Consider the following 111,152-nt stretch of genomic DNA (forward strand, 5'->3'; position numbering starts at 1 on the left):
ACAGGCATCTCCCACCCAGCAAAATCAACCAACTTACCCCCCAACTCAACGTGCAAAGAATGCAATGGGGTGCGTTTTAATTCGGTCATATCTCTAGCCTTTCGATCAGCGAGACTGGTCACGAACGACCATGACGGTGCAATGCGCGTTGCGCACGACACGGGCCAGGTTTGGGCCAATCTCATAATTCGGGAAATCGCCTTTGGTTGACGCCATGACGATCAGATCAAAGCCGTCCTTGTAGGCCAGCTTCAGGATTTCGCGGTAGACGCTGCCTTCTTCGATATGCACTTGCACGTCAGAGGCGTTGCCGTGATCCAGTATGGCCTGAACCGCATTGCGCACGTGGTCTTTGGCACCAGCGCCGTAGTTGGCAGGCAGGTTCGGTAATTGGATGATCTCTGGGATGACGGCAACCGCATGCAGTTCGGCACCGTAGAACTTCGCCTGTTCCAGTGCGACCGGCAGGGCCAGTTTCCACGAGCGGTCGTCGGTATGGTCAATAGGCAGCAGGATTTTCGTGGCCATCACGTCTCTCCTCGAGATATGGAATTCTATTTCAAAGGCGGGGGGCCGGAATGGCCCCCCGTATTCTTCAGGGCCGGATTATTCGGCAGGCGTGCCGCCCGGCTCTTCGGATTTGCCGCCCGAGGCAAAGAACTCTTTCGTCAGTTTGAAGACGATCGGGCTCAGAAGGGCCAGTGCGATCAGGTTCGGAATGGCCATCATGGCGTTCAGCGTATCCGCCAGCAGCCAGACAAAGCCCAGATCCGCGGTTGCGCCGAAGTAGATCGCGACAATCCACAGAACGCGGTACGGCATCAGGGATTTAACACCCAGAAGGAACTCGACGCATTTTTCGCCGTAGAACGACCAGCCGAGGATGGTTGTGAAGGCGAAGATCGACAGAGCGATTGCGATCAGAGCACCGCCACCCGGCAGCGACGTGGCGAATGCCAGCGAGGTCAAGGCCGCACCGGATTCACCGGAGGTCCATGCACCTGTGGAGATGATCGCCAAACCGGTGATCGAGCACACGATGATTGTGTCGATGAACGTACCCAGCATCGCGATCAGGCCCTGGTTGACCGGACCTTTGGTCTCGGCTGCCGCGTGAGCAATCGGAGCCGAACCCAGACCGGCTTCGTTCGAGAACACACCACGTGCCACACCAAAACGGATGGCGGCCCAAACGGCTGCACCTGCAAAGCCACCTTCGGCGGCGGACGGCGTGAAGGCGTAGGTGAAGACCAGTGACAGCGCGTTGCCGATCTCGCCGATATTGATGATTAGAACCAAAAGGCCTGCAACAATGTATGCAATTGCCATGGCCGGAACCAGTTTACCAGCAACCGCACCGATGCGGGTGATGCCGCCCAGAATAACGGCTGCGGTCAGGACCATCAGAACAACGCCGGTGACCGAAGTGTTCACGCCGAAGTTCGATTCCAGAACCTGCGCCACGCCGTTGGCCTGCACGCCGTTTCCGATGCCAAAGGCTGCAACTGCGCCGAACAGGGCAAATGCAACGCCCAGCCAGGCCCATTTCGCGCCGAGGCCGTTTTTGATGTAGTACATCGGGCCGCCGACAAAATTGCCCAGCTCGTCTTTTTCACGGTATTTAACCGCCAGAACAGCTTCGGCATATTTGGTGGCCATGCCCACCAGGGCGGTCATCCACATCCAGAACAAAGCGCCCGGACCGCCCAGGAAGACAGCAGTGGCCACACCGGCGATGTTGCCGGTACCAATGGTTGCCGACAGCGACGTCATCAGCGCGTTGAACGGGCTGATCTGACCATCACCTTGGCCTTCGCGGCCAGCAAACAGCAGCTTGAAGCCGGTGCCGATTTTCAGGATCGGCATGAATTTCAGCCCGACCTGCAGGAAGAAGCCGACGCCAAGGATGAGGACCAGCATCAGCGGCCCCCATACGACGCCATTGATGGCTCCTACGATTGAATTTAACGCTTCCATGGTTTCCCTCCCATTTGCGTTTGGTTTATGCCCCGTTGACGATGGCCCGCTGGCGGGCCTGCTTGAGGGCGGCAAAATCTTCGTCGGCGTGGAACGAGGAACGTGTCAGCGGCGTCGCCGACACATGCAAAAAGCCCTTGGACCTTGCGATCTGTTCCAGTTGGGCGAACTCCTCCGGTGACCAGAACCGGTCAATTGGATGGTGTTTTGGGGTCGGCTGCAGGTATTGACCTACGGTTAGAAAATCGACTTGTGCCGCGCGCAGATCGTCCATGACCTGACGCACGTCATTCAGGCTCTCGCCCAGGCCAACCATCAAGCCGGATTTCGTAAAGACTTCTGGGTTTGCGCGCTTGGCATCATCCAGAAGTCGCAGTGAAGTATAGTAGCGTGCGCCGGGGCGAACGGTCGGGTACAGGTGCGGAACGGTTTCCAGATTGTGGTTGAACACGTCCGGGGCAGCATCGAACACCACATCCGCCGCATCGCCTTTGCCCAGAAAATCGGGGGTTAGCACCTCGACCGTGGTGCCGGGGTTCTGATGACGCACGGCACGGATGGTTTGCGCGATATGCTCGGCCCCGCCGTCTGCCAAATCATCGCGATCGACCGAGGTGATCACTACGTGGCGCAAGCCTAGTTTCATAACCGCTGCAGCAACACGGCCCGGCTCGAACAGGTCCAGTGCATTGGGGCGTCCTGTTGAGACGTTGCAGAAGGAACAGCCGCGGGTGCAGACTTCGCCCATGATCATCATGGTGGCGTGGCGCTTGGACCAGCATTCGCCGATGTTGGGGCATGCAGCCTCTTCACAAACCGTCGTCAGATTGTGGTCGCGCATCAGGCGGCGGGTCTCGTAATATTCGGGCCCGTCGACCTTTTTCTTGCGAATCCACTTGGGCTTTCGCGGGATGACGCTGTCAGCCTTTTTGGCTTTTTCCGGATGGCGGGTGCGAAGCTGGATGGTCATCTGGCTGTTCCCTCTCAGGCGTGAATTGCGCGGCCCATGGCGTCCAGGCAGGCTTCCTTGACGGCCTCGCCCATTGCCGGATGCGCATGACAGGTTGAGGCGACTTCGGCGACGGTTGCGCCCTTGGTCATGGCCAGAACCAGTTCGGCGATTAGGTCACCGCCATGTGCGCCGCAGATATGCGCGCCCAGGATTTTGCCATTTGGGTCGGCCAGTACTTTGACGGCTCCGTCTGTCTCGCCAGTCGAACGCGCGCGTGAGTTGGCCATGAAGGCAAACTTGCCGACAGCGTATTCGGACCCGGCTTCTTTCAGCGCTTCCTCGGTCAAACCGACCGAAGCGACCTCGGGGTCCGTATACACAACGCCAGGAACGGTATTGTAGTCCACATGCCCGGCTTCACCTGCCAGCATCTCGACACAGGCGACGCCGTCTTCTTCGGCTTTGTGGGCAAGCATCGGGCCGGGGACACAGTCGCCAATCGCATAGATGCCGGGAACCGAGGTGCGGAACGACGTGTCCACCTGAATGAAGCCGCGCGGGTCGAGGGCTATCCCCAGATCTTCCAACCCAAGCCCGCGCGATACGGGGCGGCGTCCGACAGCGATCAGAACCTTGTCGGCTTCGATCACCTCTTCCTTGTCTTTGCCGACCCGGTCCAATGTCAGCGTCAGCCCAACGTTGGTTTTGTCGATGGTTTTCAGTGCGCGCCCCAGCTGAAACTTCAGGCCACGCTTTGACAGGGCGCGCTGTGCGAGTTTTGCTATCTCGCCGTCGATTCCGGGCAGAATGCGGTCAAGATACTCAACAACCGTGACCTTCGCGCCCAATCGGGACCAGACCTGTCCAAGTTCCAGGCCGATCACGCCAGCACCGACGACCACCAGATGTTCGGGAACAGCATCCAGCGCGATCGCTCCGGTCGAGCTTAGGATATCCTGCTCGTCAATCTCGATCCCGTTTAGCGGGGTTGGCTCGGAACCGGTGGCGATCAGGATGTTTTTGGCTTCATAAACATCGTCGCCAACTTTGACCTGCCCGTCAGAGGGGATACTGGCCCAGCCCTCAACCAGATCGACGCCGTTTTTCTTGAACAGAAACGCAATGCCCTTGGTCAGATCGCCGACGATCTTGTCCTTGCGACCCATCATCGAGCTCAGGTCGATGCTGGCCCCCTCGACAGCAATGCCATGGGAGGAGAGATGTGCAAGCTCGGCATACTTAGCCGAGGAGGTCAGCAACGCTTTGGAGGGTATGCACCCCACATTCAGACAGGTTCCGCCAAGCGAACCGCGGCCTTCAACGCAGGCGACTTTCATGCCCAGTTGTGCTGCGCGGATTGCTGCAACATATCCGCCGGGTCCGCCCCCGATGACGATTAGGTCGTAGATACTCATTGAACGGTCTTTCAGTAGATCGGGTGGCTGGCGCAGAGTGCGCGGACTTTTTCGCGGGTTTCGGCTTCGATCTTCGCGTCGCCCTCGGGGGATTGGGCCAAGGCCTCGAGCACGTCGCCGATCAGGTGACCGATCTGTTTGAACTCTTCCGGTCCAAACCCGCGGCTGCAGCCTGCTGCGGTACCCAGCCGGATACCGCTGGTCACGGTAGGTTTTTGCGGATCGCCCGGCACGCTGTTCTTGTTGCAGGTGAAACCGGCACGCTCCAGCGCGGCTTCTGCGTCTTTGCCGGTCACGCCCAGCGGGCGCAGATCGACCAGCATCAGGTGGTTTTCCGTGCCGCCCGAAACGATGTCACATCCACGCGCCATCATGACGTTTGCCAGCGCCGATGCGCTATCCACAACGCGTTGCATGTAGTCCTTGAATTCGGGCTTTAGCGCCTCGCCAAACGCGACAGCCTTACCGGCAATCACATGCATCAGGGGGCCGCCCTGAAGGCCGGGGAATACGGCCGAATTCATCTTTTTCGCCAGCGCCTCGTCATTTGTCAGAATGATCCCGCCGCGCGGACCGCGCAGGGTTTTATGTGTGGTCGAGGTAACCACATGCGCGTGGCCGATAGGCGAGGGGTGCAGCCCGGTTGCGACCAGACCGGCGATATGTGCCATATCCGCCAGCAGCCAAGCGCCGACCTCATCCGCAATGGCGCGGAAGCGGGCGAAATCGATCTTTTGCGAATAGGCGGATGCGCCAGCGATGATCAGTTGCGGCTTTTCGGCTTTCGCCAGTTCTTCGACCTGATCATAGTCAATCAGACCGGCATCGGTCAGGCCGTACTGAACCGGGCGGAACCACTTGCCGGATTGTGCTGGTTTGGCACCGTGCGTCAGGTGGCCACCCGCATCCAGTGACATGCCCAGGATTGTGTCGCCGGGGCTGAGCAGGGCCAATTTAACAGCGCCGTTTGCCTGCGCGCCCGAATGGGGTTGAACGTTGGCGTATTCGCAGCCGAACAACTGTTTCAGACGGTCGATGGCCTCGGATTCAACTTCGTCTACAAATTCGCAGCCGCCATAGTAGCGACGGCCAGGGTACCCTTCGGCGTATTTGTTGGTCAGGACTGACCCTTGCGCGTCGATCACAGCTTGCGAGACAATATTCTCGGACGCGATCAATTCGATCTGTTCAGCCTGACGTTTGCCTTCTCGCGCAATTGACGCAGCGACAACCGGATCTGCTTCGGTAAGCGACGTTTTGAACATGGTTTCCTCCTCAGGCACCGAATCCTCAGTACGAAATTTTGTTTCCTATAGTGGAATTCGTGCAGCTAAAGCAACATATATCTCACATTTGTGAAGTTGTGTGGTTTGAGGGAATTCTGTAACCTCCGGTAAAACAGGGAGATATTTATGGGCGACGAGACTCGCAGTGATGTTTCCTCACCGGAAGATCAGGACGAAGGTGAGGTTCTGGGGCGTTCCATCCGCGATGCACGACGTGCAAAAGGCTGGACTTTGGAGGAAGCCGGACGCGCGGCGGGAATCGGTCGGTCCACCCTGTCGAAGATCGAGAACAACCAGACGCGGCCAAGTTTCGACATCGTGCGCAGGTTGACACAGGCGCTGGATATGAGCACGCCGCAGCTGTTTCTGCAGTCCGGGCAATCGGGGATTTCGGGAAGGCGCGACTTTACGCCGAAAGGTGAAGGCGAGATAAAAAGCACACCGACCTATTTGCACGAACTGCTGTGTCCCGAGCTGACCAGCAAGCGGATGCTGCCCTATATCGCGACAATCAAAGCCCGCGACCTGTCAGAGTTCGAAAACTGGATCCGGCATACGGGTGAAGAGTTCATGTATGTCATCAGTGGCGAACTGATCTTTGTATCAGAGCATTATCGCCCCCTGCCGATGAAGGCCGGTGACTCGCTCTATTATGACAGCGGAATGGGACACGGGTGTATTTCAACCAGTGAGGAAGACGCGAAAGTGCTGTGGGTGTCACTCGAATAAGCGCGACGCACAAGGCATGAATAAAAGCGGCCCCAGCGGCCGCTTTTTTGTAGGATAAGGCGGTCACTGGGTCAGGTGTGGCCCAGTACCTTGCGGGCAACGCGGAAACACTCCAGCGCTTGCGGGACGCCACAGTAGATGCCAATCACGTGGATGATGGCTCGGATTTCCTCGGGCGAGACGCCGTTGTTGATCGCGCCTTTGCAGTGAATTTCCCATTCATGCATTTTGCCCAACGCGCCGATCATGGACAAGTTCATCATTGACCGCGTCTTGGCATCGATCACGTCATCGCCCCAGCCAAACCCCCAGCACCAAGCTGTCATAGCCTCTTGAAACGGGCGGGTAAAGTCATCGGCCGCCGCCAGGTTCTTTTCCACATATTCCGCACCAAGCGTGTTCTTGCGCTGCTCCAGGCCTTTCAGGAACAGGTCTTCGTCGAAAATATCAGCCATCTATGGTCTCCGGTTCTTCATCGCTTTGCGCGGTGTTCGTAAATGCGATCATAATGTGGGTTCGTTTTGAACTGTACCCGTCCGATCCGATCCTGCAGGTCACTTTTGGGCGCGCGCAGATTATTCCACCGCCTCGCGCATCCATTGTTGCAACCGGGCAATTGAGTGTTCTGACATCACCCCACAACTGGGGTCCAGCACGAGCGGACCGGGGCGATACCCGCGGGATTTCAGGCCGCGATGGACGCTTTCAACCAGATGGATGTCTTCCTCGACTGTGGTCTCCCGGTCCTGCACGGCCAGTTGTCGGATCACCGCGCTTTCGGATCCACCTTCGGTGTACCAGCCGCGCCAGACGGTGCAGTGGTCGGCATCGACCGCGCGCCAATGATAGGTGTTCAGCACATTGCCAGGATAGCATTGGAACGAGAACATCGGCCACAAGAACCATGACTGATAGTCGCCCGCATGTGGCACCGACAGGTCGATCGGGTAGGTCATCTTGTCGAGGCTTTGGCATTCGGTCGTATGACGCAGCACGTAACCGCCGCCTACATCGGGCTGGATGTCGTAGGTCTCAGGTTTGACCACTCCTTCGGCAAAAGTCGGGTGGTTGGTCGGGCAGTGATAACACTCCGAGTAATTCTCGATACTGACCTTCCAGTTGCAGTTTTCCGGAATCTCGACCCATTCCAGCGGTTCCAGATCGTCGATATGCGGAACGAACGCGCGGATTTCCTCGCGCACGCCGGGGTACCATTCATCCATCGAGGCGGCGTTGTCGTCGAGATTGACGAAGATGAATCCGTTGAATACCTCGGTCCGAACCGAGGTCAGGCAGATGGCGCTGCGATCAAAACCCGGAACGGACTTGATGTTGGGTCCAGCGCGTAATTGGCCTGACAGCTCATAGGTCCACGCGTGATAGGGGCAGACCACGACGCGGGTGTTGCCTGCGCCTGTTACCATCTCATGTGCGCGATGCTGGCACACGTTATAGAACGTGCGAATTTCGCCGTCTCGGCCCCGAATGCAGAACAGGTTTTGCCCGGCGATTTCAAAAGCAAAGTAATCGCCCGATTCCCGAACCTGCGCCACATGCCCGGCGAATTGCCATGTGCGGGCCAGAAGCCCCTGCATCTCCTGTGCGAAAATCGCGGGGTCGGTATAATACCGCGCGTCCAGTGAATGTGTCAGAGGTGCGTTCATTCGGGTTCCTCCGCGTAGAGGCCAAGCTGGTGGCGGCGTTGGTGAAATCGTTCCACCCGCTCGACGATCTCATCGCTGGAAACGGCGATCACAAAGGACAGCAGCGTTTCCAGCAAGGCGATGGTCGAAACCGAGGACGGAAAGAACTGTGGTGTGTCAGCGGCAACGACAAAACCGTGCTGTGCATTTAGGATCACTGGGCTGGCCGGGCTGTCGGAAATGCCAATGACGGTCATTCCCTGTTGCCGCGCCAGTTTGATAGCGTCGATGACTTCAGTGCGGTAGGGATGGCAGGTGATCGCGATCAGTACGTCTTGCTCATCCGCCCATGCCAGATCATCCACCGGAGTGGAACCGGGACGCGGGATGGCGTGAAACTGCTTCATGCCGGTTGAGGCCAGATAGGTAAAATTGCGCGCGTTTGAGTTGTTGACGCCAACGCCCAGCGTGAAAATCTGGCGGCAGTTCCAGATGTCCTCAGCGGCGGCCTTCAGGTTTGCGGCGTCGATCCCGGCAAAGGTTTCTTCGATATTGCGGATCGCGGCGCCGATCATATCGGCATAGAGGCCGCCCAGTTCCCCCGACTTGCCGATGTCCTGCAGCCAGCGGGCTCGGTCGGGAAATGACACACGTCCCTGCCGGATCGCATCCCGGAACGGGGCGCGGAAATCTTCGTAGCCTTCGAACCCCACCTGCTGGGCCATCCGCACGAAGGTGTTCGGTTTTACTCTGGCGGCCTCGGCAATCTCGCGCACGGTTGAAACCCCAACATCCGTTGGGTTTTCCAGCACGTAGCGTGCGGCCTTCTGCGCCTCGGGCGTCAGGGCGTCCCATTCTTCGGACAAGCGTTCCAGAACGATCGATGATACATTTGTGTCATTCATGATTGACGATGGTACATTTGTGGAATTAGCCTGTCGAGCAGAAACGCGACTCGGGAGAGGAAAAATCATGTCCGAGAAGAATCTGCCGTCCCATTCCCGCGTGGTGATTGTCGGTGGCGGCGTCATGGGGGTCGGTCTGGCCTATCATCTGGCGCACGAAGGCTGGGGCGACGACACGGTCCTGCTTGAAAAGGCCGAGCTGACCAGTGGCAGCACTTGGCACGCCGCTGGGCAGATCACGCATTCGACGTCCAGTTTTGGGTTGGGTAAATGCGTCGACTACAACATCGGTTTGTATTCCGGCCTGCTGGAGGCTGAGACCGGCCAGCCGGTGACATGGCATGGCTGCGGCTCGTTTCGGTTGGCCTATACCCAGGATGAGATGGACTGGCTGCGGCATACGCTGTCGGTGGGCCGGTCGCTGGGTTTCAACATTGAATTGGTCGGACCTGAAAAGGTGGCGGAACTGCACCCGTTCTACAATCTCGACGGCGTATTGGGTGCGCTATACACGCCAGATGATGGGCATGTGGACCCGACCAACGTCACCATGGCGATGGCAACTGGGGCGCGTCAGAAGGGCGTGCGCATTTTCCGCAATTGCCGCGCCACCAACATCACGCAGGCCGACAACGGTGAGTGGGTGATTGAGACCGAACAGGGCACCATCACCTGTGAGCATGTGGTGAATGCGGGCGGCACCTATGCCCGGCAGATGGGTGAGTGGTCTGGGCTGCAACTGCCCATGACTTCGATGACCCACCATTACTTCGTGACCGAGCCGGTGCCGGAGTTCCAGAACCTGGATAAGGAACTGCCGGTGATCCGCGATGACCGCAAAGTCTCAGGCTATATCCGGATGGAGCAGCAGCGCGGCCTGATCGGGATTTACGAGAAAGAGAACCCGAACTCGGTCTGGCATGATCATTGCCCGTGGGAATACGAGAACTGGTTGTTCGACGCGGATTACGACCGGGTGATGCCGTGGCTTGAGGAAAGTCTGAACCGGATGCCGATCTTTGCCGAGTTGGGCATTCAGCGCGATGTGCATGGGGCGATTTCGCATCCGCCCGATGGCAACCCTTTGATCGGGCCGGCGCCGGGTGTGCGGAACTATTGGTGTTGTTGCGGGACGCAGATCGGCATCGGCTGGGGGCCGGGTCTGACCCGCGAGTTGGCACGCTGGATGGTGCATGGCGCGTCCGATATCTCGATGCGTGAGTTCGATCCACGCAGGTTCGGCAGCTATGCGACCAAGGATTGGCAGGTGATCAAGGCTGAGGAAGACTACTGCCTGCGCCACGAGATCCCGTTCCCGCATTTCAACCGTTTGGAAGGGCGTCCGATCAAGCCGTCGCCTCTCTATGATCTGTTGAATTCCAAGGGTGCTGTACATGAAGAGGTTTATGGCTTTGAGCGCCCCCGTTGGTTCGCGCGGGATGAGGTCGAGCAGCGCGATCACTACTCCTTCCGCCGGACCCCTGCGGATCACATGGTCGCGGCTGAGGTCAAAGCGGTGCGCGAACGCGTGGGCATCATGGACGTGACCGCCTTCACCAAGGTCGAAGTCTCGGGCCCTGAAGCCTACGCGCTGTTGGACCGGCTGATCGCTAACCGGATGCCGCAAAAGGTTGGCTCGATCACTCTGACGCATATGCTGAACCGCCGTGGCCGGATCGAGTTGGAGACCACGATTGTCCGAATGGCTGAGGATCGGTTCTATCTGGTCTGCGCTGCCTTCTTTGAGCAGCGTCTGCTGGATCATCTGACACAACAGCGCGCGGACGAGGATGTTCAGATAACCGCGCTGTCCACCAATTGGTCCGCCCTGTCGTTGAACGGTCCGAGGGCGCGTGACGTGCTGGGACAGTGTGCAGATGCCGATCTGACCAATGCTGGCTTTCGCTGGTTGTCGGCACAAGAAATCACCGTCGCGGGTCACAAAGTATGGGCCTTCCGCATGTCCTATGCCGGTGAGTTAGGGTGGGAGCTGCACATGCCCAATGCCGCCTGCCTCGATGTCTACAATGCGCTTTGGGCTGCGGGTGAGCCGCACGGCATCACCGACTATGGCAGCTTTGCCATGAACGTGATGCGGATGGAGAAGGGCTTCAAAGGCGCGAGCGAACTGACCAACGAAGTCACGCTGGCCGAGGCTGATGTGCTGCGCTTTGCGCGCTCGGACAAAGAGTATCTGGGCAAAGACAAAACCCTGAACACTGACTTGCCGTGGGTCTGCGCGTATCTGCAGATCGAGCCGGATGGTGAAATTGACGGCCACGGTGGAGAAGCGGTGATGCTGGATGGACGTGTCGTGGGTTCAACAGCCTCGGTCGTCTATGGGCACACGGTCGGCAAGATCCTGGCCTTTGCGTACATCAAGCCCGAGGCTTCCGACCCCGGCATCGAATTGGAGGTCGTCATCCACGGCCAGCCCCGCGCGGCCCGTGTTCTGGGCGAACCTGCTTATGATCCGCAAAGCCTGCTGCCCCGCACCGACGCTATTCTGGAGACTGCATAATGAGCTTGCCTGACAAAATGAAGGCCATGGTCACGATGGGCCATGGCGGCTTGGAACAAATGGTGCTTCACAAAAACTGGCCGCGCCCGGAACCCGCGGCCGGCGAGGTGTTGATCAAAGTCGCTGCCTGCGGGCTAAACAACACGGACGTCAATACGCGGTCCGGCTGGTACTCAAAAACCGTGACCGATGCGACGACGGGCAGCGCGTTCGAGGAAGTCAGTGACGAGGATCCGACATGGGGCGGCGCGCCCATCACCTTTCCCCGAATCCAAGGGGCTGATATCTGCGGGGAAATCGTCGCCGTGGGTGGCGGTGTCGATCCCGGGCTGATCGGTCAACGCGTTATCACCGATGGCTGGCTGCGCGACCCGTCTGATCCGGGTAATAAGGACAAAACCGGCTATTTCGGTTCGGAACGGGACGGTGGATTCGCCGAATACGCCACGACCTTGGCGGTTAACGCGGTGCCGATCCGGTCCGACCTGTCGGATGCCGAACTGGCCACGTTCTCGTGTTCCTATTCGACTGCCGAAGGCATGCTGACCCGCGCAAATGTTACTGACACTGACACGGTTCTGGTGCCCGGAGCCTCGGGCGGGGTTGGCGGTGCCTTGGTGCAACTTGCCAAACGCCGGGGTGCACGGGTGATCGCGATGGCGTCGGACGCAAAACACGCAGACGTTGCCGAACTGGGTGCCGACAAAATCTTGTCTCGTGCCCCGGAAAATCTGCGCGCGGCGCTTGGCGATGAAAAGGTCACCGTTGTGGCCGATGTGGTTGGTGGTCCCTACTGGCCAAACCTGATCGACGTTCTGGAGCGCGGCGGGCGGTACACCTGCTCGGGCGCGATAGCCGGGCCCATGGTCGAATTCGATCTGCGCACGTTCTACTTGCGTGACCTGACGTTCACCGGCTCTACCGTGATTGATCCGCAGGTGATGCGTAACATCGTTCAGTATATCGAGGCCGGTGAGATCAAGCCCGCCCTGGCCGCGACCTATCCCCTGGAAGAGTTGCGCGAGGCACAGGCCGCATTCATTGCCAAGCAGCACACCGGCAACATCGTGGTGATCCCATGACGATGGGCGACGTTCTCGAAGCTGCCCGACAGTTGCATCAATCACATCCTGAGCTTTCAGAATTCGGAGCCTGGCCTGATGACCTGACGCCAACGGATCAGGAGCCAAACCAAATCCCTGCCGTTGAACTGATTCAGCGGACCGGTTTCCGGACCGGGGATGCAACGCGATCCCTTTCAGACGCGATCAGGGCAACCGCACATCTGGCGCTGTGGAAACACACCTATACTGAGGAAGAGGTCGGAGCCGATTTCCTTAGTCGTTATGGCTATTACGAGCTATTCGGCCCGACCGGGCATTTCCATTCGACCCAAATGCGGGGCTATGTCGCCTACTGGGGGGCGGGCCTGAATTACGATTGGCACAGCCATCAGGCCGAAGAACTCTATCTGATCGTGGGCGGCGGGGCGATGTTCCGCGTCGAAGAAGACGAGACTTACGTCAGCCCTAACCAGACACGACATCACCGAAGCTGGCAAAGCCACGCCATGACAACAACCGACGAGCCAATTCTGGCTTTCGTTCTTTGGCGAGGACAAGGATTGAACGACTTGCCACAAATGGATGCGGCATGAAAACCAATCCGATACCTATCTGGCCATCCCAATGTGGGCATGCCTGTGTTGCGAAATGGCCCAGTGCGCCGATTGAGGAGTTCCGTCTATGAGACCGCAAGCCGAAGCCACTCAGATGATTGATGACGCCCGCGTGCGTGTGACGCGGTTTGACTTTGCACCGGGGGCCGAAACGGGATGGCATCGCCACGCAATGGACTACGTCATCACCGCCATAACCGATTGCCATATGCGGCTGGAACTGCCCGATGGTTCGGTCAAAGAAGTAACGGTTGCTGCGGGAGTAACTTATCGCCGCGACGAGGGTGTCGAACACAACGTGATCAATGCCGGGGACGCGCCGATGACCTTTGTTGAAGTGGAACTGAAATGAAAATCACTCGTCTTTCAGTCTACCATGTCGACCTACCGCTTGAGCATCCGTATTGGCTGTCTGGTGGGCGGTTGAAGTTTGAAACGCTCGACGCAACGATTGTAAAGATCGAAACCGATTCAGATCTGACCGGTTGGGGCGAGGGTACCCCGTGGGGCCACACATATGTTCCAGCCCACGGTCCGGGTATTCGCGCCGGAATTCAGACGATGGCACCGTTCATTCTGGGCCTTGATCCGCGTCGGGTGCTGGATGTCGAACGGGCGATGGATATCGCTCTGCCAGGCCACCTCTATGCCAAAAGCCCCATTGATATGGCTTGCTGGGATATTGCGGGTCAGGCCGCCGGTCTGCCAATTGCCGATCTGATGGGCGGCGGGTCTCGCACGCCGCGCCCGATTGCCTCGTCGGTAGGTGCGAAGACCGTCGAAGAAACGCGCGAAGTGATGGAGCGCTATCGCAGCCGCGGCTACGTTGCGCATTCGGTTAAAATCGGTGGGGATGTAGAACGCGACATTGCGCGCGTCCGCGATGTCGAAAGCATCCGACGCCCCGGCGAGATCGTCCTTTATGACGTCAACCGCGGCTGGACCCGGCAGCAGGCCCTGCGGGTGATGAGCGCCTGTGAGGACCTGAACGTGATGTTTGAACAGCCCTGCGAGTCGCTGGACGATATCGCCGCGATCTCGGGCCGCCATGCCTCACCCGTTTCGGTGGATGAAAGTCTTGTGACCCTGCAAGACGCCGCCCGCATTGCCCGCGAAGGGTTGGCTGAGGTGTTCGGAATAAAGCTGAACCGTGTCGGTGGCCTGACCAAGGCGGCACGGATGCGGGACATCGCGTTGGCGCATGGAATCGACATGTTCGTGATGGCCACCGGTGGTTCGGTTCTGGCCGATACTGAGGCGCTGCATCTGGCGGCCACCATTCCGGACGATAATTGTCACGCGGTCTGGGCGTGCCAGGATATGATCACCGTCGATGTCGCTGGTGGGCGAGGCCCCCGCAATATCGACGGCCACCTGCATTTGCCGAAAACGCCGGGACTTGGTGTGCACCCTGACGAAGTTGCGTTGGGCGATCCCGTCGGAGTTTATCATTGAGGATCATCAGAATAACGCTCTGGGCCGTCGATCTGACGAGTCATGAGATCTATCACATGGCTGAGGGTAAGACCTGCGCGACCGTGACCTCTCATATCCTGTGCCTTGAGACAGATACAGGCTTGAGGGGTTGGGGCGAGGTCTGCCCGATCCCGCATTACCTGCCAGCGTTTGCAGGCGGAGTGCCGGGCGCAGTGACAGAGATGGGCCGCGAGATTCTGGGCATGTCCCCTTTCGGGGTAGATGCGCCGATGAGAAAGCTGGACGGGTTCCTGCAGGGGCATCTCTATGCCAAGTCTCTCGTCGACATCGCGCTTTGGGATTTGTTCGGGCAAGCGACGGGTCAACCGGTCTATGCGCTGCTGGGTGGGCGGACGCGGAAGGACATGCCGCTTTATCACTCGATCACCTGCGTCGCGCCGGATGATATGGCGCGGATCGCCAAGACGGCTTACCAGACCGGCATTCGCCAGTTTCAGGTCAAGCTAGGGGTCGAAGGCGACTGGCAGGCCGACGCCGAGCGTTTGACCAAAGTGCGTGAGGCCGTGGGACCGGGGCCTCTGGTTTATGGCGACTGGAACTGCGGTGCTTCACGCTTGCAAGCTACGCGAACGGGCAGGGCGGTGGCCCACTTGGATGTGATGCTGGAACAGCCCTGCAAAACACTTGAGGACTGTGCGGCGGTTCGACAGGCCACTGGCTTACCTATGAAGATCGACGAGAATGCCCATGATCTGGCATCACTACGGCGCGCGCATGAGTTGGGCTGCATGGATGCTGTTGCGCTCAAGCTTTCGAAGTTCGGCGGGTTGTCGGCCATGCGCCGGGCGCGTGATCTGACCGTGCATTTCGGGGCTGAGATTTGTGCCGAATGTACCTGGGGCTCGGATTTAGTCACCGCAGCGTCGCTGCATTTTGCGGCCTCGACCCCGCACGGGTCACTGATGAATACATGTGACCTGTCATCTTATGTGGCGCCTCGCATTTGCCCCGACGCACCAAACCGTGAAAACGGCCGGATTGCCCCGCCCGACGGGCCGGGGTTAGGTGTTGTGCCAGACCCAGAGGTTCTTGGTCCGCCAATTTTGGAGATCGTTTGAGATGCTGAAAATCAACACCCAATCCGAATGGATCGCTCGCGCGAATGAGGTACTGCCCGCCGGTGGGTTTGGTAATTTCGATCCCGGTATCATCATCGCGCGCGGTGAGGGCAGCCATGTCTGGGATGAGGATGGCAACGAATATGTGGACTACCTGATCGGTTCGGGCCCGATGTTGCTAGGCCATGGTCACCCCGAAGTCATAGAAGCCGTGCTGGAACAGCTGCCCAAGGGTATGACTTTCTTTGCCAACAACGCCCGGGGCATCGAACTGGCCGAGGCCATCGTTGACGCGGTGCCGTGTTGCGAGCAGGTCCGCTTTGTCGCTGCGGGGGGGGAGGCTGATATGTACGCCATTCGTCTGGCCCGTGCCTATACTGGCCGTAGCAAGATCCTGAAATTCGAAGGCGGTTATCACGGGATGAGCGCCGAGGCACAGATGAGTCTGGCCCCCAGCCGCCACGTCAACTTCCCCCAAGCTGTCCCGGACAGCGCGGGCATTCCGGACAGCGTGGCCGAGCAGATGCTGATCGCGCCCTTCAATGATCTTGATGCGGTGGCCAATCTACTGGCCGAGCATGATGACGTTGCCGCGATCATGGTTGAGCCGTTGCAACGAATTGTCCCTCCGGCACCCGGATACCTTCAGGGGTTGCGCGATCTTTGCGACAAGCACAATGTTCTGCTGATTTTCGATGAAATCGTCACCGGATTCCGTTTGGCATATGGCGGTGCGCAAGAGAAATATGGCGTGACGCCCGACATCTGCACCTTGGGCAAAATCATCGGCGGCGGCTTCCCTTTGGCCGCGCTGGGCGCAAGCGCTGAGATCATGCAGCATTTCGACAAAGCGAAAGTTGGCGAGGAAGGCTGGCTGATGCAGTTGGGCACGCTGTCGGGTAACCCCGTCGCTTCGGCTGCCGGGTTGAAGACAATGGAGGTTTTGCGGCGCGACGGCATGTATGACCATCTGCGTGAAATCGGCGCCGAGCTTCAGCAGATGCAGATGGATGCTCTGACCGGGGCTGGCATTCCGCATCAGATCTGCGGGGACGAAACCCTATTCGACATCTATTTCACCGATACGGACTGTCGTGATTACCGCAGCGCCAAACATGACGACCCCCGACGAAACGCTGTCTACAACGATTCGCTGCGCGCACACGGGATTTTCAAAGCCCCCGGCAAACTCTATCCGTCTCTGGCTGTGACCCAAGCAGATCTGGATCAGACGCGGATGGCCGTTGAGAAAGCGGTTCAGGCGATCAGCGCAGCCTGAGGGTCAAAAAGGTCATAAAATTAAGCGGGCCGCTGTCATTTCTGACAGCGGCCCTAACTGGTTGGATTTCAGGGTCTGGTCTCGCCCCCTCGAATACCACTTAAAAGAGAACGGACTAAAAAAACTTTCGACTATTTCGAGACCGACCCGACTTCACAACCGGTATGAATACTTTATGCACCATCGACGGTGCTGTCTCAGTGAAGTAGTTCACTTTTCATAAACTTTTTTATTTTTTCCAATCAAAAAAGCCTGGGCCTGCCTGTTTCAGCAGGGATTCTGCCATGGCGCGACCTATTTCCGGGCCATCTGCGACCGACCCAGTGGTGTCCTCGTATATGGATTCGGACCCGTCGGGGCGCAAAACCTCACCGCGCAGGCGTAGTTGATCACCTTTTATTTCTGCCAAACCCGCGATCGGCGTTTCGCAAGAGCCGTCCAAAGCGGCCAGCAACGCGCGTTCTGCTGCCAATCGCTGCGCGGTCTCAGCATGGTGGACGGCCTCGAGCATTTCGGTCGCACGGGAATCATCGCCACGGCGTTCGATGCCGATCGTGCCTTGGGCGATGGCGGGCAGCATATCTTCGACGGCGATGGCGGTTGCGGGAACCTCCTCCATATTTAGACGCCGGATGCCGGCCATGGCCAGAAACGTGCAATCGGCCACACCATCTGCCAGCTTCTTGAGGCGCGTTTGAACATTGCCCCGAAACTCGACCACGTTCAGGTCCGGGCGACGGTTCAACAATTGTGCCCGCCGCCGCAGCGATGAGGTGCCCACAACTGCACCCTGCGCGAGGTCACGGATCGAGCTCAGGCTGGGTGAGATAAAGGCGTCGCGCACATCTTCGCGCGGCAGAAACGTGTCCAGGACCAGACCTTTTGGCTGTTCAACCGGCATGTCCTTGGTTGAATGCACCGCGATGTCGATATCTCCGCGCAGCATCGCCTCTTCGATTTCCTTGGTGAACAGGCCCTTGTTGCCAATCTCTTTCAGCGGGCGGTCCGCATCAATCATGGCGCGGTTGTCACCGGTGGTCTTGATCACCACAATCTCAAACGCGCCTTCGGGCAGATCAAAGGCTTTGCCCAGTCGCTCACGGGTTTCATAAGCTTGCGCCAGCGCCAGCGGTGAGCCACGAGTGCCGATTTTGAGCGGTGATGCGGGGGTTGGCAGGGTCAGTGTCATGTGCACAGCTTTAGTCGCGTCACATTGCCCTGACAATGGGGGCAGACCTTGACAAATTGACGCCGAAGGCAGACCCGTTTGCCGCAAACCAGACGAGTGGGGACAAAGATGGCCGAGACAAAGAAACTGCTGCGGGCGCTGGCTGGCGAAGTACAGGACGTGCCACCGATCTGGATGATGCGCCAAGCCGGGCGGTATCTGCCAGAGTATCGCGCGACACGCGCGCAGGCCGGAGATTTCCTGTCCTTGTGCTACAACCCCGAGCTGGCCGCCGAGGTCACCTTGCAGCCAATCCGCCGTTATGGCTTCGACGCGGCGATCCTGTTCGCCGACATCCTGCTGGTGCCACAAGCGCTGGGCGCGGACCTGTGGTTTGTCACAGGTGAGGGGCCGCGGTTGTCGACGATCACTCAGCAATCCGATTTTGATGCGCTGAAACCGGTATCGGATATCCATGAAACCCTGTCGCCGGTGTACGAAACTGTCCGAATCCTTTCGCGAGAATTGCCATCCGAAACCACCCTTATCGGGTTCGCAGGCGCGCCATGGACGGTTGCGACCTACATGATCGCCGGTCGCGGCACGCCGGATCAGGGACCGGCTCATGCGCTGCGCGAGGAAAACACCGCCCTGTTCGAAGCGCTACTAGAGCGGATCACGCTGGCCACCATCGAATATCTCTCGGCCCAAATCGAGGCCGGTGCCGAGGTGGTGAAGATTTTCGACAGCTGGGCCGGGTCGCTGAAGGGCGATGCCTTTCAGAAATATGCGGTCGAGCCTTGCCATGTGATCACGCAGGCCATCAAGCAGCGCCATCCGGGCATCCCGGTGATCGGTTTCCCGCGCGAGGCAGGTGATGGTTACATAGGTTTTGCCAAAACCACCGGTGTAGATTGCGTTGCGCTGGACAACTCCGTGTCGCCGGATTGGGCGGTCGAGCATGTGCAGGTGGATGGTTGCGTTCAGGGCAATCTGGCCTCGTCACACATGGTGACCGGCGGACAGGCTCTGGTGGATGAGACGCGTCAGATTGTCGAGGCGTTCTCGAAAGGACCGCATATCTTTAATCTGGGCCACGGGATCACACCCGATGCCGATCCCGATAATGTTCAGCTGATGATCGACACGGTGCGGTCGTGGCGGGACGCGTAGAGGGGCCAGCCCTTCTTGGCCTTTGGCCAATTCACCCCGGGATATATTTAGCCAGGTGAAGGGTCGGGAGGCGCATTGGTGGACAGCTGATCCAGAATGTCCTGCCTGTGTTCGCCTCGGCGGGGGCTGGGATTGGGGTGCCATGTCTTGGTCGAAAAGCGGGGCGCGGCCGCAGCCTGCAGCGCGCCGTCATGGTCGATCCAGGTTTGGCGCGCGGCGTTCATGGCATGGGCCTGCGCCTCGACCGGGTCGAGTACGGGCGCGACGCAGGCGTCGGAACCCTGGAACATACCGGCCCAGTGGGCGCGGGTTTTGCTGGCGAATAAGTCGGTGAGCCGTTGCGTGAGTTTGGGCCAAAGTGCCGGAACATATTGGTCTTTGAATTCGGGATCGTCGGTGAGTCCCAGTTTTTGCAAGAATTCGACGTAGAACTTGGGCTCAAGACACTGGACGGACATGAAGCCCCCGTCCAGGCACGCGTAAGTGCGGCTCCAATGCGGGCCATCCAGCAGGCTTTGACCGCGCGCTTCTGACAGGTTTCCGGTTTGGCGCATACTCATCAACAAGTTCATCATGTGGGCCGATCCGTCATAAATGGCGGCATCAACCACGGTACCCTGTCCGGTCCGCTGCGCGTTGAGAAGCCCGGCAAGAATACCGGCAACTAAATACATGGCACCGCCGCCAATATCCCCGACCAGGGTCGCCGGGGTCTGCGGGGGCTGGCCCGCTGCTGATGCATACCACAATGCCCCGGACAATGAGATGTAGTTCAGATCGTGTCCGGCCGTTTCGGACAACGGGCTGTTCTGACCCCATCCGGTCATGCGACCATAGACCAGTTTGGGGTTCGACGCGTTGAACGTGTCGGGACCCAGTCCCAGTTTTTCCATCACGCCGGGGCGGAACCCTTCGATTAGCGCATCGGCCGAGGCGATCAGACGCCTTGCGATGTCCAGATCGGCGGCATCCTTCAGATTCAAGTCAATCGAGCGTTTGCCGCGGTCCAGGACGGATTGCTCGGGCATACCCGGTACGACAGGCTGGCCTTTGCGGTGGATCGTGATGACGTCCGCCCCCAGATCGGCCAGCAGCATGGCGGCGAACGGACCTGGCCCCAAACCTTCAATTTCAATGATCCGTATTCCGCTGAGCATGAGCCCTCTCCTTTCTGCGCAGGTTTTCGGGGATACCCGGGGATTGCAAGCCCGGATTCTGTTGGCTTGCCAGATGGTCACGCGATCCTTAGCGTTCCAAACGGGATGGAGAGCGAGGCTCGGATGCGGTTGTGGTTCCTTTTTGGTGGCGCCGTTGCGCTGGCGGTGTTGGTAGGCGTGTTTTCGCGCCTGCATCCCCCTGGCAGTATGATGTTGGCGGCGGGTCCAGAAGGCGGCGCTTATGAAACGGTTGCGCGGGACTACGCCGAAATTCTGGCGCGCGATGATATTCAACTAGAAATACTGGATACCGCTGGTTCGGTCGAAAATGCTGAACTGCTTAGCGCGGGCGATGTCGACGCTGCATTTCTACAAGGCGGTATCCGGGTTGATCCAAAAAAGGCTGAGGCCGTCGGGGCAGCGTTTTTTGAACCCATCATCTTTTTGGTCAACGAAGGCGCAACTATCCCCAAAAACCCCGCCTTGTGGACCGGTTTGAGGATCAACAGCGGCGCACCAGGCTCAGGTACGGCTGCGGCTTTTCGGGATTTCGAAAAGGCGGTCGGCTTGAATGAGGGGGACAATACACATTTCTCAATCCCCTATGCAAAAGCCGCGGCCGCTTTGTTGGACGGAGATTTGGATATCGCCGTCTATGTTGCGCCCATCGAAGCTCCCTATCTGAAGGCCGCATATGCAGAGCCGGGGCTTCGCGTGCTGGCGCTGGATCATGTTCAGGCGATCTCGCGGCGGTTGGAATACGCGACGGTGGTGACAGTTCCGGCGGGAGGAATGTCGTTGGACCCAGTTCTTCCGCCGCGACCGGTAGAGTTGATAGCGATCGAAGCCCGTCTGGTCGTGCGACCGGATTTGCACCCTGCGCTGATCAACCGTCTGACGATGGCGGCGATTGAATTGCACAGTGCCCGCGGAATTATCGCCGATCCGGGGGCATTCCCCAACCTCGAAGGTGCAGGGATGACGATCAACAATACGGCTCGGCAGCTAATTGTTGATGGTCCTTCGACATGGCATAATTGGCTGCCCTATTGGATCGCGGCACAGATTAACCGGGTTCTTTTGCTGTTGCTGCCGTTCTTTTTCATTGTCGTGCCTCTGATCCGGCTTGTGCCTATGGCCTATGCCTACGCGATGCGGTGGCGGGTTTGGCAGCACTACCCCGAAATCCGGGAAATTGAGGAGGAACTGGCCAACAATCCCGGTGTCAACGAGCTGCGCGAGATGCAGGCGCATCTGAACGCCCTAGATGAACGCCTCGCAACGTTGCGGCTGCCCGCGGCCTATCGGCAAGGACTGTACGATGCGCGGTTGCATGTCGAACTTGTACAAAAACGGGTGGCCGAATTGCAGCAGCATAGTCAGACCTGACCAAGCCGCGCGCCCACAAAAAAGCGCAGAACAATGTGCGGAATTGACCTGTTCTGTGACGGGCCATCGGGGTAGTGTCCCCGCCAGAACAGGGAATGTGCATGACAACTATTCTGTCCATTAGGGATTTGCGTAAGTCCTATGCCGACGGATTCGAGGCGCTCAAAGGAGTGTCCTTGGATATCGAGCAGGGCGAAATTCTGGCGTTGCTGGGCCCAAACGGGGCTGGCAAGACAACGCTGATTTCCACCGTGTGTGGCATTACCACGCCGACTTCGGGCACCGTTACCGTAGGTGGGCATGACATCCAGACCGAATTTCGTGCCGCGCGTCGGATGATCGGGTTGGTGCCGCAAGAAATCGCACTTGAGCCGTTTGAGAAAGTTTGGAACACGGTCCGGTTTTCTCGCGGTCTGTTCGGATATGGCAGCGACAATGCCCGGATCGAAGAGATCCTGCGCAAGCTGTCTCTGTGGGACAAGCGTAAAAACGCGATCAAGGAACTGTCCGGTGGCATGAAGCGCCGCGTGCTGATTGCCAAGGCTCTGGCGCACGAGCCGCGCGTTCTGTTCCTGGATGAGCCGACCGCCGGCGTGGATGTCGAACTGCGCAAGGACATGTGGGAGATCGTGGCCGAGCTGAAACAGGCCGGGGTCACCATCATCCTGACCACGCATTACATCGAAGAGGCCGAGGCTATCGCCGACAGGGTAGGTGTCATTGACAAGGGTGAGCTGCGGCTGGTGCAGGACAAGAACACCCTGATGGCCCAGATGGGCAAGAAACAGATCGAGGTTATGCTGGCCGATCCTATCCAGGCCATTCCCGACAGTCTGGCTGTTCATAACCTGACGTTGAACGGCAATGGCGACGCGCTGGTCTATACCTATGACACCCACGCGGACCGCACTGGGATCACTACCTTGCTGAACGATGTGGCACAGGCAGGGCTTGTTCTGCGCGACGTGCAGACCCGGCAGTCGAGCCTGGAAGAGATTTTCGTGAACCTGGTATCCGGAGAACCTGCATGAACTGGTCTGCCATCGCTGCAATCTACCGGTTCGAAATGGCCCGGTTCTTCCGCACTCTGGCACAGAGCTTTCTGTCGCCGGTCCTGTCGACCTCATTGTATTTTGTGGTCTTCGGCACTGCGATCGGCAGCCGCATCCAAGAGGTCGAGGGTGTATCTTATGGCGCGTTCATCGTGCCGGGGCTTATCATGTTGTCCGTTGTGATGCTGGCAATCTCGAACGCTTCATTTGGGATCTACTTCCCGAAATTCCTTGGTACGATCTACGAACTGTTATCGGCGCCAGTGAATTTCATAGAGATCGTAATAGGTTACGTCGGGGCTGCCGCCACCAAGTCGCTATTTGTCGGGCTGGTAATCCTTGTGACAGCCACATTCTTCGTGGACATACGCATCGAACATCCCTTTGCGATGGCAGCGTTCCTGACCCTGTCCTGCCTCAGTTTTTCGCTGTTGGGCTTTATCGTTGGGATATGGGCCAGCAACTTTGAACAGATATCTTTGGTGCCCCAACTGGTTGTCACGCCACTGATCTTTCTAGGCGGCACGTTCTATTCAATCTCGATGCTGCCACCGGTGTGGCAGACGATCACCCTGTTCAACCCGGTTGTTTACCTGATTTCCGGGTTCCGCTGGTCGTTTTACGGGTTGGCCGATGTCCCGATCGGATTCAGCCTGTTGGCGATTCTGGTCTTCACGGGGACTTGTCTGGCTGTGATCGGCTGGATCTTCAAAACCGGTTGGCGCATTCGCAGCTAGGGCGTTGCATTTTTGCCCGCCATGTGTGTGAATTTGGTTCACGTCACGTCTAAGGCCCGAACGGTCCCTTGTTTAGGGCCCGGCTGCACTCTACATCGGCACCCATGAAGCTCAGCCTGCCATTTGTCAAAAAGCAGCCCCTCGTGGCCGTGGTTCGCCTGTCCGGCGCCATCGGAATGGCGGGGCGTGGATCGTTGAACGACACCGCGCTGGCCCCCGTTCTGGAAAAGGCGTTTCGCAAAGGTAAACCTGCGGCCGTGGCGCTTGAGATCAACTCGCCCGGTGGATCGCCGGTACAAAGCTCTCTGATCGGGTCGCGAATCCGGCGGCTGTCGGAAGAGCTTGAGATCCCCGTTATCGCCTTTGTCGAAGACGTTGCAGCGTCTGGCGGCTACTGGCTGGCCGCTGCCGCCGACGAAATCTGGGCGGACGACAGCTCGGTCCTGGGGTCGATCGGTGTGATTTCGGCTGGGTTTGGCGCGCATGTCCTTCTGGCGCGGCAAGGCATCGAGCGGCGCGTACATACGGCGGGTAAATCAAAATCAATGCTCGACCCATTTTCGCCGGAGAAAGAAGAAGATGTCGCGCGGCTGCAAGGCTTGCTGGGTGATATCCACGCGAACTTCATTGACCATGTCAAAGCCCGTCGCGGTGACAAGCTGGATCAAAGTGCGGATCTGTTCACGGGCGAGGTCTGGCTTGCCCGACGTGCGCAGGAACTGGGCCTGATTGACGGCGTCGCGCACCTGAGGCCGAAAATGCAGGAGCGGTTCGGCGACAAGGTGAAGTTCCGCCGCTATGGCCTGCGCAAACCGTTCTGGTCGCGGTTCGGGGCCACACTTGCCCAGGACGCCATAACCGGAATTGAGGAGCGGGCGGCTTACGCGCGCTTTGGTTTGTGACGTGATTGTCAAGATTGTCACCCTTTTCCTGATTGCCATGGGTGTCTTGGCGATGTTCGGCAAGCTGCGCTTTCCGGGGCAGAAGAAGTTGCAATCTGCAAGATGCCCGCGCTGTGGACGGTTCAGTATCGGTAAGGGGCCTTGCTCCTGCGAAAAAGGAGGCCGTACATGACGGCATGGCTGTTATCCGGCCTCGGCTTGCTGATCTTGCTGCTGGCAGGTGATGCTCTGGTCCGCGGTGCAGTGAACCTAAGCCTGCGCCTGGGTGTACCGGCCCTGATTGTCAGCCTGACCATTGTGGCCTTTGGCACCTCAGCCCCCGAGCTGTTGATCGCGATCAGTGCGATCAAGGAAAACGCGCCGGGGATTGCGCTGGGTAACGTGGTCGGTTCGAACACGGCAAACATCTTGCTGGTTCTGGGTCTGCCAGCCTTGCTTGCCACGCTGCACACCAGCGAATGCAACACCAGAAGAAACTATGTTTTCATGCTGTTGGCCACGGTGCTGTTCATCGGCCTGGCATTTTGCGGCGTGTTCAACATGGCCAGTGGTGCGATCTTGCTGGCGGCTTTGGGATTGGTCCTGCTTAACGCGTTCCGCGATGCGCGCGCGCATCGCAAAGCCTGCGGTGAAGCCTGTGCGGAAGAGGATGAGCTGGAAGGTCTGGAAGAGGCCGATCCGGACATGCCCTATTGGAAACTTTCGATCTATCTGGTCCTGGGCCTGATCGGCCTGCCGATGGGTGCGCATCTATTGGTCGACAACGCCACGATCATTGCCCGCACATATGGCGTCAGCGAAACGATTATTGGTCTGACTCTGATCGCGGTGGGGACATCCCTGCCGGAACTGGCCACGACCGTCATGGCGGCCTTGCGCAGACAGGCGGATGTCGCCTTGGGCAACGTGATCGGGTCGAACATGTTCAACCTTTTGGCCATCGTCGGTATCGCCACGTTGTTTGGACGTATCCCGGTGGACCCGGAATTCCTGCGTTTCGATCTGTGGGTCATGCTGGGCGCATCGCTTCTGTTGATCCCGTTCGTGTTCTTGAAGCAAGATATCACGCGCGGCTGGGGTCTGGTGTTGACGCTGCTGTATGCGGTCTACATCGTCTCGTTGCTGGCGTGACCTGAAGATAGGGGGAAATCGATGGCCCGAGCGTTGGTGACCGGTGCAGGTATTCGTCTTGGTCGGGCAATGGCCCTGTATCTGGCAAACCGGGGATATGACGTCGCAGTGCACTATGCGACGTCTGAACAACCTGCCGCCGAAACCGTAGCCGAGGTGCACGCGCTTGGGCGCAAGGCGGTCGCCTTGAACGCCGATCTGCTGGATGAGGCGCAGGTCCTGACCTTGCTGCCCCGTGCGGCAGAGGCGCTGGGCGGACCGATCACCTGTCTGGTGAACAACGCATCGATCTTTGAATACGACAACCTTCAATCCGCCACGCGGCAAAGCTGGGACCGGCATCTCGACAGCAACCTGCGTGCGCCATTCGTTCTGACGCAGGCCATGGCCGCGCAGGGGCTGAAGCCGGGCACGGACGAGGCGGGTGAGCCTGTTGCCACCGGGCTGATCGTGAACATGGTGGATATGCGGGTGCGCAAGCTCACGCCAGAGTTCATGACCTATACGATTGCCAAGATGGGTCTGTGGGCCTTGACGCGCACCTCGGCGCAGGCGCTTTCGCCAGCAATCCGGGTTAACGCGATCGGGCCTGGTCCAACGATGCAAGGTCATCGGCAAAGCCAAGAACACTTCAATGCGCAGCGCGCGAACACGGTGCTGGAGCGCGGGTCAAACCCATCCGATATCACCGCGGCATTGGGTTATTTCCTGGATGCGCATGCGGTCACAGGCCAACTATTGTGCGTCGACGGGGGGCAGCATCTGGGGTGGAAAACACCGGATGTTCTGGGGCTTGAATAAGTAAAACTGCTGCAAGTTTTGCACCGCTCTCGGTTCTGTTACCTTCGCGTTACAAAAATGTCTTTTTTTTCATACACTTGCCTTGTGAATGAAATTATATACAATGAAAACAATGAGTTAAATATTTGCTTATTTTTTGTGCAAATCAAGAATTCCTTAATGAATCAAGGGAAATTCGCCACGCTCAGAAACTTATCTTCACACTTATCCACAGAAACCGTGGATTTGTTTTCTCTTGATCTGGGGGCCACAAGATTGCAGCCATGGTCAGAGAATCATATCTCAGGCAAATGACAACAGACAGCGACTCGACCCCTGACACTCAATTGACCGGCTATGCCTGCATTTTGCGGTATGTGAAGACGCTGGACAGCTCACCCGGTGTGTATCGGATGTTGGATGCGGACAGCCGGGTGCTGTACGTCGGCAAGGCGCGCAACCTTAAAGCGCGGGTGTCGAACTATGCGCGGCCGGGACATTCGGGGCGGATTGAGCGGATGATCGCGGCGACAGCCTCGATGATGTTCCTGACAACGCGGACCGAGACCGAGGCGCTGCTGCTTGAGCAGAACCTGATCAAGCAGCTCAAGCCCAAGTACAACGTGCTGCTGCGGGACGATAAAAGTTTTCCCAATATTCTGGTCGCCAAGGACCATGCCTTTCCGCAGATCAAAAAACACCGTGGCGCGAAGAAAGAGAAGGGGACCTATTTTGGCCCCTTCGCCAGTGCTGGCGCGGTCAATCGAACGTTGAACCAGCTGCAAAAGGCGTTTCTGCTGCGCAACTGCTCGGATTCCATGTTTGACGGCCGCACGCGGCCCTGTCTGCTTTATCAGATCAAGCGGTGCTCGGGGCCATGCGTTGGCCTGATCTCGGAAGATGAATACGGCGAAAGCGTCAAAGATGCCGAGCGGTTCCTGTCGGGGCGGTCGACCAAAGTGCAAGAGGAGCTGGCCGAACAGATGATGGTCGCGTCCGAGGCGATGGAGTTCGAACGCGCCGCCGGGCTACGAGATCGCATCCGGGCGCTGACGCAGGTGCAGACGTCCCAGGGTATCAATCCGCGCGGCGTGGCTGAGGCGGATGTGATTGGCCTTTATATGGACAGTGGGCAGGCTTGTGTTCAGGTGTTCTTTATCCGCGCCAATCAGAACTGGGGGAACAAGGATTTTTATCCTCGTGTCGGTGCGGATGTGTCCGCAGCAGAGGTGATGGAGGCGTTTCTTGGTCAGTTCTACGACAACAAGGAACCGCCCCGGCAACTGATCCTGTCGGATGCCGTTGAAAACGCCGATCTGATGCACGAGGCGCTGAGTGAGAAGGCGGGGCGCAAGGTCGAAATCCTAGTGCCTCAGCGCGGCGAGAAACAAGAACTGATTGCAGGGGCCTTGCGCAACGCGCGGGAATCCCTGGCCCGTCGGATGTCGGAAAGCGCCACGCAGGCCAAGCTGTTACGTGGCGTGGCCGAAGCGTTTGATCTGGACAGCCCGCCGAACCGGATTGAGGTTTACGATAACTCTCATATCCAGGGCACCAACGCCGTTGGTGGGATGATCGTGGCAGGCCCAGAAGGGTACATGAAAAACGCCTATCGAAAGTTCAACATTCGGGGTGATGACCTGACCCCCGGTGACGACTTTGGCATGATGAAAGAGGTTCTGACCCGCCGCTTTACTCGCCTGCAAAAAGAGGATCCGGATCGTGACAAGGGGATGTGGCCCGACCTGTTACTGATCGATGGCGGCGCGGGGCAGGTGAGTGCTGTGCGCGAGATCATGGTTGAACATGGGGTCGAAGATATTCCTATGGTGGGTGTTGCAAAGGGCGTTGATCGCGATCACGGCAAGGAAGAGTTCCATCGTACCGGCCAGCGCCCCTTTGCCTTAAAACGCAATGACCCGGTGCTGTATTTTATTCAGCGTCTGCGCGACGAGGCGCACCGGTTTGCAATCGGTACTCACCGTGCCAAACGGGCCAAAGCGGTCGGCGCGACGCCGTTGGACGAAATCCCCGGAGTTGGTGCTGCGCGCAAACGGGCATTGCTGGCGCATTTCGGCAGTGCCAAGGCTGTTAGCCGGGCCAATCTGGCGGATTTGAAAGCGGTCGAGGGGATCTCAGCCGGGTTGGCGCAGAAAGTTTATGATTTCTTCCACGACAAGGGCTAGACCTTGCGCCCGCGCCACAGGATGTAGAGGCCGGAGGCCACGATCAGACCACTACCGATCCACATTGTCTGGTCCAGATCCTCGCCGAAAAAGATCACGCCCAAGGCAACACCGAACAGCAGGCGGGAATAGCGGAAGGGCGTGACGGCGGACACCTCTCCGGTTCGCATGGCCTTCATCAGGGATGTGTATGCGATTGCGCCAAGGCCCACAGCTCCGGCGATATGCAGGCTTGTGAGCAACGGCACAGGCGCGATGGGGGCCTGTTCCCAAAAGCTGTAGGCAAACCCGGCGACAATCACGCTGACAAAGCCATAGAACCCTAAAACTTCGGTTCCAAGGCTGGCGGGTGCGACCCGACTGGCCAGATCGCGACCAGCAAATCCCAACATCCCCAGCACGGCCAACAGAGACAAGATGGTGAAACTGTCTCCGGTTGGTTGGATGATGATCACAACGCCGATCAGGCCAACGAGAATGGCACTCCACCGCCGCCAGCCAACAGTCTCTCCGAATAGAAGCGCGGCACAGGCGACGACCACAAGCGGGGTGGCCTGCAGGATAACAGTTGCTGATGACAAGGGCGTCAATGTGATGGCCAGTACGTAGAACAGCCGCCCAAGAATTTCGAAAACCGCGCGGATCTTCATTGCAGGCGACAGCACATCCGGTTGCAGCAGCTGCGTGCCACGTGCCATTGCGACACAGGCAAAGATGAGCGCGCCACCCAATCCGAACAGGACAAGTATTTGCCAGACGGGCAAGGCAACCGCCGCCGCTTTCAGCAGCGCGTCTTCCAGTGCGAAACATGCCATCGCGCCGATCATCCATGCGCTACCGATCAGGTTGGCGCGCGCGTCGGTCTCAATATTCGGGGTCATCGGTTCGTCTTTGCCATTGGGCTTGGTCGGCTGCACTCTGACGACAATCCGACCCGGGGCCAAGGCCAATAACCGGTGCCGCGCCGGACTGCGGCGCTTTGACCAAGCCTCTGTGATCGGTACAGTTTTTTTCCGCCCCGTCTTTCCTGTCCCCGGCCAGCGATGTAGGGTCTGCTTCATGAAGTGGAACCTGCCGAATATCCTGACCGTCCTGCGCCTGCTGGCCGCGCCCGGTCTGGCCGTAATGTTTCTGTATTTCACCAGACCCTATGCGGATTGGTTTGCGCTGATCCTGTTTCTGACCGCAGCCATTACCGACTGGTTTGATGGGTACTTGGCGCGCGCGTGGAAACAGGAAACCAAGATCGGCGCCATGTTGGACCCGATTGCGGACAAGGCGATGGTGGTGATCGCGCTGATGATCCTTGTGGGTTACTCCGCTGAGCACTGGACGCCCTGGCTAGTGCTGCCAGCGACGGTCATCCTGTTCCGCGAAGTTTTTGTCTCGGGCCTGCGGGAATATCTGGGCGATACGGCCGGAACGCTGAAGGTCACAAAGCTGGCGAAATGGAAAACGACCGCGCAGATGGTGGCGATTGCCATTCTGTTTTCGCAGGGGATTTTCGAGCACTATTTTGTGATGGCTACATTCGGCATGGATGCCGCAACGATGGATCAAGTTCTGACGGGTCAATTGGAAGACCTGAATCATATGCGCTGGCACCTTGAGGCGATGTTCTGGTCCGGTCGCATTGGGCTGTGGCTGTTGTGGATCGCGGCAGCGCTGACATTGATCACCGGCTATGACTACCTACGTAAAGCCATGCCCCATCTGAAGGAGAGCTAAGGGATGGACGTGCTGTATTTTGCATGGGTACGCGAACGGATCGGCCTGCCGAAAGAGCGGATCGAAACCGAGGCCGCAACCGTATCCGATCTGGTCGCCGAGCTGAGCGCGCGTGAAGACCGCTATGCTGCCGCATTTGCGGACCTGTCCGCATTGCGCGTGGCACTGGATCAGGAACTGTCCGATTTTGACGCATCGCTTTCTGGCGTGCGCGAAGTGGCTTTTTTCCCGCCGATGACCGGCGGCTAAATCCATGCGCATCGCGGTTCAGGAAGAAGAATTTGATCTTGGGGCCGAGGCCAATACCTTCGCCGCCGGAGACGATGCCAACGGCGCCATCGTGACATTTACCGGCGTGGTGCGCGATCTGGCATCCGGTGATCTGGATGTGATGGAGATCGAGCATTACCCCGGTATGACCGAACGGGCGCTAACCAAAATCGCCGAAGAGGCACAGCAGCGCTGGTCGTTGGGCGATGTGCTGGTGATCCACCGCCACGGGCGCCTTGCCCCGGGGGATCGGATCATGATGGTGGCCACTGCCGCGCGGCACCGCAAGGATGCGTTTGAGGCGGCAGAATACCTGATGGATTACCTGAAATCCCGCGCTCCCTTTTGGAAAAAGGAAATCACCACATCCGGCGCGGAATGGGTCGCAGCCAAGGATGAGGATGAAGATGCGCTGACGCGGTGGTAGGTTCTGTGCCCGGCACCGGATTATCTGGTGCCGGGTCTATCATAGCGAGTTAGGTGCTTTGTTCGGTGTTACACTGCCGTGCCGCTTCGATGGCTTTTTTAGTACCATCCAGACTAACGGTGAATGCGAACTCTTTCTTCGGAAACACGGTCATTTCGTATTTGTTCATGACATCATCCACAAACTGGGCGTTGTTCGCAAGGATGTATCCGCCTGTATATCCGTCGGCGAGATGCTTAGTCTTCTTGTGCGCCTCAGCTTCGTAGACGTTGCCGTCGAGTGACAGGAAGATCTTTTCCTTCTTACCCTTCAGGCCAATGTCGTTCTTCGTGAACACACCAAGATAGCCCATCTCGTGGTCCTTGGTCAGACCCATCTGAACGACGTTCTGGTTTTCGTCCATACGCTCGATCAGGCAGGACCCGCGGGAGTCATCCACAAAGATAGTCCAACCGGATTCTTCGCCCCAGTTGGTGAAGGTATCGTTCTCTGACGGTATGACGTCACTTGAAGCCCAAGCGGCTACAGCAGAGAAGATGCTTAGAGTCGCAGCGGTTGTTAATGATGATTTGAAATTCATAGTACACTCCAATTTTCTGGATAGTGAACAGTGATGTGCATGTGTAAAAAATGCACCAATTCCTAATATTGAATTTGTTGTAAGAATTGAAGGCGATTGCCTCGGATCGGCTGATTTGTGCCGAAGGTGCAGTCGGCCCCAACCGGGGTCAGCTATTAAGCCCGGGGCTGGGATCAATCCGCGTTGTTGATACGCCCGCGTAGTTCTTCCGCCTCTTGCCGGGCGGCGCGCAGGCCGTCCATGGCGGCGGCCAATTCGGCCTCGGTCTGGGTCAGCTGGTTGGTCAGTTCGGCCTCGCGCTGCTGCAGATAGGTGATGGCCTGGTCGCGGGTTTCTTCTGCCTCATGCAGCTCCTGGCTCATGCGGTCCAGATCGGCGACGTCGCTTTGGCGGACGCGCGACAGGCGATGGGCCAGCCAGTTGGCGAACCATCCCATGCTAAAGGCGGCAAACAATATGACGGCGGTCGCGATAATGAATTCGATTCTGTTCAATTTACTGGTCCCCTGCGCCCGAGTCGGTTTCCGCATCCGTTTCCGCGGCTTCGGCCTCTGGCTCTGCGTCTTGTGACGTCTCTGTTTCGTCTTCCATCGCTTCCAACGCGGTTTGAGATTCAGCGGTGGATTCGGGCCGGATCAGGCGGAATTCGATGCGTCTGTTTTCTTCGCGCCCGGTTTCGGTGTCATTGTCGGCGATTGGCTGGGTTTCACCATAGCCCATGGCGGTAAAGCTGGCTGTGGGCACGCGCCGCGCACGCAGCTCATTTAAGATGGATTGTGCACGCGACTGGCTGAGCTGCTGGTTCATCTCTTCGCGACCCTGGCTGTCAGTGTGGCCCTGAATCTCCAGCCGGATGGGTCCGCATTCCCGCAGGATGTCGGCGATCTGATTGACCGTATCGCGCGACTCGGCGGCGACCGTGGCAGAACCTGGTTCAAAGGCGATTTTGGAACCCGCCTGAACCTCGGCGATGCGCTCTTCGCAAACATCCGGGTCGGGCAGCTTGTCTGCGGGCTCGGGTGGCTTTTGATAGGTGATCGACAGGCTGAAATCTTGTGCCTCGCCCAGTTTTTCCGACAAAAGCCCCGAAACATAGGCCCGGGTTTTGGGATCGTGGCTGATGCCGTTCAGAACCACTTCGTCCGGTGTCACGGTCAGCGCGCCATTGTGCAGTTGCGACAACGCCTCAAGCCCGCTGAGAACGCGAATGGGCCAATCAGCGGGCAGGTCAGAGGCCACGCGGGTTGCGGTATGGACGTGTTCATAACCAAAGGCTGCACGGGCATAGCTGTCGACCATGTCGCGCTGGGTTTCATCCCCTAGCCGGCCGCGCATTTGCACCAGGCCTTCGGGACTTCGTGTTGCTGAGAATTCGGGCGGGCCGGATTGGTTTTCCGTTTCGGGTTCCGGCAGAACCGCGTGCAGGGCAAAGACCTCGGGCAGTGCGTTTTCCAGTTCACCGATCACCTGATCAAACAGCGCGGCACCAGTGCCTTCGGCCGCGACCAGAGTGATATCTGCATCTGACAAAGTCACCGTACCCTGGCCGATTTCTGACAGCGCCCGAATGCTTAACACGGCGGCGTCGGGCCAGCGAGGCGAGGGTTCACCCAGACCGATGGTGCAGGAATAAGGCCCGGTCAGACCAGCATCCTGGGCGGCTGCGACGATCCGGTCCCGCGCCTTTTCATCCTGGGCCGAACAGGCGTCGAATTGCCCGCCATTTTCGTCGATCAGATAGCGCAGGGTGAAGGGTGTAATGACCGGGCGCGGCGCGGAAATGGACAGGCCAATGCGCAGGCTGGGCGGTGCCGCGCGCGTCAGCTCTTGCTCCAGCCGTTCTTTTTCCTGCTGGCTGTCGGCAATTGCTGTCACCTTTACAAGCCCGGGGCTGGCCGAGATTTTGGCCCGCGGCAGTCGGGTCAGCGCCTCAACAGCAAAAGCGATCGCATCGTCCCAGCCTTTGGGCTTTGGATAGTCGGCGGTTTCCAGCAAATCAGATATCGGCCCGTCATTCAGCGTGCGCAATCTTTTCGTCAGTGCGTCGCGGTCTTCGCTGGCCGGGATCAGGCCAATAACCGAGATACCGCTGTCATTGCGAAGAATTTCGGCTGAAAAGCGCGGGGAGGCCAACTGCGTCGAGGGCGCGACTTCCATTTCATCAATCACGCGCGAGGTGTCGACCTCGGTCCCCGCCGCCGTCAGAGCGTTGAATCGTGTGGCCTCATCCGTGGCGGTGCCGGTCAGAACCACCCGCAGCCCGTCTGACTGGACCTCGGCCCAGTTATGGCCTTTCAGGTCCAGCGCACGCCGAACGGCGAATTCCGAGGCTTCTTCGACCTTTGTAACGGCAAAGCTTGCCGCCAGCAGAGACAGCCCGACGGACGCAAGGAAGACAAAGGCAACGACGAAGAAATAAGGCAGACGCATGTGCGAACTATCGACTCCTCGGGTGAGTGTTCAGAACTCTTACAGAGGCCTAGGCCCGGGTGCAATCAGAGCAGCAAGGCGACGCAAAGGAAGATCAGCGGAATAAGGCCGGTGTCGCGGTTGGCGCGGAACAATTGCAGCAGTTTGGCGTTGTCCTCAATATCAAGCCCCCGCAATTGCCATGCCATGTGCCACCCCATCGCCCAAGGCCCGCCAAGGGCCACTACCAAGGCAATGATTGACGCCTGGGTCGTCGCGGCGTCGATGATTGCCAGTCCCATAAGCGCCACTGTGGCCATCAGGAAATACTTCAACCATCGCGCAGTGTCGGTGCCAAACAGCCGGGCGGTGGACTTGATCCCGATCAGTTCGTCATCTTCGGCGTCCTGGTGGGCATAGATCGTATCGTAGAACAGCGTCCATGCGATCCCGGCTAGGTACAGCGTGATTGCGGGTATACCCACGGTTCCCGTGTGGGCAGCCCAGGCCAGCAGGATGCCCCAGTTGAAGGCCAGCCCCAGAAACACCTGCGGCCACCAGGTGAATCGCTTGGCAAAGGGGTAGATCGTCACCGGCAACAGCGACAGTACGCCCATCGCAATTGCGGCCTGGCTGAATGTCAACAGAATCATCAGCGCCAGCAGGCATTGCAGTCCCATCCAGATCACGGCCTGGCGCACGCTGACCTGACCGGACGGGATTGGGCGGGACCGTGTGCGTTCGACCTGACCATCGAATTCGCGGTCGGTGATGTCATTCCATGTGCAACCCGCACCGCGCATCAGAAAGGCTCCGAAGGCGCAGCCGATGGCGATCCACAGATCCTCCCACCGCGGGGTGCCGTCGCTGAGGATGGCCAGTGCCAATCCCCACCAGCAGGGAATCAACAGCAACCACGTGCCGATGGGCCGGTCAGCGCGGCTCAGGCGCAGGTAGGGGCGGGTGAAAGCGGGCGCATATGTATCGACCCAGTTGCCGCTGACAGCGTCGGCAACCTGACCGTCTGGTGTTGGGGCATTGCCTTGCATATGTAAGGTCTCATGAGTGCAAAGATCAGACTGTATGTAGAGCACCCTCTGGGTCAGGGGCAATCGGTTCCTTTGACGCGCGAGCAGGCCCATTACCTGTTTGGCGTCATGCGCCTGTCCGTCGGTGGACAGGTCGCGCTGTTCAATGGGCAGGACGGAGAGTGGCTGGCCGAGGTAATAGAGGCAGGCAAGCGGGGCGGCGTCTTGTCCTGCGTTGAGCAATCCAAACCGCTGCAACTGCCTCCAGACCTGTGGTTCCTGTTCGCGCCGATCAAAAAGGCGCGCACTGACTTTATCGTTGAAAAGGCAGCGGAAATGGGTGCGGCGCGGATCATGCCGGTGCAGACGGAATTTACCAATTCGGAACGCATTCGTCAGGACCGCTTGCAGGCGCACGCCGTTGAGGCGACCGAGCAATGCGGTGGAACATTTGTGCCCGAGGTGGCTGATCTGCAGCGATTGGATCGCGTTTTGGAAAGCTGGCCCGAGGGGCGGCAACTGATGTTCTGCGATGAGGCCGAGGTAGGCTCGGCCCTGCGGTTGGCTGGCAATGAAACGGACCAACCCTGGGCTATTCTCATCGGCCCCGAAGGTGGGTTTTCGGAGCGTGAACGCGCGAGGCTGGCCGCGTTGCCTTATTCACATGTGGTCAGCCTTGGCCCGCGCATCCTGCGCGCCGATACGGCTGCCGTGGCGGCGCTGACCATGTGGCAGCAGGCGCTGGGAGACTGGGTGTGAACTGGCAAGAAGCGCAAGGCGCAGACGTTTCAAAGATCGACAGGTTCCTGTTCGAACACATCCAGACGTCCATGTTCCCTCTGGCGAACCTGCGGGATTTCGGCTTGCGCGGCTCAGACCCGCGCGCCGTGAACTTGTGGACATTGGGTGATGGTCCGCGCGCAGTTTTTGGGATCACAAATGAAGGTATGGTCCTGCCGCAATGCCCTAAGTGCTCGGACGAAAACCTGGGCCATGCGATTCGCCTGATCCGGGGGCGCAGGTTGTTCGGTCTGGCGGCTGAGGCCACTCAAGCACATCGGATCATGCAGCTTGCGGGATGGGAAGACCGGCCTGCAACCCTAAACAGTGACGAGCCGGGATTCTCGCTGGATCTGAATCGGCTTGTCATGCCGGACGCCACCGGCGCGAAACTGGTGCCGCTGGATGAACTGCACCGATCCTTAACAGTGGGATGGCGGCAAGACTATCTGATCGAAGCAATGGGCTTTGACCCCGAACGCGCGCAACCTCAGGCACAAAAAGATATCGCTGCCTATATCGAACGCGATTCTCATCGGGCCTTGTTGATGGATAACCAGCCGGTAGGAATGACCGGGTTCAACTCGCGTTTGCCAGAGGTTGTCCAGATTGGGGGCGTGTACACGCCGCCTGATCTTCGGGGGCATGGATACGCGCGACTAGCAGTGGCGCTGCATCTACGCGAGGCGCACAGCAACGGCGCAACCCGCGCTGTTCTGTTTGCCGCTAGCGATGCTGCCGCGCGTGCCTATATAGCAATTGGGTTCCGGCCAGCAGGCCACTATTCCCTGATTCTGTTCAAAAACCCCGAGGACACGGCATGAGTTTCATCCGACCCGAAGCCAAACTGGCCCTGTGGCGCTGGCGCGAAGTGCTGGTGGCAGGGGTCGTCTTGTTGGTCGGCCTCAGCTGGATCGGCGGACCCGGTGGATTGCTGGGTTGGCTGGGCTGGGTTCTGATCGCAGTCTCGGTGGCGCTGGCCGTTATTGGCATTCAGCGCGCCCGGTTCCGTTCCGGTGCAGGTGGCCCCGGTCTGGTGACAATCGATGAAGGTCAGATCACTTACCTAGGGCCGCTGACAGGCGGCATCGTTGCGACACGTGAAATCGAGCGCCTTGCGCTGGACCCGACATCGTCCCCGGCGCATTGGATTTTGGATCAACAGGGGCAGCCGACGCTTCACATTCCTGTGAATGCGGAAGGTGCCGAAGCGCTGTTCGATGTGTTCTCGGCCCTTCCGGGCTTGAAAACCGAACAAATGCTGTCGGAACTAAACGGTGGCGCGACGCATCCTGTGGTTATTTGGGAACGTACTCCTCTACGTCCGGCCCATTTGAGGCTGCATTGACACTGGCGCGGTTTAAGACCACGACTGACCAAACGACAGACACATCAGGATCGGAGCACGGTTCATGTCCATTCCCCAGTCCGGCGGCGGACCGATCGAACGCCATGAGCAACTGGCCGAATATCTGGAATCGGGCTGCAAGCCCAAACAGGATTGGCGCATCGGAACCGAACATGAGAAGTTCGGCTATTGCAAAGATACGCTGAAACCGCTGCCCTTTGAGGGTGAGCGTTCCATTCTTGCGGTGCTGCAGGGGCTGCGCGATCTGCACGGCTGGGCCCCGGTGGAAGAGGCCGGCAAGCTGATCGGGCTGGAAAAGGACGGCGCCAATGTCTCGCTGGAACCCGGTGGGCAGTTGGAATTGTCAGGCGCGCCGCTTGAGACCATTCATGAAACCTGTGACGAGGTGAACGCGCATCTGCGTGATGTGAAGGATATCGCGGACAAGATCGGTGTCGGCTTCATCGGCCTTGGGGCCGCCCCGATCTGGACCCACGAGGAAATGCCGCTGATGCCCAAGGGGCGTTACCGGCTGATGAATGACTACATGGAAAAGGTCGGCACCATGGGCCGGTCGATGATGCGCCGGACGTGTACGGTTCAGGTCAATATCGACTTTGGATCCGAGGCTGACATGGTGCAGAAACTGCGCGTCGCGCTGGCGTTGCAGCCGGTGGCAACCGCACTGTTTGCCAATTCGCCGTTCTTTGAGGGGAAACCCAACGGTCAGAAAAGCTGGCGCAGCTATATCTGGCGTCATCTGGATGATGCGCGCACCGGTATGCTGCCCTTTGTGTTCGAAGACGGGTTCGGGTTCGAGGCTTGGGTCGAGTACGCCTTGGATGTGCCGATGTATTTCGTCTATCGCGACGGCAAGTATATCGACGCGCTGGGCCAGTCCTTCCGTGACTTTCTGCAAGGCAAACTGCCTGCATTGCCGGGCGAAACGCCGACTTTGTCAGACTGGGCGGATCACCTGACCACAGCCTTCCCCGAGGCGCGGATCAAGAAGTTCATGGAGATGCGCGGGGCCGATGGTGGCCCATGGCGCCGCCTGTGTGCCTTGCCCGCATTCTGGGTGGGTCTGACCTATGATCAGGGTGCGTTGGATGCGGCCTGGGATCTGGTTAAAGGCTGGGACGCCGAAACGCGCGAAGAGCTGCGGGTTGCCGCGGCCCGGGACGGTTTGCAGGCGCAGGTCGGCGATATCAACATGCACGATCTGGCTGGTGAGGTGGTTTCGATCGCCCAAGCCGGCCTGAAATCCCGCGCCTTTCCCGGTGCAGGTGGGTTGGTACCGGATGAGACGCATTTCCTGAATGCGCTCAAGGACAGTATCGAAACCGGCAAGGTTCCGGCGGATGAATTGTTGGATCACTATAACGGCGACTGGAACGGCGATCTGACCCGGATTTATCCCGATTTCAGTTACTGACCGTCTTTTAGGTCTGTTGCCTTTAGGAGAGTATTTGCCAATTAACGCGATGTGACCTTGCCATGTGGCGGGGTCCTTCGAGTATGATTGGCGGGATATTCCCGAGCGTGATGGCGTCATGGCCCGTATCAGCGAACTGCATTATTCCAATGCCTACGCCGCCCAAAGCGGAGTGTCCGAGTTCCTAGAGGTTGCGCTGAGATCCGATGAGGATCCGGCCAATTTCACTGTGTCCTTCTATCAGGCGAATGGTCAGGTCGGGATCGAAATTCCGCTGGATCACCCGTCGGTTCAGGTCTCGACAGACCCTGACAATAACGAACAGGTCTTTGTGATTTCAGCGGATTTCTTTCCGATCCTGCTGACCGATCCCAATGGCGGCGGCTCTACCAACTATGAAGCCTATGCGCTGACCAATACGTCGACGAATGAGGTCATCGATTTCTACGATATCGGTGGCGGCACCACTGATATCGTCGCTCAAAATGGGTTAGCCGCCGGGGAAACTTCGGAAAATCTGCCGGTTCTTGTCGGGCCGAACCAAACCACAACGACCCTGCAATTCAATCAGCCCAACCCGGACACACTTGTGCATGCGCCGCTCTCACCCGGCGATTCAGGCGCGCCGTGTTTCGCGGCTGGCACGTTGGTCGACACGCCAGACGGCCCGCGCAGGGTTGAAACTCTGGGGCCGGGTGACCTGGTGCTAACGCAGGACGATGGTGCTTGCATCATTCGCTGGGCCGGTGGCTGCACTGTTTCAGGACGGGGTCGTTTTGCACCCGTTCGCATCCGTTCCGGCGCGTTGGGGGCGGAAAGGGACATTTACGTCTCGCCGCAACACCGCCTGCTGGTCTCAGGTTGGCAGGCGCAGCTGCTGTTCGGAGAAGATGAGGTCCTTGTCGCGGCCAAATCAATGGTCAATGACACGACCATCACATCCGCGCCTTGCGACCATGTTCACTATGTTCATCTGTTCTTTGACCAGCATCAACTGGTGTCGACCTCTGGCCTGATCTCGGAAAGCTTCTTTCCCGGGGCTCAGGGCCTGTCGAGTCTTGACCGCGAAGCCGCAGACGAGCTGTTCGCCCTGTTCCCCGAGCTTTTGGATCAGCCGCAAACTTATGGCCCGACCGTTCGCCCGGTCCGGTGCGGCCCACAAGTGGCAATGCTGCGGGCGATCTGATCCGCCCCTCTTGCTTTCGCAGACTGCTGTGATAGCAGAGCTTCAACAGCATTCAGGGAACTGTCATGGACGATCTTAAGGGAAAATATCTGGGTCAGATCGCCGATGCAGGCGACGAAAACGCGCTCGAAGCGATCCGTGTCGCGGCTGTCGGCAAAAAGGGCGAAGTCGCGCTGAAAATGCGCGAGCTGGGCAAGATGACGCCCGAGGAACGCCAGGTCGCTGGCCCCGCACTGAATGCCCTGAAGGATGAGATCAACTCGGCCCTGTCCGCCAAGAAAGCCGCTTTGGCCGATGCCGCGCTGGACGAACGCCTGCGCACCGAATGGCTGGACGTCACCCTGCCGACCCGCGCGCGCCGTCAGGGCTCGATCCACCCGGTCAGCCAAGCGACTGAGGAGCTGACCGCGATCTTTGCCGAACTGGGTTTCTCGGTGGCCGAAGGGCCGCGGATTGAGACCGACTGGCATAATTTCGACGCCCTGAACATCCCCGGCCACCACCCCGCGCGGGCCGAGATGGATACGTTTTATATGCACCGTGCCGAGGGCGATAATCGCCCGCCGCACGTGTTGCGCACTCATACGTCGCCGGTCCAGATCCGCTCGATGGAGAAACAGGGCGCGCCGATCCGCATCATTTGTCCGGGCGGCGTATACCGCGCCGACTATGACCAGACCCACACCCCGATGTTCCATCAGGTCGAAGGTCTGGCCATCGACAAGGACATCTCGATGGCGAACCTGAAATGGGTTCTGGAAGAGTTCGTGAAGGCGTTCTTCGAGGTCGACGATGTCGAACTGCGCTTCCGCGCTTCGCACTTCCCCTTCACCGAGCCGTCGGCTGAGGTCGATATCCGCTGTTCCTGGGATAACGGTCAGCTGAAGATCGGCGAGGGCGACGACTGGATGGAGATTCTGGGTTCCGGCATGGTCCACCCCAAGGTGATCGCCGCCGGTGGTATAGACCCGGACGTCTATCAGGGCTTTGCCTTTGGCATCGGCATCGACCGTCTGGCGATGCTGAAATACGGCATTCCTGACCTGCGCGCGTTCTTTGATTCCGACCTGCGCTGGCTGCGCCATTATGGGTTTGCGGCGCTGGATATGCCGAACCTGCATGGTGGTTTGAGCCGTTAGGGGGATCATTGGACGACTGGCTAACAGCGTATCGCGATTGGTGGAAACGTAGGGTTTCCAACTACCCGTTGCTTTGGCTGTTATGCTTGATTCTTGCGCTGTTTGTGTTGCCAACGCTCGCATCGTGGGTTTGGGAAAGCAACTCTGCCGCCGTCCTGATCGCATTTTTTGCGTCCGCGTTTCTGTTTCTGCCAGGCATTCTTATTGCTGGGCTTGAATTCGTGCGGATAGGAAGTTTCCTCCTGCGCGACAGATTCCAAAGAGAGAAAACCCACGACCTGATCAATAGACGGAACAGCGGTTTTTGGAAGTGGTGGTAGATAGTGTATCTACTAGGGCTTTATTTTTCGAAATTCTATGATTGGAGTTTCGCGCTCTCTTCCCGAAATAGTCGCTGGGTGGGAAATGTGATTCTCTTTGGATGGTTCGTTCTCTTTTGTGTGCTTGCGAGTTTTCTGCCAGGATGGTTGAGCGCTCTAATTTTATTTGCGTCTTCGCCATTTTCACTCCTTTTCATGATGGCAAATCAGAAGGTTTGGGAAAAACGAGATCAAGCGGCGCGAGACAGAGATGCACAGTTGTGGAAAACTAAGAAGCTAATTGATCGTTCAAAAAAATAGGCGCGGCTTGTCACAATCTCCCACGGGGTTGTGACGTGACAGCGGGCGCAGGCTCGCTAGGGTTCGGCAGATGATTTACCGACTGCTCTTCCTCTTTCTGCTGATCGCCACCCACGCCGCTGCCGTGGATACCTGCCACGGTGATACCGCCTGTCAGGTCGGCGACCGTTCCTATCATGTGCTGGAGCCCGACGGCTGGGATGGCGAAACGCCTTTGCCGGTGTTGCTGCATTTTCACGGCTGGGCGCGGCAGGGAACGGTGGTGGTGAACCACGAACGCATCGCCGGGGCCACGAAACTGCGCGGCGTGTTGTTGGTGGCCCCGAACGGGTTGGGCAAAAGCTGGGATTTCTGGACCTCGGACACGCGCGATGTCCCCTTTGCCGACCGGGTGCTTGAGGATGTGGCCAAACGCTATCCAATTGACCCGGACCGCATCTATGTATCGGGCTATTCCTTTGGTGGTGCGATGGCGTGGCGCTATGTGTGCCAGTCAGGCAATGACACGGCTGCCTTGCTGGCGGTCGCGGGGTCGATCCGTCAGACCGAGCACTGCCCGCAAGCCCCGGCCGAGGTGCGCCATGTGCACGGGACCAGCGACACCGTAATGGATTTCCCCTTTGGGCCGGGCGGGGACACGACTTATCCAGTGGCGCTGTGGCGGCAGAAATTCGGGTGTGAAACAGCGACGCCGCGCGGGGATTGGAGTGTTGTGCCGATCCTGACACTCAGCCGGGTGGAATGGACCGATTGTGCGCAGGGGCAGGTATCACTGGATACGCATCCCGGCGGGCATTTCATCCCGCATGGCTGGATTGGGCGGCAGTTGGATGAACTGTTGGGGCGTGAACCGACATACCCCTGATCATTTGACTTGGACGGGTATTTCCAGCCTGGTTGCCCGGAATGATCCGAAAATGGAACTGCCCGATGCGAACCTTGCTGCTAAGCGCCCTGATCCTTGCAACCACACCTGTTCTGGCGCGCGATACGTATCCGCCGGTTGAGGTTCTGTTGCAGACCGGTAAGTCCGTGATTGGTGAACCGCTGGAATACCCCGAAGGCAAGGCGAAGATAACCATGGCCATCGTTACCATGCAGCCCGGCCAAAAAACCGGCTGGCACCGGCATGAGGCCCCATTGGCGGCTTACATGCTAGAGGGTGAAATCACCGTGGATTACGGGGATGCCGGGACCAAAACCTACAAAACCGGTGATGCGCTGGTTGAGGCATTCCGCTCCCCTCATGCAGGGGTGAATTCAGGTGAAGATATCGCACGGATCCTAGCCGTGTTTGCCGGTGCAGAGGGCGTTTCCAACACGGTCGCGGAAGAGTAGGCGCCCAAGCCCCCCGCACCCTCTTTCCCCTGTCCGCAATATCCGTTAAACGCGGTCTGACCCTAGATTTACTGGCGGATACCGACCGATGAAATTCACTCTTTCCTGGCTGAAAGACCACCTCGACACCGATGCGTCGGTGGATGAGATTGCAGAGACGCTGACCGATCTTGGACTGGAAGTCGAAGAGATCGTGAACCCGGCGGACCGTCTGGCAGGCTTTACGCTGGGCTATGTGAAACACGCGGAAAAGCACCCGGATGCGGATAAGCTGCGCGTTTGCACGGTCGCGACTGACGAAGGCGATCTGCAGATCATCTGCGGCGCGCCCAACGCACGCGAAGGTATCACGGTCGTGGTCTGTAAGCCGGGCATGTATATCCCCGGTCTGGATCTGACGATCAGCGTGGGCAAGATCCGCGGCGTCGAAAGCTTTGGCATGATGGCCTCGGAGCGGGAGCTGGAGCTGTCAGAAGAACATGACGGCATCATCGAGCTGCCCTCGGGCGAAGTCGGTGACAAATTCGTCGACTGGCTGGCCGAGAACGAGCCGGCGAAAGTTGATACGATGATCGAGATCGCGATCACGCCGAACCGCCCCGACGCGCTGGGCGTGGCCGGGATCGCTCGCGATTTGGCTGCACGTGGCGTCGGTACGCTGAAAGAACGCGGCTATACACCGGTGCCGGGTGAGTTCGAAAGCCAGATCAACGTAACGATCGACGAGGATACGCTGGACGGTGCGCCGCATTTCACCGGCCGCTTGATCAAAGGGGTCAAGAATGGCCCCAGCCCGCAATGGCTGCAGGATCAGTTGAAGGCAATCGGCCTGCGTCCGATCTCGGCATTGGTGGATATCACCAACTATATGACGTTCGACCAGAACCGCCCGCTGCACGTTTTCGATGCGGACAAGGTGCAGGGCAACCTGCGCGTTCACCGTGCCAAAGGCGTTGAAAAGCTGGTTGCCCTGGACGAGAAAGAATACACTCTGCAGCCCGGTATGATGGTGATTTCGGACGATAAGGGCCCGGAGTCGATTGCCGGGATCATGGGCGGTGAGGAAACCGGCTGTACCGAGGACACCGTGAATGTGTTCCTTGAAAGCGCGTTTTGGAATCATGTGCAGATCGCGTTGACCGGCCGTGCGCTCAAGATCAACTCGGACGCGCGTTATCGGTTCGAACGTGGCGTGGACCCTGAATACACGCTGGAAGGGTTAGAACATGCGACGCAGATGATCCTGGATATCTGCGGTGGCGAAGCCTCGAAAGTGGTCGAAGCTGGCAAGGCACCGGATCACTCGCGCGCCTACAAGCTGGATGCTGAACGTGTGCAGTCGTTGGTGGGCATGGACATTCCGGAAAGCGAGCAACGCCAGACCCTAACCCGCCTAGGTTTCCGTCTGGAAGGCGAGATGGCGCATGTCCCCAGCTGGCGCCCCGATATCATGGGCGAAGCTGATTTGGTGGAAGAGGTCGCGCGTATCGCATCCCTGACCAAACTGCAGGGCAAGCCGCTGCCGCGTGTGACGGATGGTATTCCCAAGGCGGTGATGACCCCGACGCAGCGGCGGCAGTCGATGGCGCGTCGCACTTGTGCGGCGCTGGGGTACAATGAATGCGTCAGCTATACGTTCATCGATCAGGCTTCGGCTGCCTTGTTCGGTGGCGGGGATGAAGCGACGCAGTTGGAAAATCCGATCTCGTCCGAGATGAGCCATATGCGCCCGGATCTGCTGCCCGGTCTGCTGCAGGCCGCCGCCCGTAATCAGGCGCGAGGGTATGCAGATGTCGCGCTGTTCGAGGTTGGCCCGGTTTTCCATGACGGCGAACCTGGCGATCAGAAAACCCAGATTACCGGGCTGCTTGTCGGTCGCAACGGCCCCAAGGACGTGCACGGTGCCTCGCGCCCAGTTGACGTGTTCGATGCCAAAGCAGATGCCGAGGCCGTGCTGACGGCCATTGGTGCACCCGCCAAGGTGCAGGTCCTGCGCGACGGTGACGCCTGGTGGCATCCGGGACGTCACGGCAAAATTTGTCTGGGTCCCAAAAAGGTGTTGGGTGTCTTTGGCGAACTGCATCCACGGGTGTTGCAGGCGATGGACATCAAAGGCCCGGCGATGGCCTTCACCATCTGGCCAGAAGAGGTGCCTCTGCCGCGTAAATCCGGCGCTACCCGCGCCGCGCTTGAACTGCGTGATTTGCAGGCGGTCGAGCGTGACTTTGCATTCGTCGTCGACGAGAGTGTCGAGGCGCTGACACTGGTGAACGCCGCAGCCGGCGCCGACAAAGCTTTGGTCGAGGACGTCCGCGTCTTTGACGAATTCATTGGCGGCAGCCTGGGTGAAGGCAAGAAATCACTGGCCATTACCGTGCGCCTGCAGCCGACGGATGCGACGCTGAAGGAAAAAGACATCGAAGCGGTGGCTGAGAAAATCATCGCGAAGGTCACCAAGGCGACTGGCGGCATTCTGCGCGGGTGATGCCTGGCCGCCGCTGGCGGGAGTGTTTTTGAAAAGATGAAGGGGCGGTCGCGCCCTTTCTGTTTTTGCGGAGGACAAAAGATGCTGAACGTTTACCTATCTGGCGAAATCCACACCGACTGGCGGGAACAGATCATTGAGGGTGCTCAGGGTTTGGATGTCACTTTCAACAGTCCGGTCACCGGTCACGCGGCCAGCGACGATTGCGGTGTAGCCATTCTGGGGGCCGAGCCGAACAAGTATTGGCATGACCACAAGGGCGCGATGGTCAACGCGATCCGCACCCGCAAGGGTATTGCGGATGCCGATGTGGTCGTGGTCCGGTTCGGCGAGAAGTACAAACAGTGGAATGCAGCCTTCGATGCGGGTTATGCTGCGGCTTTGGGAAAGTCCTTGATCGTTCTGCACGGCCCTGATCACCAACACGCGCTGAAAGAAGTGGACGCTGCGGCGCTGGCCGTGGCCGAGCACCCGGGCCAAGTGGTTGATGTGCTGCGCTATGTTCTGACGGGCGCCCTGCCAAAATAACTCACGCTACGTTTCGCTTGCCGGATTTCAGGGCGCTTTCTACCGTCTGATAGGGCAGTAGGGGAGAGCAGCCATGGAATTCGATTACGTCATCGTGGGCGGCGGGTCCGCTGGTTGTGTGATGGCCGCGCGGCTGAGTGAACAACCAGACACAAGCGTTTGCCTGATCGAAGCGGGCGGGGCGGGTGAGGACCTGGTGATCCGGGCTCCGGCCCTGGTGGCAGCAATGGTGTCGGGGCGACCCAAGCTGAATAATTGGGCCTTTCAAACGGTGCGCCAGCCCGGGTTGAATGGGCGGAAAGGGTTTCAGCCACGCGGCAAAGCGCTGGGGGGCTCATCGGCGATCAACGCCATGCTTTACGTGCGTGGTCATCCCAGCGACTATGATGAATGGGCGGATTTGGGGTGCGAAGGTTGGGATTGGAAGAATGTCCTGCCTTACTTCCGCAAGACCGAGGGCAACGCGCGCGGTGCGGATGATCTCCATGGCGGTGATGGTCCCTTGCAGGTGTCGGACCAGTCTGAGCCGCGTGCCATCTCTCATGCGTTTGTCGAGGCCTGCGGCCAGCAACAAATTCGCAAGACAAAGGATTTCAACGGGCCGACACAGGAAGGCGCGGGTCTGTATCAGGTCACGCAGTTCCACGACGGGGCGCATAAGGGTGAACGCTGCTCGGCGGCTGCGGCCTATTTGCGGGGCGTCAAATCGCGGCCGAACCTGACAATCATGACAGGGGCAGAAGCCCAGAAGATCCTTTTTGACAAAAAGCGCGCAACCGGGGTTTTGCTGCGTCAGAAAGGTAAGGCCGTCGAGGTTCGCGCCCGCCGTGAAGTCATCCTTTCGGGGGGTGCTTTTGGTTCGCCACAATTGCTGATGTTGTCCGGCATCGGGCCCGAGGCCGAGTTGAAACAGCACGGTATTCCTGTTCTGCACGACTTGCCCGGCGTTGGTCAGAATCTGCAGGACCATCTGGACTATGTCCTCAGCTATCATTCGAAACGTAAGGATGTCATCGGGCTGACCCCGGGCGGGCTATGGAACCTGGCTAAGGCGGGGTTGGCCTGGCGCCGCACTGGAGAGGGGCTGTTTGCGACTCCCTTTGCCGAAGGCGGCGCGTTCTTCAAATCTGATCCATCCGTTTCCAAACCGGATCTTCAACTGCACTTTGTTGTCGGAATCGTTGACGACCACATGCGCAAGATTCACTTGCCGCACGGGTATTCGTGCCATGTCTGTGTGTTGCGCCCGTTCAGCAGGGGCAGCGTTGGGCTAACCTCGGACCGGGCAGGAGAGCCGCCGCGTATTGATCCGGCTTATCTCAGTGATGACCGCGATCTGGATCTGTTGAAGCGTGGGGCTCGTATCATGGAGTCAATTCTCGAATCCGAGCCGCTGGAACCCTGGCGCAAAAAGCGGCTCTATGCCCATGACGGCAGTGATCAGGCCTTGGAAGCTGATATCCGCAGCCGTGCCGACACGATCTATCACCCGGTGGGCACCTGCAAGATGGGGATCGACGATATGGCCGTTGTCGATACCGAAGGTCGGGTTCATGGGGTCGAGGGGCTGCGGGTGGTGGACGCTTCAGTCATGCCGACTTTGGTCGGCGGCAATACCAATGCGCCCACTATCATGATTGCCGAAAAGATCGCCGAAGCAATCAGTCCCGGGGCGGCGTAACCAGGCCTTTTTGCACCGCGGGTCGCTTCAGGAACCGGTCGAGATACGCCACCAGATTGGCGTGGTCTTCCCAACCAACAAGGTCGCGCGCATTGTAGAATTCGAGCCCGCGCAGCCAAGGCGCGATTGCGATATCGGCAATCGAATAGTCTCCGGCAATCCAATCCTGGCCTTCAAGCTGTTGGTTCAGGACATTCAGCAATCGCTTGGCCTCGTTCACGTAGCGTTCACGGGGGCGCGGGTCTTCGATCTCGCTGCCTGCGAATTTGTGAAAATAGCCCAGTTGCCCGAACATCGGACCGATGCCGCCCATCTGGAACATCACCCATTGGATCACGCGATATTTGTCGGCTTTGGTTTGACCCAGAAACTTGCCGCTTTTCTCGGCGAGATATATCAGGATCGCTCCGCTTTCGAACAGGCCAATGGATTCTCCGTCCGGACCATTCGGGTCGATGATCGCCGGGATTTTGTTGTTGGGGTTCAATGACAGGAATTCGGGGCTTTTGACATCCGAGTCCGAAAGTGTAACCCGATGGGCTTCATAGGGCAGGCCGGTTTCTTCCAGCATGATCGACGCTTTGACGCCGTTCGGCGTGGGGAAAGAATAGAGCTGAATCCTGTCGGGAAACTGCGCAGGCCAGCGTGCCGTTATCGGGTGAGAGGCGGTATCCAGCATGGGGGGCTCCTGTCATGGGTTGCCAGCAATAGGTAGGTACACCTGCCCAGTCTTGCCAGTATCCGAGCTGTGCATACAAGGTCAGGGGCTGTGTGCGTGAGAACAACGGGGAAAACCTGCGTATCTCACACCTAGACCGAAGCGCGCTTATGGATCACTATTCCGCCAATCCCGCGCTGAGAGACGCGGGTTTGCCGTGAATCGAAAGGAGATGCGCGTGGATGATGTCGTAACACAGGTGGGTGCCTTTGCCCCGCTGATCATAAGCGCAGTCAAAGCGCTGGTAGTACTGATCCTTGGATGGATCATTGCTGGCGCCATTGCCGGTGTAGTCCGGCGCAGGATCAATGCGACACCGCATATTGATCAGACGCTTGGGAATTTCGTCGCCAGTCTGGTGAAATGGGTCATATTGGCCATGGTACTGGTTGCAGTGCTGGGCATCTTTGGCATTCAGGCGACAAGCATCGTCGCCATTTTGGGTGCTGCTTCTCTGGCCATTGGTTTAGCCCTTCAAGGAACGCTGAGCGATCTTGCTGCGGGCGTTATGCTGGTTGTCTTCCGCCCTTACAAGCTGGGTCAGTATGTTGATATCGGCGGCACCGCAGGCACTGTTAAGGATCTGAACCTGTTCACGACCGAGCTGGTGACGCCGGATAACGTGCAGATCATCGTTCCCAACGGACAATCCTGGGGATCGATCATCACAAACTACTCGGCGCATGACACGCGGCGTGTCGATCTGGTGTTCGGCATTGACTACGGTGACAGCGCTGATGAGGCGATGAAGATCATTCTGGATGTCGCGAAGGCCGATGACCGAATTCACTCAGATCCAGAGCCGTGGGTGCGCGTGACCAACTTGGGCGACAGCTCGGTCGATCTGACCGCACGCCTGTGGTGCAATGCCGCCGATTATTGGGACCTGAAGTTTGAGATCACTAAGGCCGTGAAAGAGGCGTTTGACGCCAAGGGTGTGTCGATTCCGTACCCACATACCGTGGAAATTCGGAAAGAGGGCTAAACCCTCCCGCCCGTCGAGCGGGCATTGGAAATGCCCTCCTCCGTTTGGGCCCGGCGCCGCGCTTTTAGCGCGGCGTTTTTTTTTGGTGCAAAAGTCGTTCGATCAAAAGAAAAGCGGCGCGCCAAAGGCGCGCCGCCATGCCCAACGCTGCAAAGCAGCCGCTTCAGCGGCTCCTTACAGGGGCGGGAGTGCTTCAGGCGTTGACGATTGCCTCGGGCGAGACAACGTCCAGACCCAGCGCCGTACCAACAGCTTCGTAAGTCAGCTGACCGGCATGGACGTTCAGACCTGCCAGCAAATGCGGGTCGTCCTGACATGCTTTCTTCCAGCCTTTACCCGCCAGTGCCAGCAGGAACGGCATGGTCGCGTTACCCAATGCGATGGTCGAAGTCCGCGCAACCGCGCCCGGCATGTTGGCTACGCAGTAGTGCATGACTCCGTCCACTTCATAGATCGGGTCAGCATGGGTGGTCGCTTTGGAGGTTTCAAAGCAGCCGCCCTGGTCGATCGCAACATCAACCAGAACCGCACCGGGTTTCATGGTGGACAGCTGCGCGCGCGAGATCAGCTTGGGTGCCGCAGCGCCGGGGATCAGAACCGCACCGATGACCATGTCGGCTTCCTGGATCAGCTCGGCCGTTGCGCCGGCTGTCGAGTACTGGCTTTTGAACGTGCCGCCAAAGACGTCGTCGAGGTAACGCAGGCGTGGCAGAGACCGGTCCAGAACGGTGACGTCAGCGCCCATGCCGGCCGCGATCTTGGCTGCGTGGGTACCAACAACACCGCCGCCGATCACGATGACTTTGGCTGGGCCAACACCGGGAACGCCACCCATCAGAACACCGCGGCCGCCATTGGCCTTTTGCAGGGTCCACGAACCGACCTGAGGTGCCAGACGACCTGCAACTTCGGACATCGGGGCCAGCAGCGGCAGGCCGCCTTTGGAATCTGTTACGGTTTCATAGGCAATCGCCGTGCAACCCGACGCCAACAGGTCGTGGGTCTGGTCTGGATCAGGTGCCAGGTGCAGGTAGGTGAACAGCAGCTGGCCTTCACGCAGCATCTTGCGCTCGACCGCCTGGGGTTCTTTGACCTTTACGATCATGTCCGCGGTCGCAAAAACTTCTTCTGCGGTGTCGACGATGCGCGCACCTGCGGCAACATACGAGTCGTTGTCAAAGCCGGAACCCATGCCGGCATTGGTTTCAATGATGACCTCGTGGCCGCGCGCAACAGCTTCTTGCGCAGCGTTGGGGGTCATCCCAACACGGAATTCCTGGGGTTTGATTTCCTTGGGGCAACCGATTTTCATTTCTCGCTCCTCCATTCATAAACTGCCCAAATTATGTGCAATTCGGGATGCAATTTCTGTGAAACTCTGCCCGTCATTCGGGTTTTCTTTGCGAGAATCTTCGGTATTATTGGAATTTCTTGCAAAGGACTTGCGCGTATGAGCCTCGATACGACCGATAGAAAGATTCTGGCCGCCCTGCAGAGAAACGGCAGGATGTCGAATGCCGAGCTGTCAGATCAGGTGAATCTGTCGCCGTCGGCGTGTCACCGGCGTGTCCAACGGCTTGAGGCCGAAGGGTATATCCGAAACTATGTTGCGCTGCTGGATGCACGCAAGATGAACGTCCCGACCACCGTGTTTGTTGAGATTACCTTGCAGGGTCAGGCGGAGGAGCTGCTGGATGCGTTTGAAAAGGCGGTGGCGCGTATTCCCGACGTTCTGGAGTGTCATCTTATGGCGGGGACGGCGGACTATATTCTGAAGGTTGTCGCCGAGAACACCGAGGATTTCGCCCGAATTCACCGTCAGTACCTGTCGCGTTTGCCCGGCGTGGCGCAAATGCAAAGCTCATTTGCTTTGCGCACTGTGTTTAAGACGACGGCCTTACCGGTGTGACCGTCAGGCTGGGGCCGGGTAGGTGAACAGGAACAGATGCACGGCATTGAAGCCGAAATGCATCAGAACGGGTACCCACAACCGACCGGTCGCATACAATCCCAAACCACAGGCCGCGCCAAGAATCGCGGCATAGGTGACCAAGGCCGGACCCCCTGCAAAATGCGCCAGACCAAACAGAAAGCTGGCCAGAGTCACACCAAGTGCTGCACCAAGTTTGGAAGCAATAAGCGACTGCAGGTATCCGCGGAAAAAAGCCTCTTCCGTCAAGCAGGTCAGAAACAGGTTCGACAATGCAAAAATCAGCCACCAAGGCGGCAGGCTGAGCTCTGGCCGGATGGCCTGCGCGGCCAGCCCAACGGTGAAGAGGGCGGGCAAGGTCGCAAGGCCCACCAGCAACGGTGTTCTCCGGACAGGTCTCGCTAAATCGGTCATTCCCGGGCAGGCCAGCAGGACCGCGAACAGCACCATTGGCTTGTCCAGATTCAAGTACATTGAAAACGCCGAACTGTCCGGCCCGGCGTAGACCCGGTCCAGTACCAGCAGGTTTTGAAAACCGGGCACCAGATGCGCGCCCAATGCAAGACACCAGCCGATCAACATGACGTGGCCAACCGCCGCGCCGGTGCCTGTAAGATGGTTCAGGGCCGCAGCCCCCAACAATCCGGCAGCAACAACTCCAACAGCCAAAGGCGTGACCAGCCCCATGGCGAGGGCGGCAAGACCAAACACCAACAGCAGCGTCAGGCCAAGTTGCCGCCGGCCCGAGGCCGCACTGACCATGCCGGCGATCAGTATGGACCAGGGCCATATCAATGGCAGAAGGGATACAAAATGCGCCACGGCTCTCTCATGTATTCAGGTGCGTATTGATGCCGTCGGACACCCCCAAATGGCAAGGCCGTGCAAGGATCAGCCTGTGCCTTACTGCCAGCGTTGCGTCAAATCAGACGCTTGTATCTAGGCGCAGGTCGGTTCAATTATAGGAATGACCGAACGTCTGCCTGTTTTACGGCCCCGCACCAACTTGAAATTGAACCGGCGCGGAGCGTTCATCAATTATTTCTGATGACATCAGGCGGTCACACTCTCTGGGTATGGTCGGAACCCGTTGACTGATAAGGAGCAGATCTTGGCTTACCAACACAATGACGCCCCAAAAGACTGGCTGGAAGCCGAGCTCGAAGACACGCTGGACGAAGATTTCGAAATCGAATTCAGCGAGCCGATGCTGTCGATGGAAGTTCGCAAGATCTATAAGGAACAGCATCCGGACATGCTGGACCGCAAGGTCTATTTCCAGAACTTGCTGCGATTGCAGGCCGAACTGATCAGGGTTCAGGATTGGGTTCAACACACCGGTGCCAAAGTGTGCATCCTGTTCGAAGGTCGCGACAGTGCCGGTAAAGGGGGGGTAATCAAGCGGATTACCCAGCGCCTGAACCCACGTGTTGCGCGCGTGGTTGCGTTGCCCGCACCCAGTCGCAGGGAACAAAGCCAGTGGTATTTCCAACGCTACGTGCCGCATCTGCCAGCAGCTGGCGAAATCGTTCTGTTCGACCGGTCCTGGTACAACCGTGCGGGCGTCGAACGGGTCATGGGTTTTGCCAGTGAAGATCAGGTCGAACAGTTCTTTCAGGACGTTCCTGAATTCGAACGGATGCTGGTGCGGTCGGGGATCATCCTGCTGAAATATTGGTTCTCGATCACCGACGAAGAACAGCAGTTGCGATTCCTGATGCGCATTCACGATCCGATGAAGCAGTGGAAGCTGTCGCCGATGGATCTGGAATCGCGCATTCGGTGGGAATCCTACACCAAGGCCAAGGAGGACATGTTGTTTCGCACGAACATACCCGAAGCGCCCTGGTACATCGTCGAAGGCAATGACAAAAAGCGCGAGCGCCTGAATTGCATTGAACACCTGCTGACCAAGATCCCGTATTCGGATGTGCCGCAGGAAAAGGTCGATCTGCCGGATCGAAAGTACAACCCGGAATATGAACGCCGGATTCTGCCGGACGATCTGTATGTTCCAAAGGTCTATTGAACTGTTGAAGTGGAATTTGGTGCGAGGCAGGGTCGCCCCCGCCCCGCACCGTAGTATCCGTTAAGCGGCGTCCATCATGCAGTCGAAATCATAATAGTTGAACACAAAGACATCACCTGAATTGTCGCCGGTCATATCAGAGCAAGTTTCAACATCGTCGACAGGATTGTCACCGCCGGTCATCACCATATCGAAATCGTCGGTTTCGGGTTCCGCATCGGCATAGTCTGTGTCGTTCCAATCAAACTGGTCGAACTGCGCCTGAATCGATTGGACGAATGCCCGGATCTCGGCAAGAAACTCCTGAACGTCAAAACAGGCGACTTCTTCCGGTTCTTCGGTTCCAGGTGTTTCAGGCTCCGGCTCTTCGGTCTCGGTGACGTCGGTGTCGGGCGTTTCAGGCTCCGGCTCTTCGGTCTCGGTGACGTCGGTGTCGGGCGTTTCAGGTTCCGGCTCTTCGGTCTCGGTGACGTCGGTGTCGGGCGTTTCAGGCTCCGGCTCTTCGGTCTCGGTGACGTCAGTGTCGGGCGTTTCTGGTTCTGGTTCTTCGGTCTCGGTGACGTCGGTGTCGGGCGTTTCGGGCTCCGGTTCTTCGGTCTCGGTGACATCGGTGTCAGGCGTTTCTGGTGCCGGTTCCTCGGTGTCGGTATCCGGCGTTTCGGCTACGGGTTCCTCAGGCTCGGTAACCTCGGGTTCTGGCACTTCGGCAACCGGCTCTTCGGGCTGCGGGGTTTCTTCAACCGGTGGCGTCGGCGCCGGCGGAGTGGCAGAGCCGTTGTCGAGCATGACTTCACCCTGGGTGGCAGCAAAGTTCTGCGTCACCATCACAGCGTCGAAACCCTGCATGTCGCCGGTTTCAATGCCGATTCCGATATATTTGAAATCCGGGTTCAGAATATTGGCGCGGTGACCGGGGCTGTTCATCAGGTTCTGATGAAGCTGCGCGACGTCATCGCTGATGCCTGGCGCGCCGCGCTCGGATTGCCAGGCGATGTTTTCACCCGACCGCCAGTTGCCCGAGAAGTCGAATCCGGCCATTTCCATCCGCTGCGTGGCGCTGGAACCACCCGAGCCGGTGTGGCTGAACCTGTCCGTTTCCAGCATCCATTCGCTGTGATCCTCGGACGAGTCGTTCAGCCGCGTTTCAAGCTGTAGGGGGTCCAGCCCGCGGGATGTGCGCTCTTGGTTAATCAGCGCCAGCATTTCTTGTTCGATACTACTTGCAGTCGACATTTTTGCCTCCGATTGGTTTTTTGTCGTGGTAGACGGCGCCAGTTACAAAGGCTCGATACGGCCTTCATAGGGATGGCGTGTTCAGAGGCGAGTTTTGGCGGGTCAGTGCTACCGCCACGGGATTCGCTGCGCTGCAAAATGCCGGGCAAAATGTTGCTGAGAGGGAAATGGCAGCTTGTCGCGCGTGGGCGGCCCGAGTCGGCATAAATCATCCGACCCTAAAAACGACAAACCCCCGGGCGATGCCTCGGGGGTCGTCAAATAGTGTCATCCAAAGCTGGACGAGCGAGGTTTTAGAGCAAACCTTCGCGCTGTGCTTTCTTACGTGCCAGTTTACGGGCACGGCGGATCGCTTCAGCTTTCTCGCGCGCTTTTTTCTCGGACGGTTTCTCGAAATGTTGCTTAAGCTTCATTTCGCGGAACACGCCTTCGCGCTGCAGCTTTTTCTTCAGGGCACGAAGCGCCTGATCGACGTTATTGTCGCGAACACTAACCTGCATGTGGTTGTCACCACCTTTCTAGATAGAGTTGCAAGGAAATTGCAGGAATTGGCCGTATAGCAAAGCCGTTCTATCTTGTCTAGTACTGGTCCCCAGAACCGGAGAACCGCCATGACCACCACATATGAAGACACCAAGCAGCAATTGTTGGACGCGATTTTGATCCATGTGCCGTTTGACGGCTGGTCCGAAGCCAGCTTTCGTGCAGCTATCTTGGATTGCGATATGGATGACACGCTGGCGCGCGCGATTTGTCCCCGTGGCGCGGTTGATCTGGCGCTGGCCTTTCACGCGCGCGGCGACGCGGCGATGGAGGATCGGCTGAAGTCCTCGGACCTGAGTGAGTTGAAGTTCCGCGAGCGAATCGCCGCTGCAGTTCGGTTCCGGCTTGAGGCGGTTCCGGACAAAGAGCTTGTTCGCCGGGGTATGACGTTGTTTTCGCTGCCCACCCACGCAGCCGATGGGGCAAAAGCCTTGTGGCAGACCTGCGATCTGATCTGGGACACGCTGGGCGATTCCTCGGACGACGTGAACTGGTACACGAAACGGGCGACGTTGTCGGGCGTCTATTCTTCGACTCTGCTGTTCTGGCTGGGCGACGATTCCCCCGATCACCAGAAAACCTGGGAGTTTCTGGATCGGCGGATAGACAACGTTATGCAGTTCGAAAAGATCAAGGCGCAGGTGAATGACAACCCGTTGTTGAAACCGTTTTTGGCGGTGCCGAACTGGTTGGCTGGTCAGGTAAAAGCGCCGACAAAGATACGGGCTGATTTGCCGGGTATGTTGAACCCGCGCAAGTAAGCGTCTGGGCCTTCCAGAAATTGCCTGCTAGGCATTGGGCAAAGGAGATTTGCCCATGACCCAGATGATGCGCGCTGTCGAAATCACCAAACCCGGTGGTCCGGATGTTCTGCAACTGACGGAACGCCCGGTGCCGGAACCAAAAGCCGGACAGGTGATCCTGAAAGTGGCCTATGCGGGTGTGAACCGCCCGGATGCGCTGCAGCGTGCCGGGGCCTATGATCCGCCGCAGGGTGCCAGCGATTTGCCGGGGCTTGAAGCATCGGGTGAAGTTGTTGCCGTTGGTGCCGGGGTCGAGAGTCTGGCCATCGGCGATCAGGTCTGTGCTTTGCTGCCCGGTGGCGGATATGCGGAATATGTGGCCACACCCGCTGCGCATTGTCTGCCAGTTCCTTCGGGAATGGGGATGAAAGAGGCCGCGTGCCTGCCCGAAACCTTCTTTACTGTGTGGTCCAACGTTTTCACGCGGGGCGGTCTGAAGGCAGGTGAGCGTCTTCTGGTGCATGGTGGGTCTAGTGGCATTGGCACAACAGCGATCCAGCTGGCGAACGCGTTTGGTGCGCGGGTGTTTGCAACCGCCGGATCTGCTGAGAAATGCGAGGCCTGTGTGAACCTCGGGGCCGAGAAGGCGATCAATTACAGGGATGAGGACTTCGTGGGCGTCATGCGGGCTGAGGGTGGGGCGAACCTGATCCTCGACATGGTCGGCGGCGATTACATCCCCCGCAACGTCAAAGCCCTGGCCGAAGATGGGCGTCTGGTTCAGATCGCGTTCCTGCAAGGTCCGAAGGTCGAGTTGAACTTTGCGATGATGATGGTCAAACGCCTGACCCTGACTGGCAGCACCTTGCGTCCGCAAAGCGATCTGGCAAAAGCAAAGATAGCGCAGGATCTGCGCGAGGCTGTTTGGCCATTGCTGGAGGCTGGGAAGGTGGCCCCCGTCATGGACAGTGAATTTGACCTGGCCGAGGCGGCAGCTGCCCATGCGCGGATGGAAAGCTCGGGCCATATCGGCAAGATTGTTCTCAAGGTCGCTGGTTAAAACTCTGGCGCGGGTATATCCCGCGCTTTTTTCGATCAGACCACTGCACGGCGGTAAAGATGCCAGGTTGCATGGCCCAGGACTGGCATGACAACGATCAGCCCCAATAGCATCGGGATGGCTCCGATGATCAACAGGGCCGCTACGATGAACCCCCATGCCAAAATGACACCAGGGTTATGCCGCAACACCCGGACGGACGTCACGACCGCCACCGGCAGCCCGACAGGACGGTCCAACAGCAATGGAAAGCTGACGACGCTCATGGCTAATGCGACCAGCGCGAATAGAAACCCGATCGCATTGCCGAAAATGATCATGGACCAGCCTGCGCCGGTGGTGAATACCTGAGTCACGAAAGCCCCGAGTGAGGTGGGCAGATCAGGCCCAAGCGTATGCACATAGATGCTCTGCGCGACCATCAGCCAAATCAGCAGCAGCATGACCAGATAGAACCCCAAGGCCAGAATTGCACCGAAGGACGGGGACCGGAAGACGCCCAAGGCGTCCAGCCAATGGACCTCGCCGCCTTGCTCGCGTTTGCGGCTGATTTCGTAAAGGCCCACGGCTGCTATCGGACCGACTAGTGCGAAACCCATGATCAGCGGTGCCAGAAGGGGAACCATGTTGCGATTAAGGCCGAACCCGAACATCAGCAGACCTGCGATCGGGTAAACCAGTATGATGAAAATCGCATCCGCCCGTGTTTCCAGAAAATCATTGTACCCGGCCTGCAAACAGGCCTTCAGGTCCTGCATCGTCAGTGTTTGCACCTGCGGCAGATGCCGGGTGTCCGCGCTGCCGATGTGGTGCACGCTTTCGGTAATATGATCGCCGGTCGCGCCGATGTTTCGGGCGGCCCAACTGATCGGATTTCCTATTGTTTTGGCCATCTTGATCCCCTCCCTTTGCCAGTGCGCAACGGGTTGAATTCGGCGGTGGTTGCCTTTGGCCGGACCAGCCGGCAACGCTCAGGCCCCAGTATAGCACAGTTTTTCCCGTTGTGGTTGCGCGGCAGGAAAAACCTACCAATTGCCCTGTTTCACAGGCGTGTTAGCTTGGCGTCAGGCAACAGGAGGTCAGCATGCAGCAAACGGCAAGAACCGTCGTCATTCATGAACACGGCGGTCCCGAAGTTCTAAAGATCGAAGACCGGCCCTTGGGCGACCCCGGACCCGGCGAGGTTCGCATCCGCCACCGGGCCTGTGGGCTGAACTTCATTGATGTTTATCAGCGCACCGGGTTGTACCCGATGGATTTACCGCACGCGCTGGGCATGGAAGCGGCAGGTGTGATTGAGGCTGTTGGCGAAGGTGTTACCCATCTGAAACCGGGCCAGCGCGCAGCTTATGCCTCAGCTCCCGCCGGGGCCTATTGTGAGGCGCGCGTGATGCCAGCGGCGCAGGTGTGTCCGTTGTCCGAAGGGATTTCTTTTGACGCGGCTGCGGCGATGATGCTCAAGGGGATGACGGTCGAGTATCTGTTTCACCGGACAACGCCTTTGAAACGGGGTGACACGGTTCTGTTTCACGCGGCCGCCGGTGGCGTTGGTCTGATTGCCTGCCAATGGGCCAAGTCCGAGGGCATCACCCTGATCGGAACAGCCGGAACAGACGAAAAATGCAGCCTCGCGCAGTTCAACGGGGCTGCGCATTGCATCAACTACCGGACCGAGAACTTTGCCGAACGTGTGGCCGAAATCACCGGCGGCAAAGGTGTGGATGTGGTCATGGATTCCATCGGCGCGGATACGTTCAATGGCTCGCTGGACTGCCTGAAGCCTTTGGGAATGATGATCTCATTCGGCAATGCCTCGGGGCCGGTTCCTTTGATGGACATCGGGATTCTGGGCAAGAAAGGATCCTTGAAAATCACTCGACCGACCCTGTTTACCCATATCGCCGACCCTTCCGTCTGTCAGGCAATGGCACGGCGGCTGTTCGGCAAGGTTGAGGGCGGCGAGGTCAAAATCCACATCGATCAGCGGTTCCCGTTGGATCAGGTGGCCGAGGCGCATCGGGTGCTTGAAGCGCGTCAGACCACAGGCAGCACCGTTCTTGAACCGTAAGACCGACTCGTTGATGTTTGATCTTGAAACGAAAAGCGGCGGCAGAATACTCTGCCGCCGCCTGTTTGGGGGATGTCAGAAATTATTGCTGCAGTTCCGCAGGTGTTTTATCCGCGATGGTTTCCCAATTGGCGCTGGCTTGTTCGACAAAACCAGGGATGTCACCTTCCCAGCGCTGCTGGATGTCTTGCGACAGGTTCAGGTACAGCTTGTTGTCAACGATCTTCCAATAGGTCGGGTCACCGTCAAACTTGAAGCCCATCGCAGCGCCGAATGCGCAGTAGCCGCCATATGCAGGCAGGTACGCCTCGGGGTTTTCTTCGAACGCGGCTTTGTTTTCTTCATTGGCAAAGCGATACATCGCGTCGTTGTGCAGTGTGGTGATGCGGTAGTCACCTTTGGTCGGCTCGCCAGCGGTGAAGTAGGCAACCGGATCATAGCCCTGCATGGCCAGACCGGTCGAGCTTGCGTTCAGTTCAACACCAGCGGCCAGAGCCGAGCTTGCAATGGCAACAGACAGCGCGACGCCGCCGATAAGAGATTTGAACTTGTTCATTGTTTTCACCTTTCGTGAAGGGGCTGCCACGTGACGCAGAAAATTGCGCCCAGACAACCCAAGAGTTTTTTTGTCCGTGAGACCCGCAATTGGTCGTCACGGAACCCAAGTGGGCAGGCGGCCCATCACGTTCAAAGCAATCAATTGTGAATGTGCAGGGGCGAAGAGGCACTGTTCACAAATGCAGGGTAGGCCTTAGGTATCGGGCGTCAGATCCAAAACGAATTCGGTGACTTTTTCCGCGGGCATTTCGCAGGGGCGAAGAAGAGATCCGCGTTTGGTCAGATAAAGGTTCAGGCTGATGTAGTCGCTGCCGTCCAGTGCGCGTGCGACAAGTTTCTGCGACTTGCCGTCTGAAAATTCCGTTCGACTGACGATATACCGCCTGCCGTGGGCACGCCCGGTCGACGACCCCTTGGGGATGGCAAAAAAAGCGGTCAGGAAGGCGTTCGGGACGCTCAAGACTGCCCGATTTTTGGTTCAGTGCCGGATTTGATGCGGGCAATATTCGCGCTGTGGCGCCAATAGACCAACAGGGTCAGGACGCCAGCCAGTAGCAGCGTTTGCGAACCTGTCAGCAGAAGGGCCCAGATAGTGGACGTTGCCGCCGCTGCAAGTGCCGCAAGGGATGAGATGCGCCAGATTGCAGCAGCAACCAACCAAGTCAAACAACAGGCCACACCGACGCGCCAGTCCAACGCCAGCCAGATCCCCAGAAACGTGGCGACCCCTTTTCCGCCCTTAAATCCCAGCCAAACCGGAAAGCAATGGCCCAAAAGTGCTGCCAGCGCCGCGATCTGCGCAGCATCCTCGCCCGCCAGTGCACGCGCCGACAGTACGGCAACTCCGCCTTTTGCGGCGTCGAAGATCAGGGTCAGGGCAGCGGCGGTCTTGTTGCCTGTCCGCAAAACATTGGTTGCGCCGATATTGCCCGATCCGATGTTGCGCAAGTTGCCCAACCCCATCACCTTGGCCAGGACCATGCCAAACGGGATCGACCCCATCAGGTATCCAAGTGCCGCCCACAGGATCAGCTGGGTCATTGTGCTGTCGATGATCGGCATCAGGATCTCCGGTAAACTTCTTGTCCTGCAACGAAAGTTGCGGTGACCTTACCCTGCATCCGCTGGCCGTCAAACGGTGTGTTCTGAGATTTGGATTTGAGCGAGAACCGGTCCAGCACAAAGGGCACATCCGGGTCAAACAGCACCAGATCCGCAGGCGCGCCTTCGGACAGACGGCCACTTTCCAGCCCTAATCTTTTCGCCGGGTTTAGGGCCATTGCGCGGAACAGTGTCGGCAGGTCCAACTGCCCGGCATGATACAGACGCAAGGCGGCGGGCAGCAGGGTTTCCAGCGCTACCGCGCCGGAGGCTGCCTCTTCAAACGGCAGGCGTTTGCTTTCCTCATCCTGAGGCGTGTGCATGGAACTGATCGTATCAATCAGGCCGGTCCGCACCGCTTCGATCACTGCTTGCCGGTCATCCTCGGATCGCAGCGGCGGCTTGACCTTGAAGAAGGTGCGATAGTCGGCGACGTCCAACTCATTTAAGGTCAGGTGGTGGATTGACGTACCTGCCGTGATGTCCAGCCCATTCCGCTTGGCCCGCTCCAGCGCAGGCAGGGCGCGGGCGGTGGTGATCTGGTCGGCGTGATAGGTGGCCCCGGTCATCTCTAGCAAAGCGATGTCACGGTCCAGTCCCATCCGCTCGGCCATTGGTGAGACGGCGGGCAGGCCACGCAGCACGGCGAACTTACCACTGGTGGCTGCGGCACCATTGCTGAGGATGGGTTCTTGCGGGTGGGCGATGACCAGCGCGCCACAGGCCCGGGCATAGGTCAAGGCGCGGGAAAACACCTTGGTGTTGGCGATCACGTGATCGCAGTCAGTAAAGGCGACGGCACCGGCATCCTGCAGGAATCCGATCTCAGTCATTTCGCGGCCTTCGCGACCTTTGGTCAACGCGGCCATTGGCAGGACGTTGACCGGAGTGTCGGCCTGCGCTCGGCGTGTGACGAACTCCAGACTTTCGGGCGTGTCGATCGCGGGGCTGGTATCGGGGCGGGTCACGATGGTGGTCACGCCTCCGGCCGCAGCGGCCAGACCGGCAGATTTATAGCTTTCCTTGTGTCGCTCACCCGGTTCACAGACCTTGACGCCGATATCGACGATGCCGGGGGCAAGGCACTGCCCGCCACAATCGACGACCTGCGCCTCCGGCGTCGGAGCGGCCCCTTCGCCGCGCGCAGCAATCCGGCCATCGGATACATGCAGCCAGCCTAGGCTGTCGGTGCCGGTTTCCGGGTCGATCAGGCGGGCGTTGGTGAAAAGTACAGCAGTCATTTCGAGGCCTCTTGGGCTTGGTGCAATGCCGCCAAAGCGGCTTCTTTGTCTTCTAGGCTATCAAAGAAAAAGAACGGCTTTAGTTCGATCCCAAATGGCGCGGGCCTGATATTAAGAGATGGAATGATTTCAACGCGCTTAATACGCGGTTGCTTTGAAATCAAAAGCTTCCTGATGATCCATGCAGAGTTTCTTGTAACCGCATAGATGCAATGCGTGCGATTGTAATAATCGATGAACAAAATAGCGGTTGTGCTTATCGGAAGCATGTAGAGCGGCAGATATTCCCACGACACCTTCAGTAAGAAAAGTACTGGAATCAAAACCACTAAAGAAATAACAGCTAGCCAACTTCCAAAAAAAGACGAGTGCTTTGGGATCACGCGTTGATCGGGTCGACCGACCCACAAAACCTCTTCGTTTAGAGGTATCTTTGAACGCACCCAATCTTCTGCGGCTGTCATCTAATCGCCCTTTCGATGGCGGCTTTGGTGGCTGCGGGGTCAGCCTGATACTTGATCAGATGCTTGTCGCCACCCTTGGTGACGATCTGGACAAAACTGCCCATGAGGTTGACTGCCTCTATCTGGTTCAGCGCCACATTGCGCGGGCCGGGGCCGGTTAGGGTGGTGTCCGTCATCTGCCATGTGGTGGTCAGTTCTTCTGAGGCCAGGTACCATGCGCGAAAGGCAACCGCGGCAAGACCCGCAGGCGCCCCGGTCCAGACATAGGGGTTGCCGACCAGCCACAGCACGATCATCGCGACAGCCATGGCCCCGGCGGCCAGCCATGTATTCGTGCGGATATACGCACCTTTGTCGGGGGTGAAGGTCACAGGATCAGCCATAGGATGCCTCCGATGACCACCAGCGCCACCACTGCCAGCATGGCCGACCCAATACGGCCGGGTTTGTCGTCGCGTGGTGGCGTTTGCGGGGCCGAGAACGGTTTCGCGCTTTCGGTTTTAATTGCTCCACCGGTCCAGCTTGTCGCCTCTTCGGTATAAAGGCCGATCTGGTGCACTTTGGGGTCCAGTTGCAAAGTGGCGGCACGTCCCTGAAAAGCGGCACTGCGCACGACCATGACCCAGCCTTCAATGCTCTCCAGCGCAGCCCGGTCCAGCTGATCTTTAGGGACGCCGCACCCTTCGTTGAGATAGCCATAAAGACCCAGTTCCTCGAGGTCCGAGACAGGAAATACGTCGATCTGGGTCAGATCCAGACCCTCGACACCCAGAATCTGGTCTGCCGCACCGGGTTCGCGCAGGAACTTTGCCTCTTCCGGGCGCATGTCCAGCTGAAACAAGCGCAGGACGCCGTGTTCATGTGGGGCGACGTTCAGATCACTCATGCGGCCTCACCAAGGTTGCGGGCCAACAGTTCCATTGCGGCCATGCGAACGGCGACGCCCATTTCGACCTGTTCCTGAATAACGGACCGGTTAATGTCGTCCGCCAGCGTTCCGTCAATCTCAACACCGCGATTCATTGGGCCAGGATGCATGACGATGGCGTCCGGTTTGGCCTGCGACAACTTAGCGGCGTCCAGACCATAGCGGTGATAGTATTCCCGTTCCGAGGGGATGAACCCGCCATCCATCCGTTCTTTCTGGAGGCGCAGCATCATCACGACGTCGACGTCCTTCAGGCCCTCGTTCATGTCGTCGTAAATTTCGGCGCCAAACTCGGCAAACTGGCTTGGGAGCAGCGTCGGTGGTCCAATCAGACGAATACGGTTTTCCATTTTTCCCAGCAGGATCAGGTTTGACCGCGCCACGCGGGAATGTGCGACGTCGCCGCAGATCGCGATGTTCAGGCGGTGCAGGCGACCTTTGGCGCGGCGAATGGTCAGCGCGTCCAGCAGAGCCTGCGTCGGGTGTTCATGTTTGCCGTCACCGGCATTTAGCACCGCGCAGTTCACCTTCTGCGCCAGCAGGTCGACCGCGCCGGAATGCGGATGGCGCACCACCAACAAATCGGGGTGCATCGCATTCAGCGTCATCGCTGTGTCGATCAACGTCTCGCCCTTTTTGATCGAGCTGGCCTGCATCGCCATGTTCATCACATCCGCGCCCAGCCGCTTGCCTGCGATTTCGAAACTGGCCTGCGTGCGGGTTGAGTTCTCGAAGAACATGTTGATTTGGGTCAGGCCCGACAGCACGTCGGAATGCTTGGTCGACTGGCGGTTCATGTCGACGTATTTCTCGGCCAGATCGAGAATGGCAGTAATATCGGATTGCGACAGATGCTCGATGCCAAGAAGGTGACGATGGGCGAAACGCATTGGCGGGCTCCTGTCTGACAATCGCGCCGCTTATAGGAAGCCGCGCTGCGCAAGGCAACCTAAGGATCAGATCCTTCGGGCAGTTTCTCGCATCCGCCTTCGGGCAGGCACTGTTCGCCGGGCTTGCACCACTTGCCGTATCCGCAATCGATGGCCTTGACGGGAACACAGCCCTGATTTTTGGAGCACTTGAACCCCTGACGGCACTGTGATCCGGTTTTTTCGCAAAGATACCAGCCGGGGCGTGAACATCCGCCACCCGGCAGGCAAGACGATCCGGATCCGCAAATGCGACCGTCGTCGCATGTCAGTGAAGGCAGTTCCAGAATGTCAGGTGTGTTACGCTCGCATTCGCCACGGGCATTGCAGATGCTGCCGCCGGGGCAATCCAGACGCGACCTGCATTTGTTTTGCCCCGCTGGGGCACATCGGGTCCCGCCCGCCACACAGCGCTCGAACGGCCCGCAGGTTCTACCGCCACCGCAATAGGTGCCGCCCAGAGGAATGCAGTGGCCATCAAAGCTGCATCTTTGGCCACCCGAACAGCATGTGCTGCCACATTTGAATTGGCCCGCGCGGCACTGGCCATATCTGTCTTTGAACTGCGCAGAAGTAGGACTGCTGAGAATGATCAGCAGCAAACCAAGAAACAAGAATCGCAATACAGACAACATGAATATGGCAATCGTCGGCGCGATGGACTGACCAATCAAGGTCTATCTGCTTTCCCTCGTTCAAAAGGTGGTTAGATTGAGGGGTATGGAATCGGCTTTGGACTATCATACTGCCCGTGCTCTGCTGGAATGGCAGATCGAGCTGGGCGCAACGGATGCGATCGGTGATGCACCGGTGGATCGCTATGCGTTGCCGGATACTGCGCCCAAAGCCAAGAAACCCGCAAAGGCCCAGACCGCACGAGAAAAACCCAAGCAAGTTGATCCGGTTGCGGTTGCGAAATCTGCGGCACAGGCTGCAAGGTCGCTGGATCAGTTGCAGGCGGCCATGGACGCGTTTGACCATTGCGAGTTGAAGCGCGGTGCGCGGCAGTTGGTCTTCGCAGACGGCACCCCGGGTGCGCGGGTGATGATTATCGGAGAGGCCCCGGGCCGCGATGAGGACCGCGAGGGCAAGCCCTTTGTCGGACGCGCCGGTCAGTTGTTGGACCGGATGCTGGCCGCGATTGATCTGAAGCGGACCGAAAACGTCTATATCACCAACGTCCTGCCGTGGCGCCCACCGCAGAACCGGGATCCCAAGCCCGAAGAGATTGGCATGTTGAAGCCGTTTCTCGAACGGCACGTGGCCTTGGCCAAACCCGAGGTTTTGGTGGTGATGGGCAATATCAGCTGTCAGGCTGTTCTGGGCAAACGGGGGATCACACGGCTTCGGGGTCAGTGGGATCAGGCGATGGACTTGCCGGTTATCCCGATGTTCCACCCGGCTTATTTGCTACGTCAACCGCAGATGAAGCGGCAGGCATGGTCCGATTTGCTGGAGCTCAAAGCAAGGCTGGAGGGCAAGGCATGAAAATCCTCGCATTCTCGGACCTGCATATGGCGCGAAACCGTGCCGCAGACGTTGTTGCAGCCAGCGATGAGGCCGATCTGGTTATCGGAGCCGGAGATTATTGCAACATGCGGCAAGGTCTGGATGACGCGATGGCGATGCTCTCTGGTATCAATGCGCCGCTGGTTCTGGTGCCGGGCAATGCCGAAAGTGCAGGTGAGCTGGCCGAGGCTGCGCCGGAAGGCGTGCATGTTTTGCATGGGACAGGCATGACCGTGGATGGGCTGCGTCTGTTTGGCCTTGGTTACGGCGTGCCGGTGACGCCATTCGGTGAGTGGTCCTGTGATCTGACGGATCCTGAAGCGGCTGAGTTGCTGGATCGTTGCGAAGGGGCTGACATCCTGATCGCGCATTCTCCGCCCAAGGGTCACGGCGATCTTACGTCGACGGGTGATGCGGTAGGATCGGTGGCGGTCCGTGACGCAATCGAGCGGTTGCAGCCGCAATTTGCCCTTTGTGGCCATATCCATGACAGCTGGGGTTACCGAGGCGCAATCGGCGTGACGCAGATCGCCAATCTTGGCCCCACAGTAAATTGGTTCGAGGTCACCACGTGATTGAAACAGTTACGCTGCTGGCGTTTATCCCGGCGGCAATTGCCCTGAACCTGACCCCCGGGGCGGACATGATGTTCTGCTTTGGGCAGGGGCTGCGGTCCGGGGCGCGGCCTGCAATCGCCGCCAGCGCAGGTATCTCCGTCGGATCGATGGTTCACGTTCTGGTAGCGGGTCTTGGTCTAGGAGCGGCTGTGGCGACGATGCCCTGGCTGTTCGATGTGATCCGCTGGATGGGCGTTGCTTATCTGCTGTATCTCGCCTGGGGGGCGTTTCGGAATGGGACGGTTTCTGCGGATGCTCCCTCCGGTCCCACCCAATTGGCATTCCGGGACGGGCTGGTGGTGAACCTGACCAACCCCAAAGTAATTCTGTTTGTTCTGGCTTTTATTCCGCAGTTCGTGAACCCGGCGGCGGGTTCGATCCTGCTGCAGTTCCTGATTTTCGGATCCATCATTGCGCTGGGCGGATTTGTGGTGAATGGCCTAGTGGGAATTTTTGCCGGTGGTGCGGGGCGGATGCTAATCGCGAACCCGCGCGCTTCGCGCATCATGGGCTGGGTGACCGGAGGGATCTTCACAGCTCTCGCGATCCGGCTTGCCATCTTGGAAAGGGCCTGAGGAAACATGTCGCGCATTGATGAGACCAAAGACTTCATTCCGGTCCGTATCGCCGTGCTGACCGTCTCGGACACGCGGTCGCTGGACGAGGACAAATCCGGCCAAACACTTGTGGACCGCATCGAACGCGCCGGGCATCACGTTGCTGATCGCAGCATAATACAGGACGAACGCAACAAGATCGCTGATCAGTTGCGGACTTGGATCGCTAACCCGGAAATAGATGTGGTAATTTCAACCGGGGGTACCGGTTTGACGGGGCGCGACGTAACTGTCGAAGCGCATCGCGATGTCTATGAGAAGGAAATCGAGGCTTTCGGCACGGTGTTCACAATCGTTTCAATGGAGAAGATTGGTACGTCGGCCGTGCAATCACGTGCGACCGGTGGCGTGGCGGGTGGTACCTACCTGTTTGCATTGCCCGGCAGTCCCGGAGCCTGCAAGGACGCCTGGGACGGGATATTGGAGAAACAGTTCGATTATCGCCACCGTCCCTGCAATTTCGTCGAAATAATGCCCAGATTGGACGAACATTTGCGACGGAAGTAGACTGGTCGCACGTTAAACCGTTCATAACCGCTTTGTGGCTTGGCATTTTTTGCTGCCCAGCTACCTTTTGCTAATGGCAGCCTGATGCAACCGGGGTGAATTTTATATGCGATTTCTGAGGCAAAGCCTTGTTGGAGTCTTTTTGACGTCGTTGACAGTGGCCCTGTTGTTTGTGGCGGCGCAGATGATTTCGGGCGCCGTGCAAGACGTTCTGACGCGGGAGGAGTCGGCTCCGCAGGCGCGCGAGCGTGTCTTTGCCGTTTCTGTTCGGTCTGCGGAATTGGAGACCGTCACCCCATATCTTGAAGCCTTCGGCGAGGTTCAAAGCCGTCGCAGGTTAGAGTTGCGCGCCGCACTGGGCGGGCGCGTTGTCGGGCTGGCCGAAGATTTTGAAGATGGCGGTGTGGTAACAACAGGCGAAGTTTTGGTCGAACTTGATCCCGCAGACGCCCAGTCCGCGCTGGACCGGGCAAAATCCGATTTGCTGGACGCGCAGTTTGAAGAGCGTGACGCGGAGCGGTCGCTGCTGCTAGCACAGGACGAGTTGAACTCGGCTGAGGCGCAGGCGGAGCTGCGCGGGCGCGCCTTGCAGCGCCAACAGGATTTGCAGACCCGCGGGGTCGGGGCCGCAGCATCTGTGGAAGAGGCCGAGCTGGCCAAGGCTGCTGCGCAGCAGGCGGTGCTGGCGCGGCGGATTGCACTGGCCCAGGCCGAATCCCGCGTCGATCAGGCGACCACCCTGTTGTCACGAGCCCGCATTGCGCTTGAGGCTGCTGAACGCGATCTGGATGATATGACAATCCGCGCCCGGTTCGGGGGCACATTGACGGATGTAACGCTGGTCGAAGGACGGCTGGTGTCCGCGAACGAAAAGCTGGCGGAACTTGTCGACCCCAATGCATTGGAGGTGGCATTCCGCGTCTCAACCGCGCAATACGTCCGATTGCTGGACGCAGCCGGTGATCTGATCGACGCACCGGTGACAATCTCGCTTGAGGTCACGGGCACTGACCTGACCGCACAAGGCCGCATTAGCCGCGACAGCGGATCGGCGGGCGAAGGGCAGACCGGGCGTTTGATCTATGCCCGACTGGATGAGGCGTCGGGGTTCAAGCCGGGCGATTTTGTTACCGTCACAGTGCAGGAACAACCGCTGGACAACGTAGTACTGCTGCCGTCTTCGGTTCTTGATGCTGTTGGCACAGTGTTGGTGCTGGATGAGAACGACAGGCTCGAAGCGCTGCCAGTCCAGTTGATCCGCCGTCAGGGCGATGAGGTCTTGCTGCGCGGCGAAGGTTTGGTTGGGCGTGAGGTCGTGATAGGTCGCACGCCGCTGCTGGGATCGGGCGTGCGTGTCCGGCCCCTGCGGATAGATGATAGCGCCGGGGCCGCACCGGATATGGTTGAGCTTTCAGTGGAACAGCGCGCTAAGTTGGTCGCTCAGGTTGAGGCCAGCACCCGCATGCCAAAGGACGTAAAAGAACGGGTTCTGGGCCAGTTGAGCGAGGCCAAGGTGCCCGCCTCGCTTGTCCAGCGGCTTGAAAACAGGGCGGGGGGCTAAGCGCTATGATGCGCGAGATCCCCGGCGCGGCAGGCGGCATACTCAGTTACTTCACGCGTCACAAAACAGTGGCAAACCTGCTGCTGCTGGTGATGCTGGTCCTGGGCGCAGCGGCAATCCCGAACATGCGGGCACAGTTCTTTCCGGATGTGATCCTGGAACGCGTCGACGTGAGTGTGGACTGGGATGGGGCCGGTCCCGAAGATGTGGACAACGGTATCGTTCAGGTGCTTGAGCCCGCCTTGCTGGCGGTCGAGGGTGTCGCCAGCACCGAGTCCACGTCACGCGAGGGGCGCGCCAGCATTCGGCTCGAGTTCGAGCCAAACTGGGACATGTCCCGCGCTGTCGAAGAAGTACGGACGGCTGTCGACAGTGTCACCAGCCTTCCCGACGATGCCGAAGAACCAACAATCCGGCGGGGTGCCTGGCGGGACCGGGTTACAGATGTGGTTGTCACCGGGCCTGTCGATCCTGATCAACTGGCCAAATTCACGGACGAATTAATCAACCGTCTTTTCGCGGTCGGGGTTACTCGTACCACGATTCGGGGGCTTGCTGCGCCGCGTATCGTGGTCGAGATACCGACCGCCCAACTGATTGCCAACGACATTACTCTGTCCGAGGTCGCGTCGGCTGTCGCGGCCGAGGTCAACGCAAACCCAGCGGGTGATGTGACTGGCGCGAATGCCCGTATTCGCACGGGTACGGAAAAGCGCACACCCGAAGAAATCGAAGGTATCGCCCTGCGCAATTTTGCGGACGGATCTAAGTTGCTGGTGGGCGATGTGGCGCAGATCCGGGTCGAAGGGGTCAACCGCAATCGCAGCTACTTTGTGGGCGAAAATCCGGCAATGTCGGTGCGGGTAGATCGCTCAAACCTGGGTGACGCGATCGAAATCCAGCACGCGGTCGAAGACGTTGTGACGGAAATGCAGGCCAGCGTTCCCGAAGGTGTGACGATCGAGCTGATCAGAACCCGCGCTCAGGCGATCACCGACCGTCTGGATATTCTGGTCGACAACGGCCTTGTTGGCTTGGGCCTGGTGGTCTGTCTGCTTTTTCTGTTTCTGAATGCGCGGATCGCCTTTTGGGTCGCTGCCGGCATTCCGGTTGCCATGTCTGCCGCGATTGCCTTTATGTATATCGGCGGGCTGTCGATCAACATGGTGTCCCTGTTCGGCCTGATCATCACATTGGGCATTGTTGTGGATGACGCCATCGTCGTGGGTGAGCATGCAGACTTTCGCGCGCGCCGGCTGGGTGAGGCACCGATGGTGGCTGCCGAACGGGCGGCACGGCGCATGGCGATGCCGGTCTTTGCGGCCACCCTGACGACGGTGATTGCCTTTTTTGGCCTGACCCTCGTTGGTGGTCGGTTCGGAGAGTTGATCCGCGACATCCCCTTTACCGTTATCGCGGTTTTGATTGCGTCGCTGATCGAATGCTTCCTGATCCTGCCGAACCATATGGCGCATGCCATCGCGCATTCCACCAAAGAGCACTGGTATGATCTGCCCAACCGCGTGGTCAATCGCGGGTTCCGCTGGGTACGGGATCATCTGTTCCGACCGCTGATCGCCTGGGTTGTCTGGGCACGCTATGTGGTGGTTGCCATGATGGTGGTGATCCTGGCCAGCCAAGTTGCCCTGTTCATTCGAGGTGATGTGAACTGGCGGTTCTTTAACGCGCCCGAGCGCGGCTCGGTCACGGGCAACTTCATAATGGTCGAAGGTGCCACCCGCGCCGAGACTGTGGCCATGATGCATGAACTGCAGCGCGCGACCGAAGAGCTGGGCCAAATTTATGAAGACCGCCACGGTCGTAACCCGATCGACTATGTGCTGGCCGAGGTGGGCGGGTCCGCAGGATGGGGATTGGCCGCCGCCGATGGTAAAGACGCTGACTTGCTGGGTGGTATTTCTATCGAGCTGATCGACGCGGATCTGCGCCCCTATTCCAGCTTTGAGTTTGTGGGTGAGTTGCAGGATTTTGTTCCGCGCCACCCGAAGGTCGAACTGCTCAGCTTCCGGGGATGGCGATCTGGGCCCGGTGGCGATGCCATTGACGTTCAGTTCTATGGCGCGGATGTGAACACGCTCAAATCCGCCTCAGAGGACTTGCAGACCGAGCTGTCAAAATACCCTGAAGTTTCGGCGCTGGAAGACAACCTTGCCTATGACAAGGAAGAGTACATTCTGGACCTGACAGCGCAGGGTCAGTCGCTGGGGTTCAGGATCGAAACGCTGGGACGCGTGTTGCGCGACCGGTTGAACGGGATCGAGGCGGCGACCTTCCCGGATGGCCCGCGCAGTGCCGAGATCAGGGTTGAACTGCCCGAAGGAGAGCTGACCGCCGATTTCCTGGAGCGCACTCTGATGCGTACACCCGATGGAGTGTATGTGCCGTTGGCCGATATCGTGTCGGTCGAGCGAAAGTCCGGCTTCTCGACCGTCCGGCGCGAAAATGGCCTGCGGGTGATATCGGTGAATGGCGACATCTCGGAAGATGACCCGACGCGCGCGGCTGAGATTGCACGTGCCATGGGCGAGGAAATCCTGCCGAAAATCGCCTCGGAACGACAGGTCGAATGGCGGATGGCCGGTCTGAGCGAACAGGAAGACGAGTTCCTGTCCGAGGCGCGCACCGGCTTGATTCTGTGCCTGACGGGTATCTATCTTGTACTGGCCTGGGTGTTTGCCAGCTGGACGCGGCCACTGGTGGTGATGGCGATTATCCCATTTGGGTTGGTCGGCGCGATCTGGGGGCACTACCTGTGGGAAGTTCCGCTAAGCATGTTCACGGTCGTCGGTCTGCTGGGGATGACGGGGATCATCATCAACGATTCGATTGTTTTGGTGACGACCATCGACGATTACCAGAAAGAGCGCGGGCTTGTGCCTTCGATAGTTGAAGGCACCGCAGACCGGTTGCGGCCTGTGATGCTGACGACGCTGACCACGGTTCTGGGGCTGACCCCGTTACTGTATGAAGGGTCGCAGCAGGCGCAGTTTCTCAAACCCACAGTCATTACTTTGGTCTATGGGCTGGGCTTTGGAATGTTGCTGGTCCTGCTGCTAGTCCCGGCGTTGCTTGCCATTCTGAACGATCTGTCTCGCCCAATGACCGCGATGCGTCGGGCGGCACGAGCCCCGGACCGTGTGGTGCAGGGGACGTTGGCGTGTTCGGGCCTCGCCTTGCTTTCATGGTTTACGGTCACGATGGTGTGGCCCGCAATTTACGGCGCGCCCATCGGGTTCTTGTCCGGGCTTTATGCGGGCGAGGATGGCATGGCTATTCTTCGGATGGGCTTGGGCGCGTTCGTTACAGGTGCTGCGCTGATACTGTTCCTCAGCGTGGCAGTCTCAGGCTTGCTTTATACCCGGCTCAAAAGGCCCGCGACCTAAGTCCGGCGCAGGGCGGTTTCCAGCAGATCGATGACGCGGTTGCTCATCTCCAGTTCGCCGCGGCGGATCTGGTCCACAGGGAACCAACGCGCATCGAGCGCGTCGTCACCTGCAATGGGGTCGCCGGTTTGATACTGACAGGCCACGCCTACCAGCAGGTAGTGTGTCTGGACGTCGCCGTTTTCGTTCCAGCGCAGCAAATCAAGATTGTCTAAGTAGTGCTGTGGGTCTGCAATGACCGAGGTTTCTTCGCGCAGCTCTCTTTGCGCGGCTTGCAAAACAGTCTCGCCCCATTCCACGTGACCCCCAGGAAACCCCCATAGCCCAGCATCAGGTTGCTTGCTGCGTTGAACCAGCAGCACTTGGTCCTGATGCAGGACTACTGCCAAAGCGCCGATTTTTGGAGTTTGTGTCATGAAATCACCGGGCTCAGCTTGCGCTGCATCCCCGAATGTCGACTGCGTGATTTGCCCCCAACACGGTGATCCGAATTTCCGACCGATCCAGCGCAAACGGTCCACCGGATGCATTAATCACCTCAGAGGTTGCGATCAGAGTGTTGCCGGTTCGCGTCGTCTCGGTCTGCGAAGCCCAGAGCGCCGGGTTCCCCGGCTCGATCACGGCCACCTCGCGACCGCCTGCCGAGGGCATGGTCACCCGGGCCTCGATCTTCATCCCGTCTGATGTGGGTGAGAGGTGACAGGTGGTATGGGCCACTCTGGCCTCGTGTTCGGAAAAGGGCCTTTGTGCCAGTGCAGCGGCGATGGTGGGGTTGCGCCCGGCGTCTGCGTTCAGCGTGTGGTCGAAATCCAGCTGTTCCGGGATGCAAACATCCTTGCAGACGCCCAGATCCATCGTTCCCTGCAGGCGTACGGGCTTGGCCGGGTTTTTCGGCGTGATCTCGACTGGCAAAACCAGTTGGTTTTCGTAGCCGATCGATTGCAATCCGTTCTGGTCAAAAACATTGGGTGCGGGCCATGTAATCGACACATCCCCGACGTTGTTCGAACGGTTCCAGTCGAATTGCGGCGGAATGCCAGCATCCCCCGGCGCACGCCAATAGGTTTTCCAACCGTCCTGCAGCGTCACACGCACGGCGCTGAGGTACGTTCCTTTAGCGGTGCGTCCGCCATCCAGAATATCCAACTCGGCAACGGGGCCGTTGACCTGCGCTGTTACAGGTAAGGCCAGACCAAAGGTTATGGCGATTGCCGGTAATACATTTTTTACGCTCATGGTTCATAAATGCGCGGTTGCGGCACAGAATCCAAGTCACGTTCCAGTAACCGGGATGAAATCTGCTGAAATGTGCGCTGATCCCTTGCCATTCCGGGTGACCAAGGGTCATTGTTGAAGCATACCTGATAAGAGATGTCGGCTCATGGATCTTACCGGAAAACTGTTGATTGCGATGCCTGGCATGGGCGATCCGCGTTTTGATCATTCGGTGGTGTACCTGTGCAGCCATGGCGAAGATGGTGCTATGGGTTTGATTATCAACAAACCTTCGGATCTGCGGCTGAAAACTCTGTTGAGTCAGCTCAACATCCCCTGCCGGATTCCGGTTGTGGGTGAACGTTTGGTCCATTTCGGCGGCCCGGTCGAGATGTCGCGTGGTTTTGTCCTGCACAGCTCGGATTACGAGGCGAACCTGCATTCCATGCACATCACGGATGAGTTCAGCATGACGGCAACGCTGGATATCCTCGAGGATCTTGCCTCGGGCCGCGGGCCTTTGAACTCCACTTTGGTGCTGGGCTATTCGGGTTGGGGACCTGGTCAGCTTGAGGATGAGATCGCGATGAACGGCTGGCTCACAACCGAGGCGTCGTCCAAGCTGGTCTTCGATGTAGCCGATGATGAGAAATGGGGAGGTGCGCTTGCGACTTTAGGCGTTGACCCCTTGATCCTGTCTGCCGAGTCCGGACGCGCCTGATCAGCCGTTACGCGGGGCCGCAGCGCGGCGCAGGCGGTCGTTAATGGCCGCACCCAAACCATGTTCCGGAATTTGGGTCACCGCAATTGATCTGCCGGTGTCATTCAGGCTGTGCAGTGCGGCGAACAGGTTGGCAGCGGCCTCGGCAAGATCACCTTTCGCTGACAGGTTCAGATCGCAGTCCACCGGGCCAAACCCCAGCAGAACTTCATCGCCTTGGGCGGTGCTGGCGTTCAGACGAACGGGCGCATCCGGAGCATAATGCGATTGCAGCTGGCCGGGCGCGTTCAGCGCATCACCCGGCTGGTGGTGGTGCAGCTGAGTATCCAGAACCGCCTCGATCTGTTCCAGCGAAACGCCGCCTGGGCGCAAAAGGGCAGGCTCGCCCGCAACGCCCACGATGGTGCTTTCCAACCCGACCCCGCAAGGCCCATCATCCAGCACCGCGGCGATGCGCCCATTCAGGCCGGACAGGACGTGCGCGGCTGTGGTCGGGCTGATTTGCCCGGACGGATTGGCAGATGGCGCGGCGACCGGGCCGTCGAATTCGGACAGTAGCGCACGGGCCGCAGGGTGGGCTGGCACTCGCACGGCGAGGGTGTCCAGCCCGGCTGTCACCAGCGATGAAATCCCGTGATCCGGTCGCAGTGGCAGAACCAGAGTCAGCGGTCCGGGCCAGAACGCGGCCGCTAAGGCCTCGGCCTGATCGGACCATGTCACGAACCGCTGGGCGGCTTCGATCGAGGCCACATGCGCAATCAACGGGTTGAAGCTGGGTCGTCCCTTGGCGGTATAGATGCTTGCCACCGCTTCTCCGTTACGGGCATCCCCGCCCAGGCCGTAGACCGTCTCGGTCGGGAAAGCCACCAGAAGACCCTGACGCAGCAGGTCTGCCGCCTGCGTAATTCCGGCAGGATCGGCGTTTAATGTCAGAGTGCCGTTGGGGATCATTGGTGGTGACGCCGCGTTTTGATTGCGTATAGCATTTGGACCGATACCTAATCGGTGGAACCCAGATGCATAAAGGTGGGCGGTGGAAATTCCAAGCCCGTCGGCGTAAACGCAATCAGACAGCCTAGAGGGAAGACATGCCATATCGCGCCCCAATCTCTGATTATGAATTCTTGTTCCGCCACGCGGTCAATTTTGACAAGATCGCTGCTACCGAGAAATTCTCGGAAGCCAGCGACGATGTGGTCAGTGCCATTCTGACCGAAGCCGGAAAACTTTGCGAAGAGGTGATGGCCCCTCTGCAACGCCCCGGTGATCTTGAGCCTGCGCGCTTGGAAAACGGCGTGCTGCGTACCTCGACCGGGTATGCCCATGGCTGGAAAGCCATAGCCGAAGGCGGCTGGGTCGGGATGAGCGGTGATCCGGAATATGGCGGCATGGGTCTGCCGATGACGCTGACCACCGCCGTGAACGAGATGATGTCGGCCGCCTGCCTGTCGCTGCAACTTGCGCCGCTGATGACACAGGGCCAGATCGAAGCGCTGGAACATCACGCCAGCGATGAGCTCAAGGCGCTGTATTTGCCTAAGATGATGGCAGGTGAATGGTCTGGTACCATGAACCTGACCGAACCACAGGCCGGGTCGGATGTGGGTGCGTTGACTTCGAAAGCCGAAGCCAATGGGGATGGCACCTTTTCTGTGACAGGGCAGAAAATCTTTATCTCATGGGGTGACAACGATTTTGCTGAGAATGTTTGCCATTTGGTACTGGCACGCCTGCCCGATGGCGTTCCCGGAACCAAGGGCATTTCGCTGTTCCTGGTGCCCAAGCTGCTGCCGGATGAGAACGGCAATCCCGGTGTGGCCAATGATCTGAAGGTCGTATCGGTCGAGCACAAGATGGGCCTGCACGGCTCACCAACCTGCGTGATGCAGTTTGACGGTGCCAAAGGCTGGCTTGTAGGCAAGGAACATGGCGGCATGGCCGCGATGTTCACCATGATGAACAACGCGCGCCTAGGTGTTGGCGGTCAGGGTGTGGGCGCAGCCGAAGGTGCCTATCAGCACGCGCTGGCCTATGCGTTGGAGCGGAAGCAGGGCAAAACCCCCTCGGGCACCATTATCGACCACGCGGATGTCCGTCGGATGTTAATGAGCATGCGTGCTGACACTTTCGCTGCGCGTGCGATTATGCTGGCCAACGCCGCGGCCATCGATATGGCCAACGCAACGGGCGACGCCGATTGGATGTCTCGTGCCGCACTTTTGACGCCGATTGGCAAGGTTTTTGGCACCGAGACGGGAATGCGCGTATCTGAGACCGGTGTTCAGGTCCACGGCGGTATGGGCTTCATCGAAGAATCCGGTGCGGCTCAGTATTATCGCGACGTCCGTGTGACTGCGATTTATGAGGGAACGAATGGCATTCAGGCCATGGACCTTGTCGCGCGCAAGATGATGGATGGCGGCGAAGCAGCCTCGCGCCTACTGGACGAGATCGAAGATCATGCCGAACAGGCGCGGGCGACCATGCCCGAACTGGCTGGCCCTGTTTGGGAAGCGACCGAAAGCTTGCGCGAGGCGACCGAGTGGATGGTGGCGCAGTCTGATATGAACAACCGGTTTGCCGGGGCGTTGCCCTATCTGCATGCCTTTGCTCGCGTTTTGGGTGCACATTACCACCTGAAGTCGGCTCTGGCTGAACCGGGTGGCCCGCGCTTTAAGCTGGCCCGGTATTACATCAACGCGCTGTTGCCTGAATATGCTGGGCTGCTTGTTCAAGCACAGAACGGGGCAGATGATGTATTCGGGCTCAGCGCCGAGGAGTTTGTATCCTGATGGACGGAGATACCCCTTTGGCGATCAGATATCCCTGGTCAGAGCCTCCGGCCGAGGGCGAGGCGACCGAGATTGCCGAAGGTGTTCTGTGGATGCGATTGCCGCTGCCCATGGCGCTGGATCACGTTAACATTTATGCGCTGGACGATGGCGACGGCTGGACCGTGATCGACACAGGAATGTCGTCGAACAAAACACGGCGCATCTGGGAAAAGCTGATGGCAGGCCCATTGGCGGGCAAGCCGATCACGCGGGTGGTTGTGACTCATCATCACCCCGATCACGTGGGCAATGCGGGTTGGTTCCAATCCGAACATGGCGTGGAACTGGTGGCGTCGCGAACGGCCTGGCTGTTTTCGCGGATGCTACAGCTGGATGTTCAGGAAAGCTGGCCCCAAGAGACGCTGGACTATTACCGCAGTGCAGGAATGGCGCCCGACGTTCTTGCCAAGCGGATGGCCGAGCGCCCGTTCAATTATTGCGACACAGTTTATCCGATGCCGCTGGGTTTCACCCGGATCAAGCAAGGCAGTGTGATCCGCATGGGTGGGCGCGACTGGGATGTTCATATGGGCAATGGCCATGCCCCCGAACACGCGACATTCTGGAGCCGCGACGACAATCTGGTGATCACCGGCGATCAGATCCTCAGTTCGATCAGTCCCAACCTGGGTGTCTATGTCACCGAACCTTTGGCGGATCCGGTTGCTGAATGGCTTGAGGCCTGCGAACGGCTTCAGGGGCTGGCGCGACCCGATCATCTGGCGCTGGGCGGGCACAAGCTGCCATTCACCGGGCTGCCCATCCGGATGAGGCAACTGATCGACAACCACCACAGTGCATTGGATCGTTTGGAAAAGTATTTGGACCAGCCCAAGACCGCTGCCGAATGTTTCATGCCCTTGTTCAAACGGCAGATCAGCGGTGGCGAGTATGGGCTTGCGCTGGTCGAAGCGGTTGCACATCTGAACCATCTTTACCACATTGGAGCTGTCACCCGGACGCGCCGCGCGGACGGGGCCTGGGAGTTTCAGCGCAAAGGGTAAAGCCATGCAGGATCAGATCGAAACCTCGGCCGAGGCCGCCGAAGCCGCAGCTTTGCCGCGCTGCTACGAAGTGCATTCCGACCCCGAAGCAAAGTCAGGCGCAAAAGACCTGCCCGGCCCGTTGCAAAAGCCGGTCGAAACGAAAAGCCCCGCACAGTGGGCTTATGAGCGGCTGATCCTCTATATCCAGAATTTCGAAAAGACGCTGACCGGCGACCAAGAGGTTGCGATGGGATTCACCGGCGGCGACGCAGGCGTCATGCGGATCGAGGGGATGGGGTATTTCGATCCCGATATCATCACCTTTTATGGGTCCGATGCGACCGGCGCGCGCACTCAGCTTGTACAACATGTCAGCCAGTTGAACGTGATGCTGCGGGCCCTGCCCAAATCGGTTGAGGATAAACCAGCCAACCGGATCGGGTTCCGTCTGGCGGCGGATCTGGAAGAAAGCTGATCACCTGACTTGCAATTCACGTCTGCGCAGCCTTGAATGAGTTTACCATTCAAGGGGGCCTCACGTGACCACTTTCTCTGCCGTTACAAGTGCCTACAAAGGTGCGTGGGCCCGTCGCCGTGTCTTTGTGCCGATCTATCTCGTTGTGCGCCTGCTTTTGGTTGCGCTGATTGCGCCCGGCGTGGCGATCACGGTGAATCTTGCCGTATCGCTATCCAACCAGACGGCGCTGACTGATCAGGCGATCGCTGCATTCATTCTCTCACCTGCCGGGTTTATTGCGGCCGTTGTGGTGCTCAGCCTGTTTCTACTGGCCGAAGTGTTTGTCTTCTCGGTCATGGCCGGGTCGCTGCGGATGGCAGAGCCGGACCCATGGCGCGCCGGCAGTTCTTCGATTAGGCTGATCTTGTCGCGGCTTCCATCCCTGTTCGGATTTGCGGTGCGCTTTGTTGTGCGTGTTTTGCTGTTGGTTCTGCCCTTTGCGATCGTTTCTGCCGTGATCGCGTGGTGGACGCTGACTGAGTATGACATCAACTATTATCTGACATTCCACCCGCCCTCATTCTGGGTGGCTGTGGTGCTGATCGGGGCGGTTGCGCTGGCTATGGCTTGGGTGTTGATCCGACGCCTGTCAGCCTGGGCTTTGTCGCTGCATTTGGTTTTGTTCGAGGGCGTTCACCCCGGACATGCGTTTGGCATCAGTGCCAGTCGGATGGAAGGTATGCGCGGACGCCTCAAGATAGAACTGGCCATCTGGTTGGCTGTGCGCTTTGTCATCGCTGCCGTGATCGCCTGGGTGGCCGGGCTTTTGTTCGCACTGGTGCCGCTGCAAGGCGCAGCCAACCTGAGATTGGCCCTGATTTACAGCCTGGCCGTCGCCGGTATCTGGTCACTGGCCGGACTGGTATTGGCAGCCACGGCTCTGGGCGCACTGGCAGTGCTGCTCGATGGGTTCTTTGATATCCAGACATCGGAACCAACCCCTCCAAAGCCGCGCAACCTGCGCAGAACAATGGTCACGGCTGTTGGGGCCGCCATCGTTGCTGTTCTTGTTGGGATATGGTTCGGGCAGCACCTTCTGGAAAGGGTGCAGGCATCGGACCGTGCAGAGGTTATCGGTCATCGCGGCGCTGCCGCGCTGAAGCCCGAAAACACTATGGCCTCGGTTCTCAAGGCGATCGAGGACGGGGCCGACTGGGTTGAGATCGACGTGCAGGAAACAGCGGATGATGTAGTCATCGTCGCCCATGACAGTGATTTTATGAAACTGGCCGGTGTTAACCTCAAGGTGTGGGATGCCACGATGGAGGATATCGATCAGATCGACATCGGCAGCTGGTTTGGCCCTGAATACGCAGATGAGCGGACGCCGACGCTGCGCGACGTGCTGGAGGCGGCGAAGGGCAAGGCCAAGGTCATTATCGAACTGAAATACTACGGCCACGACGTAGACCTTGAGAATCGGGTTGTCGCCCTCGTCGAAGAACTGGGCATGCAGGACGACATTGCAACGATGTCCCTGAAATACCCGGCAGTGCAAAAGATGAAGACGATTCGCCCCGACTGGCGCGCCGGTGTTCTGGCCGCGACTGCTGTGGGTGATCTGTCGGGTCTCGAAGGTGATTTTGTTGCGGTGAACGCCGCGATGGCGACGCCGGGTTTGGTCAATTCGGTCCATGCGGCGGGTAAGGACATCTATGTCTGGACAGTGAATGATCCGCTGCAAATGTCGGCGATGGCGTCGATGGGGGTGGATGGGCTGATCACGGACCGACCAGCGATGGCAAATGAAGTTCTGCGTGTGCGCGCCGAATTGGGGCCGGCAGAGCGGTTGTTGTTATGGCTGGCGACGACCTTTGGCATGTCCTTTGATACTGAGGCGATGCGCGATGAAAGCCCTTAATCTGGCAGCGATCCTTTTGTTGAGTGCCTCGCCAGCCTTCGCGCAAGACGTCATGCGCAGCTTTGAGTTGCCCGCGCATCGCTCCCTGATGGCGGAGCGCAGCAGCGCAGAGTTGACTCCGTTTGAAACGGATGGCTGTTCGGGTGGTCTTTCGGCCAGTTGGCGCTTTGTGGCGGATACGTTCCCCAGCTTTCGGGGACTGTATGAGGCGCACCCACCGTGGGAATACTGCTGTGTGACCCATGATCGCGCCTATCACCATGCCGGCGGGGCTTTGCGGGCCGAAGACAGTTATGACGCGCGCCTGTCCGCGGACGACACCCTGCGTGCCTGCGTCAAAAAGCATGGGACAGACCATGCCGAGGAATATGCCGAACGCTATGACATGACGGCCGAACAGGTTCGCACCGCCCATTCCGTCACGGCCGAGGCGATGTACGCGGCGGTCCGATTCGGCGGCGGCCCCTGTTCGGGCCTGCCCTGGCGTTGGGGTTTTGGGTATCCGGGGTGCTCGGTGTTTCCACCTTTGGCCCCTGCGCGCGAATGACGTGGTGACAGGCCCCGGATTTTCCATTATCCAACATTTCAAACACGCGAATTAGGATTCTGAGACTCATGGCTGAACACAAGCACGGCGAAATGGATATCACTGTTCAAACCAAAACCTTTGATGGGTTCGTCAAAGCCACCACATGGTGTGTGGTTGCCATCGCCCTCCTTTGCCTGTTCCTGGCGGTCTTCGCCGCATAATCCAAAACGGGGTTGACCTTGATCCGGATTTTGATTGCCTGCCTGCTGGCAGCAACTGTTGCTGGCTGCACGGGATCGCAGCGCCCGCAAGCCGACCGGGCCGAGGTCGTTGCCCGATCCTATCGTGATCCGGGGCCTTCGACCCTGACGCTGTATACGATGATCAGCACGCGCACCGGGTCTGGTGCCCATACTTCGTTGATGATCAGCGGCAGCGAGCGGGTGATCTTTGATCCTGCGGGGTCTTTCCGCGCAGATGTGGTTCCGATCAAGGACGACGTGCTGTACGGTATCACCCCGAATGTCGAGCGCGCCTATCGCAGCTCACACGCGCGCGAGACACATTATGCGCGTATCCAGACGATTCAGGTGAGCCCGCAACAGGCCGAGATTGCCTTGCAGCTGGCCAAACAATCCGGTCCGGTCGCTGGCGCCTATTGTGCGAATTCCACCGCGTCGCTGCTGAAGCAGGTTCCGGGGTTCGAACAGATCGACGTGACCTTTTTTCCGGTCAAGCTGTCAGATCAGTTCGGTCAGATTCCGGGTGTTGTGACAACGGAGTATCGTGAGAACGACGATGCCGACCTGCAAAAAGGTCTGGCCGCCAACAATGCGGCACTGAACCAACTGGAAACGGTCTCAACCCAATAAGTACAGCAACCCGTACAGAGTTGCGGCACCGCTGAAGATCGCTGCCAGCACATTCTTTGTGATCACTCCGACGCTCAGCGCAACCGCGGCGGCCGCCATCCGTGGAATGTCGGGCTGCCCTTCGGTTGCGGTTGGCCAAACAACCAGCGGTGCAATCAGGGCGGGCAGGATGGCGACAGCGGTATAGCGCAAGTGGCGCAACAGCCAGGGAGGCATCGGGCGATCCCCGACGAGGCCGATAAAGACAAACCGCAAACTATAACTGCCAATGGCAAGTCCAATGATGATGGACCAGATCGTGACCGGATCAACAGGGGTCATGATGCGGCCTTTCTGCGTTCGGCGAACAATTCGGCCTGAGCACCGGCCATCATGCCGGCACATCCGGCAATCAGCAGGCCCAGATTGTATGGGATGCCAGCGGTCATCAAAGAAACGACAATGGCGACCAGCGCAGCCACCACATGGGGCAGGGTGCGCATCATTGGCCCGATCATTGCCAGAAATGTAATCGGCAAGGCAAAGTCCAGCGCCCAGCTTTCGGGAATGCGCGTGCCAAGAACCGCGCCCAGATAAGTCGCAAATATCCATAGCGGCGTGATGGGGGTGACCGAGCCCACGAAATAAGCCATGCGCTGGGGCACTGTCATCCTGGGTTCTTTTTCAAACTGCACAATCGAACAGGCATAAGACTGATCGACAGTCAGGTAGGCGGCACAGGCCCGCTGCCACATCGGCGCAGCGCCCAGATAGGGCGTCAGTGACGCTGAATACATCGCCATCCGCAGGTTCACCGCCAGGGCAGAGACAAGAATAATGGCCGTCGGCGTCTGATCCTGCAGCAATTGCAGCGCGGCAAACTGCGCAGCACCCGCAAAGACAGTGGACGTGAAGGCCATGGTTTGCACGATATTCAACCCGGCCTCGGTCGCGAAGACGCCGAACAGGGTGCCAAACGGGATCGCCACAAAAATGAACGGGGTCCCGTCGCGAAAACCCTTCCAGAAGTATGACTTGGATGTGGTGTCTGCCATGGCTAAATCCTATGGTGATCCCCGCAGCAGTAGCGGTCTTGGGAAAGGGTTGCAATTGGCCACGGAACAGAACCAGTCAGACTACATCATCGCCCCAGATCCCGGTGCGCCCCGCCTGACCCGCGCCGTTGAAGGCGTGGACCAGAATGGTGAGGTCAGTCGGATCTCGGTGGTCGAGGAGCGCCCGCTGACGATTTTCCTCAATTCACAGGAAATCGTGACCGCAATGACCATTGGCGATTACCCGGAATACCTGGCGCTGGGTTTCCTGCGCAATCAGGGGATGCTGTTGGCAGATGATGAGATCACGCGCGTTGAATACGATGATGATCTGGAAACCGTGATCGTGCGCACTGCGCGCGAGACCTCGTATGAGGACAAACTGAAGAAAAAGACCCGCACCAGTGGCTGTGCGGTCGGCACGGTGTTCGGTGACATGATGGAAGGATTGGAGAACGTGCGCCTGCCGCAGGTCTCGGTCCGCACGTCGTGGCTCTATGATCTGGCGGCCAAGATCAACCGTACCCCGTCGCTGTATCTTGAGGCTGGGGCGATCCACGGTACAGTGCTGTGTCACGAGAACCGCCCGTTGGTTTATATGGAAGACGTGGGCCGCCACAACGCTGTCGACAAGATCGCCGGCTGGATGCTGTCCGAAGGTGAGGGGGCTGAAGACAAAATCCTCTACACCACCGGACGTCTGACCTCGGAAATGGTGATCAAGACCGCGATGATGGGCATCCCGGTTCTGGCGTCGCGATCGGGCTTCACCGCATGGGGCGTAGAGATTGCCCGCGAAGTCGGACTGACACTGATCGGTCGGATGCGCGGGCAGCGCTTTGTATGTCTTTCAGGTCAGGACCGACTGATGCGTGATGTGGATCCGGCGACTGTGGCGGTCGAGGATAAGAAACACAAAAGGAAAAGCTCCCAGTCCTGAAATCCGTTGGGTAACCAGTCGTTCTGAGAAAACTCTGCAAGTTCCAGAAGATATACACTAAGGTGGAGCAACTCAGAGTGGAATTTTGGATGGTTGCCACGTAGGGAAGCTATGGAATTAATCAGTTTAATTGCACCGGTCTTCGCGGTGATCTTGACGGGGTACGTGTTTTCTTGGACGAATCTTCTGGGTGAAGACACGTCAGAAGCTCTGGTGCAGTTTGCGGTTTACGTCCTGATCCCTGCCATCATGTTTTACCTGATTGGTCAGGAGGAGTTTGAGAACCTTCTAAACTACGGTTTCTACGTGTCGTATGGCGGTACGATACTGGCTCTTTTTGCCGTCCTGTTCATCGGTTTGAAGGCGCTGACGAGTTTTCAGGTCGGATCAGCAACCGTTTTGGCCTTTGCTGGCGTTGCCTCGAACACAGCGTTGGTTGCGCTGCCCATCCTCCATGCGATTTTTGGATCAAAGGGGGCGCTGCCGGCCGTATTGGCAAATCTGGTGGTCGCCATTCTGCTGTTGATCATGACCACCATTCTAGAGACCTCGGCCGGGCACAAGGCAAGCGCCAAGACACCCATTTACAAGATCCTTCTGAATGTTTTGAAAAACCCGATAATCGCTGCAACGTTGTTGGGCGTTCTTTACTCTTTCACAGGTATTGGGTTTTCTGACGCCGTTTCGGATTATTTAGAGCTTATGAGTCAGGCGCTTGCAGCTGTTGCGCTGTTTGCGATCGGGTTCACCACAAGTGTTCGCACGATTGTTCAGACTGGACCGATGATCCTGTTCTTGACAGTAATAAAACTTCTCGTTGTTCCGGGGGTGGTGCTGCTTGCGGGGCATTTGATCGGCCTGGATCCGCTTTGGATCATTGCGGCGACGGTCTCTGCAGCAGCGCCCACGGCAAAGAGCATCTTTTTGCTGGCCAAACATTATGATCAGGAGCCGCAACTCGCCGCTCACATCGTGTCGGCGACCTCGTTCCTGGCGGTCGGGACTTTGATCCTGTGGCTGTTTGTCCTGCATCATCTGCATCCTACCGCGTTCCAATTGAATTGAGTTCGCTCTACAAAGTTGCGATCTATGGATCACTTGGACGCAAGCAACAAGGTGCAGCAATGAACACCCCTTTGGGCGTAATCCTCGCAGGCGGCCTCGCCACCCGTATGGGCGGCGGCGACAAGGGTCTGTTGCAGATCGGGGGGCAAAGCCTGCTGTCTCATGTCATTGACCGGTTCGGCCCGCAGGTAGACGGTCTGGCGCTGAACGCCAATGGCGACCCCGAACGGTTCGCCGATCTGAACCTGCCGGTTCTGCCCGATACCATCGAAGGTTTCGCCGGGCCTTTGGCGGGTGTGCTGGCGGGGCTCGACTGGGCTGCTAAGCAAGGCGCCTACAGCATAGTCACAGCCGCCGCTGACACGCCGTTTTTTCCACGCGATCTTGTGGCACGGCTGACCGACGCTGCCCAAGGGCAAACACATCCTCTGGTGCTGGCCACCACGCCGCGCACCGGGGATGAAGCTCTAAAGTCCGGCGGCGGCAAGCGGGTCAACAGGCATCCGACATTTGGGCTCTGGCCTGTCGCCCTGCGCGATGATCTGCGGGATGCCTTGAATGACGGGCTGCGCAAGGTTGTGCTGTGGACCGACAAACATGACGGTCGTGAAGCTTTGTTTCCTGCGGAACCTTTCGATCCCTTCTTCAACGTCAACACGCCCGACGATTTGGCGCGGGCGCAAAAGCTGCTGGAACAGGCATGAGGGTCTTCGGCGTCACCGGCTGGAAAAACGCAGGCAAGACCGGCCTAGTGGAGCGGTTAGTGGCCGAGATTACTCGGCGCGGCTTCACGGTTTCGACGGTCAAACACGCGCATCACGCCGTCGATGTCGACCAGCCCGGCACCGACAGCCACCGCCATAGAGAAGCCGGTGCGTCCGAGGTGCTGTTGGCATCCGGCAAGCGCATTGCGGTGATGCAGGAACTGCGCGGCGCACCTGAGCCGCCATTGGCTGATCTTCTGACGCGGCTGCTTCCGGTCGACCTCGTTCTGATCGAAGGGTTCAAACGAGAAAGCCACCCCAAGGTCGAAGCGTTTCGCGCTGAGGCCGGCAATGCGTTAATGGCCGGGGAAAACAGTACGATCCGCGCTGTCGCCAGCGATACGCCCCTGCAGGTACAGGTTCCGGTGTTTGATCTGGACAACACCGCCGCAGTCGCGGATTTCATCTTGAAAGAGGTCGGATTATGACGCCGCCGAACATCACGCCTCCGCCCCTGCGAAACGATTGTTTTGCCTTGCCTGCCGGGGTCAACTGGACACCTGTGGACGACGCGCTAGCCTTGTTGCGATCTCGGTTGACGGTGGTGACTTCGGTCGAAACCGTTCTGATCGGGCAGGCTGTGGCGCGGATACTGGCAGAAGACGTTTTTTCGAAACGTTCAAACCCGCCGCAACCGAACACGGCTGTGGATGGCTATGGATTTTCCGGGTCTGTCTCCGAGGGCCCCCAAGTGATGCCGCTGCAGGATGGGCGCGCTGCGGCTGGTATTCCGTTTGATGGCACGGTGCCACACGGCAAGGCGCTGCGCGTGCTGACCGGCGCAGCGCTGCCTGCTGGTGTGGATACGGTCATACTGGAAGAGGACGTGACCGTTCAGGATGGTCACATCGCCTTTCACGGCCCGTTGAAACTGGGCGCAAATACCCGCAAAGCCGGTGAAGATGTGGCCGAAGGTGACATGGTCCTGCCCGCAGGGCGAAGGCTGACTCCCGCTGATATGGCCCTTCTGTCCGCAACCGGGATTGCCGAGTTTGCGGTACGCAAAACGCTACGCGTTGCGGTGCTCTCGACCGGAGATGAACTGGTTGAACCCGGAGAATCCGCCGGACCCGGTCAGATTTTCGACGCCAACCGTCCGATGCTGTTGTCGATGATCGCGCGGCTGGGCTTTTGTCCGGTGGATTTGGGGCGCGTGTCTGACGACCGGGAAGATTTGCGTGACAGATTGAACAAAGCGGCGGAACAGGCCGACGTCATTCTGACCAGCGGCGGTGCGTCCGCCGGGGATGAAGATCACGTCTCGGCCCTGTTGCGAGAGGCCGGTGCGATGCAAGAGTGGCGGATCGCACTGAAACCAGGCCGCCCATTGGCGTTGGGTATGTGGAACGAAACGCCCGTATTTGGCCTGCCGGGTAATCCCGTCGCTGCCAAAGTCTGCACGTTGATCTTTGCCCGCCCTGCGCTGGGTCTGATGGCGGGCGAGGGCTGGTCTCAGCCGCTGGGGTTCGACCTGCCAGCCAATTTCGAAAAGCGCAAAAAACCGGGGCGGCGCGAGTATCTGCGCGCCCGTGTCCGAGACGGTCGGGTCGAGGTTTTTGCTTCAGAAGGTTCGGGTCGTATCAGCGGCCTTAGCTGGGCCGAAGGGCTGGTCGAGATTCAGGATGGCGCATGTCACATCAGGCCGGGCGATCTGGTGCGGTTTATTCCCTATGGCAGCTTTGGACTGTGATCAATCGAAGGTACCTGCGACACGCCCCAGCAGCATGAACGCTCGGGCGGTTCGCGTGTCGCCCAAAGCGGTCAGGTCCGCGTCGCTGGCAACCGGTTCAAATTCAACAATCATGTGATCAAAACGGCGCAGGAAATGATGCACGGCGTCCCGGAATATCGGGTCCTGCTTCATCCGCGCTGCCGTCAGTGCCAGCGAAGACCGGTCCCTGATCCCGCCCAACGCGGCAACCGCGCGGCCGCGCGCGCCCTGTGCGAACTGCCGCCAGATTTCGGGACGCGCCATATCCGGACGCAGATCGTCCATATAGATGCCTTCCTGACTTAGCAGGGTAAGCACGTCCTGCGAAGCCTGCACCAGTTGAGCGGTCTTGCGATCTCGTAGCGCCAGCCTAAGGGCGTCGAACCCTTCAGCATCATCCTGCGTTTCCGGGAAATTCAGCGCTCGAATGAAGGTATCGGTCGTCAATGGTGGCGCGATTTCTTCGGCCGGGGTGCCCAGTTCCAAAGACGTCTGGTCGCCTGTGGCAACAGATGCTTCGCCGCGAACCGGCTCGGTCCGTTTCGACGAAAACGTCGCCAGCGCGGTTTCTGCTTTTTTGGTGGCCTCGGCGATTTCGTTCAGCTTTTTGCTGACACCGGGTTCTTGCAAGCTGGCGGCGCGCTGTTGCTGAATCACGTAAGCCTGACGGATCGCATCTATCGCTGTCTGCAGCCGAGCGCTTTCCTCGCGCATGACGCGACTGGCACGCATCGCCATAGCGGCGACCCAAATCATCGCCACCGGCATGAAAACAGCCAGCAGAGTCACGACGAATCCGCCGCCATCGACCTCGTCGGGAAGCACCAGAAACACAATCGACACAATCAGCCAAACCACGCTAAGCGCGACGGCAACGATCTCGATCTCGGTTACCGAAGGATGTGAAGGCTTATCATATATACCCAAAGGGGTCGGCCGTTCGGGATCTTGTTCGGGATTGGGCTCTGACATGGTCAAGGCTCCGGTCAGGCATACTCGATACTTAGAACTTCATAGGACCGCACACCGCCGGGGGTGCGTACTTCGACACTGTCGCCTTCTTCCTTGCCGATCAACGCCCGCGCGATGGGTGATTTGATATTCAGTAGGCCGTTTTCGATGTTGGCTTCGTATTCGCCAACAATCTGCCAGGTCTTTTCCTCGTCAGTGTCTTCATCCACCAGGGTGACCTTTGCGCCAAATTTGATCGCGCCGTTCAGCTTGGCGGGGTCGATCACATCAGCCAGCGACAGAATGCCTTCCAGCTCTTTGATGCGCCCTTCGATGAAGCCCTGCTTTTCGCGGGCCGAATGATACTCGGCGTTTTCCTTCAGGTCGCCCAGCTCGCGCGCTGTGGCAATAGCTTCGATGATCGCCGGGCGCTCGACGGACTTGAGGTTTTTGAGCTCCGCCCCAAGCGCGGCATTACCCGCAGGCGTCATTGGAATTTTTTCCATGTTCTTGTCGTCCACGCATAAATTGGTTCGCCCCGCCGCATGAGACACGCGTCGGGGCGATTTGATGGGTCGTCAATTAACTGACCCAAATGAGGCGTGAATTGCAAGGGGGCTCGGTCGCACAACGCGCGGATTACGGCCTATGGTGTTCGGGAAAAGTCTGAATCGCCAATACCCTGCCACGCTCGTGGCTCTCGGGGCATTGGCGATGAAGAATCTATCGGGTGTTTCCCAGAACGCCTTAATCGTAGCTAATCACTTCGAATTCGATGTCATTGTCGTCATTGAAATAGAACCGCCGACCCGGTTCATAATCAGCATGGGACTTGGGCGTAAAACCGGCGTCGATCACCTTCTGCTCGGTCGTGTCGATGTCTTCGACCAGAACGCCCACGTGGTTCAGCCCACCGACGATGTCATAGCTGCTTTCCCCGGACGGTTGTGGATCGCTGGGCGCGTAAAGCGCCAGATAGGTGTGCTTGGAGCCCACGTGAACCGTGTAACCGCCTGCAATTGCCGGGCCTTCCCAGCGTGTTTTCCAACCGAACACCTTGTGCATCCACGCAGCCGAGGCCTGCGGGTCGCGAACGGTGAAGTTGGTGTGTTCAAGTGTCGCCATCATAGGATCTCCTTCGTGTTTTGAGGCTTGTCCCGACTCACCATAATTCCTAAACCTAACTTTAGATCAAGGGATTTTTCAGGAGGATGTGATGGCGGCTTCGGAAGGGTTGGCAATTGGCGCATTGGCCCGGCGCACAGGCTTGGCCGTTTCGGCGATCCGGTACTATGAGGCGCAAGGTCTGATATCGCCCTGGCGCAATGCGGGCGGGCAGCGGCGGTATCAGCGCGCAGATATCAGACGCCTGAGTTTTGTGATGATTGCGCAGCAGTTCGGCCTGACCTTGCCCGAGATCCGCGAGGTCCTGTCTGGCCTGCCTGGAAACCGCACGCCAACACCGCAGGATTGGCAGGACATCAGCAAGGGGCTAAGGGCCCATCTGGACCAGCGAATCGATACCCTGACGCGCTTGCGCGACAATTTGGATGGCTGCATTGGTTGCGGATGTCTAAGCCTGCCGAAATGCGCCCTCTACAACCCGGATGACCGCGCAAAATCCAATGGTAGCGGTCCCAGGTACCTGATGGGGGACTCACCAGAGGCATAACTGCCGCATTGCAGCAAAGTTACGCCGTGTTTTGATTGACCAAGGTGTTTGCGACCATGTAATCAGCCGTGAAACAAAATTGCGCAGAGCATGCAGTGAAAGCGCCAATTCGGAAAGTTAGCTAGGGAGCCCGCGATGGCCGAGATTGAACGCGAAGCGATGGAATACGACGTGGTGATCGTGGGTGCAGGCCCCGCGGGCCTGTCGGCGGCCATCCGTCTGAAACAGCTGGATGCCGACCTGAACGTCGTGGTTCTGGAAAAGGGCTCGGAAGTGGGCGCGCATATCCTGTCGGGCGCGGTTCTGGACCCTTGTGGGCTGGACGCACTGATCCCGGACTGGAAAGAAAAAGGCGCGCCACTGAACGTGCCGGTGCATGAAGACAACTTCTACATGCTGGGCGAGGCGGGCAAGATCCGCATTCCCAATTTCCCGATGCCGCCGCTGATGAACAACCACGGAAATTATATCGTGTCGATGGGCAATGTCTGCCGCTGGATGGCCGAACAGGCGGAAGAACTGGGCGTGGAAATCTTCCCCGGCATGGCGTGTTCCGAACTGGTCTACGGCGACAAAGGCGAAGTCAAAGGCGTCGTCGCCGGTGTCTTCGGTCTGGAGCCTGATGGATCATATGGGCCGCAGACCGAGCCCGGTATGGAGCTGCATGGCAAATACGTCTTCCTGTCGGAAGGTGTGCGCGGTTCGCTGTCCAAGGAAGTGATCGCCAAGTATGACCTCTCTGCTGGTAAAGAGGTGCAGAAATACGGCGTCGGCATGAAAGAGATCTGGGAGATCGACCCGGCCAAGCACAAGGAAGGCTCGGTCACGCACACGATGGGTTGGCCGCTGGGCAGCAACGCGGGCGGCGGGTCGTTCATCTATCACCTTGAAAACAATCAGGTCTATGTCGGTTTCGTGGTTCACCTGAACTACAAGAACCCGCATCTGTATCCGTACATGGAGTTCCAGCGTTTCAAGCATCACCCGATGGTGGCCGAGCTGCTGAAAGGCGGCAAGCGCGTCGCTTACGGTGCCCGTGCAATTACCGAGGGTGGCTATCAGTCGATGCCCAAGCTTGTCGCGCCGGGCGTGGCTCTGTTGGGCTGTTCCGCAGGCATGGTCAACGTGCCGCGCATTAAGGGCAACCACAACGCGATGTTGTCGGGCAAAGCGGCGGCTGAAGCGGCGTTTGATGCCATCAAGACCGAGCGTTCGGGTGATGAACTGACCGCCTATGAAACCGACGTGCGCGAAGGTGCAATCGGCGCAGACCTGAAGAAGGTGCGCAACGTCAAGCCGCTGTGGTCGAAATACGGCCTGACCGCCAGCCTGATGCTGGGCGGCATGGATATGTGGACTAACACGCTGGGCTTTTCGCTGCTGGGCACGCTGGGTCACGGCAAGAACGATGCTGAATCGACCGAAGAGGCCAGCAAGCACAAGCCCATCGATTATCCAAAGCCCGATGGCAAGCTGTCCTTTGACCGTCTGACCAACGTTTCCTTTGCGATGACCAACCACGAGGAAAGCCAGCCTTGCCACCTGAAGCTGGCCGATCCGGAAATCCCGGTCAAAGTAAACTTGCCCAAGTTCGACGAACCGGCGCAGCGCTATTGCCCGGCTGGTGTGTACGAGATGGTCGAGGATGAAGATGGCGCGCGATTCGTCATCAACTTCCAGAACTGCGTCCACTGCAAAACCTGCGACATCAAGGATCCCAGTCAGAACATCACCTGGACCACGCCGCAGGGCGGGGATGGACCGAACTATCCCAACATGTAAGCGAAAACATGGGCAATGGCGGGGTCGTGAAGGCTCTGCCATTGCCTCTTTCCGGTCAAAGCCCTAGCTTGTTGTCCAGTCAACGATAGCAAGGCAGGATTTTGGTGGCTTCCCTCGTTCGTCGCGCGGCATTTGCCGCGCTGTTAACCTCGGCATTTGCATTCCCGGCGCTGTCGGATTCTGGCTCTGGGTCGTATCTGGCCGGACGTCAGGCGATTTATCAAAGCGACTATATTTCTGCCGAGAAATATTATACGCGGGCCCTGCGCGCCGATCCCGAAAATGGCAAACTTCTGGAAAACGTCGTCGTAGCGCGTCTTGCATTGGGCGAGATTGAGCGCGCGCTGCCGGTTGCGCAGTCAATTGAGGCGCTCGAACTACCAAGTCAGGCGGCAAAGATGGTCATTATGGCCAACCTGATCGACGACGGAAAGCTCGATGAGTTGCTTGCACGTGATCCTGAAACCCAAGGCGTTGGGCCATTAGTAGATGGCTTGGTTCTGGGTTGGGTCTATGTGGCGCAAGGTGCCATGACCAAAGCGATGGAAAAGTTCGACGAAGTTGGCACCCAAGAGGGGCTTCTGGAATTCGCGCTTTACCACAAGGCGTTGGCGCTGGCGTCCATTGGTGACTTCGAAGGGGCCGAAGAGATTTTTGCGGCAAACAACGGAGCGGTGTCGCGGTTCTCGCGCCGGGCGGCCTTGGCCCGGACCGAAGTATTGTCGCAGCTGGACCGCAACGAAGACGCCCTGCAATATCTGAAAGACGTTTTCGCGGCGGGCAGCGACCCATCCATCGAAGGTTACGTGGCGCGTTTGAAGGCGGGTGAAACGTTGCCATTTACACACATACAGTCGGCGCAGGACGGTATGGCTGAAGTGTTCTTTTCTGTCGGTGCCGCGCTCAGCAGCGAGGCGTCACAGGACTATGTACTTCTCTATGCCCGGATTGCCGCGTTTCTGAGCCCGGACCACGTGGACGCAATCCTACTAAGCGCCGAGTTGCTGGATGCACTGGAACAATATGACCTGGCCGTCGAAGCCTATCGTATGGTGCCGTCCACCAGCAGCGATTACCACGCGGCCGAGTTGGGCCGGGCCGAGGTTCTGAGCCGATCGGGAAAAACGGATGCAGCCGCCGAAGTTCTGCAGAACCTCGCGGCGCAAAGCCCCAGCCTGCCCAGTGTGCATGTAGCCCTGGCTGATCTGCAACGGCGGCAAGAAAACTATGTCGATGCCGTTGGGACCTATGACACTGCTATCGAACTGACCGAGCAGGGTGTCAGCGGCAACTGGTTTTTGTATTACGCCCGCGGTATCTCGCATGAGCGTCTCAAGCACTGGGAAGCGGCTGAGGCCGATTTCCGTCGCGCGCTGGAACTGAACCCTGATCAACCACAAGTTCTGAACTATTTGGGCTACTCGCTGGTCGAACGGCAGGAAAAGCTGGACGAAGCACTGAACATGATCGAACGCGCTGTCGCGGCGCGCCCTGACAGCGGCTATATTGTCGACAGTCTTGGCTGGGTTCTGTTCCGACTGGGCCGCTATGACGAAGCCGTCGCGCATATGGAGCGTGCGGTCGAACTGATGCCGGTTGATCCTGTGGTAAATGACCACCTTGGCGATGTCTATTGGGCCGTGGGCCGCGCGCGCGAAGCTGAGTTTCAGTGGAAGCGTGCTCTGTCCTTTGTTGATCCCGACGACACGGATGGTGAGGCCGACCCCGAGCGCATTCGTCGCAAGATTGAGGTGGGCCTGGACGCGGTCTTGGCCGAAGAAGGCGCCGATCCCCTGAAAGTCGCCAATGGCAATTGAGGGTTTCGCGCCCGCCAAGATCAACCTGACCCTGCATGTGACCGGCCGACGCGATGATGGATATCATCTGCTGGACTCTCTCGTCGTGTTTGCAGATGTCGGGGATAAGCTGGAATTCACGCTGGGGTCAGAGCTGTCGATGTCAGTGGCCGGTGAACACGCCAAGGGCGTTCCGGCGGACGACCGAAATCTAGTCTGGAAAGCTGCCGCCGCCGCTGGATGGACCGGGCATATCAACCTGAACAAAGCGCTGCCCCACGGTGGTGGCATTGGCGGCGGATCATCCGACGCCGCGGCGACATTGCGCATGATTGCAGATCAGGGTGTGGCTATCCCCAGCGAAACTGCCCTGACCCTTGGTGCGGATGTGCCGGTTTGCATGATGGCAAGGGCCACCCGGATGCGCGGCATCGGCGAGCGGTTGCAGCCGGTCTCACTGCCGCAATTGCCAGCGCTTTTGGTCAATCCTGATGTCGAAGTCCCAACCGGCGCCGTATTCTCTGCCTTGCAGAGCCGCGACAACCCGCCAATGCCTGATGAAATCCCGGTCTTTTTGACGCCCAAGGCATGCGCGGATTGGGTGCAGGAACAACGCAATGACTTAGAGCCACCGACAAAGGGCATCGCACCCGAGGTTGCCCGGGTGTTGGATGATCTGTCGGATACGAAAGATGTTCTGCTGGCTCGGATGTCAGGTTCGGGTTCGACCTGTTTTGCGCTCTACCCAACCATGAAAGCCGCCCATTTCGCAGCTTACGAGATTGGCGCGGCGCACCCCGATTGGTGGTGCCGCGCCACGCAGCTTAATTGAGGCGCGAAACCACGTAGTCAGCCAGATCGCGCAGCAACGACCGGATCTCGTGATCCGGCAGCGCATCCAGCGCGGTCTTGGCTTTGGTGGCCCACCCAAACGCATCCGACCGTGTGGCGTCCAGCGTGCCGTATTTGTTCATCAGGCTCAGCGCATGGTCCAGATCGCCGTCTTCCTGACGGCCTCGACCAATTGTACGCTCCCAAAAGGCGTGCTCTTCCGGGGTGGCCTGTGCGATAGCCTTGATGACGGGCAAGGTCAGTTTGCGCTCGCGGAAGTCGTCGCCGACATTCTTTCCGGTCGCCTTGCTGTCCCCCTGATAATCCAGCAGGTCATCGGCAATTTGGAACGCAATTCCCAGCGCATCGCCGTATTCGTATAGCGCCTTAACCTGATCCTCAGCCGCGCCAGCAATCACGCCGCCCACTTCGGTCGCGGCGGAAAACAGCGCGGCGGTCTTGCCGCGCACGACCTGCAAATAGATTGCCTCGGTAGTGCCCAGATCGGTGGCAGCTGTCATCTGCAACACTTCGCCCTCGGCAATGGTGGCCGAGGCATTGGCCAGAATGTCCAGCACCCGCAGCGACCCGGTCTCAACCATCAGCTGGAAACTGCGGGAAAACAGGTAGTCGCCGACAAGAACGCTGGATTTATTGTCCCACAACAAGTTCGCCGTGGGGCGGCCACGCCGCTGTGCGCTTTCATCAACGACATCGTCGTGCAACAGGGTTGCGGTGTGGATGAATTCAACCGTCGCGGCCAGTCGCACGTGATGATCACCCGGATAGTCAAACATTCGGGCCGCCGCCAGCGTCAGCATTGGGCGCAGACGCTTGCCGCCTGCTTCAACCAGATGCGCAGTCACTTCCGGGATGCGCGGAGCGTGTTCCGAGGCCATGCGCGTGCGGATCAACTGGGTTACGGCGTCCATTTCGCCGTCCAGAATCTCTGCCAGGCGCTCATGCGGTTTCGAGATCGTGTCGATGTTCATCACTCTCCTGATACAAGGCTCGACTTCCGCCTTGCCTTGCCCTTACATCCATCCCCATGAAAGAACTTTTGCGCAGCACCGATCCGACGATTCTGGCCTTTGCTTCCGCCCTTCTTGAGGGCGAGGATATAGACTGCTTTCAGATGGACGTAAATATGAGCATCCTCGAAGGAGGCATAGGAATCTTTCCGCGCCGCCTGATGGTGCGGGCCGATGACCTGACCCGCGCAGAACGGGTAATGCGTGACAACGAAATCCCTCTGGGCAGATGAACCTGTTTTCCGATAGTGAATTGACCCAAAATGATTTTCTGGGCGGGCGCGTGCGTTTGCTGCAGCCACGCGCAGGGTATCGTGCAGGTGTTGACCCGGTTCTGCTGGCGGCGGCGGTCCCGGCGACACGTGGTCACACCGTGTTGGAACTGGGCTGCGGCGCGGGTGCCGCGATCCTGTGCCTGCTGGCCCGCGTGCCGGGTCTGCAGGCCGTTGGGGTCGAGTTACAGGCAAGCTATGCAGAATTGGCACGCCGAAACGCCGCGGAAAATGACGCGCCGCTGGAGGTAGTCGAGGCCGATATCAGTGCATTGCCAGCTACGCTCAAACAGCGGCAATTCGATCATGTACTCGCAAACCCGCCTTATTACCGTGCTGGTGCGCATAGCCCGGCCGATGACACGGGGCGTAGTATTGCGTTGGGTGAGCAAACGCCTTTGGAGACATGGATTGACTGCGCGGCCAAGCGCCTCGCGCCTCGCGGGTACTTGCATATGATCCAGAAAGCCAACCGTCTTCCCGACATATTGATGGCATGCGAAGGGCGGCTGGGATCGGTCGAAATCCTGCCACTGGCCGCTAGAGCCGGTCGCAAGGCAGAATTGGTAATTTTACGGGCCAGAAAGGGTGGGCGCGCCGATTTTCAGCTGCGTGCGCCAGTCGTATTACACGACGGGGATCGACACGAACGTGATGGGGAAAGCTATACGCCACAGGTCTCAGACGTATTGCGCAAAGGGGCCTCGCTGCCGGGGTTTACTGATCAATAGGCATTAACCAGCCGAATTTGTCGGATTTATTACAGATTCTGTGCGTCTGCGGCGTGACAGGCTGGAAACGATGTGGTCAACTTCTTACGTGAACCTGAGACACCAACGAAGGAGTATCGCCATGAGCGTGAGCGCACATCTGACCGAACTGAAGAAAAAGCACGAAACTCTCGGTCTTGAAGTTGAACAAGCCCAACGCGCGCCAGGTATCGATGATCTCCATATCGCTCAACTCAAAAAACAAAAACTAAGGCTAAAAGAAGAGATCGAACGCCTGTCAGCCTAGGTTTTCATACTCGCCCGCGCGGCAATGGCCGCGCCGCCAGTAATCAATAGCGCCGCGATCGCCAGACCCCAAGACGGGGCGGCGATCCCGGCCACAGCCAAAGCTAGCGTAGACAACAAGGGTGCCGCGTACGACGCCGTCCCCAAGAGTTGTATGTCGCCTTGCTTGACCCCGATATCCCAGACATAGAACGCCAACCCCACCGGCCCCAGGCCCAGTGCGATCACTGACGCCCAGCTAAAGGCACTGTCAGGCCAGACGGTATCTTCGACAACAAGGTGCAGCACACCGGATGCTATGGCAGTCGCAATGCAGAAAACGGCGACAGAGCTGGTTGGCGTATCGCCCAGCCGACGCGACAGGACCGAGTATCCAGACCACGTCAACGCGCATAACAAGGCCAAGGCGTAGCCGGGCAGGTGGTCGGTCTGAAACCCTGTGCTGCCGCCTCCGGCGATGATCACGGCAGCCCCTGCAAACCCCAGACATGCGCCAAACAAATGTCCCATGCGCAGGTGTTCGCCCGGCAAAAGCCCGGAAAACAACACGATGAGCAACGGCCAGAGATATGCGATCAGACCAGCCTCGGCCGCCGGGGCCATGCGAAGGGCCGAGAAATATAGCGCGTGATAGCCGAACAACCCGATTGTGCCGAACAGATAGGTAGTCCACGGCACGTCCCGCAATTGCCGCAACCCACCGCTGCGCCAAGTCCAGATCAGGCCAAGTGTTCCACCAATCGAAAAGCAGATTGCATTCAGCAACAGTGGCGGCGTGGGGGATGACCCGACGGTGAACAAGGCCAGCAGCGACCACAGCAAGACGGCGGCAAACCCGATGGCTGTAGCGCGCGATTTGGTCATAGGCTTTGAACCTCTTGGACCGGGATGATGTCGAATTCGTCCGAGATATGCGCGGTCTTTTCGATCTCGGCCATGAACCAGTCGCGGAAGGCGGCGATTTGGGGCCTATTTTCTGCACCTGGCAAGCACAGAAACCGAAACCGGCCTTGTGTTTCGATAGCCGTTTTGAACGGAGCAACAAGACGTCCCTCGGTAAGGTCCTTCAAGATCATAGCCCGGCGACCCAGTACCACGCCAACGCCCGCAACCGCTGCATCAATTGCGTGGTCTGCGTTCGAAAAATGCGCGCCATGCGTTGGGGCATATTCCACTCCGACCGCGCGGAACCAGGTCGGCCAATCGCTGGGCGGTTGTAGGAACGCAATCGAATCGTCAAAGATCAATGGTGCGTCCCGCAGGCTGTCGGGGGTGGGGAATTGCTCGGCCAGATCTGGTGTCATCACCGGTGTCAGCCATTCCTTGCGAACTTGCAGGGAATACAATCCTTCATCCCCCCCGTAACCAAATCGAATGGCCACATCCACGTCATCACGTTCAAGATCCATAATCCGCAACGTTGCCGAGAATTTCAGGTCAATCTCGGGATGCGCCCGTGCAAATTCATACAGGCGCGGTGCCAGCCATTTGGCTGTCAGCGCCGGGCCTGCTGTCACGGTCAGCGAGGTATCGTTGCCCTGTCGGCGCGCAGCTTGCCATGCCGTCTGCAGTGCGGCGAATCCTTCGGCCGCGCCGGGGGCAAGGGCGCGTCCGGCCTCGGTCAACTCAACCGCGCGGTTCAAGCGGTGAAACAAGGGCCGGCCCAGATGTTCCTCCAGTGACTTGATCTGGAAAGACAGGGCTGCCGGGGTCACGCGCAACTCCTCTGCGGCTTTGGCAAAGGACATGTGGCGTGCTGCTGCGTCGAAGGCACGCAGGGCAGTTAGCGGGGGAAGGTAATCGCTCATCAATACGCAAGAATATCTTAACTGAAACCCAAAGAAAGCTCGTTTGTCGCCTTTCTTGATAAGGCGCATATTGGGTTCAAGTCAAACATAGCTGAACTGAAAGGATGACTGCCATGATCGAAATGACGACCAACCCCGCAGCTGCCCGCGCCTTTCAGCGGGCCCATGCTGAACGTGGCAAGATGATCAAACACGCCCTTATGTGGCTATTCGGTTCCCGCTGAGCGCAGCGCGCGCGTTCTTACGGGATAAAAAAGGGCCGGTCCGAAATGGACCGGCCCGTTGTCTTTTCTACGCTTCAAATCAGACGAAGAATTGCGCACCGTTGGCCGAGATGGTCGAGCCATTGATGAACTGAGAATCGTCGGATGCCAGGAACGCCACGCAGCGCGCGATTTCTTCGGGCTCACCCAGGCGACCTGCTGGGATCTGGCCGATAATGGATTCGCGGACTTTTTCAGGAACAGCCATCACCATCTCGGTTGCGATATAGCCGGGGCAGATCGCGTTGGCGGTAATGCCTGCACGCGCGCCTTCCTGCGCCAGCGATTTCACGATGCCCAGATCGCCTGCTTTGGTCGCGGCATAGTTCACCTGAGCGAACTGGCCCTTCTGACCATTGATCGAGCTGATGACGATGACGCGGCCGAACTTACGCTCGCGCATGCCGTTCCAGACAGGGTGCACTGTGTTAAACACGCCGGTCAGGTTGGTGTCGATTACCTGGTGCCACTGTTCGGGGGTCATCTTGTGGAAGGGTGCGTCGCGAGTGATGCCCGCGTTTGCAACCACGATGTCGATCGCGCCAACCTCGGCTTCGACTTTTTCAATTCCGGCTTTGGATTCGTCATAATCAGCGACGTTCCACTTGTAGGTGGCGATGCCGGTCTCTTCGGTGAACTTCGCGGCGGCTTCGTCGTTCCCCGCATAGGTGGCTGCAACATTGTACCCTTCGGCCTTGAGCGCCTTGGAAATTGCTGCGCCGATGCCGCGGGAGCCGCCGGTAACGAGTGCTGTACGTGCCATTTAGGAATCCTCCAATTAAAGTCGTCTTGGTAATGCTGTTACTTTGAGAGGTGATCGTGCGCAATATTGTTTCGTCATGATTCTCTAAATTCCGCGTGGCAATATCGTCGCATCTTTGGGTTAAGGCCCCAATGTAACAAAAAAAGGGCGCCCAAGGGACGCCCTTTTCTATTCGCTTGTCAAAGCACTTAGTCGCGCTCCACGCACAGGGCGACGCCCATGCCGCCGCCGATGCAGAGAGTGGCGAGACCTTTCTTCGCGTCGCGGCGTTTCATTTCGAATAGCAGCGTGTTCAGAACGCGGCAGCCCGAAGCGCCGATCGGGTGACCGATGGCAATGGCGCCGCCGTTCACGTTCACGATCGATGGATCCCAGCCCATGTCCTTATTCACGGCGCAGGCCTGTGCGGCAAACGCTTCGTTCGCCTCGACCAGATCCAGATCGTCAACGGACCAGCCCGCTTTTTCCAGCGCTTTGCGCGAAGCGTAGATCGGGCCTACGCCCATGATCGACGGGTCCAGACCGGCGGTTGCATAGGATGCGATACGGCCCAGTGGCTCGATTCCGCGCTTTTCAGCATTTTCGGCGGACATTAGCAGGGTCGCCGCCGCGCCGTCATTCAGGCCGGATGCGTTTGCGGCCGTGACCGAACCGTCCTTTGCGAAGGCCGGACGCAGCTTTGCCATCGCTTCCATGGTGGCGCCGTGGCGGATGTATTCGTCAGCGTCCATCACGATGTCGCCCTTGCGGGTCTTGATGGTGAAGGGCGTGATTTCGTCGGCGAACTTGCCAGCCTTTTGCGCGGCTTCAGCCTTGTTCTGCGACGCGACGGCGAATTCGTCCTGCATGTCACGGCTGATTTGCCATTTCTCGGCGACGTTTTCAGCGGTCTGGCCCATGTGATAGCCATTGAACGCATCCCACAGACCATCGCGGATCATCGTGTCGATGTATTTCATGTCGCCCATCTTTTGACCGGCACGCAAAGCGGCGGCGTGGGGCGAAAGAGTCATGTTCTCTTGTCCACCGGCAGCAACGATCTCGGCGTCGCCCAGTTGGATGTGCTGAGCACCCAGGGCCACGGCGCGCAGGCCCGAGCCGCAAACCTGATTGATACCCCAGGCTGCGCTTTCCTGCGGCAGACCAGCGTTGATATGTGCCTGACGGGCGGGGTTCTGACCCTGAGCTGCCGTCAGCACCTGTCCCAGTATGGTTTCGCTGACTTCGCCCTTTTCCACACCTGCGCGTTCTACTACAGCCTCCAGTACGGCGGCCCCAAGATCATGCGCGGGTGTGTTTGCAAACGAGCCGCCAAAGCTGCCCACTCCGGTGCGCGCGGCGGATGCGATTACTACGTTGGTCATTTAGACAATCCTTTACCGTCAAGGTCCTGCGGGATATTCGACGGCGCGGATCGCACAGAGACAACTCTGTGGCAGTAAGAGCGCCTCATGTTCCCCGCTCCAACTCCACATGGCATAGCGCAACGCTGCAGTTGCAGCAACGGTCAGCTTGCCTCAGGTCGGGCGTGGACCGGATAAATCACTCTAACTGGCTGTATGTTTGCGCTTTTCCGCCTTCCACGGGGCGGAAACGGTAGGGGCGCCAAACAGGAACCCCTGCAGGCAGTCGACGCCGTTGGCAATTAGGAATTCGGCATCCTTCTGTGTTTCGACTGATTCGGCGGTCACCAGAATCTCGAATTCTCGCGCCACGGCGATCAGGGCCCGTACCAAAGCCTGATTGTCCCGATTTTCGCCGATTCCGTGGATGAACTGGCCGTCGATCTTGGCAGCATCAAAGAAAAACTCGCGAAAATTGCGAAAGCTGAAATTGCTGGCCCCAAAGTCGTCAAGCGCAAAGGCGATGCCGCGCGGCTGCAGCCGGTCCATGAAATCGATCACCAGCTCAGGCACCGTCATAGCCGAGCTTTCTGAGATTTCCAAAATCAGCCTTTCGCCAATATTGGGGTCTTTCTTCAGAAACCGCTCCAGCACACGTGACCATCGCGCGTAACCGATCGAACGGGCAGACATGTTGATGGACAGGCGAATGTCGGGGTTTTTGGTCAGCGTCCGCAATCCCATTTCAAGCGCGACACAGTCCAGTTCGCGCCCGATTGGAGTGTTTTCCAGTTGTGGCATGAACTCGCGCGCGGGGATGACCCGACCGGTTTCATCCAGCACTCTGATGAACCCTTCATAGAAAGCGACGTCATGCTGCCTGTTCGCTTGCATCACAGGTTGAAAGGCCAGTTTGCACTGTTTGTGCTTCACCGCCTCGGTCGCCATTTCAATCGTCGAGGCATCGCGGGATTTGACAGCCGCGTTCAAGGGGCTGTCCCCACCTTCGGGCAAATCTGCCAGTACCTTCTTCCGCATGTGCAACCCGTTTCCCTTAACGCCGCCGGTCCGGTGACGATTTCAGAGGAAAGGTGTGAATCTGCGGTTAAGACAAACGCAATTGATTGAAGTCAGGTTTGGGTCAACGAGTCGTTTCCCAGATGCGTCCCAGCGCTGCAAAGCCACCGACCACCGCACCCATGAACCCCAAAAGCATCATACCAAAGCCCAACGCGACAATCCCCGTCGCGCCTCCAGCCAGCGCCGTCAACATAGCGAGCACCACTCCGGTAAGACCCATAACGGTGGAAAGGGTTGTCAGTCTGGTCATGTTGCCTCCGGTTACTCGCACTGCACACATCGATTGGATATGGGACGTGAGGGCCGGATTTCAAGAATCAGGTCGGATAGGTCGGCGGTATCAGGCCTGTTTTGCTTGCGTATTGGGCTGTTTGGTGTCGAATTGTTCGAATCCGGGCGTTCCACGATCTTCCGGGTGGCGGTCCAGATGCTTGGCTTTAATCTGTTCGGAATTGTCCCGGCTGCCATCATGGCTGTAGCCGGGGGGGGCAAAGCAATAAGCCAGTCGCTGACGCATTGTCAGGCCCGGTTGTGTCGCGTCGCGCCAAATTCCAACCCATTCGTGAAAGGCCACACGCAGCGGGTTGAAGGTGCCGATATTGTGAACCAACCCATAGTCGACGCGGTCGTCTTCCTGTTCCGGCACGAAGGTCCCGAACAGCTTGTCCCAGATGATGAAAACGCCGGCATAGTTGCAGTCCAGGTAGCGTGCATTGCGACCATGATGGGCGCGGTGGTGGCTGGGCGTGTTCATCACCGCCTCAAACCAGCGGGGCATTTTGCCAATCGCCTCGGTGTGAATCCAGAACTGATAGATCAGGTTCAGACCACCCACGAACAGCACCATCGCCGGATGGAAACCCAGTAGGATCAGAGGCGCGCGAACTACCATCATGAAGGTAAACGTATAGGTCCATGTCTGACGCAGGGCGGTGGTAAGGTTGTAGTGTTGCGAGCTGTGGTGGTTCACGTGGCTGGCCCAGACCCAGCGAATGCGGTGACCAAAGCGGTGCACCCAGTAATAGCGGAAATCATCCAGCACAAAGCACAGAAGGATAACAGGGATAGAGGTGCCCAGGTTCAGCGGCGTGATCTGCCACAGCCACATGAAGAATGCATAGGCGATAAACCCCAACAGAAAGCCGGATGCGATGTTGCCAGCTCCCATGATCAGCGATGTAACGGCGTCCCGCGTCTCATAGCGGCCGCCGCGTCCTTTGACGGCGATCCACAGAAACTCGGCCAGAATAGCAGCTATGAAAAAGGGGACGGCCCACTGCACGGCGTCCGGGAAAGTTACGTGGTCGGTCATGCGGGCTCCATCAGGTGCTGCCAGTGGCGGCGTTCGCGTTGGTCAAGGTGGATTATGGCTTTGGGCGTTCCGAAGTCGTGGAATTGAACCTGGAACCCTTGCGGGTGATCCAGCAGATCAAAGTCCAGCAGGTGCCGGGCAACGGTGTCTGCACCAAAAGACCACAGCAGACCATTTCCTGTTTCGGTTCGGATCAGGGCCGCGTGCCCGTCATGTGCAACGGTGACATCGATGATCGAATCATCCGGCGCATGACGCAGCCATTCTGACCACGCCAATTCGGGCGATAGCACGCGCAATCGGGATCTGCCTGTCAGGTGCAGCAACAGGGTTATCCCGGCGATGCCTCCGACCACCAGAACCAATAGAATTTCAAGCGGCATTCCGTCCTCCTGCGCGGCAGAGTGCAAAGCGGCAGGCAGGCTGTCAAAGGTGGCGTCGCGTCAGCTATGTTCCAGACTGTCCAGAACCTCATACTGGACGACTCGCTGGACAAACGGCACCAAGCCGTCCGGCCCCGAGGCGCGATCCTTTAGGTGGATACAGATATCGGGCCTGCGCGCCGCGATGATGCCCACCATCTCGCCGCGTATCCTGTCATCAAGGCCGGCACCCATGATCGCGCAAGCGATGCGCGGCTCTTCGTCCAGCTGCCGTTTGACTTCTTCCTGATCATGCGCGCCAAGCCATTGGATCGGAAGGTGATCCAATTGACGCGCAACATCACCGATCACGTTGGGCAATTTTCCAATCAACAGAACTACCGGTTTCATCGTCGTCTCCCCTTCCTTCAGGTTGCAAACGAAAACCGGCCCATCTGGGCCGGTTTCAGCATACCACAAAACGTTCAGGAAGGCCTGATGCTTCAGCTGTTGCCCTCGACAAGGGTTGAAACGATGGCCTTGGCGCTGTCCGAATTCCACTCGGCATCGCCAATCAATCGAGCAATCTCATTGCCGTCGGGATCCAGAATGACGGTGATTGGCAGGGCGATCACGCCCATTTTGCGTGCAACTGCCGATTGGGGATCCTGATGACGTGGCAGGTTGTCGATGCCGTTTTCCTCGAAAAACTTCTTGATCCCGGCTGGCGAGTTACGCCCTGTGGCCAGTGTCACGACCTCGAACTTGTCGCCGCCGAATTCTTCTTGCAGCTCGGCGATCTGAGGCATTTCCTTGCGACACGGCGCGCACCAGGTGGCCCAGAAGTTCAGCAGAACATACTTGCCCTTGTAATCCGCAAGCGTCGCGGTGCCGCCGTCATCCTCAAGCTGAAATTCAACTGCTTCGACTGGCTTTGGCTCTTTGTGCAGGATCAGCCGTTTCAGGGAGTCCTCCCGGAGCGGTGCCAGAGTTTCGGCATCCGTGGCCAAAGCCGCGTTTGCACCCAACGCAAGGGCCATATAAAGGGGGATCAGACGAAATAGGCGCATATCAACTCCGGGTTTTCTTACATGACCGATCAATCTTCGAACCAGATGTGGGGCGGCCGCTTTGCCGCCGGTCCAGACGCGATCATGGAGGCGATCAACGCCTCGATCGGGTTCGATCAGCGGATGGCAGCCCAGGACATTGCAGGCTCGCGTGCCCATGCCGCCATGCTGGCTGCCACAGGTGTTATTACTGATAGTGACGCGCAGGCTATTCGGGAAGGGCTGCTCACCGTTTTGTCAGAAATCCAGAACGGAGAATTTCAGTTCTCGACCGCGCTGGAAGACATCCACATGAATGTCGAGGCGCGCCTGAAAGAGGTGATTGGCGAACCCGCAGGTCGTTTGCACACAGGCCGGTCGCGCAATGATCAGGTGGCGACCGATTTCAAACTATGGGTCCGCGATCAGTTTGATGCGGCTGAATCCGGCCTGCTGGCCCTGATCCGCGCGCTTTTGGCGCAGGCTGAGGCTGGCGCTGATTGGGTCATGCCCGGCTTTACCCATCTGCAGGTGGCGCAGCCCGTCACATGGGGCCATCACATGATGGCCTATGTCGAGATGTTTGGCCGCGATCTGTCCCGTGTCCGCGATGCACGCGCCCGGATGAACGAATCCCCCTTGGGTGCTGCCGCGCTGGCTGGAACGTCCTTCCCCATCGATCGTCAGATGACGGCTGAGGCGCTGGGCTTTGACCGCCCCGCCGCCAACTCGCTGGACGCCGTCAGCGACCGTGATTTCGCGCTGGAATTCTTGTCGACCGCCTCAATCTGCGCTGTACACCTGTCGCGTTTTGCCGAAGAGCTGGTGATCTGGTCTTCAGCCCAGTTCCGCTTTGTTACGCTGTCCGACCGGTTCTCGACCGGTTCGTCAATCATGCCGCAGAAAAAGAACCCTGATGCCGCGGAACTGATCCGTGCCAAAGTGGGTCGGATTTACGGTGCGAATACTGCGCTGATGATGGTGATGAAGGGCCTGCCTCTGGCGTATTCAAAGGACATGCAGGAAGACAAGGAACAGGTCTTTGACGCCGCCGACAATTGGATGCTGGCTCTGGCCGCGATGGAAGGCATGGTCAAGGACATGACCGCCAACCGTGAAAGCCTTGCTGCCGCCGCAGGGTCTGGTTTCTCGACCGCGACCGATCTGGCCGATTGGCTGGTCCGTGTGCCGGGCCTGCCGTTCCGCGACGCGCACCACGTTACCGGATCGCTGGTCGCCATGGCCGAAAGCAAGGGCTGTGACCTGCCTGATCTGACACTGGAAAACATGCAATCGGTCCATGCGGACATCACCGACAATGTCTATTCTGTCCTTACCGTCGAAAATTCGGTAAACTCACGCCAGTCTTATGGTGGCACAGCGCCGGATCAGGTGCGTGCCCAGGTCAAGCGGTGGAAGGCGCTGGTGTGATGCAGATACTACGTGTGGTGCTTCTTATTTCGGCCGGGGCTCTTCTGGTCGGCTGTGGAGCGGACGGCGAACCCATCCAACCCACGATGAGCGCAAATATCGGTGTTGGCAGCAGTGGCACCTATGGCGGTGTCGGGGTCGGCCTTCGACGCGGCGGGGTCGGCGTTTTCCTGGGGCTGTAGTCGTCGATAGCAATCTCGCATTACCATGCCTATTTGAACGGCATATTGGCCGAGTGCCAAATTCAAAAAAGAAGTCAAGACAATGAAAATCATCGGCCTGATCCTCTCGCTTGTCGTGCTGGCAGCCTGCGACCCAACGTATAAACCCCGCCCCGAGCCCGCAGAGACATCAACCGGGAACGGCATCAAAATCTCTGGCTATGGCCGGGTCGGTGTTTCCACATCGAACTGATCTTGCGCGGAATCCATTGATCCGCGCGGCCATTTTGGTCTAAGCGCGCAGTCATGGATCACTTTCTCTACCGCGACGGCGCGCTATACGCCGAGGATGTCCCGATTTCCGAAATCGCAGCTGCGGTCGGAACACCGTTCTATGTTTACTCCACTGCGACGCTATTGCGGCATTTCCAACTGTTCGACGATGCGCTGGACGGCATGGATCATCTGGTCTGTTATGCGATGAAGGCGGCCAGCAATCAGGCGATCCTGAAGACGCTGGCACAGGCCGGCGCAGGGATGGACGTGGTTTCGGGCGGGGAATACCTGCGTGCCAAGGCGGCGGGCATACCGGGTGACAAGATCGTGTTCTCGGGCGTTGGCAAAACCGCGGATGAGATTCACGCTGCGCTGAGCGGCGGTATCCGCCAGTTCAACGTGGAATCCGAACCCGAGATGGAAGTGATCAACGCCATCGCGTTGGAACTCGGGGTGGTTGCACCGATCACCGTTCGGGTGAATCCGGATGTTGACGCAAAAACCCACGCCAAGATCGCGACTGGCAAGTCAGAGAACAAGTTTGGGATCCCGATCGCCCGCGCATCTGAGGTCTACGCCCACGCTGCCAGCCTTCCGGGGCTGGAGGTGATCGGTATCGACGTCCACATCGGCTCGCAATTGACCGAGTTAGAGCCGTTCGAGATGGCCTACACCAAAGTCGCCGAACTCACCGAAAAGCTGCGGTCTGAGGGTCATAACATCCGCCGTCTTGATCTGGGCGGGGGATTGGGCATTCCATACACCCGCGCCAATGACGCTCCGCCCTTGCCGGTGGAGTATGGCGCGTTGATCAAAAAAACGCTGGGCCATCTGGGCTGCGAGATTGAAATCGAACCCGGGCGTCTTATTGCCGGTAATGCGGGTTTGATGGTGAGCAAAGTGATCTATGTGAAATCAGGCGAGGGTCGTGACTTCCTGATTCTGGATGGCGCGATGAACGACCTGATCCGCCCGGCGATGTATGAGGCGCATCACGATATTGTTGCTGTGCAGGAACCCGCTCCGGGCGTTGAACAACAACCCTATGACATTGTCGGCCCGGTTTGCGAAAGCGGTGATACTTTTGCAAAGGAACGCAACATGCCGCCGCTGGCACCGGGCGATCTGGTCGCGTTCCGCAGTGCCGGGGCCTATGGCGCGGTTATGTCCAGCGAATACAATACCCGCCCCCTGATCCCCGAGGTTCTGGTGCATGGGGATCAATTTGCAGTTATTCGTGAACGGCCAAGCTTTGACGAAATCATAAACCGCGATACCATACCCGAGTGGCTTTGACGCGATAACCGCGCGGGCCCGCTCAGGAGGCCTGCCTTGACCGCAAGACATAACCTGCCGATTCCAAGACTTTCCCTGTGGCTGACGCACGCAGGGATGCTGGCCGAGCAGTTTTTGCGCGCATTTTGGCCGTTTTTCTCGGTTTTGATGGCAATTCTGGCGGCTTTGATGCTGGGCTTGCAGGACGAGGTCCGCGTTGAAATCGTCTGGGGCGTGGGCGCTGTCGCACTGTTGGGGCTGGCCGCTACGCTGATTGTTGGTGCAAGGCGATTCCATTTCCCTTCACGGACCGAAGCGCTGATGCGGCTGGATGCGGCGATGCCGGGACGGCCTATCCAAGCTTTGATAGATGATCAGGCCATCGGCGCGATGGACGCGGATTCTGTCGCGTTGTGGCGTGCGCACCAGAATAGGATGGCGCGACGTGTTGCGCAGGCCGAACCTGTCAAACCCGATTTGCGGCTGGCGGATCGCGACCCTTATGCGCTGCGCTATTCGGCGTTGCTGGCGCTGGTGATCGCGGCGATGTTCGGGTCGTTCTGGCGCATCGGCTCGGTGGCCGAGATGACGCCGGGCGCCGCCGTGGCAGGGCAAGGTCCAAGCTGGGAAGGCTGGGTTGAGCCGCCCCGTTACACCGGGCTACCGACGCTGTATCTGGCTGATCAATCCGATCCGACGTTGTCCGTTCCGCAGGGCAGTCGTATCACTCTTCGCTTCTACGGGGAAATCGGCGCGCACAGTTTGACGGAAACCACCACGCCTTTGGGCACTGAGGCGGCCACCGAGCCGGAGCAGGATTTTGTCGTCGAACGCTCGGGCCAGTTCAAAATCGACGGCCCATCGGGCCGCGACTGGGCGCTGAACGTTATTGCGGATACCCGCCCACAGGTGGCCGTGGCCGGTTCCGCCGAGTCCGAGGCCGGCGGTCAGATGAAACTGCCATTTGCTGCCAGCGATGATTATGGCGTGGTATCCGGCTCGGCTGTGATCGAATTGGATCTGGCCTCAGTCGACCGGCAGTATGGTCTGACGGCTGCGCCTGAGCCGCGCGAGGTCATAACGGTTGAACTGCCCATGCCGATCACCGGCGACCGGGCGGATTTCACCGAAGATCTTATCGAGGATTTTTCACAGCATCCATGGGCGCATTTGCCGGTAAAAATCACTTTGATGGCCCGAGACGCGGCGGATCAAGAGGGGCAATCCGAGCCTTATGCGACTGCGCTGCCCGCCCGTCGGTTCTTTGATCCGCTGGCGGCTGCCGTAATCGAACAGCGCCGCGATCTACTGTGGACGCGCGAAAACGCGACCCGGGTTTCGCAGATGCTGCGGGCGGTATCGCACCTGCCCGAAGAGCTTTTCCGGTCCGACACCGCCTATCTGCGCTTGCGCGTGATCCTACGCCGGTTGGAAATGTTCAACGAGTACGGCCTGAAACAGGAACAGCAGGCAGAAATCGCCGAGGCGCTTTGGGAGCTAGGCGTTCTGATAGAAGACGGCACCCTTGCCGACGCGCTGGAACGCATGCGCCGGGCGCAGGAACGTCTGACCGAGGCGATGAAAAACGGTGCCACCGATGAAGAGATCGCCGAGTTGATGCAGGAATTGCGCGAGGCAACACAGGACTACATGCGCCAATTGCAGCGTCTGGCGCAGGAAAACGGCGATTTCGACGAGAACCAGCAAGGTCAGGACGGCGAGTCCATGCAAATGACGCAGGACGATCTGCAGCGCATGATGGACCGAATTCAGGAGTTGATGGAACAGGGCCGCATGGCCGAGGCGCAGCAAGCGCTGGAAGAGTTCCAGCAGATGATGGAGAATATGCGCGTTACCCAGGGCCAGGGTCAGGGACAACAGTCCGAAGGCCAGCAGGCGATGGAAGGATTGGCCGAAACTCTGCGCGAACAGCAGGGTCTGAGCGATCAAGCCTTCCGTGATCTGCAGGAACAGTTCAACCCCGGCGCGCAAGCCGGCGAAAGCCAGGGCAACGAAGGCCGCTCGGGTGGGCAGGGCCGGGGCCAGAGCCACGAAGGACAAGGCGGTCAGGGTCAGGGGACTGACGAACAGGGCAGCGGCAGCCAGCAAGGCCAGGGGTCACTTGCAGATCGCCAACAGGCTTTACGCGATGAGCTGAACCGCCAGCAGCAAGGATTGCCCGGAACCGGAACGCCCGAAGGTGACGCCGCGCGCGATGCGCTGGACCGTGCCGGGCGCGCGATGGAGGGTGCCGAGGAAGCCCTGCGCGGCGATGATCTGGCCGAAGCAATCGACCAACAGTCCGAAGCGATGGAGGCCCTGCGCGAGGGCATGCGATCCCTGGGCGAAGCGCTGGCGCAAAACCAGCAGAACCAGCCGGGCCAAGGTTCGCAGGAAGGCGACATGCAAGCCGACAACCGTGATCCGCTGGGCCGTAGCCCGGGGGCCAATGGCACAATCTCGACCGATGAAAATCTGCTGCAGGGTGAAGATGTCTATCGCCGCGCTCGCGAATTGCTGGACGAAATCCGTCGCCGGACTGGGGAATCGGATCGCCCCCAGATCGAACTTGAATACCTCAAACGCCTGTTAGAGAGGTTCTGATCTAAGTCAGTTCTGAGAGGTGCCAGACCCGGTCTGTGCCTCAAGCCACAAACGCGCCTGATCCACCAGAGAGACATAGCTGTTGAGAACCGGATCAGCCTGCGGCACCGCTTCGGAAATCTTCTGAGAATTGCTGTAGATCAGCAACAGGATCACGCCGATAATCAGAATCAGCAGGAACCCGCGCCGGAATCCGCCAGACTTGCGCGGTGGGGGCATGTCTTCGTCCAGCTTTGGCAGGGGGTCGTCGCTGCGTAGGCTGGAATTGATTGCCTCGACGTCCGGCAGCGCGTCTTTCTGACCGAAATCCTTTGCGGTTTCTGTCGCGATCAGGTCCTTAGCGGCTTTTTCCACTTCGGGCGGCGCGTCGAGTGCCAAATCGGTCTGCGTCTCAAGGCTGCCGCCTTCGTGGGCGCGCAGGTCTGCTTCGCGGGCCGCTTCTTCCTTGAGGATGTTGGCAACCGCCGGGTCGACATTGCCGGTCGAGGAATCTGCGGCAGGTTCGGGTTCTGATTTGGGCTCTTCGACAGGTTTCGCGACAATCTCTGGCGTTTCCGCCTTTGCCGCGGGTTCGTCCGCGGGCGGTTCCGGCTTTACCGGTTCAGATGCAGTTTCGGGGTATTTGGCCTGAAACCAAGTCTTTTCGCAGTTGGAACACTGCACATCGCGGCCTTCCTCGGGAA

Annotated in this window: 118 protein-coding genes (1 of these 118 running past the window's edge); 69 read left to right on the forward strand and 49 right to left on the reverse strand. The window is 58.7% G+C overall.

Annotated elements, in window-relative coordinates; genetic code table 11:
* Positions 1-105: 105 nt before the first annotated feature.
* The 5 genes from AC2FIO_RS14965 to glyA all read right to left on the reverse strand — a co-directional run bounded on the left by AC2FIO_RS14965 (position 106) and on the right by glyA (position 5,609).
* Positions 106-528 (reverse strand): universal stress protein, encoded by a 423-nt coding sequence (locus tag AC2FIO_RS14965; RefSeq protein ID WP_282169884.1) that lies wholly within the window; start codon positions 526-528, stop codon positions 106-108.
* Between the two features lie 78 nt (positions 529-606).
* On the reverse strand, positions 607-1,977 hold the full coding sequence (locus AC2FIO_RS14970) for an alanine/glycine:cation symporter family protein (protein WP_108860658.1): 1,371 nt from the start codon (positions 1,975-1,977) through the stop codon (positions 607-609).
* 25 nt (positions 1,978-2,002) lie between these two features.
* Positions 2,003-2,947 carry a lipoyl synthase gene (gene lipA / locus AC2FIO_RS14975; RefSeq protein WP_496698611.1) on the reverse strand — a complete coding sequence of 315 codons (945 nt, stop codon included), beginning with the start codon at positions 2,945-2,947 and terminating at the stop codon, positions 2,003-2,005.
* Between the two features lie 14 nt (positions 2,948-2,961).
* Entirely contained in the window at positions 2,962-4,344 is a 1,383-nt protein-coding gene (gene lpdA, locus AC2FIO_RS14980) for a dihydrolipoyl dehydrogenase (protein WP_496698613.1), read from the reverse strand.
* A gap of 11 nt (positions 4,345-4,355) precedes the next feature.
* Positions 4,356-5,609, reverse strand: a complete 1,254-nt coding sequence (gene glyA / locus AC2FIO_RS14985; RefSeq protein WP_108860661.1) for a serine hydroxymethyltransferase — start codon at positions 5,607-5,609, stop codon at positions 4,356-4,358.
* 147 nt (positions 5,610-5,756) lie between these two features.
* On the opposite strand from glyA, the gene AC2FIO_RS14990 reads away from it, so the two are divergent.
* Positions 5,757-6,359, forward strand: coding sequence for a helix-turn-helix domain-containing protein (locus AC2FIO_RS14990; RefSeq protein ID WP_496698616.1), 603 nt, complete (start codon positions 5,757-5,759; stop codon positions 6,357-6,359).
* 71 nt (positions 6,360-6,430) lie between these two features.
* Here AC2FIO_RS14990 and AC2FIO_RS14995 read toward each other — a convergent pair whose 3' ends face one another.
* The 3 genes from AC2FIO_RS14995 to AC2FIO_RS15005 all read right to left on the reverse strand — a co-directional run bounded on the left by AC2FIO_RS14995 (position 6,431) and on the right by AC2FIO_RS15005 (position 8,907).
* On the reverse strand, positions 6,431-6,814 hold the full coding sequence (locus AC2FIO_RS14995) for a carboxymuconolactone decarboxylase family protein (RefSeq protein WP_058273646.1): 384 nt from the start codon (positions 6,812-6,814) through the stop codon (positions 6,431-6,433).
* A 120-nt stretch (positions 6,815-6,934) separates the two neighbouring features.
* Positions 6,935-8,023: an aromatic ring-hydroxylating oxygenase subunit alpha gene (locus AC2FIO_RS15000; RefSeq protein WP_496698619.1), complete on the reverse strand. Its 1,089-nt coding sequence runs from the start codon at positions 8,021-8,023 to the stop codon at positions 6,935-6,937.
* Positions 8,020-8,907 (reverse strand): MurR/RpiR family transcriptional regulator, encoded by an 888-nt coding sequence (locus AC2FIO_RS15005; protein ID WP_472722768.1) that lies wholly within the window; start codon positions 8,905-8,907, stop codon positions 8,020-8,022. Before AC2FIO_RS15005 ends, AC2FIO_RS15000 begins: the two co-directional genes overlap by 4 nt.
* Positions 8,908-8,974: 67 nt before the next feature.
* Between AC2FIO_RS15005 and AC2FIO_RS15010 the strand changes: the two genes are divergently transcribed.
* From AC2FIO_RS15010 to AC2FIO_RS15040, 7 genes are all read left to right on the forward strand, one after another.
* On the forward strand, positions 8,975-11,428 hold the full coding sequence (locus AC2FIO_RS15010) for an FAD-dependent oxidoreductase (RefSeq protein ID WP_496698621.1): 2,454 nt from the start codon (positions 8,975-8,977) through the stop codon (positions 11,426-11,428).
* Entirely contained in the window at positions 11,428-12,510 is a 1,083-nt protein-coding gene (locus AC2FIO_RS15015; protein ID WP_496698623.1) for an alcohol dehydrogenase family protein, read from the forward strand. The genes AC2FIO_RS15010 and AC2FIO_RS15015 overlap by 1 nt, the downstream gene beginning before the upstream one ends.
* The gene (locus AC2FIO_RS15020) at positions 12,507-13,085 is read left to right on the forward strand and encodes a dimethylsulfonioproprionate lyase family protein (protein ID WP_496698625.1); all 579 of its coding nucleotides are present in this window, start codon (positions 12,507-12,509) and stop codon (positions 13,083-13,085) included. Before AC2FIO_RS15015 ends, AC2FIO_RS15020 begins: the two co-directional genes overlap by 4 nt.
* Before the next feature lie 88 nt (positions 13,086-13,173).
* Complete coding sequence (locus tag AC2FIO_RS15025) at positions 13,174-13,458, forward strand: cupin domain-containing protein (RefSeq protein ID WP_496698627.1); 285 nt, start codon at positions 13,174-13,176, stop codon at positions 13,456-13,458.
* Positions 13,455-14,561: a mandelate racemase/muconate lactonizing enzyme family protein gene (locus tag AC2FIO_RS15030; protein ID WP_496698629.1), complete on the forward strand. Its 1,107-nt coding sequence runs from the start codon at positions 13,455-13,457 to the stop codon at positions 14,559-14,561. Before AC2FIO_RS15025 ends, AC2FIO_RS15030 begins: the two co-directional genes overlap by 4 nt.
* A complete protein-coding gene (locus AC2FIO_RS15035) occupies positions 14,558-15,661 on the forward strand; it encodes a mandelate racemase/muconate lactonizing enzyme family protein (protein WP_496698631.1) in 1,104 nt (367 codons plus the stop codon). Before AC2FIO_RS15030 ends, AC2FIO_RS15035 begins: the two co-directional genes overlap by 4 nt.
* A 1-nt stretch (position 15,662) precedes the next feature.
* Complete coding sequence (locus AC2FIO_RS15040; RefSeq protein WP_496698633.1) at positions 15,663-16,940, forward strand: aspartate aminotransferase family protein; 1,278 nt, start codon at positions 15,663-15,665, stop codon at positions 16,938-16,940.
* Positions 16,941-17,169: 229 nt separating this feature from the next.
* On the opposite strand, the gene hemC is transcribed toward AC2FIO_RS15040, so the two are convergent.
* Complete coding sequence (gene hemC, locus AC2FIO_RS15045) at positions 17,170-18,129, reverse strand: hydroxymethylbilane synthase (protein WP_496698635.1); 960 nt, start codon at positions 18,127-18,129, stop codon at positions 17,170-17,172.
* Between the two features lie 108 nt (positions 18,130-18,237).
* Here hemC and hemE point away from each other — a divergent pair, with 108 nt between their 5' ends.
* Positions 18,238-19,281 (forward strand): uroporphyrinogen decarboxylase, encoded by a 1,044-nt coding sequence (gene hemE / locus AC2FIO_RS15050; protein ID WP_282169871.1) that lies wholly within the window; start codon positions 18,238-18,240, stop codon positions 19,279-19,281.
* Positions 19,282-19,328: 47 nt separating this feature from the next.
* On the opposite strand, the gene AC2FIO_RS15055 is transcribed toward hemE, so the two are convergent.
* The gene (locus AC2FIO_RS15055) at positions 19,329-20,438 is read right to left on the reverse strand and encodes a CaiB/BaiF CoA transferase family protein (protein ID WP_496698638.1); all 1,110 of its coding nucleotides are present in this window, start codon (positions 20,436-20,438) and stop codon (positions 19,329-19,331) included.
* A gap of 66 nt (positions 20,439-20,504) precedes the next feature.
* Between AC2FIO_RS15055 and AC2FIO_RS15060 the strand changes: the two genes are divergently transcribed.
* The 7 genes from AC2FIO_RS15060 to uvrC all read left to right on the forward strand — a co-directional run bounded on the left by AC2FIO_RS15060 (position 20,505) and on the right by uvrC (position 28,615).
* Positions 20,505-21,827 (forward strand): TAXI family TRAP transporter solute-binding subunit, encoded by a 1,323-nt coding sequence (locus AC2FIO_RS15060; protein WP_496698640.1) that lies wholly within the window; start codon positions 20,505-20,507, stop codon positions 21,825-21,827.
* Positions 21,828-21,928: 101 nt separating this feature from the next.
* Entirely contained in the window at positions 21,929-22,858 is a 930-nt protein-coding gene (locus tag AC2FIO_RS15065; RefSeq protein ID WP_282152552.1) for an ABC transporter ATP-binding protein, read from the forward strand.
* Complete coding sequence (locus AC2FIO_RS15070) at positions 22,855-23,616, forward strand: ABC transporter permease (protein WP_282152551.1); 762 nt, start codon at positions 22,855-22,857, stop codon at positions 23,614-23,616. The genes AC2FIO_RS15065 and AC2FIO_RS15070 overlap by 4 nt, the downstream gene beginning before the upstream one ends.
* A 104-nt stretch (positions 23,617-23,720) precedes the next feature.
* A complete protein-coding gene (locus AC2FIO_RS15075; protein WP_282121365.1) occupies positions 23,721-24,518 on the forward strand; it encodes a S49 family peptidase in 798 nt (265 codons plus the stop codon).
* A gap of 168 nt (positions 24,519-24,686) precedes the next feature.
* Positions 24,687-25,649 (forward strand): calcium/sodium antiporter, encoded by a 963-nt coding sequence (locus tag AC2FIO_RS15080; RefSeq protein ID WP_108860676.1) that lies wholly within the window; start codon positions 24,687-24,689, stop codon positions 25,647-25,649.
* A gap of 21 nt (positions 25,650-25,670) precedes the next feature.
* Complete coding sequence (locus tag AC2FIO_RS15085) at positions 25,671-26,450, forward strand: SDR family oxidoreductase (RefSeq protein ID WP_496698644.1); 780 nt, start codon at positions 25,671-25,673, stop codon at positions 26,448-26,450.
* 290 nt (positions 26,451-26,740) lie between these two features.
* Entirely contained in the window at positions 26,741-28,615 is a 1,875-nt protein-coding gene (uvrC, locus tag AC2FIO_RS15090; RefSeq protein ID WP_496698646.1) for an excinuclease ABC subunit UvrC, read from the forward strand.
* Here uvrC and AC2FIO_RS15095 read toward each other — a convergent pair.
* Positions 28,612-29,496, reverse strand: coding sequence for a DMT family transporter (locus AC2FIO_RS15095; RefSeq protein ID WP_282121367.1), 885 nt, complete (start codon positions 29,494-29,496; stop codon positions 28,612-28,614). The two genes, uvrC and AC2FIO_RS15095, sit on opposite strands and share 4 nt — an antisense overlap.
* A gap of 178 nt (positions 29,497-29,674) precedes the next feature.
* Between AC2FIO_RS15095 and pgsA the strand changes: the two genes are divergently transcribed.
* The 3 genes from pgsA to AC2FIO_RS15110 are packed head-to-tail and all read left to right on the forward strand — an operon-like array spanning position 29,675 to position 31,040.
* Complete coding sequence (gene pgsA / locus AC2FIO_RS15100; protein WP_282121368.1) at positions 29,675-30,343, forward strand: CDP-diacylglycerol--glycerol-3-phosphate 3-phosphatidyltransferase; 669 nt, start codon at positions 29,675-29,677, stop codon at positions 30,341-30,343.
* A 3-nt stretch (positions 30,344-30,346) separates the two neighbouring features.
* Positions 30,347-30,592, forward strand: a complete 246-nt coding sequence (gene moaD, locus AC2FIO_RS15105) for a molybdopterin converting factor subunit 1 (RefSeq protein ID WP_058278869.1) — start codon at positions 30,347-30,349, stop codon at positions 30,590-30,592.
* A 4-nt stretch (positions 30,593-30,596) separates the two neighbouring features.
* Positions 30,597-31,040 (forward strand): molybdenum cofactor biosynthesis protein MoaE, encoded by a 444-nt coding sequence (locus AC2FIO_RS15110; RefSeq protein WP_282121369.1) that lies wholly within the window; start codon positions 30,597-30,599, stop codon positions 31,038-31,040.
* Positions 31,041-31,089: 49 nt separating this feature from the next.
* Here the strand turns inward: AC2FIO_RS15110 and AC2FIO_RS15115 are convergent, their stop codons facing one another.
* From AC2FIO_RS15115 to ubiA, 4 genes are all read right to left on the reverse strand, one after another.
* Positions 31,090-31,620 (reverse strand): hypothetical protein, encoded by a 531-nt coding sequence (locus AC2FIO_RS15115; protein ID WP_058278867.1) that lies wholly within the window; start codon positions 31,618-31,620, stop codon positions 31,090-31,092.
* Between the two features lie 173 nt (positions 31,621-31,793).
* Positions 31,794-32,114: a hypothetical protein gene (locus tag AC2FIO_RS15120; protein ID WP_058278866.1), complete on the reverse strand. Its 321-nt coding sequence runs from the start codon at positions 32,112-32,114 to the stop codon at positions 31,794-31,796.
* 1 nt (position 32,115) lies between these two features.
* Positions 32,116-34,050, reverse strand: coding sequence for an OmpA family protein (locus AC2FIO_RS15125; RefSeq protein WP_496698649.1), 1,935 nt, complete (start codon positions 34,048-34,050; stop codon positions 32,116-32,118).
* A 65-nt stretch (positions 34,051-34,115) separates the two neighbouring features.
* Positions 34,116-35,078: a 4-hydroxybenzoate octaprenyltransferase gene (gene ubiA / locus AC2FIO_RS15130; RefSeq protein WP_496698651.1), complete on the reverse strand. Its 963-nt coding sequence runs from the start codon at positions 35,076-35,078 to the stop codon at positions 34,116-34,118.
* 12 nt (positions 35,079-35,090) lie between these two features.
* Here ubiA and AC2FIO_RS15135 point away from each other — a divergent pair, with 12 nt between their 5' ends.
* The 12 genes from AC2FIO_RS15135 (at position 35,091) to AC2FIO_RS15190 (ending at position 47,597) form a co-directional block, all read left to right on the forward strand.
* Complete coding sequence (locus AC2FIO_RS15135) at positions 35,091-35,816, forward strand: 16S rRNA (uracil(1498)-N(3))-methyltransferase (protein WP_109312972.1); 726 nt, start codon at positions 35,091-35,093, stop codon at positions 35,814-35,816.
* Complete coding sequence (locus AC2FIO_RS15140; RefSeq protein WP_496698654.1) at positions 35,813-36,661, forward strand: GNAT family N-acetyltransferase; 849 nt, start codon at positions 35,813-35,815, stop codon at positions 36,659-36,661. The genes AC2FIO_RS15135 and AC2FIO_RS15140 overlap by 4 nt, the downstream gene beginning before the upstream one ends.
* Complete coding sequence (locus AC2FIO_RS15145; RefSeq protein WP_282169859.1) at positions 36,658-37,185, forward strand: hypothetical protein; 528 nt, start codon at positions 36,658-36,660, stop codon at positions 37,183-37,185. The genes AC2FIO_RS15140 and AC2FIO_RS15145 overlap by 4 nt, the downstream gene beginning before the upstream one ends.
* Positions 37,186-37,249: 64 nt before the next feature.
* Positions 37,250-38,620: a glutamate--cysteine ligase gene (locus AC2FIO_RS15150; protein ID WP_058273615.1), complete on the forward strand. Its 1,371-nt coding sequence runs from the start codon at positions 37,250-37,252 to the stop codon at positions 38,618-38,620.
* A 64-nt stretch (positions 38,621-38,684) separates the two neighbouring features.
* The gene (locus tag AC2FIO_RS15155) at positions 38,685-39,806 is read left to right on the forward strand and encodes a Hint domain-containing protein (RefSeq protein WP_496698656.1); all 1,122 of its coding nucleotides are present in this window, start codon (positions 38,685-38,687) and stop codon (positions 39,804-39,806) included.
* A gap of 65 nt (positions 39,807-39,871) precedes the next feature.
* A complete protein-coding gene (pheS, locus tag AC2FIO_RS15160; protein ID WP_282169857.1) occupies positions 39,872-40,945 on the forward strand; it encodes a phenylalanine--tRNA ligase subunit alpha in 1,074 nt (357 codons plus the stop codon).
* A gap of 8 nt (positions 40,946-40,953) precedes the next feature.
* A complete protein-coding gene (locus AC2FIO_RS15165) occupies positions 40,954-41,265 on the forward strand; it encodes a hypothetical protein (RefSeq protein WP_496698659.1) in 312 nt (103 codons plus the stop codon).
* 370 nt (positions 41,266-41,635) lie between these two features.
* On the forward strand, positions 41,636-42,430 hold the full coding sequence (locus AC2FIO_RS15170; RefSeq protein ID WP_496698660.1) for a CE1 family esterase: 795 nt from the start codon (positions 41,636-41,638) through the stop codon (positions 42,428-42,430).
* A 41-nt stretch (positions 42,431-42,471) separates the two neighbouring features.
* Positions 42,472-42,903 (forward strand): cupin domain-containing protein, encoded by a 432-nt coding sequence (locus AC2FIO_RS15175; protein WP_496698662.1) that lies wholly within the window; start codon positions 42,472-42,474, stop codon positions 42,901-42,903.
* 88 nt (positions 42,904-42,991) lie between these two features.
* Positions 42,992-45,388: a phenylalanine--tRNA ligase subunit beta gene (gene pheT / locus AC2FIO_RS15180; RefSeq protein ID WP_496698663.1), complete on the forward strand. Its 2,397-nt coding sequence runs from the start codon at positions 42,992-42,994 to the stop codon at positions 45,386-45,388.
* Positions 45,389-45,469: 81 nt separating this feature from the next.
* Positions 45,470-45,916, forward strand: a complete 447-nt coding sequence (locus AC2FIO_RS15185; protein ID WP_496698665.1) for a YtoQ family protein — start codon at positions 45,470-45,472, stop codon at positions 45,914-45,916.
* Positions 45,917-45,989: 73 nt separating this feature from the next.
* Positions 45,990-47,597, forward strand: coding sequence for a GMC family oxidoreductase (locus AC2FIO_RS15190; RefSeq protein ID WP_496698667.1), 1,608 nt, complete (start codon positions 45,990-45,992; stop codon positions 47,595-47,597).
* On the opposite strand, the gene AC2FIO_RS15195 is transcribed toward AC2FIO_RS15190, so the two are convergent.
* Entirely contained in the window at positions 47,578-48,276 is a 699-nt protein-coding gene (locus AC2FIO_RS15195) for a glutathione S-transferase family protein (protein ID WP_496698669.1), read from the reverse strand. The two genes, AC2FIO_RS15190 and AC2FIO_RS15195, sit on opposite strands and share 20 nt — an antisense overlap.
* A 211-nt stretch (positions 48,277-48,487) precedes the next feature.
* Here AC2FIO_RS15195 and AC2FIO_RS15200 point away from each other — a divergent pair, with 211 nt between their 5' ends.
* Positions 48,488-49,300, forward strand: coding sequence for a mechanosensitive ion channel family protein (locus tag AC2FIO_RS15200; protein WP_472724642.1), 813 nt, complete (start codon positions 48,488-48,490; stop codon positions 49,298-49,300).
* Between the two features lie 193 nt (positions 49,301-49,493).
* On the opposite strand, the gene ald is transcribed toward AC2FIO_RS15200, so the two are convergent.
* A complete protein-coding gene (gene ald / locus AC2FIO_RS15205; protein WP_108860695.1) occupies positions 49,494-50,612 on the reverse strand; it encodes an alanine dehydrogenase in 1,119 nt (372 codons plus the stop codon).
* Positions 50,613-50,750: 138 nt separating this feature from the next.
* Between ald and AC2FIO_RS15210 the strand changes: the two genes are divergently transcribed.
* Positions 50,751-51,209: an Lrp/AsnC family transcriptional regulator gene (locus AC2FIO_RS15210; RefSeq protein WP_058278916.1), complete on the forward strand. Its 459-nt coding sequence runs from the start codon at positions 50,751-50,753 to the stop codon at positions 51,207-51,209.
* A 3-nt stretch (positions 51,210-51,212) separates the two neighbouring features.
* On the opposite strand, the gene AC2FIO_RS15215 is transcribed toward AC2FIO_RS15210, so the two are convergent.
* Positions 51,213-52,052 (reverse strand): CPBP family intramembrane glutamic endopeptidase, encoded by an 840-nt coding sequence (locus tag AC2FIO_RS15215; protein ID WP_496698672.1) that lies wholly within the window; start codon positions 52,050-52,052, stop codon positions 51,213-51,215.
* Between the two features lie 289 nt (positions 52,053-52,341).
* Here AC2FIO_RS15215 and ppk2 point away from each other — a divergent pair, with 289 nt between their 5' ends.
* On the forward strand, positions 52,342-53,259 hold the full coding sequence (gene ppk2, locus AC2FIO_RS15220; RefSeq protein ID WP_058273692.1) for a polyphosphate kinase 2: 918 nt from the start codon (positions 52,342-52,344) through the stop codon (positions 53,257-53,259).
* A 60-nt stretch (positions 53,260-53,319) separates the two neighbouring features.
* Here ppk2 and AC2FIO_RS15225 read toward each other — a convergent pair whose 3' ends face one another.
* A complete protein-coding gene (locus tag AC2FIO_RS15225; RefSeq protein WP_496698674.1) occupies positions 53,320-54,492 on the reverse strand; it encodes a CAP domain-containing protein in 1,173 nt (390 codons plus the stop codon).
* A 293-nt stretch (positions 54,493-54,785) separates the two neighbouring features.
* Entirely contained in the window at positions 54,786-54,992 is a 207-nt protein-coding gene (gene rpsU / locus AC2FIO_RS15230; protein ID WP_005614280.1) for a 30S ribosomal protein S21, read from the reverse strand.
* 111 nt (positions 54,993-55,103) lie between these two features.
* Here rpsU and AC2FIO_RS15235 point away from each other — a divergent pair, with 111 nt between their 5' ends.
* Positions 55,104-55,796, forward strand: a complete 693-nt coding sequence (locus AC2FIO_RS15235; protein WP_496698676.1) for a COQ9 family protein — start codon at positions 55,104-55,106, stop codon at positions 55,794-55,796.
* A 55-nt stretch (positions 55,797-55,851) separates the two neighbouring features.
* Positions 55,852-56,838 carry an NAD(P)H-quinone oxidoreductase gene (locus tag AC2FIO_RS15240; protein ID WP_496698678.1) on the forward strand — a complete coding sequence of 329 codons (987 nt, stop codon included), beginning with the start codon at positions 55,852-55,854 and terminating at the stop codon, positions 56,836-56,838.
* Between the two features lie 35 nt (positions 56,839-56,873).
* Here the strand turns inward: AC2FIO_RS15240 and AC2FIO_RS15245 are convergent, their stop codons facing one another.
* Positions 56,874-57,731 (reverse strand): DUF2189 domain-containing protein, encoded by an 858-nt coding sequence (locus AC2FIO_RS15245; RefSeq protein WP_109313012.1) that lies wholly within the window; start codon positions 57,729-57,731, stop codon positions 56,874-56,876.
* Between the two features lie 191 nt (positions 57,732-57,922).
* Here AC2FIO_RS15245 and AC2FIO_RS15250 point away from each other — a divergent pair, with 191 nt between their 5' ends.
* Positions 57,923-58,906: a quinone oxidoreductase family protein gene (locus AC2FIO_RS15250; RefSeq protein WP_496698680.1), complete on the forward strand. Its 984-nt coding sequence runs from the start codon at positions 57,923-57,925 to the stop codon at positions 58,904-58,906.
* Positions 58,907-58,988: 82 nt separating this feature from the next.
* Here AC2FIO_RS15250 and AC2FIO_RS15255 read toward each other — a convergent pair whose 3' ends face one another.
* The 8 genes from AC2FIO_RS15255 to AC2FIO_RS15290 form a co-directional block, all read right to left on the reverse strand.
* Positions 58,989-59,462, reverse strand: a complete 474-nt coding sequence (locus AC2FIO_RS15255; RefSeq protein ID WP_058273690.1) for a YHS domain-containing (seleno)protein — start codon at positions 59,460-59,462, stop codon at positions 58,989-58,991.
* A gap of 195 nt (positions 59,463-59,657) precedes the next feature.
* Positions 59,658-59,924: a hypothetical protein gene (locus AC2FIO_RS15260; RefSeq protein WP_496698681.1), complete on the reverse strand. Its 267-nt coding sequence runs from the start codon at positions 59,922-59,924 to the stop codon at positions 59,658-59,660.
* On the reverse strand, positions 59,921-60,526 hold the full coding sequence (plsY, locus tag AC2FIO_RS15265; RefSeq protein WP_282169848.1) for a glycerol-3-phosphate 1-O-acyltransferase PlsY: 606 nt from the start codon (positions 60,524-60,526) through the stop codon (positions 59,921-59,923). Before plsY ends, AC2FIO_RS15260 begins: the two co-directional genes overlap by 4 nt.
* Positions 60,526-61,806, reverse strand: a complete 1,281-nt coding sequence (gene pyrC, locus AC2FIO_RS15270) for a dihydroorotase (RefSeq protein ID WP_496698684.1) — start codon at positions 61,804-61,806, stop codon at positions 60,526-60,528. The genes plsY and pyrC overlap by 1 nt, the downstream gene beginning before the upstream one ends.
* Positions 61,803-62,270 carry a hypothetical protein gene (locus AC2FIO_RS15275; protein ID WP_496698686.1) on the reverse strand — a complete coding sequence of 156 codons (468 nt, stop codon included), beginning with the start codon at positions 62,268-62,270 and terminating at the stop codon, positions 61,803-61,805. The genes pyrC and AC2FIO_RS15275 overlap by 4 nt, the downstream gene beginning before the upstream one ends.
* The gene (locus tag AC2FIO_RS15280) at positions 62,267-62,653 is read right to left on the reverse strand and encodes a hypothetical protein (protein WP_496698688.1); all 387 of its coding nucleotides are present in this window, start codon (positions 62,651-62,653) and stop codon (positions 62,267-62,269) included. The genes AC2FIO_RS15275 and AC2FIO_RS15280 overlap by 4 nt, the downstream gene beginning before the upstream one ends.
* Positions 62,638-63,156, reverse strand: coding sequence for a hypothetical protein (locus AC2FIO_RS15285; protein ID WP_496698690.1), 519 nt, complete (start codon positions 63,154-63,156; stop codon positions 62,638-62,640). The genes AC2FIO_RS15280 and AC2FIO_RS15285 overlap by 16 nt, the downstream gene beginning before the upstream one ends.
* On the reverse strand, positions 63,153-64,088 hold the full coding sequence (locus AC2FIO_RS15290; protein WP_496698692.1) for an aspartate carbamoyltransferase catalytic subunit: 936 nt from the start codon (positions 64,086-64,088) through the stop codon (positions 63,153-63,155). Before AC2FIO_RS15290 ends, AC2FIO_RS15285 begins: the two co-directional genes overlap by 4 nt.
* A gap of 509 nt (positions 64,089-64,597) precedes the next feature.
* On the opposite strand from AC2FIO_RS15290, the gene AC2FIO_RS15295 reads away from it, so the two are divergent.
* From AC2FIO_RS15295 to AC2FIO_RS15325, 7 genes are all read left to right on the forward strand, one after another.
* A complete protein-coding gene (locus AC2FIO_RS15295; protein WP_160116550.1) occupies positions 64,598-64,837 on the forward strand; it encodes a hypothetical protein in 240 nt (79 codons plus the stop codon).
* A 10-nt stretch (positions 64,838-64,847) separates the two neighbouring features.
* Positions 64,848-65,615, forward strand: a complete 768-nt coding sequence (locus tag AC2FIO_RS15300; RefSeq protein WP_496698694.1) for a uracil-DNA glycosylase — start codon at positions 64,848-64,850, stop codon at positions 65,613-65,615.
* Positions 65,612-66,211 (forward strand): metallophosphoesterase family protein, encoded by a 600-nt coding sequence (locus tag AC2FIO_RS15305; protein ID WP_282169842.1) that lies wholly within the window; start codon positions 65,612-65,614, stop codon positions 66,209-66,211. The genes AC2FIO_RS15300 and AC2FIO_RS15305 overlap by 4 nt, the downstream gene beginning before the upstream one ends.
* Positions 66,208-66,828 (forward strand): LysE family translocator, encoded by a 621-nt coding sequence (locus tag AC2FIO_RS15310; protein ID WP_282169841.1) that lies wholly within the window; start codon positions 66,208-66,210, stop codon positions 66,826-66,828. The genes AC2FIO_RS15305 and AC2FIO_RS15310 overlap by 4 nt, the downstream gene beginning before the upstream one ends.
* Positions 66,829-66,834: 6 nt before the next feature.
* The gene (gene moaB / locus AC2FIO_RS15315; protein WP_496698696.1) at positions 66,835-67,377 is read left to right on the forward strand and encodes a molybdenum cofactor biosynthesis protein B; all 543 of its coding nucleotides are present in this window, start codon (positions 66,835-66,837) and stop codon (positions 67,375-67,377) included.
* Between the two features lie 106 nt (positions 67,378-67,483).
* Entirely contained in the window at positions 67,484-68,938 is a 1,455-nt protein-coding gene (locus AC2FIO_RS15320) for an efflux RND transporter periplasmic adaptor subunit (RefSeq protein WP_109312948.1), read from the forward strand.
* A 5-nt stretch (positions 68,939-68,943) separates the two neighbouring features.
* Complete coding sequence (locus AC2FIO_RS15325) at positions 68,944-72,342, forward strand: efflux RND transporter permease subunit (RefSeq protein WP_496698699.1); 3,399 nt, start codon at positions 68,944-68,946, stop codon at positions 72,340-72,342.
* Here the strand turns inward: AC2FIO_RS15325 and AC2FIO_RS15330 are convergent.
* On the reverse strand, positions 72,339-72,758 hold the full coding sequence (locus AC2FIO_RS15330) for an NUDIX hydrolase (RefSeq protein ID WP_058273587.1): 420 nt from the start codon (positions 72,756-72,758) through the stop codon (positions 72,339-72,341). The genes AC2FIO_RS15325 and AC2FIO_RS15330 overlap by 4 nt on opposite strands.
* A 13-nt stretch (positions 72,759-72,771) precedes the next feature.
* Positions 72,772-73,578: a protein-disulfide reductase DsbD domain-containing protein gene (locus AC2FIO_RS15335; protein WP_058273586.1), complete on the reverse strand. Its 807-nt coding sequence runs from the start codon at positions 73,576-73,578 to the stop codon at positions 72,772-72,774.
* 145 nt (positions 73,579-73,723) lie between these two features.
* Here AC2FIO_RS15335 and AC2FIO_RS15340 point away from each other — a divergent pair, with 145 nt between their 5' ends.
* Positions 73,724-74,278, forward strand: a complete 555-nt coding sequence (locus tag AC2FIO_RS15340) for a YqgE/AlgH family protein (RefSeq protein ID WP_109312945.1) — start codon at positions 73,724-73,726, stop codon at positions 74,276-74,278.
* Here AC2FIO_RS15340 and AC2FIO_RS15345 read toward each other — a convergent pair whose 3' ends face one another.
* The gene (locus tag AC2FIO_RS15345; protein ID WP_496698702.1) at positions 74,279-75,229 is read right to left on the reverse strand and encodes an L-threonylcarbamoyladenylate synthase; all 951 of its coding nucleotides are present in this window, start codon (positions 75,227-75,229) and stop codon (positions 74,279-74,281) included.
* Positions 75,230-75,366: 137 nt separating this feature from the next.
* On the opposite strand from AC2FIO_RS15345, the gene AC2FIO_RS15350 reads away from it, so the two are divergent.
* The 7 genes from AC2FIO_RS15350 to AC2FIO_RS15380 all read left to right on the forward strand — a co-directional run bounded on the left by AC2FIO_RS15350 (position 75,367) and on the right by AC2FIO_RS15380 (position 81,877).
* Positions 75,367-77,070: an acyl-CoA dehydrogenase family protein gene (locus tag AC2FIO_RS15350; RefSeq protein WP_496698704.1), complete on the forward strand. Its 1,704-nt coding sequence runs from the start codon at positions 75,367-75,369 to the stop codon at positions 77,068-77,070.
* Complete coding sequence (locus tag AC2FIO_RS15355; RefSeq protein ID WP_496698706.1) at positions 77,070-78,116, forward strand: MBL fold metallo-hydrolase; 1,047 nt, start codon at positions 77,070-77,072, stop codon at positions 78,114-78,116. Before AC2FIO_RS15350 ends, AC2FIO_RS15355 begins: the two co-directional genes overlap by 1 nt.
* A 4-nt stretch (positions 78,117-78,120) precedes the next feature.
* Positions 78,121-78,573: a DUF6173 family protein gene (locus AC2FIO_RS15360; protein ID WP_058273581.1), complete on the forward strand. Its 453-nt coding sequence runs from the start codon at positions 78,121-78,123 to the stop codon at positions 78,571-78,573.
* A gap of 64 nt (positions 78,574-78,637) precedes the next feature.
* Complete coding sequence (locus AC2FIO_RS15365) at positions 78,638-80,476, forward strand: glycerophosphodiester phosphodiesterase (protein WP_496698708.1); 1,839 nt, start codon at positions 78,638-78,640, stop codon at positions 80,474-80,476.
* Complete coding sequence (locus tag AC2FIO_RS15370; RefSeq protein ID WP_496698710.1) at positions 80,463-81,023, forward strand: hypothetical protein; 561 nt, start codon at positions 80,463-80,465, stop codon at positions 81,021-81,023. The genes AC2FIO_RS15365 and AC2FIO_RS15370 overlap by 14 nt, the downstream gene beginning before the upstream one ends.
* 68 nt (positions 81,024-81,091) lie before the next feature.
* Positions 81,092-81,226, forward strand: a complete 135-nt coding sequence (locus AC2FIO_RS15375; RefSeq protein WP_058273578.1) for an aa3-type cytochrome c oxidase subunit IV — start codon at positions 81,092-81,094, stop codon at positions 81,224-81,226.
* An 18-nt stretch (positions 81,227-81,244) separates the two neighbouring features.
* Positions 81,245-81,877 carry a hypothetical protein gene (locus tag AC2FIO_RS15380; protein ID WP_282169832.1) on the forward strand — a complete coding sequence of 211 codons (633 nt, stop codon included), beginning with the start codon at positions 81,245-81,247 and terminating at the stop codon, positions 81,875-81,877.
* Here AC2FIO_RS15380 and AC2FIO_RS15385 read toward each other — a convergent pair.
* Positions 81,866-82,198 carry an AzlD domain-containing protein gene (locus AC2FIO_RS15385; RefSeq protein WP_058273577.1) on the reverse strand — a complete coding sequence of 111 codons (333 nt, stop codon included), beginning with the start codon at positions 82,196-82,198 and terminating at the stop codon, positions 81,866-81,868. The two genes, AC2FIO_RS15380 and AC2FIO_RS15385, sit on opposite strands and share 12 nt — an antisense overlap.
* The gene (locus tag AC2FIO_RS15390; RefSeq protein ID WP_282169831.1) at positions 82,195-82,911 is read right to left on the reverse strand and encodes an AzlC family ABC transporter permease; all 717 of its coding nucleotides are present in this window, start codon (positions 82,909-82,911) and stop codon (positions 82,195-82,197) included. Before AC2FIO_RS15390 ends, AC2FIO_RS15385 begins: the two co-directional genes overlap by 4 nt.
* Between AC2FIO_RS15390 and AC2FIO_RS15395 the strand changes: the two genes are divergently transcribed.
* The 5 genes from AC2FIO_RS15395 (at position 82,910) to AC2FIO_RS15415 (ending at position 87,370) form a co-directional block, all read left to right on the forward strand.
* Positions 82,910-83,851, forward strand: coding sequence for a formate dehydrogenase accessory sulfurtransferase FdhD (locus AC2FIO_RS15395; protein WP_432653524.1), 942 nt, complete (start codon positions 82,910-82,912; stop codon positions 83,849-83,851). The genes AC2FIO_RS15390 and AC2FIO_RS15395 overlap by 2 nt on opposite strands.
* Before the next feature lie 111 nt (positions 83,852-83,962).
* Positions 83,963-84,916, forward strand: coding sequence for an AEC family transporter (locus AC2FIO_RS15400; RefSeq protein ID WP_058278827.1), 954 nt, complete (start codon positions 83,963-83,965; stop codon positions 84,914-84,916).
* Positions 84,917-84,975: 59 nt separating this feature from the next.
* Positions 84,976-85,620, forward strand: coding sequence for a molybdenum cofactor guanylyltransferase MobA (gene mobA, locus AC2FIO_RS15405; RefSeq protein ID WP_282120084.1), 645 nt, complete (start codon positions 84,976-84,978; stop codon positions 85,618-85,620).
* Entirely contained in the window at positions 85,617-86,108 is a 492-nt protein-coding gene (gene mobB, locus AC2FIO_RS15410; RefSeq protein ID WP_496698715.1) for a molybdopterin-guanine dinucleotide biosynthesis protein B, read from the forward strand. The genes mobA and mobB overlap by 4 nt, the downstream gene beginning before the upstream one ends.
* Entirely contained in the window at positions 86,105-87,370 is a 1,266-nt protein-coding gene (locus AC2FIO_RS15415; RefSeq protein WP_496698717.1) for a molybdenum cofactor synthesis domain-containing protein, read from the forward strand. Before mobB ends, AC2FIO_RS15415 begins: the two co-directional genes overlap by 4 nt.
* On the opposite strand, the gene AC2FIO_RS15420 is transcribed toward AC2FIO_RS15415, so the two are convergent.
* The 3 genes from AC2FIO_RS15420 to AC2FIO_RS15430 form a co-directional block, all read right to left on the reverse strand.
* Positions 87,371-88,363: a hypothetical protein gene (locus AC2FIO_RS15420; RefSeq protein WP_496698718.1), complete on the reverse strand. Its 993-nt coding sequence runs from the start codon at positions 88,361-88,363 to the stop codon at positions 87,371-87,373.
* A gap of 14 nt (positions 88,364-88,377) precedes the next feature.
* On the reverse strand, positions 88,378-88,848 hold the full coding sequence (gene greA, locus AC2FIO_RS15425; protein WP_058278909.1) for a transcription elongation factor GreA: 471 nt from the start codon (positions 88,846-88,848) through the stop codon (positions 88,378-88,380).
* 241 nt (positions 88,849-89,089) lie between these two features.
* Positions 89,090-89,470 (reverse strand): VOC family protein, encoded by a 381-nt coding sequence (locus AC2FIO_RS15430; RefSeq protein WP_058273569.1) that lies wholly within the window; start codon positions 89,468-89,470, stop codon positions 89,090-89,092.
* Between the two features lie 88 nt (positions 89,471-89,558).
* Between AC2FIO_RS15430 and soxR the strand changes: the two genes are divergently transcribed.
* From soxR to AC2FIO_RS15450, 4 genes are all read left to right on the forward strand, one after another.
* Entirely contained in the window at positions 89,559-90,014 is a 456-nt protein-coding gene (gene soxR / locus AC2FIO_RS15435) for a redox-sensitive transcriptional activator SoxR (protein WP_058278822.1), read from the forward strand.
* A gap of 135 nt (positions 90,015-90,149) precedes the next feature.
* Positions 90,150-91,796 carry an electron transfer flavoprotein-ubiquinone oxidoreductase gene (locus AC2FIO_RS15440; RefSeq protein WP_496698722.1) on the forward strand — a complete coding sequence of 549 codons (1,647 nt, stop codon included), beginning with the start codon at positions 90,150-90,152 and terminating at the stop codon, positions 91,794-91,796.
* 104 nt (positions 91,797-91,900) lie between these two features.
* Positions 91,901-93,613 carry a tetratricopeptide repeat protein gene (locus AC2FIO_RS15445; protein WP_496698724.1) on the forward strand — a complete coding sequence of 571 codons (1,713 nt, stop codon included), beginning with the start codon at positions 91,901-91,903 and terminating at the stop codon, positions 93,611-93,613.
* Complete coding sequence (locus AC2FIO_RS15450; protein WP_496698725.1) at positions 93,603-94,424, forward strand: 4-(cytidine 5'-diphospho)-2-C-methyl-D-erythritol kinase; 822 nt, start codon at positions 93,603-93,605, stop codon at positions 94,422-94,424. The genes AC2FIO_RS15445 and AC2FIO_RS15450 overlap by 11 nt, the downstream gene beginning before the upstream one ends.
* Here the strand turns inward: AC2FIO_RS15450 and AC2FIO_RS15455 are convergent.
* Positions 94,417-95,415: a polyprenyl synthetase family protein gene (locus AC2FIO_RS15455; RefSeq protein WP_496698727.1), complete on the reverse strand. Its 999-nt coding sequence runs from the start codon at positions 95,413-95,415 to the stop codon at positions 94,417-94,419. The genes AC2FIO_RS15450 and AC2FIO_RS15455 overlap by 8 nt on opposite strands.
* A gap of 56 nt (positions 95,416-95,471) precedes the next feature.
* On the opposite strand from AC2FIO_RS15455, the gene AC2FIO_RS15460 reads away from it, so the two are divergent.
* From AC2FIO_RS15460 to AC2FIO_RS15470, 3 genes are all read left to right on the forward strand, one after another.
* Positions 95,472-95,687 (forward strand): putative signal transducing protein, encoded by a 216-nt coding sequence (locus AC2FIO_RS15460; protein WP_037316655.1) that lies wholly within the window; start codon positions 95,472-95,474, stop codon positions 95,685-95,687.
* Positions 95,684-96,457, forward strand: a complete 774-nt coding sequence (locus tag AC2FIO_RS15465) for a tRNA1(Val) (adenine(37)-N6)-methyltransferase (RefSeq protein WP_496698729.1) — start codon at positions 95,684-95,686, stop codon at positions 96,455-96,457. The genes AC2FIO_RS15460 and AC2FIO_RS15465 overlap by 4 nt, the downstream gene beginning before the upstream one ends.
* A gap of 121 nt (positions 96,458-96,578) precedes the next feature.
* Positions 96,579-96,743, forward strand: coding sequence for a YdcH family protein (locus AC2FIO_RS15470; RefSeq protein WP_082649277.1), 165 nt, complete (start codon positions 96,579-96,581; stop codon positions 96,741-96,743).
* Here the strand turns inward: AC2FIO_RS15470 and yddG are convergent.
* From yddG to AC2FIO_RS15520, 10 genes are all read right to left on the reverse strand, one after another.
* Positions 96,740-97,606, reverse strand: coding sequence for an aromatic amino acid exporter YddG (gene yddG / locus AC2FIO_RS15475; protein WP_496698732.1), 867 nt, complete (start codon positions 97,604-97,606; stop codon positions 96,740-96,742). The genes AC2FIO_RS15470 and yddG overlap by 4 nt on opposite strands.
* Positions 97,603-98,550 carry a transcriptional regulator GcvA gene (locus tag AC2FIO_RS15480; protein WP_496698733.1) on the reverse strand — a complete coding sequence of 316 codons (948 nt, stop codon included), beginning with the start codon at positions 98,548-98,550 and terminating at the stop codon, positions 97,603-97,605. Before AC2FIO_RS15480 ends, yddG begins: the two co-directional genes overlap by 4 nt.
* Positions 98,551-98,853: 303 nt before the next feature.
* Positions 98,854-99,576, reverse strand: coding sequence for an acetoacetyl-CoA reductase (gene phbB, locus AC2FIO_RS15485; protein ID WP_109312925.1), 723 nt, complete (start codon positions 99,574-99,576; stop codon positions 98,854-98,856).
* A gap of 188 nt (positions 99,577-99,764) precedes the next feature.
* A complete protein-coding gene (locus AC2FIO_RS15490) occupies positions 99,765-100,940 on the reverse strand; it encodes an acetyl-CoA C-acetyltransferase (RefSeq protein ID WP_109312924.1) in 1,176 nt (391 codons plus the stop codon).
* Positions 100,941-101,123: 183 nt separating this feature from the next.
* On the reverse strand, positions 101,124-101,957 hold the full coding sequence (locus AC2FIO_RS15495; protein WP_282169819.1) for an EAL domain-containing protein: 834 nt from the start codon (positions 101,955-101,957) through the stop codon (positions 101,124-101,126).
* A gap of 103 nt (positions 101,958-102,060) precedes the next feature.
* Positions 102,061-102,249 carry a hypothetical protein gene (locus AC2FIO_RS15500; protein ID WP_282120095.1) on the reverse strand — a complete coding sequence of 63 codons (189 nt, stop codon included), beginning with the start codon at positions 102,247-102,249 and terminating at the stop codon, positions 102,061-102,063.
* Positions 102,250-102,339: 90 nt separating this feature from the next.
* The gene (locus tag AC2FIO_RS15505; RefSeq protein ID WP_058278810.1) at positions 102,340-103,311 is read right to left on the reverse strand and encodes a sterol desaturase family protein; all 972 of its coding nucleotides are present in this window, start codon (positions 103,309-103,311) and stop codon (positions 102,340-102,342) included.
* The gene (locus tag AC2FIO_RS15510) at positions 103,308-103,694 is read right to left on the reverse strand and encodes a hypothetical protein (RefSeq protein WP_496698737.1); all 387 of its coding nucleotides are present in this window, start codon (positions 103,692-103,694) and stop codon (positions 103,308-103,310) included. Before AC2FIO_RS15510 ends, AC2FIO_RS15505 begins: the two co-directional genes overlap by 4 nt.
* Before the next feature lie 60 nt (positions 103,695-103,754).
* Positions 103,755-104,084, reverse strand: coding sequence for a hypothetical protein (locus tag AC2FIO_RS15515; protein ID WP_058278908.1), 330 nt, complete (start codon positions 104,082-104,084; stop codon positions 103,755-103,757).
* 92 nt (positions 104,085-104,176) lie between these two features.
* Positions 104,177-104,743, reverse strand: a complete 567-nt coding sequence (locus AC2FIO_RS15520; protein WP_058273552.1) for a TlpA disulfide reductase family protein — start codon at positions 104,741-104,743, stop codon at positions 104,177-104,179.
* 21 nt (positions 104,744-104,764) lie between these two features.
* On the opposite strand from AC2FIO_RS15520, the gene argH reads away from it, so the two are divergent.
* The 5 genes from argH to AC2FIO_RS15545 all read left to right on the forward strand — a co-directional run bounded on the left by argH (position 104,765) and on the right by AC2FIO_RS15545 (position 110,469).
* A complete protein-coding gene (argH, locus tag AC2FIO_RS15525; protein ID WP_496698740.1) occupies positions 104,765-106,153 on the forward strand; it encodes an argininosuccinate lyase in 1,389 nt (462 codons plus the stop codon).
* The gene (locus AC2FIO_RS15530) at positions 106,153-106,335 is read left to right on the forward strand and encodes an argininosuccinate lyase (RefSeq protein WP_496698742.1); all 183 of its coding nucleotides are present in this window, start codon (positions 106,153-106,155) and stop codon (positions 106,333-106,335) included. The genes argH and AC2FIO_RS15530 overlap by 1 nt, the downstream gene beginning before the upstream one ends.
* A gap of 82 nt (positions 106,336-106,417) precedes the next feature.
* Positions 106,418-106,567, forward strand: coding sequence for a hypothetical protein (locus tag AC2FIO_RS15535; RefSeq protein ID WP_186437433.1), 150 nt, complete (start codon positions 106,418-106,420; stop codon positions 106,565-106,567).
* A 53-nt stretch (positions 106,568-106,620) separates the two neighbouring features.
* The gene (gene lysA, locus AC2FIO_RS15540) at positions 106,621-107,886 is read left to right on the forward strand and encodes a diaminopimelate decarboxylase (protein ID WP_496698744.1); all 1,266 of its coding nucleotides are present in this window, start codon (positions 106,621-106,623) and stop codon (positions 107,884-107,886) included.
* A 36-nt stretch (positions 107,887-107,922) separates the two neighbouring features.
* Positions 107,923-110,469: a TIGR02302 family protein gene (locus tag AC2FIO_RS15545; protein ID WP_496698746.1), complete on the forward strand. Its 2,547-nt coding sequence runs from the start codon at positions 107,923-107,925 to the stop codon at positions 110,467-110,469.
* A 6-nt stretch (positions 110,470-110,475) separates the two neighbouring features.
* On the opposite strand, the gene AC2FIO_RS15550 is transcribed toward AC2FIO_RS15545, so the two are convergent.
* On the reverse strand, positions 110,476-111,152 hold the 3' portion of the coding sequence (locus tag AC2FIO_RS15550; RefSeq protein ID WP_496698748.1) for a zinc-ribbon domain-containing protein. Its footprint extends 55 nt past the window's final position; only the last 677 of its 732 coding nucleotides appear in the window; its start codon lies beyond the right edge, outside the window — the gene reads right to left on this strand; it ends in the stop codon at positions 110,476-110,478.

Source organism: Ruegeria sp. CDSB086 (genome assembly GCF_059611065.1).

Bases quoted from the DNA above. Each gene is read 5' to 3' on its own strand.
- AC2FIO_RS15355 (WP_496698706.1), top strand. From the start codon at position 77,070: ATGGACGGAGATACCCCTTTGGCGATCAGATATCCCTGGTCAGAGCCT.
- AC2FIO_RS15415 (WP_496698717.1), top strand. From the start codon at position 86,105: ATGACGCCGCCGAACATCACGCCTCCGCCCCTGCGAAACGATTGTTTT.
- AC2FIO_RS14990 (WP_496698616.1), top strand. From the start codon at position 5,757: ATGGGCGACGAGACTCGCAGTGATGTTTCCTCACCGGAAGATCAGGAC.
- AC2FIO_RS15040 (WP_496698633.1), top strand. From the start codon at position 15,663: ATGCTGAAAATCAACACCCAATCCGAATGGATCGCTCGCGCGAATGAG.
- AC2FIO_RS15390 (WP_282169831.1), bottom strand. From the start codon at position 82,911: ATGGCAGACACCACATCCAAGTCATACTTCTGGAAGGGTTTTCGCGAC.
- AC2FIO_RS15095 (WP_282121367.1), bottom strand. From the start codon at position 29,496: ATGACCCCGAATATTGAGACCGACGCGCGCGCCAACCTGATCGGTAGC.
- pyrC (WP_496698684.1), bottom strand. From the start codon at position 61,806: ATGACTGCTGTACTTTTCACCAACGCCCGCCTGATCGACCCGGAAACC.
- argH (WP_496698740.1), top strand. From the start codon at position 104,765: ATGACCGATCAATCTTCGAACCAGATGTGGGGCGGCCGCTTTGCCGCC.
- AC2FIO_RS15005 (WP_472722768.1), bottom strand. From the start codon at position 8,907: ATGAATGACACAAATGTATCATCGATCGTTCTGGAACGCTTGTCCGAA.
- AC2FIO_RS15465 (WP_496698729.1), top strand. From the start codon at position 95,684: ATGAACCTGTTTTCCGATAGTGAATTGACCCAAAATGATTTTCTGGGC.
- lysA (WP_496698744.1), top strand. From the start codon at position 106,621: ATGGATCACTTTCTCTACCGCGACGGCGCGCTATACGCCGAGGATGTC.
- AC2FIO_RS15345 (WP_496698702.1), bottom strand. From the start codon at position 75,229: ATGATCCCCAACGGCACTCTGACATTAAACGCCGATCCTGCCGGAATT.
- AC2FIO_RS15190 (WP_496698667.1), top strand. From the start codon at position 45,990: ATGGAATTCGATTACGTCATCGTGGGCGGCGGGTCCGCTGGTTGTGTG.
- glyA (WP_108860661.1), bottom strand. From the start codon at position 5,609: ATGTTCAAAACGTCGCTTACCGAAGCAGATCCGGTTGTCGCTGCGTCA.
- AC2FIO_RS15185 (WP_496698665.1), top strand. From the start codon at position 45,470: ATGCTGAACGTTTACCTATCTGGCGAAATCCACACCGACTGGCGGGAA.
- AC2FIO_RS15335 (WP_058273586.1), bottom strand. From the start codon at position 73,578: ATGAGCGTAAAAAATGTATTACCGGCAATCGCCATAACCTTTGGTCTG.
- AC2FIO_RS15015 (WP_496698623.1), top strand. From the start codon at position 11,428: ATGAGCTTGCCTGACAAAATGAAGGCCATGGTCACGATGGGCCATGGC.
- AC2FIO_RS15300 (WP_496698694.1), top strand. From the start codon at position 64,848: ATGGAATCGGCTTTGGACTATCATACTGCCCGTGCTCTGCTGGAATGG.
- plsY (WP_282169848.1), bottom strand. From the start codon at position 60,526: ATGCCGATCATCGACAGCACAATGACCCAGCTGATCCTGTGGGCGGCA.
- AC2FIO_RS15275 (WP_496698686.1), bottom strand. From the start codon at position 62,270: ATGACAGCCGCAGAAGATTGGGTGCGTTCAAAGATACCTCTAAACGAA.
- AC2FIO_RS15535 (WP_186437433.1), top strand. From the start codon at position 106,418: ATGAAAATCATCGGCCTGATCCTCTCGCTTGTCGTGCTGGCAGCCTGC.
- AC2FIO_RS15150 (WP_058273615.1), top strand. From the start codon at position 37,250: ATGTCCATTCCCCAGTCCGGCGGCGGACCGATCGAACGCCATGAGCAA.
- AC2FIO_RS15500 (WP_282120095.1), bottom strand. From the start codon at position 102,249: ATGACCAGACTGACAACCCTTTCCACCGTTATGGGTCTTACCGGAGTG.
- AC2FIO_RS15210 (WP_058278916.1), top strand. From the start codon at position 50,751: ATGAGCCTCGATACGACCGATAGAAAGATTCTGGCCGCCCTGCAGAGA.
- AC2FIO_RS15510 (WP_496698737.1), bottom strand. From the start codon at position 103,694: ATGCCGCTTGAAATTCTATTGGTTCTGGTGGTCGGAGGCATCGCCGGG.
- AC2FIO_RS15200 (WP_472724642.1), top strand. From the start codon at position 48,488: ATGCGCGTGGATGATGTCGTAACACAGGTGGGTGCCTTTGCCCCGCTG.
- AC2FIO_RS15420 (WP_496698718.1), bottom strand. From the start codon at position 88,363: ATGTCAGAGCCCAATCCCGAACAAGATCCCGAACGGCCGACCCCTTTG.
- hemE (WP_282169871.1), top strand. From the start codon at position 18,238: ATGGCCGAGACAAAGAAACTGCTGCGGGCGCTGGCTGGCGAAGTACAG.
- AC2FIO_RS15360 (WP_058273581.1), top strand. From the start codon at position 78,121: ATGCAGGATCAGATCGAAACCTCGGCCGAGGCCGCCGAAGCCGCAGCT.
- AC2FIO_RS15320 (WP_109312948.1), top strand. From the start codon at position 67,484: ATGCGATTTCTGAGGCAAAGCCTTGTTGGAGTCTTTTTGACGTCGTTG.
- AC2FIO_RS15025 (WP_496698627.1), top strand. From the start codon at position 13,174: ATGAGACCGCAAGCCGAAGCCACTCAGATGATTGATGACGCCCGCGTG.
- ubiA (WP_496698651.1), bottom strand. From the start codon at position 35,078: ATGCAAGGCAATGCCCCAACACCAGACGGTCAGGTTGCCGACGCTGTC.
- AC2FIO_RS15325 (WP_496698699.1), top strand. From the start codon at position 68,944: ATGATGCGCGAGATCCCCGGCGCGGCAGGCGGCATACTCAGTTACTTC.
- AC2FIO_RS15330 (WP_058273587.1), bottom strand. From the start codon at position 72,758: ATGACACAAACTCCAAAAATCGGCGCTTTGGCAGTAGTCCTGCATCAG.
- AC2FIO_RS15020 (WP_496698625.1), top strand. From the start codon at position 12,507: ATGACGATGGGCGACGTTCTCGAAGCTGCCCGACAGTTGCATCAATCA.
- AC2FIO_RS15070 (WP_282152551.1), top strand. From the start codon at position 22,855: ATGAACTGGTCTGCCATCGCTGCAATCTACCGGTTCGAAATGGCCCGG.
- AC2FIO_RS15255 (WP_058273690.1), bottom strand. From the start codon at position 59,462: ATGAACAAGTTCAAATCTCTTATCGGCGGCGTCGCGCTGTCTGTTGCC.
- pheT (WP_496698663.1), top strand. From the start codon at position 42,992: ATGAAATTCACTCTTTCCTGGCTGAAAGACCACCTCGACACCGATGCG.
- AC2FIO_RS15145 (WP_282169859.1), top strand. From the start codon at position 36,658: ATGAGTTTCATCCGACCCGAAGCCAAACTGGCCCTGTGGCGCTGGCGC.
- AC2FIO_RS15250 (WP_496698680.1), top strand. From the start codon at position 57,923: ATGCAGCAAACGGCAAGAACCGTCGTCATTCATGAACACGGCGGTCCC.
- AC2FIO_RS14970 (WP_108860658.1), bottom strand. From the start codon at position 1,977: ATGGAAGCGTTAAATTCAATCGTAGGAGCCATCAATGGCGTCGTATGG.
- ald (WP_108860695.1), bottom strand. From the start codon at position 50,612: ATGAAAATCGGTTGCCCCAAGGAAATCAAACCCCAGGAATTCCGTGTT.
- AC2FIO_RS15490 (WP_109312924.1), bottom strand. From the start codon at position 100,940: ATGACCAACGTAGTAATCGCATCCGCCGCGCGCACCGGAGTGGGCAGC.
- AC2FIO_RS15450 (WP_496698725.1), top strand. From the start codon at position 93,603: ATGGCAATTGAGGGTTTCGCGCCCGCCAAGATCAACCTGACCCTGCAT.
- AC2FIO_RS15290 (WP_496698692.1), bottom strand. From the start codon at position 64,088: ATGCGTTTCGCCCATCGTCACCTTCTTGGCATCGAGCATCTGTCGCAA.
- AC2FIO_RS15430 (WP_058273569.1), bottom strand. From the start codon at position 89,470: ATGATGGCGACACTTGAACACACCAACTTCACCGTTCGCGACCCGCAG.
- AC2FIO_RS15395 (WP_432653524.1), top strand. From the start codon at position 82,910: ATGGCTAAATCCTATGGTGATCCCCGCAGCAGTAGCGGTCTTGGGAAA.
- AC2FIO_RS15125 (WP_496698649.1), bottom strand. From the start codon at position 34,050: ATGCGTCTGCCTTATTTCTTCGTCGTTGCCTTTGTCTTCCTTGCGTCC.
- AC2FIO_RS15225 (WP_496698674.1), bottom strand. From the start codon at position 54,492: ATGTCGACTGCAAGTAGTATCGAACAAGAAATGCTGGCGCTGATTAAC.
- AC2FIO_RS15240 (WP_496698678.1), top strand. From the start codon at position 55,852: ATGACCCAGATGATGCGCGCTGTCGAAATCACCAAACCCGGTGGTCCG.
- AC2FIO_RS15010 (WP_496698621.1), top strand. From the start codon at position 8,975: ATGTCCGAGAAGAATCTGCCGTCCCATTCCCGCGTGGTGATTGTCGGT.
- AC2FIO_RS15370 (WP_496698710.1), top strand. From the start codon at position 80,463: ATGAAAGCCCTTAATCTGGCAGCGATCCTTTTGTTGAGTGCCTCGCCA.
- AC2FIO_RS15440 (WP_496698722.1), top strand. From the start codon at position 90,150: ATGGCCGAGATTGAACGCGAAGCGATGGAATACGACGTGGTGATCGTG.
- AC2FIO_RS15505 (WP_058278810.1), bottom strand. From the start codon at position 103,311: ATGACCGACCACGTAACTTTCCCGGACGCCGTGCAGTGGGCCGTCCCC.
- moaD (WP_058278869.1), top strand. From the start codon at position 30,347: ATGGACGTGCTGTATTTTGCATGGGTACGCGAACGGATCGGCCTGCCG.
- AC2FIO_RS15520 (WP_058273552.1), bottom strand. From the start codon at position 104,743: ATGCGCCTATTTCGTCTGATCCCCCTTTATATGGCCCTTGCGTTGGGT.
- AC2FIO_RS15055 (WP_496698638.1), bottom strand. From the start codon at position 20,438: ATGCTCAGCGGAATACGGATCATTGAAATTGAAGGTTTGGGGCCAGGT.
- AC2FIO_RS15350 (WP_496698704.1), top strand. From the start codon at position 75,367: ATGCCATATCGCGCCCCAATCTCTGATTATGAATTCTTGTTCCGCCAC.
- AC2FIO_RS15400 (WP_058278827.1), top strand. From the start codon at position 83,963: ATGGAATTAATCAGTTTAATTGCACCGGTCTTCGCGGTGATCTTGACG.
- AC2FIO_RS15170 (WP_496698660.1), top strand. From the start codon at position 41,636: ATGATTTACCGACTGCTCTTCCTCTTTCTGCTGATCGCCACCCACGCC.
- soxR (WP_058278822.1), top strand. From the start codon at position 89,559: ATGGCGGCTTCGGAAGGGTTGGCAATTGGCGCATTGGCCCGGCGCACA.
- AC2FIO_RS15115 (WP_058278867.1), bottom strand. From the start codon at position 31,620: ATGAATTTCAAATCATCATTAACAACCGCTGCGACTCTAAGCATCTTC.
- AC2FIO_RS15085 (WP_496698644.1), top strand. From the start codon at position 25,671: ATGGCCCGAGCGTTGGTGACCGGTGCAGGTATTCGTCTTGGTCGGGCA.
- AC2FIO_RS15385 (WP_058273577.1), bottom strand. From the start codon at position 82,198: ATGACCCCTGTTGATCCGGTCACGATCTGGTCCATCATCATTGGACTT.
- pheS (WP_282169857.1), top strand. From the start codon at position 39,872: ATGGACGATCTTAAGGGAAAATATCTGGGTCAGATCGCCGATGCAGGC.
- AC2FIO_RS14995 (WP_058273646.1), bottom strand. From the start codon at position 6,814: ATGGCTGATATTTTCGACGAAGACCTGTTCCTGAAAGGCCTGGAGCAG.
- AC2FIO_RS15175 (WP_496698662.1), top strand. From the start codon at position 42,472: ATGATCCGAAAATGGAACTGCCCGATGCGAACCTTGCTGCTAAGCGCC.
- AC2FIO_RS15245 (WP_109313012.1), bottom strand. From the start codon at position 57,731: ATGGCCAAAACAATAGGAAATCCGATCAGTTGGGCCGCCCGAAACATC.
- AC2FIO_RS15495 (WP_282169819.1), bottom strand. From the start codon at position 101,957: ATGCGGAAGAAGGTACTGGCAGATTTGCCCGAAGGTGGGGACAGCCCC.
- AC2FIO_RS15285 (WP_496698690.1), bottom strand. From the start codon at position 63,156: ATGAGTGATCTGAACGTCGCCCCACATGAACACGGCGTCCTGCGCTTG.
- AC2FIO_RS15065 (WP_282152552.1), top strand. From the start codon at position 21,929: ATGACAACTATTCTGTCCATTAGGGATTTGCGTAAGTCCTATGCCGAC.
- AC2FIO_RS15480 (WP_496698733.1), bottom strand. From the start codon at position 98,550: ATGAGCGATTACCTTCCCCCGCTAACTGCCCTGCGTGCCTTCGACGCA.
- AC2FIO_RS15470 (WP_082649277.1), top strand. From the start codon at position 96,579: ATGAGCGTGAGCGCACATCTGACCGAACTGAAGAAAAAGCACGAAACT.
- AC2FIO_RS15075 (WP_282121365.1), top strand. From the start codon at position 23,721: ATGAAGCTCAGCCTGCCATTTGTCAAAAAGCAGCCCCTCGTGGCCGTG.
- AC2FIO_RS15195 (WP_496698669.1), bottom strand. From the start codon at position 48,276: ATGCTGGATACCGCCTCTCACCCGATAACGGCACGCTGGCCTGCGCAG.
- AC2FIO_RS15460 (WP_037316655.1), top strand. From the start codon at position 95,472: ATGAAAGAACTTTTGCGCAGCACCGATCCGACGATTCTGGCCTTTGCT.
- moaB (WP_496698696.1), top strand. From the start codon at position 66,835: ATGTCGCGCATTGATGAGACCAAAGACTTCATTCCGGTCCGTATCGCC.
- lipA (WP_496698611.1), bottom strand. From the start codon at position 2,947: ATGACCATCCAGCTTCGCACCCGCCATCCGGAAAAAGCCAAAAAGGCT.
- rpsU (WP_005614280.1), bottom strand. From the start codon at position 54,992: ATGCAGGTTAGTGTTCGCGACAATAACGTCGATCAGGCGCTTCGTGCC.
- AC2FIO_RS15530 (WP_496698742.1), top strand. From the start codon at position 106,153: ATGCAGATACTACGTGTGGTGCTTCTTATTTCGGCCGGGGCTCTTCTG.
- greA (WP_058278909.1), bottom strand. From the start codon at position 88,848: ATGGAAAAAATTCCAATGACGCCTGCGGGTAATGCCGCGCTTGGGGCG.
- phbB (WP_109312925.1), bottom strand. From the start codon at position 99,576: ATGGCACGTACAGCACTCGTTACCGGCGGCTCCCGCGGCATCGGCGCA.
- AC2FIO_RS15280 (WP_496698688.1), bottom strand. From the start codon at position 62,653: ATGGCTGATCCTGTGACCTTCACCCCCGACAAAGGTGCGTATATCCGC.
- AC2FIO_RS14965 (WP_282169884.1), bottom strand. From the start codon at position 528: ATGGCCACGAAAATCCTGCTGCCTATTGACCATACCGACGACCGCTCG.
- AC2FIO_RS15515 (WP_058278908.1), bottom strand. From the start codon at position 104,084: ATGAAACCGGTAGTTCTGTTGATTGGAAAATTGCCCAACGTGATCGGT.
- pgsA (WP_282121368.1), top strand. From the start codon at position 29,675: ATGAAGTGGAACCTGCCGAATATCCTGACCGTCCTGCGCCTGCTGGCC.
- AC2FIO_RS15235 (WP_496698676.1), top strand. From the start codon at position 55,104: ATGACCACCACATATGAAGACACCAAGCAGCAATTGTTGGACGCGATT.
- AC2FIO_RS15030 (WP_496698629.1), top strand. From the start codon at position 13,455: ATGAAAATCACTCGTCTTTCAGTCTACCATGTCGACCTACCGCTTGAG.
- AC2FIO_RS15000 (WP_496698619.1), bottom strand. From the start codon at position 8,023: ATGAACGCACCTCTGACACATTCACTGGACGCGCGGTATTATACCGAC.
- uvrC (WP_496698646.1), top strand. From the start codon at position 26,741: ATGACAACAGACAGCGACTCGACCCCTGACACTCAATTGACCGGCTAT.
- AC2FIO_RS15110 (WP_282121369.1), top strand. From the start codon at position 30,597: ATGCGCATCGCGGTTCAGGAAGAAGAATTTGATCTTGGGGCCGAGGCC.
- lpdA (WP_496698613.1), bottom strand. From the start codon at position 4,344: ATGAGTATCTACGACCTAATCGTCATCGGGGGCGGACCCGGCGGATAT.
- hemC (WP_496698635.1), bottom strand. From the start codon at position 18,129: ATGACACTGACCCTGCCAACCCCCGCATCACCGCTCAAAATCGGCACT.
- mobA (WP_282120084.1), top strand. From the start codon at position 84,976: ATGAACACCCCTTTGGGCGTAATCCTCGCAGGCGGCCTCGCCACCCGT.
- AC2FIO_RS15375 (WP_058273578.1), top strand. From the start codon at position 81,092: ATGGCTGAACACAAGCACGGCGAAATGGATATCACTGTTCAAACCAAA.
- AC2FIO_RS15135 (WP_109312972.1), top strand. From the start codon at position 35,091: ATGAGTGCAAAGATCAGACTGTATGTAGAGCACCCTCTGGGTCAGGGG.
- AC2FIO_RS15305 (WP_282169842.1), top strand. From the start codon at position 65,612: ATGAAAATCCTCGCATTCTCGGACCTGCATATGGCGCGAAACCGTGCC.
- AC2FIO_RS15080 (WP_108860676.1), top strand. From the start codon at position 24,687: ATGACGGCATGGCTGTTATCCGGCCTCGGCTTGCTGATCTTGCTGCTG.
- yddG (WP_496698732.1), bottom strand. From the start codon at position 97,606: ATGACCAAATCGCGCGCTACAGCCATCGGGTTTGCCGCCGTCTTGCTG.
- AC2FIO_RS15455 (WP_496698727.1), bottom strand. From the start codon at position 95,415: ATGAACATCGACACGATCTCGAAACCGCATGAGCGCCTGGCAGAGATT.
- AC2FIO_RS15340 (WP_109312945.1), top strand. From the start codon at position 73,724: ATGGATCTTACCGGAAAACTGTTGATTGCGATGCCTGGCATGGGCGAT.
- mobB (WP_496698715.1), top strand. From the start codon at position 85,617: ATGAGGGTCTTCGGCGTCACCGGCTGGAAAAACGCAGGCAAGACCGGC.